This is a genomic window from Kitasatospora sp. NPDC101108, from assembly GCF_055584725.1.
Map to the genome: position 1 here is coordinate 1 of NZ_JBVJLM010000003.1, position 113,946 is coordinate 113,946.

The following is a 113,946-nucleotide window of genomic DNA, read 5'->3' on the forward strand; positions in this document are numbered from 1 at the left end:
CACAACCAACCCCCACAGACAGCCAACCCACCCAAACCAGCGGGCACTTACTGTCCCACAACCACCCCAACCGACTTCGCCAGCAGAGTCGCCGGGCCGACTTCCTGCGCGAGCCGCCGTGCTCAGCCGGTGGTCAGGCCGGCGACGAGTTCGTCGGCGGCGCCGTAGGGGTCGAGGGTGCCGGTGGCCACGCGTTCGGCGAGGCCGGCCAGCAGGCGGTCGCCGGAGAGGTCCCCGATCCGGGCGCGCAGTTCGGCCAGGGCGATGGCCTCGATCTCCTGGGCCGCCCGGCGGCGCCGGCGCGCGGCCAGTTCGCCGTGCTCCTCCAGCCAGGCGCGGTGCTTCTCCAGCGCCTCCACCACCTCGTCCACGCCCTCGCCGCGTGCCGCGACGGTCTTGACGATCGGCGGGCGCCAGTCCCCCGCCTCGCGGGCCTCGCCGAGGCCCAGCATGTGGTTGAGCTCCCTGGCGGTGGCGTCGGCGCCGTCCCGGTCGGCCTTGTTGACCACGAAGACGTCGCCGATCTCCAGGATGCCCGCCTTCGCGGCCTGGATGCCGTCGCCCATCCCGGGGGCCAGCAGCACCACCGCGGTGTCGGCCTGGGCGGCGACCTCGACCTCGGACTGGCCCACGCCCACCGTCTCGACCAGGATCACCTCGCACCCGGCCGCGTCCAGCACCCGCAGCGCCTGGGGGGCCGCCCAGGACAGCCCGCCGAGGTGCCCGCGGGTGGCCATCGAGCGGATGAACACCTCGGGGTCGGTCGCGTGGTCCTGCATCCGGACCCGGTCGCCCAGCAGCGCCCCGCCGGAGAACGGCGAGGACGGGTCGACGGCGAGCACCCCGACCCGCTTGCCGAGCCGCCGGTAGGCGGAGACCAGCGCCGAGGTGGAGGTGGACTTGCCGACCCCGGGCGAGCCGGTCAGGCCCACCGTGTAGGCCTGCCCGGTGTACGGCGCGAGCGCGGCCATCGCCTCCCGCAGCTGCGGAGCGGCGTTCTCGACGAGCGTGATCAGCCGGGCGACCGCCCGCGGCCGGCCCTCCCGGGCCTGCTCGACCAGCGTGGCGACATCGATCATCAGGGTCTCCTTGCGCAGATGCCGAAAGGGGCCTGAAAGGCCCAAAGGGCTGCGGACCACTTGTGGCGGTCCGCAGCCCCGAGGTCAGAGCGTCGATCAGGCCTTCGGCACGCGCACGATCAGCGCGTCGCCCTGGCCGCCGCCGCCGCACAGGGCGGCCGCGCCGACCCCGCCGCCGCGGCGCTGCAGCTCCAGCGCGAGGGTGAGCACCACGCGGGCGCCGGACATGCCGATCGGGTGGCCGAGCGCGATCGCGCCGCCGTTGACGTTGACGATGTCGGAGGAGACGCCCAGGTCCTTCATCGACTGGTGGGCGACGGCCGCGAAGGCCTCGTTGATCTCGATCAGGTCGAGGTCGGAGACCTCCAGCCCCTCCTTGCCCAGCGCGTGCTTGATCGCGTTGGACGGCTGCGACTGGAGCGAGTTGTCCGGGCCGGCCACGTTGCCGTGCGCGCCGATCTCGGCGATCCAGGTGAGGCCCAGCTCCTCGGCCTTGGCCTTGCTCATCACGACCACGGCGGCGGCACCGTCGGAGATCTGCGAGGAGGTGCCGGCGGTGATCGTGCCGTCCTTGGTGAAGGCCGGGCGCAGCTTGGCGAGGCCCTCGACGGTGGTGTCGGCGCGGATGCCCTCGTCCTGGGTGAACAGCACCGGCTCGCCCTTGCGCTGCGGGATGGCGACCGGGACGATCTCGGCGTCGAAGACGCCGTCGGCCTGCGCCTTGGCGGCCCGCTGGTGGGAGGCGGCGGCGATCTCGTCCTGGACCTCGCGCGGGATGCCCAGGCGGGTGTTGTGCTTCTCGGTGGACTCGCCCATCGGGATGTTCTCGTAGGCGTCGGTCAGGCCGTCGTACGCCATGGCGTCGAGCACCTCGACCGCGCCGTACTTGTAGCCCTCGCGGGACTTCGGCAGCAGGTGCGGCGCGTTGGTCATCGACTCCTGGCCGCCGGCCACCACGATGTCGAACTCGCCGGCCCGGATCAGCTGGTCGGCCAGCGCGATGGCGTCCAGGCCGGAGAGACAGACCTTGTTGATGGTCAGCGCCGGGACGTTCATCGGGATGCCGGCCTTGACGGCGGCCTGGCGGGCCGGGATCTGGCCGGCGCCGGCCTGCAGCACCTGGCCCATGATCACGTACTGGACCTGCTCCCCCGTGATCCCGGCCCGCTCCAGCGCGCCCTTGATCGCGAAGCCGCCGAGGTCGGCACCGGAGAAGCCCTTGAGGGAGCCGAGCAGGCGACCCATCGGGGTCCGCGCACCGGCAACGATCACAGAGGTGGTGTTGGTCATGGGACGGGCCCCTTCGCACGTCGTGGCCAGGTGAGGATGCGCTCAGGGTACTGACCCGTTTTCCGCCCGTCACCGGAGCGACGGTGTGATCGAGCGCACTGGCACCATCCAGTCAACACCGTGTCAACGCGGTCCGGGTGAACGTCCGGATGGAAGTCCGCCCGCGGCCCGCGCACGTTCCGCGGGCGATCCGCGTGTGAGCAGGCTCGCACGTCCGGCACTGGCGCGGGCCGAGGCCCATACGCTGCACTGGGTGCCACTTCCCGTCCACGCCCTGGAGGCCGCCGTGCTGACCCGTATCGACCACATCGGCATCGCCTGCCGAGACCTCGACAAGACGGTCGAGTTCTACCGCGCCACCTACGGCTTCGAGGTGTTCCACAGCGAGGTCAACGAGGAGCAGGGCGTCCGCGAGGCGATGCTCCGGATCAACGGGACGGACGACGGCGGCGCCTCGTACCTCCAGCTGCTGGAGCCGACCCGGCCGGACTCCACCGTCGCCAAGTGGCTGGAGAAGAACGGCGAGGGCGTGCACCACATCGCCTTCGGCACCGCCGACGTGGACGGCGACTCCGAGGCCATCCGCGGCAAGGGCGTCCGGGTCCTCTACGACGAGCCGCGGATCGGCTCGATGGGCTCGCGGATCACCTTCCTGCACCCCAAGGACTGCGGCGGGGTGCTGACCGAGCTGGTCACGTCCGCCCGGCCCACCGAGCACGAAGGGCACTGACGCCGCCGGAACCACCCGGGACCGGGCCCCGACCCTAGCGACCCGTCAGTAACCTGGTCCGACAGCCGGAAAACCCCTACGCGGCCATTCCCCCGCAGTGCGCGCCCACTACAATGCCCAGGTGCGCGACGAATCCGGGGGACGGAGGCGACGGGCACGGCCGATGACAGGCCTGTCCGCCCTCCGGTGGTCGGCCCGTCGCAGGGGAGTCCAGTACGCGGGCACGGCTGAACAGTCGCAAGACGGATCTGTCACCATTCTCCACAGGCAAGAGTTCGCCCAGGAGTCCACCCGGACGGGGGAACGCGGCACCCCCGCGTCCCGCGGCCAGGACTCCGACGACCGCGGCGGAAGCCCCCGGCTTGGGGACGTCCGGTGGCCGCGGATGCAAGGACCAGTCGGACCGGCACCCCGGACAGGGGCGCCCCGGGCCGGCCGGGTCGAGGACGCGACCAGGAGATGGATGGGACCGCGGAGTGCGGGGCAACGACCGCTACGAGGTTGACGATCACCTCTCCCAGTTCGAGGCCGAGATGGGTCGGACTCGGAAGGAGCGGGACAAGGCAGTCGAGCATGCCGAGGACCTCGCCTACCAGGTGGAGGTGCTCCGGGCCAAGCTGCACGAGTCCCGGCGCATGCTCGCCCAGCCGCGCGCCTTCGACGCCGTCTCCGGCCAGGCGGAGCAGATGCTCCGCACCGCCGAGATGCAGGCCCAGCAGATGCGCGCGGACGCCGAGCGCCAGCTGCGCGACTCCCAGGCCGCCACCCAGCGGATCATGGCCGAGGCCGCCGAGCGCACCGCCCGGCTGGAGGCCGAGCTCACCGCCCGCCGCCGCCAGCTGGAGGAGGAGCTCGCCGAGCTGCGCCGCTCCGCCGAGCAGCACGTCAACGGCTGGGCCGAACAGACCCGGACCGGCTCCGAGCAGGAGGCCCAGCGCCTGCTGCAGGAGGCCCGCGCCGAGGCCGAGCGGATGGTCGCCGCGGCGCGCGCCGAGGCGGCCGCCCTCTCCGACCACGCCCGCGCCCAGACCGCCGCCGACGTGGACGCCGCCCGCGGCGAGGCCCAGGCCGCCGCCGAGGCCGCCCTGCAGAAGGCCCAGAGCGACGCCGAGCGCCTGCTGCGCGCCGCCTCCGAGCACGCCCAGCAGGCCGGTGCCCAGGCCGCCGCCGACGTGGACGCCGCCCGCGGCCAGGCCCAGCAGGAGCTGGCCGCCGCCCACGCCGCCGCCGAGCAGCAGCTGGCCGCCGCGCAGGCCGAGATCGGCCGGCTCAAGGAGCAGGCCCTTGCCGAGCAGACCCGCGCCGAGCAGCAGCTCGATGCCGCGAAGGCCGAGATAGAGCGGCTGCGCGCCGAGGCGATCGCCGAGGCCGAGCGCACCCGCCAGGAGGCCGCCGAACTGCGGGCCCAGGCCGAGCAGGCCGCCGAGCAGCTCCAGGCCGACGCCGAGGCCGCCGCCGAGCGCAAGGTCGCCGACGGCGAGGCCGCCACCGAGCAGCGCTCGCAGACCGCCCGCGCCGAGATCGCCCGACTGGTCGCCCAGGCCACCAAGGAGTCCGAGGCGATCCGCGCCGAGGCCGAGGCGCTCCGGGCCGAGGCCGCCACCCGGCAGGCCGAGGCGGACGCCGCCAAGGCCGCCGCCGCCGAGGAGGGCGAGCGGCTGCGGGCCACCGCCGAGTCGGTCGCCGCCCAGCTGAAGGCCGAGGCCGAGGCCGCGATCGCCGAGCTTCGCACCCAGGCCGAGCGGGACGTGGCCGAGCTGCGGGCACAGGCCGAGGCCGACGCCCAGCGCCTGCGCGGCGAGGCCGAGGAGGAGGGCCGGGCGGCCGGCGCCAAGGACGCCACCGTCCACCTCGCCAAGGCCGCCAAGACCGCCGAGGAGGTGCTCGGCCGGGCCAACCGGGACGCCGAGACGGCGCGCGGCGAGGCCGCCGCGGAGGCCGAGCGGATCCGCGCCGAGGCGCGGGCCGAGGCCCAGCGGCTGCGCGAGCAGGCCCAGGCCGCCGTCGAGCAGGCCCAGAACGCCGCCCTGGACGACGCTGCCGCGATCCGCGAGCGGATCGAGCAGATGCAGGACGAGGCGGCCCGGCTGCGGGCCGAGGCCGAGGAGCTGCGCGCCCAGGCCGCCGCCGAGGCCGACCGGTCCCGCAGCGAGGCCCGCCGCCAGGCCGTCCTGCAGATCGAGGAGTCGGCGAAGAACGCCGAGGAGCTGCTCACCAAGGCCAAGTCCGACGCGGACGAGCTGCGCGCGGGCGCGGCCGGCGAGATCGAGCGGCTGCGCGAGCAGGCCCAGGAGCAGGCCGCCGAAACCCAGGGCCGGGCCGAGCAGACCCTCGCCCGGGCCCGGGCCGAGGCCGAGAAGATCACCGCCGCGGCCGAGCAGCAGGGCCAGGACGCCCTGGCCGCCGCCCGGGCCGCGGCCGCCGAGAACCGGACCGCCGCGGAGCGCGAGACCTCCGAACTCCGGCGCGCCGCCGCCGAGTTCGACCAGCGGGTGCGGTCCGAGGCGAGCGCCGCCGCGCAGGCCCTGACCGCCGAGGCCCAGGCCGAGGCGAAGGCCGTCCGGGAGGCGGCGGTCGCCGACGCCGAGCGGGTGCGCACCGAGGCCGACACCGAGGCCGCCCGTACCCGGGCCGAGGCCGAGGCCGCCGCGAACGCGCTGCGCGAGGAGAGCCGGCGCGAGCGCGAGGAGGCCGCCGCCGGGCTGCGGCGCGAGCGCGAGGAGACCGCCGAGCAGCTGGCCGGTGCCCGGACCGCCCGCGAGCAGGCCGAGCGGGCCGCCGCCGAGCTGGTCGAGCGCACCGCCGAGGAGAGTGCCGAGGTCCGCGCCGCCGCCGACCGGTACGCGGCCGAGCAGCGCGCCGAGGCCGAGCAGGCCGCCGCCGAACTGCGCGTCCTCGCCCAGCAGGAGACCACCCAGCTGCGCGAGCACGCCGAGGCCTACGCCGACCGCGTCCGCACCGAGGCCGAACAGCACGCCGTCGAGCTCACCGAGCGCACGGCCGCCGAGACGACCGAGCTGCGCGAGGCGACGGACCGGTACGCCGCCGAGCAGCGCGAGAGCGCCGACCGGTACGCGGCCGAGCAGCGCGCCGAGGCCGAACAGGCCGCCGCCGAACTGCGTGCCCTCGCCCAGCAGGAGACCACCCAGCAGCGCGAGCACGCCGAGACCTACGCCGACCGCGTCCGCACCGAGGCCGAACAGCACGCCGTCGAGCTGCGGGCCGAGGTCGAGCAGTACGCCACCGAGGTGCGCGCCGAGGTCGAGCAGTACGCCGTCGAACGTCGCACCGAGGCCGACGAGCTGCTGGAGCAGGCCGCGGCCGCCGCCGAGCAGCGCCGGGCGGAGGCCGCCCAGGACGCCAAGGCGACCCGCGAGAAGGCCGCCGCCGAGCTGACGCTGGCCAACGAGCAGGCCGAGACCGTACGGGCCGAGGCCGGCCGGGAGCTGTCCGAGGCCCGTGCCACCGCCGACGGCATCCGCGCCGAGGCCGCCGCCGTCCTGGAGCAGGCGCGGGCCGACGGCGAGGACGTGGTCGCCGCGGCCAGGGCCGAGGGCGCCGAGCTGGTCGCCGCCGCCGAGGAGGAGGCCGCCGAGGTCCGCCAGTCGGTGGCCGGCCTGCACGAGGCCGCCGCCGAGCAGATCGCCGCGCTGCGCGCCACCGCCGAGCAGGAGGCCGCGGACACCCGCGAGCGGGCCGAGCAGGACGCCGCCGAGACCCGCGCCCTCGCCGACCGCGAGACGACCGAGCAGCGCGAGGCCGCGGACCGGTACTCCGCCGAGGTGCGCGACCTGGCCGACCGGGAGACCGCCGAACAGCGCGAGGCGGCCGAGCGGTACAGCGCCGAGCAGCGCGAGGCCGCCGACCGGTACAGCGCCGACCTGCGGGCCCGGACCGAGGCCGAGACCGCCGCCCTGCGCGAGCAGACCGAGCTGGAGCTCACCGCCGAGCGGGAGGCCGCCGAGGCCGAGCTCGGCCGTCAGCGCGCCGAGGCCCAGGCCTACGACGAGCAGCTGCGCGCCGAGGCCGAGGCCGAGCTGCGCGCCGCCCGGGAGGCGGTCGAGCAGCTGCGCGCGGAGGCCGAGGCCCAGGCCGCCCGTACGGTGGCCGACGCCGAGGCCCAGGGCGCCCGGACCGTCGCCGACGCCGAGGAGCTGGCCGCCGGGCTGCGCGCCGAGGCCGAGGAGTACGCCCTCGCCACCCGCACCCTGGCCGACGAGTACGACGCCGCCACCCGCTCCCGCGCCGACGCCTACGACGCGGAGACCCGGGAGGCCGCCGAGCAGTTCGACAAGGCCACCCGGGACCGGGCCAAGGCCGTCCTGGAGAAGGCCTTCGCGGACGCCGAGGCGCTCGGCGAGGACGCCCAGACCACCGCGCTGGCCACCACCGCCGCCGCCGAGGAGCAGGCGGACGCGATGGTCGCCGCCGCCCGCAAGGAGGCCGACCGGCTGGTCGCGGCCGGCGAGGCCGCCGGTCAGGCCGCCGTCGAGAAGGGCCGTTCCGACGCGGACGCCCTGCTCGCCGAGGCCCGCCGGGACGCCACCGCGATCCGCGAGCGCGCCGAGGAGCTGCGCGAGCGCACCGACGCCGAGGTGGAGGCGCTGCACGAGCGGGCCCGCAAGGAGAACGCGGCGGCGATGAAGTCGGCCGGCGAGCGGGTGGACGCGCTGGTGACGGCCGCTCAGGAGCAGCTGACGGAGGCCGAGGAGCAGGCGGTCGCCACCGTCGCCGAGGCCGAGGACCGGGCCGCCGCCCTGGTCGCCGCCGCCGAGGAGCGGGCCTCCGAGCTCACCTCGGAGGCCTCCGCGGAGGCCAGCAAGGTCCGGCTGTCCGCCGTCCGCAAGGCCGAGGGCCTGCTCAAGGAGGCGGAGACCAAGCTCGCCAACTCCACCGACCGCGCCGAGGCGCTGATCGAGAAGGCCGAGGCCAAGCTGGCGTCGGCCGAGGCCGAGGCCGAGGAGCGGCTCGACAGCGCGGCGACCGAGGCGGAGAGGCGCCTGCACGAGGCGGACCGCACCGCGGAGGAGCAGATCGAGCTGGCGAAGGCGGAGGCCGAGCGGCTGATCGCCGAGGCGAAGGCCGAAGCCGAGCGGGTCACCGACGAGGGCCGGCGGGAGCTGGACGAGCTGGTGCGCCGCCGCAAGGACATCAACACCGAGATCTCCAGGGTCCAGGACGTGCTGTCGGCGCTGGAGGCGTTCGAGGCACCGTCACCGGTCGCCCAGGCCAACGGGGGAAGCAACACCAAGAAGGACGGGGGTGCCAAGGCCAGTGCCGGAGTTGGCTCTCCCCGGTCGGGTGGCAATCGCTCCAAGAACGCACCACCCGATTGAGCGGACATTGGCGGTCATTGTCCGTGAGAGAACGGCATTTCGCCGTCGACACTCCGGTACCGTGTCAGGATTCCCTCAACCACCTCAGCGGTTTGACGACAGGAAGCCCAGAGTCCCATGAGCGACAGTCACTCCCCTCACGGCTTCGACCTGGTGCGCCGTGGGTACGAGCGCGCCCAGGTCGACGAGCGGATCACCAAGCTGGTGGCCGACCGTGACAGTGCCTTGACCCGGATCAGCGCGCTGGAGAAGCGCATCGAGGAGCTCCACCTGGAGACCCAGACCGCCCAGGCGGCGGTCGCCGAGCAGGAGCCCTCCTACGCCGGTCTCGGCGCCCGGGTCGAGAAGATCCTGCGACTGGCCGAGGAGGAGGCCAAGGACCTGCGCGACGAGGCGCACCGCGCCTCCGAGCAGCACCGCGAGCTCGCCGAGGCCGCCGCCCAGCAGGTCCGCACCGAGGCCGAGAACTACGCCAAGGACCGCAAGGCCAAGGCCGAGGACGAGGGCCTGCGGATCGTCGACAAGGCGAAGAGCGACGCCGCCCAGCTGCGCGCCGAGGCCAACAAGGACGCCCAGAACAAGCGTGAGGAGGCGGACGCCCTCTTCGAGGAGACCCGCACCAAGGCCGCCCAGGCCGCGCTGGAGTTCGAGACCAACCTGGCCAAGCGCCGGGAGCAGTCGGAGCGCGACCTGGCCGCCCGTCAGGCCAAGGCCGAGAAGCGCCTCGCCGAGATCGAGCACCGGGCCGAGCAGCTGCGCCTGGAGGCGGAGAAGCTGCGCACCGACGCCGAGCGCCGGGCCCGCCAGACCGTCGAGACGGCCCAGCGCCAGTCCGAGGACATCGTGGCGGACGCCAACGCCAAGGCGGACCGCATCCGCAGCGAGTCCGAGCGCGAGCTGGCGGCGCTGACCAACCGTCGCGACAGCATCAACGCCCAGCTGACCAACGTCCGCGAGATGCTGGCGACGCTGACCGGCGCGGCCGTCGCGGCCGCCTCGCTGCCGAACGACGACACCATGGGCGTGCCCGCCCAGCAGTCGCGCTGACGCAGCCGCCGACGCGGGCCCGCGACAGGCCCTCACCCTCCCGGGTGAGGGCCTGTCGGCCGTCTCCCCGTCACCACCTCGGGCAGTCTTCCGGGGCGCGCCTCAGCGGGGATAGGCCCCGTCGGGCCGCTGGTGCCCGCTGCTGAGCTGGTTGCCCTCGTCGTCCGAGACGGTGCCGAACCAGGAGGTGCACCAGACCGACACCGAGTCGGGCCAGTACTGCACCTCGAACGGGTGCCCGGACCCGTAGTCGCCGTACGAGGTGACGATGAAGGTCTCCCCGGGGCGCATCCAGTAGTCCTCGCCGAGCGGTTCCAGGGTCAGCTCCACCAGCCCCTCGCCACGGTTCGTCACCGGCATCCGGCCGGTCACCTCCAGGGCCGAGAAGTCCCAGCCCGCCGGGTCGGGGCTCATCCGGCGGCCACCCGGGAGAGCAGCCGACGGGCGGCGGCGTCGAACGCCCCCGGGGACTCCAGGGCGCTGAGGTGGCCCACGCCGGGGACGACGGTCAGCTCGGCGTCCGGGGCGGCCCGGGCCATCCTCTCGGCCTCCTCCAGCGGCGCCAGGGCGTCCAGGGCGCCCGCGACCACCGCGAGCGGCACCCGGAGTCCGGCCAGCACGTCCAGGGAGTCCGGACGGGCCGCCATGGCCCGCTGGGCCCAGGCGACGGCGGCCGGCGGGGCGGCGGCCACCATCGCCTGCACCCGCTCCACCAGGTGCTGGGAGTCGGGCCCGAGCTGCCCGGCCGCGACCTGCTCGTCCAGCAGCAGCTGCACGCTGCCGCGGGCGGTGACGGCGGCGGCGATCCGCTCCCGGTTGGCCCGGACGGCGTCGGTGTCCGCGGTGGCACGGGTGTTGGACAGCAGCAGGCCGGACAGCCGGTCCGGGTGGCGGCGGGCGAAGGCGAGTGCCACGTAGCCGCCCATCGAGAGCCCGCCGACCACCGCGCGGTCGATCCCGGCCGCGTCCAGGAGCAGCGCCAGGTCGTCGGCGACCAGGTCCAGCGAGGGCTCGTCGGTGCCCAGCTCGGTGCCTCCGAAGCCCCGCTGGTCGGGGGCGAGCACCCGGGCCTCGTCCCCGGTCAGTCCGGGCAGTGCGTCCAGCTGGGCGGACCACATCGAGGCGTTCAACGGAAAGGCGTGCAGGAGCACGAGTGGTGTTCCGGTTCCGCTCTCGCGGACGGACACTGTGGAGGGGAGCTGACTCATGCGCCCACCTCGCTTCGCTCGGCAGGGGCATGACCCAACGCGCACCTCTCGATGATTCGCTCGCTCATGCGCCCACCGTATTCGGGTGGGCCCGGCAGGCCCACTCAGCGGGCCGCCCTATCCGCTTTGTCCTAGCCTGACAGAGAGTAAGGGAGCACCAATGATCGAGTTGCACGACCTGACAAAACGTTATGGCAAGACGCTCGCGGTGGACCGGCTCAGCTTCACCGTCCCCCCGGGGGTGGTCACCGGCTTCCTCGGCCCCAACGGCGCGGGCAAGTCCACCACCATGCGCATGATCCTCGACCTGGACCGCCCGACCGGCGGCAGCGTCACCATCGACGGCAGACGCTACGGACAGCTCAGCGAGCCGCTCAAGAAGATCGGCGCCCTGCTGGAGGCCAAGGCCGTCCACCCCGGCCGCACCGCCCGCGACCACCTGCTCTGGCTCGCCCAGAGCAACCGGATCCCCGTGCGCCGGGTGGACGAGGTGCTCGCCCTGGTCGGCCTGACCCCGGTCGCCCGCAAGCGGGCCCGCGGCTTCTCGCTCGGCATGGGCCAGCGCCTGGGCATCGCCTCGGCGCTGCTCGGCGACCCGGAGATCGTCATGTTCGACGAGCCGGTCAACGGTCTGGACCCGGAGGGCATCCTCTGGATCCGCAACCTGATGAAGCGCCTCGCCGGCGAGGGCCGGACGGTCTTCGTCTCCTCCCACCTGATGAGCGAGATGGCCGTCACCGCCGACCACCTGGTGGTCATCGGCAAGGGCCGGCTGCTCGCCGACCTGCCGATGCCGGAGTTCATCCGGCGCAACTCCCGCTCCGCCGTACGGCTGCGCAGCCCCCAGCCCGAGCGCCTGCTCGACGTCCTGGCCGGGGCCGGCCTGCGGCACGAACCGGGGCCGGACGGCTCCTACGAGGTGGTCGACGGCGACCTCGCGGACCTCGGCGAGCTGGCCGCCTCCCACGGCGTGGTACTGCACGAACTCAGCCCGCAGCAGGCCTCGTTGGAGGAGGCGTTCATGCAGATGACGGCGGACTCGGTGGAATACCACGCGGGCCACGGCCCGGACCGGGACGCGACCGGCGCGCCCGGCACGACCGGCGGCTGGGGGGCGGGCTGGAAGGCGGACGGCAACCGGCCGACCGCGGCGGTGCGGCAGGAGGAGAACTGAGATGACGTCCTTCCCGGCGATCCTGCGCTCCGAGTGGACGAAGATCCGCAGCGTCCGCTCGACGGTCTGGACCCTCGCGCTGGCCTTCGTGGTCACCGTGGGCATCGGCGCGCTGCTGTCCCTGCTCACCAACAACAACTTCACCGAGTTCCGGCGGCACGACCAGAGCCCGTTCGACGCCACCGGCACGGCCTTCTCCGGCATCATGCTCGGCGAACTGGCCATCATCGTCTTCGGCGTGCTGGCGATCGGCAACGAGTACAGCAGCGGCATGATCCGGGTCACCCTGGCCGCCGTCCCCCAGCGCGGCACCCTGCTGGCCGGCAAGGCGATGGTGCTCGGCGCGCTCGCCTTCGCGGTCTCGCTGGTGACGGCCTTCGTCACCTTCTTCGTCGGCCAGGCACTGCTGGGCTCGCACTCCACCAGCCTGGGCGAGCCGAACGTGCTGCGCGCGGTGCTCGGAGCGGCGCTGTACCTGACGATGATCTGCCTGTTCTCGGCCGGCGTCACCGCCATGCTGCACAACCAGACGCTCGCGCTGGGCGTGCTGGTGCCGTTCTTCTTCCTGCTCTCGCCGATCCTCTCGGCGGTGCCGAAGGTCAAGACCCTGGCCCACTACTTCCCCGACTACGCCGGCTCGCGGGTGCTGCTGGTGTACGAGCAGAACGGCCAGCCGTACGGGCCGTGGGCGGGCTTCACCATCTGCCTGGCCTGGACCGCGGCGGCCCTGGTCGGCGGCACGCTGGTGTTCAAGAGCCGCGACGCCTGAGGGAGTTCGAGCAGTTCGGAGTTCGAGCAGTTCGAAGCCCGAGCAGTTCGGAGCCCGAGGAGCAGCGAGTCAGCAGCAAGTCAGCAGCAAGTCAGTACCGCGGAGCGCCGCGGCCTCGCAGGATGTTGGAGGCCCGGCGCTCCCGCGCTCCCCAGCACGCCCGGTGCCAGTGCCGCCGGTCGTCCACCCCGCCGCCGTGCATCGGCCAGGCCACCACGTGGCCCACCCCGGGCGGAATCTCCTGGTCGCAGCCCGGGCAGCGGTAGAAGCGCCCCGAAGTGCCCGCGACCGTCTGCACCACCCAGTCGTCGCCCTGGTAGTTCTCGGTACGGCGCAGCGATCCCCCGAGCGGGGCGGCGGCCGGCTCGGCGCTCTCGCGGGGGGCGGCGCTCTTGATCCGGTTGCGGCGGGGCACGGCGGACTGCCTCTCTTCCGGGGGCTCGAAGTCGTTCCAGCCTAGGGCCTGCCCCTCGGGCCTGTCCGGTCTCCCGCCCCCGCCCGGGCCTCTATCACGGCTTCGGCCGGTCGTCCGGCGTTTTTGCCGAGATCCACCCGATCATCGGGGAAATCCGGGGTTCAGCGTGCCATTGGCACATGACATCGGATACCCACGAGGGGACAGGCGGGGCCCGCAGACCCTGCGTGCACCCGAGGAGGCCCAGGATGACCAAGACCAGCCCGCGCGCCGAGACCCGCCGCCCCGTCGGCGTACGGCCACCCGCCCCCGCCCCGACGCTGACCTCCGTCCCACCGGTGACCGCCGTCGCGGGCGAGCCGCTGACCGCCGCCCAGCGCGCCGGCGCACTGCCGCCGGACACCGCCCCGGTACGGGTCGGCGCGTTCCTGCTGTCCGCCCAGTTCCCCGGCCAGAGCCACGGCGAGGTGCTGGAGCGCACCGTCCGGGCCACCGTCGAGGCCGAACGCGCGGGCCTGGACAGCGTCTGGCTGGCCGAGCACCACTTCGTCCCGTACGGGGTCTGCCCGAACGCCGCGACCCTCGCCGCGCTGCTGCTCGGCCGCACCCGCCGGATCGGCATCGGCACGGCCGTCAGCGTGCTCTCCACCAGCCACCCGGTGGCGCTCGGCGAACAGGCCGCGCTGCTGCACCTCACCTCCGGCGGGCGCTTCACGCTCGGGGTGGGCCGCGGCGGGCCGTGGATCGACCTGGACGTGTTCGGCAGCGGCGTGGACGCCTACGAGAACGGCTTCCCGGAGCGGCTGGACCTGCTGCTGCGCTGGCTGCGCGGCTCCCGGGTGGGCGCGGACGGCCCCCAGTTCAGCTTCCCCGAGGTGGCGGTGGTGCCGCAGGCCACCGAGGCGCTGCGCCGCCCGGGCCTGGGCAGCTGGCTCGGCCTGGACGACCCGTCCGGCCCGGTGCGCTTCCCGCGCCAGCGCCAGGACACCGAGGGCCTGGGCGAGCAACTCACCACTGCCGGAAGGCCGGTGGCCGGCCCGCCGGTGGTGGTCGCCTGCACCTCCCCGGGCGGGGTGAAGCTGGCCGCCGAGCGTGGGCTGCCGATGCTGCTCGGGATGCACTCCGGCGACGACGACAAGCTGCGGATGCTGGAGCTCTACCGCACCGCCTGGCTGGCCGCGGGGCGCGGCGAGGAGCAGCTGCGCCGGGTGACCCGCCAGCACGTCGCGGCCGGGGTGGCCCAGGTGGACGACCGCACTGCGGCCGCCCGGGCCACCCTGCTGAACGCGATGCCCGGCTGGTTCGAGTACGGGCTGGGCGCCCACCGCACCGTGGACGGCCGCGAGCGCAAGATGCGCGACCCGCACCAGTACACCGAACTCCTTTGCGACCTGCACGCGGTGGGCACCCCGAAGCAGTGCGCCGACCGACTGCTGGCCACCGCCGAGCGCACCGGCATCCGGCGGTTCGCCCTGCTCGCGGAGGGCAGCGGCGACCGTGAGGCGACCCTGCACAACATCGCCCGGCTGGGCTCCGAGGTGCTGCCGCAACTGAGTTGACACGACCGCCCCGGCGCCGGGCCGCCGCCCCTCCCCCGCACCGGCGGGAAGCGGGGCGGCCGGCACCGGCCGGGTCAGCAGTCCCGCAGCTCCTCGGACTGGTTGAGCAGCTGCTCCCGGACGGAGGTGAAGCGGTCGTACCGCGCCCCGTTGGCCTCCGAGGGCAGGAACACCGCCACCCGGTGACAGTTCTGGAACGCCAGCCGGACGCCGAAGTGGCGCTGCAGGGCGCCCCGGATGGCATCGCTGGCGAGGGCGCGCAGCAGCTGGCCGCGGGCCTGCTCGCTGGGCGGCGGCACCTGGTTGTCGGCGAAGTCGGTGCCGTCGACCTTCGCCTGGGCGACCAACGAGCTGATCAGGTCCCAGGCGTACGGCAGCGAGACGCGGACGCAGTCGACGAATTCCCGCTCGTCGACCTCGCCCCGCTCGGCCTTCTCCAGCAGGGCCGGTGAGACGTCGAGCGACATGGATTCTCCTCTCGCGGTCCACCCGCGCGGCGCCCGGGTGGTCATGCGTAGTCCAAGCTCACAGTGGGGTGGGCGAAATCGCAGGTGATGTCCGGAACACCATGGGACGGGGGTTTCCGGCACCTTTGCGAAGGCGGCGGCGCCACGGGACGTGACGTCCTGAACACCGACCGCGTCAGAACAGCGTGGCAGTCAACGGAGGAGCTGGCCGGTCATTCTCAGGGATTGCTCCGGAAATACGCCTTGGTGCACCAGGTTGGCCTGATCCCGTCGGATCGTTCATCTGAAGTCTCCGTCCCCGTTGACAGCGACCCCGCATCCGTACCGTCACACACCGTAGCGGCCTTGGGGGGCGTACGCCAGAGCGCGGGGAGCGGCGGCGGCGGGCCCGCCGAACCTCCATGTTCGCGGGGTTCGCGCTTTCTTCACCCGGTCGTCTCGGAATCGCATCAACTGGCCCCGGTGGGCTAGCGTGGTCGACCGTGCGTCTCGTAATTGCCCGCTGCTCAGTCGACTATGCCGGTCGGCTCTCCGCCCATCTGCCCTCCGCCACCAGGCTGATCCTGGTCAAGGCCGACGGCAGCGTCAGCATCCACGCCGACGACCGCGCCTACAAGCCGCTCAACTGGATGTCCCCGCCGTGCGCCCTCAAGGAGGCCGACGGGGTCTGGACGGTGGAGAACAAGGCCGGCGAGAAGCTCATCATCACACTGGAGGAGGTGCTGCACGACTCCTCCCACGAACTCGGGGTGGACCCGGGCCTGATCAAGGACGGCGTCGAGGCGCACCTCCAGGAGCTGCTCGCGGACCGGATGGAGGTGCTCGGTGCCGGCTGGTCGCTGATCCGCCGCGAGTACCCGACCGCGATCGGCCCGGTCGACATCCTCTGCCGCGACGCCGACGGGGCCACGGTCGCCGTCGAGATCAAGCGGCGCGGCGAGATCGACGGCGTCGAACAGCTCACCCGCTACCTCGAACTCCTCAACCGGGACCCGCTGTTGGCCCCGGTCAAGGGCGTCTTCGCCGCGCAGGAGATCAAGCCCCAGGCCCGCGTCCTGGCCACCGACCGGGGCATCGGCTGCGTGGTGCTGGACTACGACGAGCTGCGCGGCATCGACGACGACAAGCTCAAGCTGTTCTGACCGGTCAGGCCGGGCTCGGCGACGGGCTGGTCGGGGCGGTCGGAGTGGCCGGCACGGTCGGCGTCGGGCTCGGCTTGGGGGCAGTCGCGGACGCGCTCGGCGACGGCGAAGTGCCGCCCCCGCCGCCACCCGGCTGAGTGCCTCCCCCGCCGTTGCCGCCCCCGCCCGACCCGCCGGGCTTCTGCCCCGGCGGCTGCTCCGGCGGTTGCGGCTGGCCCGGGACCGGCGACTGGGACTGCTGCGGCGCCCGCGACTCGGTGGCCCCCGGCGAGGAGCTCGGCCGCTTCGACGGCGAGGCGCTCGGCGGGTGCGACGCGCTGCCGCTCGCCGAGGGCGCCGGGACGGTCTCCGTCCCCGCCGGGCTCCCCGGTTCGGTACCGGCGGTCCCGGCCGCGCCCTGGCTGTGGTCGGCGGACGGCTGAGGCATCGGCGCGTTGCCGGTGTCGCCGACCTCGTCCAGCCGCGCGTGCGGGTCGTTCGTCTTGTGCTCGTCGGGCCCGGTGAGGCTCATCGCCACCGCGGTCCCGAGCATCCCGAAGGTGAGCACGACCGCCGAGGCCACCACCACCCGGCGCCGCTTCCCGGTACGGGCCTTCAGCTTGGCCGGCACCCGGGCCGCGATCTTGCGGATCACCGGCCCGCGGCCCGGCACCGCGGCGGGTGCGGCGGCCGGCAGCTGTCGGCCGTCGGCGCGCAGCAGGTCGAGCATCCGGCGCGCCGCGGCGACCCCGCGCTGTTCCCCGGCGGTGACCCGCAGGGTGAGCGCCGTCTCCAGTTCGGCGAGCGCCCGGGAGGGCTGCTGGAGGCAGATCGCGTGCACGCCGGCCTCGTGGTGGAACCAGGCCTGGTCGACCGTCGAGCCGGTCCGCCGGGCCGCTTCCAGGCCGAGCTGCAGCACCCGCTCCCAGGCTCCCCAGCGCAGCGACAGCGCCAGTGCGGGCGCCGCCGCCCGGGCCAGCCGGACCACCGCCTCGTGCCGCCCGGCGGTCCGGTCCGCGAGCAGCACCCCGACCAGCACCTCGGCCTCGGCGGCGATCTGCTCCAGCGACACCGAGCTGTGCCCGACCCACCAGGCGAAGTGCTGGGCGGCGCCGTCGACGCAGCCGCGCGCGGGCCAGTGCGGGGCGAGCAGTTCGAGCGCGCCGGCGGTGAGCCGGTGGTGGCCGCCGATGGACACCGCGAGCCCGGCGTCGGCGAGTTCGGCCAGCGCGCTCTCGCCCTGGCCGACGTCGATCAGCGCGGGCAGGTGCGGCGCGGTGGGGCACTCCCCGCCGAGTGCGACGGCCAGCCGCAGCACGGCCTGCGCGGGCTCGCTGAGCCCCTCGGCGAGCCGGACCGCGGGCGAGGCCGTCTCGGCGACGGAGGGCAGCGGCACGGTGCGCCGCAGCGCGTCCTCCCGGATCGCCGGGTCGGGGTCCCGGACGGGCTCGTCGACCGCGCCGAAGACGTCCCGCCGGTCCTCCTCGGCGGCGACCAGCGCGTCCACGGAGACGTCCCGCTGGCGCAGCAGCGCGGCGGCCTGGACGAAGCGCAGCGGCAGGCCCTCGGACTCGAACCAGAGGTCGACCGCCCAGGCCTTCTCGGCGACGTCCAGGGGCCGCCCGGCCAGCCGGGCGGTGAGGGCGAGGCAGGCGGCCCGGGACAGCCCGGGGACGAGGTGGTCCCGCAGCCGGGAGTCGGCCGGAAGCGGCGGACTGTCGGGGGAGACCGAGATCAGGAAGGCGCAGCCCGGGGCGGCGGCGAGCAGTTCCTCCAGCTCGGCGCCGGTCGGCTCGGCCTCGTCGATCACGACGACCGCGCCGACCCCGGCGAGGTGGGCGGCCAGTTGGCCCGGGTCGGGCCGGAAGCCGGGGGCGTGGTGGGTGGCCGCGAAGAGGTCCTGGAGCAGGTCGGCGGCGGTGCGGCGGTGTCCGCAGAGCTGGACGACGCCGCCGGGGGCGAGGTCGGCGGCGGCCTCGGCGACGGCCGACAGCAGGGTGCTGCGGCCCGAGCCGGCCTGGCCGACCAGGCGTATCGAGCGGCCTTCGGCGAGCAGGCCGAGCAGTTCGGCGATGTCGGCCTCGCGGTCGAGCAGCGGCAGGTCGGTGGGCCCGGCGCCGAGGGCGAGCGGGCCGACGGCGCGGCCGACGCCGCCGACCGGGCCGCGGGCGGGCTCGCTGCGTTCGATCCGGCGCGGGCGGGGCCGCCACTCCTCCGGGCAGGGCCGGGCCTCGGAGCCGTCCGGGGCGCCGACGCCGACCAGCAGGCCGCCGGAGACCAGTTCGCCGCCGCGGGTGCGGGCGGCCTCCTGCCGGAACTCCCCGGATGGCTGTGCCACGTTCTGCTCCGCATCGAGGTCGGCCGCCGGCGCCCCGCGCCGGCCGGCACACGTCTGGGTCGCGGCCGCGGGCGGGCTGTGGGCAGCCGGCCCCGGGCGGCCGTCATCTGACGGGCAGACTCTTGCACATCCGGGGCCGCCCGTGCAGCGCGGTCCGGGTGCGGGGCGGGTGGCGGGGGAATCACCGCAGGCGGGGGGCCTGACGGGCGCCCGGCCCCGAGGGCCTGGACGTCCTGTCTGTTCCGGATGTTCCCGATGTTCCGGAGGTCCCGATGTCCCCGATGTTCCGGAGGTTCCGGAGGTTCCGGATGTTCCGGACGTCCTAGCTGACGTGCGCCTCGGCGATGCCGCCGTCGACGGCCAGGATGCGGTGCAGCTTGGTGGCCACCAGCAGCCGCTGGAGCTGCGCGGGAACGGAGCGCAGCACGAGCCGGCGGCCGATCCGGCCGGCCCGCCGGTGGGTGCCCATGATCACGCCGAGTCCGGTGGCGTCCCAGAACTCCAGTCGGGCGAGGTCGAGCACGAGGTCGCCGAGGCCGCCGTCCACGGCCTGGTGCAGCAGGGCCCGCGCGTCGGCGGCGGTGCGCACGTCGAGGCGGCCTTCGATGGCCAGCGCCCTGTGGTCGCCGGTGATGCGCATGCTCTCCTCCTTCGCCTGGCTGGCCTGGTCGGGGCGGGTCCGGCCCCGGCCGCGCCGGGAGGCGGGGTGGCCCCCGGATCGGGTGGATCGGGGTGGGCGGCCCGGGCGGAACGCCTGTGACGGCTCGGCCCGCGGCCGGTCCCGGTCGCTGTGCCGGGTTCCCTCATCTGACGGTGGAGCAGCGCCGCAGGTTGCTGGTTTCCGCTCTGCTCTGAAGCAACTTCACTCGTCCGAGGGAATATACGCAGGAACTCTCCACACCTACGCTCGATTACCGCCCAAATCACCCGTCTGCGGCACCCGGCGTGAGGAAACTCACCCGCCCCGGCACAGCGGGCCGCACGATGCCCCGATCGCACGGCCCACCAGGTCGTTCAGCCCCTCCGGGTCACTTGGACTCGTACGGGTAGAAGCCGCGGCCGCTCTTGCGGCCGAGGTCGCCAGCGGTGACCATCCGGGCCATGATCTCCGGGGCGGCGAACTTCTCGTCCTGGGTCTCGGTGTAGATGTTGCGGGCGGCGTGCAGCAGGATGTCCACGCCGGTGAGGTCGGCGGTCTGCAGCGGTCCCATCGCGTGGCCGAAGCCGAGGCGGCAGGCGGTGTCGATGTCCTCGGCGGTGGCCACGCCCGACTCGTACAGCCGGGCGGCCTCGACGACCAGGGCGGTGATCAGCCGGGTGGTGATGAAGCCGGCCACGTCGCGGTTGACCACCACGACCTCCTTGCCGACGCCCTCGGCGTAGGCGCGGGCGGCGGCCATCGCCTCGTCGCCGGTCTTGTAGCCGCGGACCAGCTCGACCAGCTTCATCATCGGGACCGGCGAGAAGAAGTGGACGCCGACGACCGACTCGGGCCGCTGGGTGACGGCGGCGATCCGGGTGATCGGGATGGCGGAGGTGTTGGAGGCCAGCACGGCGCCGTCCTTGGCGAGCTTGTCCAGCTCGCGGAAGACGCCCTCCTTGACCTCCAGGTTCTCGAACACCGCCTCGACCACGATGTCGGCCTCGGAGACGGCGCCCAGGTCGGTGGTGGTGGTGATCCGGCCCAGCGCGGCCTCGGCGTCCTCGGCGCTCAGCTTGCCCTTGGAGACGAACTTCTCGTACGAGGCGCGGATGCCCGCGAGGCCGCGCTGCAGCGCCTCCTCGGTCACGTCCCGCAGCACCACCGGGTGGCCGGCCTGCGCGGACACCTGGGCGATGCCGGCACCCATCAGGCCGGCACCGATCACGGCGATCTGCTTGCTGGACGCATTGCTCATGGCTGGGTCTCCCGATGCCGTCGCCGCCCTGCGGGCGGGGCCTGAAGGCGGCTCAGGGCAGGGATCGCCGCCAAGGAGCCGCATTGCTCTGCGCCGGACTTTAGTGCCCGGATCCGCCGGGCAATAGCAATCGGGAGTGTGATCTGCAACCGACGTGGTCAGCTGATCAAGATGCTCGTCAGATGGTCAGACCGAGGTCCTGGGCCAGGATCGCCGCCTGCACCCGGCTGCGCAGCCGAAGCTTCGCCAGGATCCGGCTGACATGGGTCTTGGTGGTCGCCTCCGCCATCTCCAGCCGGGCCGCGATCTCCCCGTTGGACATCCCGGCCCCGACGCAGGCCAGCACCTCCCGCTCACGCCCGGTCAGCCCGGCGACCGCCGCCCGGGCCTCCGGACCGACCGGCCGCTCCGGGCGGGCGAAGGCGCCGATCAGCCGCCTGGTCACCGAGGGCGCCAGCATGCCGTCCCCGCGCGCCACCGTCCGGATGCCCTCGACCAGGGTGTCCGCCTCCAGGTCCTTGAGCAGGAACCCGGCCGCGCCGGCCCGCAGCGCGCCGTAGACGTACTCGTCCAGGTCGAAGGTGGTCAGCACGAGCACCTGGGAGGCCCCGGCGGCGACCACCTGCCGGGTCGCCGAGACGCCGTCCAGCCGGGGCATCTGCACGTCCATCAGCACCACGTCGGGCCGCAGCTCCAGTGCCAGCCGGACGGCCTCCTCCCCGTCCGCGGCCTGCCCGACCACCTCGAACTCCGGCTCGGCGCGCAGGATCATCACCAGCGCCGCCCGTACCGCGGCCTGGTCCTCGGCCACCAGCACCCGGATCGTCATGCCCGTCCCCCGCTCTCTCCGCCGCGCGGCAGCACCGCGCGCACGCTCCAGCACCCGTCCCGCGGCCCCGCCTCGAAGCTGCCGCCGAGCAGCCCGGCCCGCTCCGACATGCCCACCAGTCCGGCCCGGGCGCCGGGCAGTTCGCGGCCCGGCTCGCCCCGGTACGGGCTGTCGACGCCGATCCGCAGCTCCTGGAGGCCGAACTCCAGCCGCACCGCGACCAGTCCGGGCCCGGCGTGCTTGAGCGCGTTGGTCAGCGACTCCTGCACGATCCGGTACGCGGCCAGCCCGACCGGCACCGGGACGGCGCCGCGTTCACCCAGCTCGGTCAGCTCGAACTCCAGCCCGACGTCCTGCCCGGCCGCCCGGGCCTTGGCCAACAGGGCGTCCACCGCGGCCAGGTCGGGCGCCGCGTACGACTCGTCGGCCTCTCCCCCGCCGCTGTCGCGGAGCAGCCCGATCATGCGACGCATTTCGGCCAATCCCTGGACGCTGTTCTCCCGGATCACCGCCAGCACCTCGACCAGCGGATCGTCCGCCGCCAGCTGCCGCCGCCGGGCGACCGACTGCGCCCCGGTGGCGTGGATCGCGATCGCCGACAGGTGGTTGGCCACTACGTCGTGCAACTCCCGTGCCATCCGGGCCCGTTCGGCGCCGACCGCCTCGCGCCGGTCCATCTCCGAGAGCAGCGCGGTCTGTTCGGCCCGCAGCCGCTCGGTCTCCGCCTCCTGCCGGTGCTTGCGCACCAGGTCGCCGGTCCACACCGGTGCCAGGAACACCAGTGAGCTGAGCACCACGATCAGCAGCCCCTCGGACGTCCCGACCGCGTACCAGACCAGGCTGGAGAGCACCAGAACGGTCGCCCCGCCGGTCAGGTGCAGCACCCGCGACATCCGGGCGGTGCCGTACAGGACCGCCGCGTACAGCAGATCGGTGTACATGATCGTCGTCGCCAGCAGGCTCCCGGCGACCAGGCTCCCCGCGAAGGCCAGCCCGCCCAGCGACACCGCGAGCACCGGCCGGGTGCGCCGGACCAGTTCCAGCCCGGCCATCACCAGCAGCGGCAGCAGCACCGCCCAGCGCGGCACCCGCTCGGCGCTCTCGTACACCCTGAAGGCGATCAGCACCGCCCCGCCCAGCAGCCCGCACAGGGCGATCAGCCGGTCCAGCCGGCGCGGGGGGAGGGACGGTACGAGCACGACCCCATCTCACCATCCCCGGCGGCCCGCCCGGCTCCGGACCACGGAGGAGTCCGCTACATCGAAAGGTGCAGGCCCGGACGGCACCGCGCGACGACGACACCGGCGCGCCCGCGCACGAGGCTGGAAGCACCGCCGAACGACCGGGAGCAGAACGTGATCGTCACCCTCATCGTCGCGGCCGAGATCTCCTGGTGGATCGTGCTCGGCCTCGCGCTCTCCACCCGCTACCTGCTGCGGTGGCGCCGCACCAGCACCGCGCTGCTGGTCGGCCTGCCGGTGGTGGACCTCGTGCTGTACGCGCTGACCGTGCTCAACCTGCGCGGCGGCGCCGAGGCGAACTGGATGCACGCCCTGGCCGCGAGCTACGCGGGCTTCTCGGTCGGCTACGGCCCCTCGCTGGTGGCCTGGGCCGACCGGCACTTCCTGTACCGCTTCGCCGGCGGTCCCAAGCCGCTGCCCGCGCCGAAGTACGGCCCGGAGCGGACCCGCCACGAGTGGCGGATCGCCACCCGCACCGTCGTCTCGGCCGTGATCACCCTGGCCCTGATCACCCTGCTCGTCCCGCTCTCGGACGGAGCCGCCCATGTCGGCACCTTCAAGGAGTGGTACATCAGGCTCGGCATCCTGGCCGTCGTCAACCCGATCGTGGCCGGCTGCTACTCGCTCTGGCCCAAGGAGCCGCCGGCCGGCGTGCGGGTCGAGCAGGGCCGGGTGGTCGAGCCCGGGGAACCGGCCGAGAAGGTCGGGGCCGGTTCCGACCCGGCCTAGCGGTTCTCCCCCGGCACCCAGAGCACGTCGCCGCGCTCCTTGTTGGCCACCCGGGCCAGGATGAACAGCAGGTCGGACAGCCGGTTGAGGTACTTCGCGGTCAGCGGGTTGACGGTGTCACCGTGCTCGGCGATCGCCGCCCAGGTGGAGCGCTCGGCCCGCCGCACCACCGTGCAGGCCAGGTGCAGGTGGGCCGCGCCGGGCGTGCCGCCGGGCAGGATGAAGCTGCGCAGCTTCTCCACCTGCTCCAGGTAGTGGTCGCAGTCCCCCTCCAGCCGGTCGATGTAGGACTGCAGCACCCGCAGCGGCGGGTACTTCGGGTCCTCGACCACGGGGGTGGAGAGGTCGGCGCCGACGTCGAACAGGTCGTTCTGGACCCGGACGAGGACGGCCGCGATGTCCTCCGGCAGTGCCCCGACCGCGAGGGCCACCCCGATCGCCGCGTTCGCCTCGTTGGCGTCGGCGTAGGCGATCAGCCGCGGGTCGGTCTTGGTGGTCCGGCTCATGTCGCCGAGCGCGGTGGTGCCGTCGTCCCCGGTGCGGGTGTAGATGCGCGTCAGATTGACCATGCCGCCACCCTAGCCCGCAAGGTTAGGCGACGTTAACCCTCTGCCCGGGCGGGGCCGCCTCCAGCCAGGCCAGGAAGCCGGTGAGCGCGTCCTCGCTCATCGCCAGCTCCAGCGGCGCCCCGTTGTGCAGGCAGCGCAGCACCACCGAGCCGGAGAGCAGCGCCAGCTCCTCCTGGCCCTCCGGGTAGCGCCGGCCGAGCACCTCGATCTCCCGGCGGGGCAGCACCTTGCGCGGGCGCGGGGCGTACGAGAAGACCCGGAACCACTCGATCGAGTCGCCGCTGTAGCGGCCGATACCAAAAACCCACCCCTTGCCGTCGGTCGGGGGGACCGGGGCTGAGGTGGGTTTGCCGTTCTCGTCGAGGTCGGGCTGCGTGGAGGCGTCGGCGGGCATTTTGAGCCGGTAGCTGCAGTCGAACGTGCCGCCGACCCGCTGGATCAGGCGGCGGCGTACCGCGAAGGCCATCAGGCCGATCACTCCCAGCGCCACGACCACCGCACACACCACAAGCGCGAGGACCATGCTCACCTACCTCCTCGCTACCCGCGTTCCCCGTTGCGGCCGTCCCGGACGACCGCGCTGACCTACCAACTACGACGACAGTCCCGGGGTCACGCTCGCGCGTCCCCGGGACCGTCGGTCGACCCCGCGAAGCCGGGGTCCGGCACACTCAGGCGTGGGCCTTGAGGCCGCGCGCCGCGAACAGTCGGACCTCGGCGCGACGCTCGGCGTGCGCGTCCAGGTCGGACTTGGCCTGCTCCAGGGCGCGCTCGGCACGCGCGACGTCGATCTCGTCCGCCAGCTCGGCGATCTCCGCGAGCAGAGACAGCTTGTTGTCGGCGAAGGAGATGAAGCCGCCGTGCACCGCGGCGATGACGGTCCCGCCGTCCACCGTGCGGATGGTGACCGGACCGGTCTCCAGCACGCTCAGCACCGGGGTGTGGCCCGGCATGATGCCGGTGTCACCGGAGGCCGTACGGGCGACGACGATGGTGGCCGCACCGGACCACACCTTGCGGTCGGCTGCGACCAGCTCGACGTGCAGCTCAGCCAACGTGGGCTCCTAGGCTCATGCAACCCCCGATTACTCGGGAGTTTCGGTAAGAATAACGGCCCCGCGCCTCCGGCATGAAACCGGCGGCACGGATTTGACCGGAATCACAGCCGATGCGACGTGAGGGGTGGTCCCCAGGCTCGGGGGCCACCCCTCACGGTCACTCAGCTGCTACCGGCCGCGATTACTTCTTCGCCAGCTCGGCGGCGTTCTTCTCCAGGTCCTCGATGCCACCGCACATGAAGAAGGCCTGCTCCGGGACGGAGTCGTACTTGCCGTCGGCGATCGAGTTGAAGGCCTCGATGGTCTCCGACAGCGGCACGGTCGAGCCCTCGACGCCGGTGAACTGCTTCGCCACGTAGGTGTTCTGCGAGAGGAAGCGCTCGATGCGGCGGGCACGGTGAACCGTGATCTTGTCCTCTTCGGACAGCTCGTCCATACCGAGGATGGCGATGATGTCCTGGAGGTCCTTGTACTTCTGCAGGATCCCCTTGACACGGACGGCCGTGTCGTAGTGGTTTTGCGCGATGTACCGCGGGTCGAGGATGCGGGACGTGGAGTCCAGCGGGTCGACGGCCGGGTAGATGCCCTTCTCCGAGATCGGGCGCGACAGAACGGTGGTCGCGTCCAGGTGGGCGAAGGTGGTGGCCGGGGCCGGGTCGGTCAGGTCGTCCGCGGGGACGTAGATCGCCTGCATCGAGGTGATCGAGTGACCGCGGGTCGAGGTGATGCGCTCCTGCAGGAGGCCCATCTCGTCGGCCAGGTTCGGCTGGTAGCCCACCGCGGAGGGCATGCGGCCGAGCAGGGTCGACACCTCGGAACCGGCCTGGGTGAACCGGAAGATGTTGTCGATGAAGAGGAGCACGTCCTGCTTCTCGACGTCACGGAAGTACTCCGCCATGGTCAGCGCGGACAGCGCGACGCGCAGACGGGTGCCCGGCGGCTCGTCCATCTGGCCGAAGACCAGCGCGGTCTTGTCCAGAACGCCCGAGTCGACCATCTCGTCGATGAGGTCGTTGCCTTCACGGGTGCGCTCGCCGACGCCGGCGAACACCGACACACCACCGAAGTTCTCGGCGACGCGGTAGATCATCTCCTGGATCAGAACGGTCTTGCCGACACCGGCACCACCGAACAGACCGATCTTGCCACCCTGGACGTACGGGGTGAGCAGGTCGATGACCTTGATGCCGGTCTCGAACATCTCGGTCTTGGACTCAAGGTCCTTGAAGTCGGGGGCCTTGCGGTGGATCGGCCACCGGACCTCGACCTGGGAGTCGAACTCCGCCTGGTCGACGTTCAGCACGTCACCGAGGGCGTTGAAGACCTTGCCCTTGGTGATCTGGCCGACCGGCACGGAGATCGCGGCACCGGTGTCGGTGACCTGCGAACCGCGGACCAGGCCGTCGGTCGGCTGCATCGAGATGCCGCGGACCAGGCCGTCGCCGAGGTGCTGGGCGACCTCAAGGGTCAGGGTCTTCTTGCCCGAGCCGTCGGGGTTGTCCACCTCGACGTGCAGGGCGTTGTACATGTCCGGGATCGCGTCGACGGGGAACTCCACGTCGACGACCGGGCCGATGACCCGCGCGACGCGGCCCGTCGCCGTGGTCGGCTCAACAGTGGTGGTCATACTCATTCGCTCCCGCGGCTGGCGTCAGCGAGCGCGTTGGCGCCACCGACGATCTCGCTGATTTCCTGGGTGATCTCGGCCTGACGGGCCGAGTTGGCAAGCCGCGTGAGCGACTTGATGAGCTCGCCGGCGTTGTCCGTCGCGCTCTTCATCGCGCGGCGGCGGGCGGCGTGCTCGGAAGCGGCCGACTGCAGCAGCGCGTTGTAGATCCTGCTCTCGACGTACCGCGGCAGCAGCGCGTCCAGGACGCCCTCCGCCGACGGTTCGAAGTCGTACAGCGGGAAGATCTCCGACTTGGCCGGCGTCTGGTCGCTGAGCTGGACCTCGTCCAGCTTCAGCGGCAGCAGCCGCGCCTCCACCGCGTCCTGCGTCAGCATGGACACGAACTCGGTCGAGACCACGTGGAGTTCGTCCACGCCGCCGTCCTCGGTCGTGAAGGCCTCGATCAGCTCGGCCGCCACCGTCTTCGCGTCACCGTAGGTCGGCTTGTCCGAGAAGCCCGTCCACGAGTTCCCCACCGCCAGGTTGCGGAAGGTGTAGTACGACAGACCCTTCCGACCGACGATGTAGGTCACGACGTCCTTGCCCTCGCCGCGCAGGCGCTCGGTGAGCGTCAGCGAGGCCTTGATGGCGTTGGACGAGTAACCGCCGGCCAGGCCGCGGTCCGCCGTGATCAGCAGGACGGCCGCACGCTTGGCGTCCGGGTTCTCGGTGGTGAGCGGGTGCTTGGCGTTGGACCGGGTGGCCACCGCCGTCACCGCCCGGGTGAGCTCGTCGGCGTACGGAGCGGAGGCCGCCACCGCGCGCTGCGCCTTACCGATGCGCGCCGCGGAGATCATCTCCATCGCCTTGGTGATCTTCTTCGTCGCGGTGACAGAGCGGATCCGGCGCTTGTAGACCCGAAGCTGTGCTCCCATGGGTCGTTACGTCCTTTCCCTCGCTACCGGACTCAGGCCTGCTCGGAGAGCAGCTTGCCGTCGGCGGTCTGGTAACCCTGCTTGAAGGACTCGATCGCGCCGGTCAGGGCGTCGATCGTGCCGTCGGCCAGCACACCGGTCTCGACGATGCCGGCCAGCAGGTCCTTGTGCTGCAGGCGCACGAAGTCCAGGAACTCGCGCTCGAAGCGGCGGATCTCGGCGACCGGGACGTCGTCCAGCTTGCCGGTGGTGCCGGCCCAGATGGAGACGACCTGCTCCTCGACCGGGAACGGCTGGTACTGGCCCTGCTTCAGCAGCTCGACCATGCGCGCACCGCGCTCCAGCTGGGCCTTGGAGGCCGCGTCCAGGTCGGAACCGAAGCCGGCGAAGGCCTCCAGCTCACGGTACTGGGCGAGGTCCAGGCGCAGACGGCCGGCGACCGAGCGCATGGCCTTGATCTGGGCGGAGCCACCGACGCGGGAGACCGAGATACCGACGTTCACGGCCGGGCGGATGCCGGCGTTGAACAGGTCGGACTCCAGGAAGCACTGGCCGTCGGTGATGGAGATGACGTTGGTCGGGATGTACGCCGAGACGTCGTTGGCCTTGGTCTCGATGATCGGCAGACCGGTCATCGAGCCGCCGCCGAGGGCGTCGTTCAGCTTGGCGCAGCGCTCCAGCAGGCGGGAGTGCAGGTAGAAGACGTCACCCGGGTAGGCCTCGCGGCCCGGCGGGCGGCGCAGCAGCAGGGAGACGGAGCGGTAGGCCTCGGCCTGCTTCGACAGGTCGTCGAAGATGATCAGGACGTGCTTGCCGTCGTACATCCACTCCTGGCCGATGGCCGAACCGGTGTACGGGGCGAGGTACTTGAAGCCGGCCGGGTCGGAGGCGGGAGCGGCCACGATGGTGGTGTACTCCAGCGCGCCGGCCTCCTCCAGGGCGCCGCGGACGGACGCGATGGTGGAGCCCTTCTGGCCCACGGCGACGTAGATGCAGCGGACCTGCTTCTCCGGGTCGCCCGAGCGCCAGTTGTCGCGCTGGTTGATGATCGTGTCGACGGCCACCGCGGTCTTGCCGGTCTGGCGGTCGCCGATGATCAGCTGGCGCTGGCCGCGGCCGATCGGGGTCATCGCGTCGATGGCCTTGATGCCGGTCTGCAGCGGCTGCTTGACCGACTTGCGGGCCATGACGCCGGGGGCCTGCAGCTCCAGGGCGCGACGGCCGCTGGCGGCGATCTCGCCCAGACCGTCGATCGGGTTGCCCAGCGGGTCCACGACGCGGCCGAGGTAGCCGTCGCCGACCGGGACCGAGAGGACCTCGCCCGTGCGGCGCACGGTCTGGCCCTCTTCGATGCCGCCGAACTCACCGAGGACGACGACACCGATCTCGCGGGTGTCGAGGTTCAGCGCGAGGCCGAGCGTGCCGTCCTCGAACTTCAGCAGCTCGTTCGCCATGACCGAGGGCAGGCCCTCGACATGCGCGATGCCGTCCGCCGCGTCAGTGACCGTACCGACCTCTTCCACAGAAGCGGCGTCCGGCTGGTACGACTGGACAAAGTCGGCCAGCGCGTCCCGGATCTCCTCCGGACGGATCGTAAGCTCCGCCATCAGGCTTCCCTGCTCTCCTAGTTTGCGATCCTCGGCCCGCCATTGAGGGCCGCAAGTACTCGACTCTCGGCCGGGTCGTATGAACCGGCCGTACGATTTGCCGGCTCCTTGGGGAACCGGTTTCCCGACCGAGGGTCGGATGTGCTGCTGGTTGCTCAGCCTTCGAGCGACTGGCGAGCGCCTTCGAGGCGGCTCGACACGGTGCCGTCGATGATCTCGTCGCCGATCTGCACCCGGACACCACCGACGACCTCGGGGTCGACGTCGATGTTCAGGTGGACCTGGCGGCCGTACATCCGGCCCAGAGCACCGGACAGGCGCTCCTTCTGGGCGTCCGACAGCGGCACCGCGCTGGTGACCAGGGCCACCACGCGGCCACGGCGCGCGGCGGCGAGCTTCGAGTAGGACTCAAGGCCCTGCTCCAGGCTACGGCCACGCGGCACGTTCACGAGGGCGGTGACCAGCCGGACGGTACCGGCGTTGGCACGGCCGCCGAGCAGCTTGCCGACCAGCTGGGCCTTCGCGGCGGCGCCGGCCTTCGGCTCGCTCAGCGCGGCGCGCAGCTCGTGCGAGCCGCTCACCACCCGGCCGAAGCGGAACAGCTCGTCCTCGACGTCGTCCAGGACGCCCGCCTTGTCCGCGGCGATGACCTCGGCGTACGCGGCGAGCTCCTCGATCGCGTCCACCAGGTCACGCGAACCCGACCAGCGGGAGCGGACCAGGCCGGAGACCAGGTCCACGGCCTCGCCGGACACCTGACCGGTCAGCAGCGAGGTGATCAGCTGGGCCTTGTCCTGGCCCGACCGGGACGGGTCGGTCAGGACTCGGCGCAGCGACACCTCACGGTCCAGTACGGCCGTGACGGCGGTGAGCTCCTCGGCGAGCTTGGCCGCGTCCACCGTGGTGGAGTCGGTCAGGCTGTCGAGGTTCTGCCGGCCGGCGGCGAGAGCCTCGCGGCTGGCGCCGATCACTTGGCCGCACCCTGAGCAACGGCGGCCTTGGCCTCCAGCTCGTCCAGGAAGCGGTCGATCACGCCGCTCTGCCGGGTGTGGTCCTCAAGGGACTCACCCACGATGCGGGAAGCCAGCTGGGTGGCCAGCGAACCCACGTCCTGGCGCAGGGCGGCAGTCGCCTGCTTCTTGTCGGCTTCGATCTGCGCGTGACCGGCGGCGACGATGGCCTCGCGCTGACGCTGGCCCTCCTCGCGCATCTCGGCGAGCTGGGCGGCACCCTGCTCGCGAGCCTGCTCGACGATCCGGGCAGCCTCGTGGCGCGCCTCGGCAAGCTCGGCGCGGTACTGCTCAAGCAGGGCCTGGGCCTCGGCCTGAGCGGCCTCGGCGCGCTCCATGCCGCCTTCGATGGCGTCCCGGCGCTCCGCCAGCACCTTCTCGATGCTGGGGAGGAGCTTCTTGCCGAGCAGACCGAAGACGATGAAGAAGCAGAGCAGGCCGATAACGATCTCGGGCGTGTTGGGGAGAAGAGGGTTCATCTTCTCCTCAGCCGCGAGCTGAGCCACGATGCTCATTTCTGGACCTTCCTCGAAAGGGTCTGCGGCAGGATTACTTGTTGCCGAAGACGAACGGCATGACGATGCCGATGAGGGCGAGCGCCTCGGTCAGCGCGAAGCCGATGAACATGTTGGAACGGATGAGACCGGCAGCCTCGGGCTGGCGGGCCATGGCCTGGACACCGTTACCGAAGATCAGACCGACGCCGATGCCGGGGCCGATGGCGGCGAGGCCGTAGCCCAGGGAGGCGACGGAACCGTAGACAGTGCCCTCAGCGAGGATGCTCATTGACGTTGTCCTTTGCAGGGTGGTGAACCGGTGGTGATTGGCCACCGGGCGATCCGGGAGGTGGTTCTTGGGAGGGGCCGAGGGCCCCTGGCTCAGTGCGCCTCTTCCAGGGCACCGGCGATGTAGCTGCTGGCCAGCATCACGAAGATGTAGGCCTGCAGGAACTGGACCAGCAGCTCGAAGGCGGTCAGGCCGACGGCGACGACGAACGAGGCCGAGCCGTACAGCGCGCCCAGGGTCGGGCTGAGCAGGTACCAGGAGGCGATGGAGAACATCACGATCAGCAGATGGCCGGCGAACATGTTCGCGAAGGCTCGGACCGCGAGCGTGAACGGGCGCACGAAGATGTTCGAGAAGAACTCGATCGGCACCAGGATGAACATGACCCAGCCGGGGATGCCCGAGGGCCAGCAGAGGTTCTTGAGACCGCCGACGAAGCCGTGCTTCTTGAAGGTCAGCGTCATGTAGGTGATCCACACGACGGCCGCGAGGCCGGCCGGGAACGCGATCGTCGCCGTCACGGGGTACTGCGCGAACGGGATGATCGACATGATGTTCATCAACCAGATGAAGAAGAACATCGAGACCAGCATCGGGACGTACTTCTCGCCCTTCTTGCCGATCGTCTCCAGCACGATGGAGCGCTTGACGAAGTCGTAGCCGATCTCACCGACCAGCTGCAGCTTGCCCGGGACCAGGCGCGGCTTCGCGAAGGCGGCCCAGAAGAACACGACGACCAGGAGCGCGACGATGATCGACAGCAGCATCGGCTTGTTGAAGTCGATGCCGCCGACCGAGAAGATCGGCTTGAACTGGAACTCGTTCAGGCCCGGGGCCGGGAAGCCGCAGCCAGCGTCCCCGAAGTGGCAACTGCCTGAGGCGAGCGAGGACGTGAGTTCAGCACTCACCGCGGACTCCTTCGTCGTGACGCATGGTTACGGCAACCTCGGTGTGTCGGCGTGGCCTGCGACCACGGAGCGGCACTGGAACTTGATGGGTTTCTCGCCGACCCCGCGCGACGGCTTGCTGCGCGACCGCGGGATCATCGAAGACTGCGCGGATCCGGGGGGCGATCCGTCCACTGTCCGGACAGACCTGGCCTCTTCCCGTACTCCGTTGTTGCGACGGACGATAGCAGCCCGTCAGCGCGGCATAAACACCGCCCCCCTCGTTGGGGGGACAGTCAGGCCTCGTCACTGTTGACGACCCTTGTCGGAGGGCTTGTCGCCCTTTTTTTCCGAGGCGCCGGGGTCGACGTAGAAGGTCTTGGCCTTGAGCGCGCCGCGCACCTGGAAGCCCGTCCAGATCAGGGCGCACCCGAGCAGGGTGAACGCGAAGGCCTGCCGGTTGAACAGTTCGGTGTTCTTGAAGACCGCCAGCACGATGCCCACCAGCAGGATCTGGGTGGTGTACACCAGCAGCGCCGCAGCCATCATGATCTGCGGATTGGACCTGGTCAGCCGGTCGAGCGCGATCTGGCCGAAGCTGAAGAAGGCCATGACGAGCAGAGCGCCGAAGAGGGCTCCGAGCAGGCCCTTCCCACCGGCGACGGCGAAGGAGATCGCCATGGCGATGATCCCGGCGACCGCAGTGGGAATCGCGGCGCCTCGGAGGATCCGGGCGTCGGTGGACGGCATGTCGGCAGCTCCGGCGGCATGTCGATGTGGCGGGGGACGGGCACAGATGGTGGCGGGGTGACACCGGACCGAGTGGCCGCCGCCGGGCCGCCCGCGAGTGCGGCGGGCCCGTCGAGGGAGACCGACGAGGGACGGAAGTCCTCCACCTGTCAGGTCTTTCGGCGTGTTCTCGGTACTCGTGAACGGTATCACAAACTATTTGATGAGAGCTTTACCATGAATGTGTGGCTCCTGTCACACTGACGGCCCAGCCGTTACGCCGTGCGGGTGAGCCCATTTGACGTAACGTCAACTCCCCCGTCAGCGGCGGCCGGTGGCGCCGTGACGGTCGGAGGGCGCGGACGGTCCCCGGCTGGCTTCACCGAGAAGTTGCTTGTCCTTCGCCGACAGTTCGGCCATCGGGGCGGTGGCCGACCTGCGCCGGTACCGCGGCGGGACGAAGGACTGCACCGCCCGCGGGGCCCGCGGGCGGAACCGCGGGGTCAGCAGCACGACCAGGCCGACCAGGCAGAGCCCGGCGAGGGTCAGCACCACCGTGCGGCCGGTGTTGGTCACCGAGAAGGCGACCGTGCCGAAGGCGATCAGCGCGGCCCAGAAGTACATGATCAGTACCGCGCGGCTGTGCGAGTGCCCGACCTGGAGCAGCCGGTGGTGCAGGTGGCGCTTGTCGGCGGCGAACGGGGACTGGCCGGCCCAGGTGCGGCGCACCACCGCGAGCAGCAGGTCGGCCAGCGGCAGCGCGATGACCGTCAGCGGCAGCAGCAGCGGGATGTAGATCGGCACCAGGGTGTGCACGGTGGCGGTCTGCGAACCGGTCTCGCTGTTGATCAGGTCGGGGTCGACCCGGCCGGTGATCGAGATCGCGGCGACGGCCAGCATCAGGCCCAGCATCATCGAGCCGGAGTCGCCCATGAAGATCCGGGCGGGGTGCATGTTGTGCGCCAGGAAGCCCAGGCACATGCCGATCAGCAGCACGCTGAACAGCACGGCGGGGGCCGCGTCGGTGATCGCGTAGCCGTACCAGAGCCGGTAGCTGTACAGGAAGAACGCCATCGCGGCGATGCAGACCATGCCGCCCGCCAGGCCGTCCAGGCCGTCGATGAAGTTCACCGCGTTGACCATGACGACGACCAGGGTGACCGAGATGACCATGCCCTGGGTCGGGCTCACCGCGACCGAGCCGACGCCGGGCACCGGCAGGCTGATCACCGTGACGCCCTGCCACACCATCACGCCGGCGGCGATCATCTGGCCGCCCAGCTTCACCAGGGCGTCCACGCCCCACTTGTCGTCCAGCACGCCCAGCAGGAACATGATCCCGGCGCCGGACAGCAGCGCGCGGATGTCGCTGCCGCCGTTGAACACCTTGCTCAGGTTGTCCAGCTGCGAGGCGACCAGGATGCCCGCGCACAGTCCGCCGAACATCGCGATGCCGCCGAGCCGCGGAGTGGGCTCGCGGTGCACGTCGCGGGCGCGGACCGGGGGCATCGCGCCCGCCGCGATGGCGAACTTCCGGACCGGGCCGGTCAGCAGGTAGGTGACGGCGGCGGTGCAGAACAGCACCAGCAGATACTCACGCACCACTGGCCTCCTGCATCACTGTCGAACGGGGAGGTACCGAAGGTACTCCCCTGCCTTCCCGGGGTTCGAGGTGCGTCGCCACGGCACACACCTTATTGAGTCGGACGCCCGGGACGTGCATCGCGGTTCGCTCTCCCGGGTAAGAGATCCGGATGCCCGTGGCGCCGCCCTCCCTCAGCCCCGGTGGGCGAAGGTCGCCGCCAGCTCCCGCACCCGCTCCCCGACCGGCCCCGGCGCCTCCCCGGACAGCAGCCGGGCGATCAGCGCGGCGATCTCGGTGAGCTCCGGCGTGCCCATCCCCTGGCTGGTCACGGTGCCCGTGCCCAGCCGGATCCCGGAGGCCTCGGCGGCCGGCGCGGGGTCGTACGGCAGTGCGCACTTGCCGAGCAGCAACCCGGCCGCGGCGCAGCGCCGTTCGGCCTCCGCACCGGTCACACCGAGCGGACTCACGTCGGCGGTGACCAGGTGGGTGTCGGTACCGCCCGTCAGAGGGCGCATACCGGCCTCTGCGAGCCCCCTGGCGAGCGCCTGCGCCCCGGACACCGCCCGCTCCGCGTACGCCCGGTAGGCGGGCGTCCCGGCCTCCGCGAGGGCCACCGCCTTCCCGGCCACCTCGTTCATCGCCGCGCCGCCCTGGCTGAACGGGAAGACCGCCCGGTCGATCCGCTCCGCCAGCTCCGCGGTGGACAGCAGCAGGCCCCCACGCGGGCCGCGCAGCAGCTTGTGGGTGGCCGCCACCGTGACGTCCGCGTACGGGACCGGGGAGGGCGCCACCCCGGCCGCGACCAGACCGGTGGTCTGCGCGACGGAGGCGATCAGATAGGCGTCCACCTCGTCGGCGATCTCCCGGAAGGCCGCCCAGTCCGGGTGCCGGGGGTGGGAGATCGAACCCGCGACGATCGCCTTGGGGCGGTGCAGCCGGGCCAGCTCGCGCACCTGGTCGAGGTCGATCAGGCCGTCGGCCTCGCGCACGCCGTAGCCGGTGAAGTCGAACCAGCGGCCGGAGAAGTTGGCCCGCGAGCCGCAGCTGAGGTGGCCGCCGTGCTCCAGCGACATCGCCAGCACCCCGTCACCGGGCCGCAGGATCGCCGCGTAGGCCGCCAGCATCGCCGAAGTCGCCGACCTGGGCTGGACGTTGGCGTGCGGGGCGGAGAACAGTCCGCGCGCCCGGTCGATCGCCAGCAGCTCCGCGGCGTCGGCCAGCGCGCAGCCGGTGTGGTGCCGGCGGCCGGGATAGCCCTCGGCGTACTTGTCGATCAGCGGCCCGGTCAGCGCCGCCAGGACGGCCGGGCTGGTCAGGTTCTCCCCCGCCAGCAGCTGGATCGTCTCGGCACGCCGCTCGGCCTCGGCGGCCAGCAGGTCGGCGATCTGCGGATCCGCCCGGTGGAGCGCCTCGGACGCCCACGGGCGTCCCCTCGTCGTCGCGGTCGAAGCGGTCGCGGCATCGGTGACGGTCATGGCAGGGCTCCCGGGCGCTGCAGGGACGGTCCACCCAGCGTAGGACCGTCTCGGCCGCCCGGCTCGGCGACGCAGGGCCGTTCGGCCCCCCAGGGCCGCTCCCGGTACGCCCGTCAGCGCGGCGCCTGGACGCCGGTGAGCGCGGTGACCACCGGGTCGACCGCGTGGAATATCTCCTCGCCGCAGTTGCGGAACATGCCGATCGGGGCCCCGTACGGGTCGTCCACCTCGTCGGACTCCGGGGTCGCGGCCAGCAGCCAGCCGCGGAGCGCGGCGGCCGCCCGGACCAGGGCGCGGGCCCGCTCGGTGACGTCGGCGCCGCGGCGCGGGTCGGGCAGGGTTCCCGGGTCGATCGTCCGCACCAGGCGGGTGAACTCCTTCATCGTGAAGGTGCGCAGCCCCGCCTCGTGGCCCATCGAGATCACCTGGGCGCGGTGGTCCAGGGTCGCCGTGAGCACCAGGTCGGCCTCGACCACGTGCTCGTCCAGCAGCTCCCGGCCGGTGAAGCCGCCGCTGTCGGCGCCGTACTCGTCGAGCACGGTCGCGGCGTGGTCCTCCATCGGCGCGCCCTCGTGGCCCCAGGTTCCGGCGCTCTCCACCAGGATCCGCCCGGCCACCCGGGGGCTGAGCCGGGTGTCCAGCTCACGCCGGGTGAGCCGCTCGGCTATCGGCGAGCGGCAGATGTTCCCGGTGCAGACGAACAGGATCCGGAAGTGGTCCAGCGGCCTGGGGCCCACGCTCAGGTACGGCGCTATGCCGGGCCCGTCGTGGAGCGAGGCGGTGGGCGTCAACTTCCGGCCTCCAGGTCGGGGACGACCTCCCTCAGCTGCTCGATGCTGATCGCGCCCGCCCGCAGCAGGACCGGCACCTTGCCGGTGACGTCGACGATCGACGAGGCGGTGGCGTGGTCGGCCTGCCCGCCGTCCAGGTAGACCGAGATCGCGTCGCCGAGCTGGGCCTGCGCCTCGTCGCAGGTCGCCGGGGACGGCCCGCCGGTCCTGTTGGCGCTGGAGACGGCGAGCGGGCCGGTGGCGTTCAGCAGCTCGATGGCGACCGGGTGCAGGGGCATCCGGACCGCGACGGTGCCGCGGGTCTCGCCGAGGTCCCAGCGCAGCGAGGGCTGGTGCCTGGCGACCAGGGTGAGGCCGCCGGGCCAGAAGGCGTCGACCAGTTCCCAGGCCTGCTCGGAGAAGTCGGTGACCAGACCGTGCAGGGTGGTCGGCGAGCCGACCAGGACGGGCGAGGGCATGTTGCGGCCGCGGCCCTTGGCGGCCAGCAGCTCGCCGACGGCGTCCGGGGAGAAGGCGTCCGCGCCGACGCCGTAGAGGGTGTCGGTGGGCAGCACGACGAGTTCGCCGCGGCGGATGGCCGAGGCGGCCTCGCGCAGGCCGGTGGCGCGGTCCCCGGCGTCGGCACAGTCGTAGCGGCGGCTCATCGGTGCGGTCCCCTTCCGAAATGGCTCATGACGATCACGGCGGCCGTCACAGCGCGGCCTGCCCGGCGGTCGTGCTGTGCTCGATGTTCACGACCCGGCCCTTCGGGCGGTCGTACAGCGCTCGAATGTTCACGACCCGACCCTTCGGGCGGTCGTACAGCGCTCGAATGTTCACGACCCGACCCTTCGGGCGGTCGTGAAGCGCGGCCGGTTGTTCAGGTCGCGGTGGTCGGCGGTGTCCGTCCAGCCGCGCTCCTCGTTGAAGATCCACGGCACCTGGCCGCCCTGCTGGTCCGCGTGCTCGATGACCACCGCGCCGCCCGGGCGCAGCAGCCGGGCGGCGACCCGCTCGATGCCGCGGATGGTGTCCAGCCCGTCCTCGCCGGAGAACAGGGACATCTGCGGGTCGTGGTCGCGGGCCTCGGGCGCGACGTACTCCCACTCGGTGAGCGGGATGTACGGCGGGTTGGAGATGACCAGGTCGAAGCGGCCGTCCCAGGAGCGGTCGTCCTCGAAGGCCCGGGTGGCGTCCCCGGCGTGCAGGGTGACCCTGGCCCGGTCCGGGCTGGCCTCGATGTTGCGCCGGGTGTACTCCAGCGCCCCCTCGTCGAGTTCGAAGGCGTGCACGGTGGAGCGCGGCAGTTCCTGGGCCAGGGCGAGCGCGATGGCGCCGGAGCCGGAGCACAGGTCGACCACCAGCGGCTCGGCGACGTCCATGTCGCGCACCGCGTCTATCGCCCACTCGACGACCGACTCGGTCTCCGGCCGGGGCACGAACACCCCGGGGCCGACCTGCAGTTCGAGGTAGCGGAAGAACGCCCGCCCGGTGATGTGCTGCAGCGGCTCGCGCGCCTCGCGGCGGGAGACCGCCTCCCAGTAGCGGGCGTCGAAGTCGGCGTCCTTCACCGTGTGCAGCTGGCTGCGCTTGACGTGGTGGACGTAGGCGGCGAGTTCCTCCGCGTCGAAGCGCGGCGACGGCACGCCGGCCGCGGCCAACCGCTGGGTGGCCTGCGCCACCTCGGCGAGCAGCAGGTTCATCCGTACGACCTCTTGTTTCTGCGCTCCGGCTTCAGGCTTGCGTCGGGCTGGGGCGCGCCGGTCTCAGTTCTCTTGGGCCGCGGCGAGCTTGGCCGCCGCGTCCTTGTCGACGCAGGACTGGATGACGGCGTTCAGCTCGCCGTCCAGGACCTGGTCCAGGTTGTACGCCTTGAACCCCGTGCGGTGGTCCGAGATGCGGTTCTCCGGGTAGTTGTACGTCCGGATGCGCTCGGAGCGGTCCACCGTGCGGACCTGGCTGCGACGCGCGTCCGAGGCCTCGCGCTCGGCCTCCTCCTGCGCGGCGGCCAGCAGCCGCGAACGCAGGATGCGCATCGCCTGCTCCTTGTTCTGCAGCTGGCTCTTCTCGTTCTGGCAGGACGCCACGATACCGGTCGGCAGGTGGGTGATCCGGACCGCGGAGTCGGTGGTGTTGACCGACTGGCCGCCGGGGCCGGAGGAGCGGTAGACGTCGATGCGCAGGTCGTTGGCGAGGATCTCGACCTCGACCTCCTCCGCCTCGGGGGTGACCAGCACGCCCGCCGCGGAGGTGTGGATGCGGCCCTGCGACTCGGTGGCGGGGACACGCTGCACGCGGTGCACGCCGCCCTCGTACTTCAGCCGGGCCCAGACGCCCTGGCCGGGCTCCGAGTTGCCCTTGGTCTTCACGGCGACCGAGACGTCCTTGTAGCCGCCGAGGTCGGACTCGTTGGAGTCGATGATCTCGGTCTTCCAGCCGACCCGCTCGGCGTAGCGCAGGTACATCCGGAGCAGGTCGCCGGCGAACAGCGCCGACTCCTCGCCGCCCTCGCCCGCCTTGATCTCCAGGATGACGTCCTTGTCGTCACTCGGGTCGCGCGGGACCAGCAGCAGCCGCAGTTCCTCGGTCAGCTCGTCGCGGCGCGCTTCGGAGTCCTTCACCTCGGAGATGAACTCCGGGTCCTCCGCGGCGAGTTCGCGCGCGGCCTCGATGTCCTCGCCGGCCTGTCGCCACTGCCGGTAGACCCGGGTGATCGGGGTCAGCTCGGCGTACCGCTTGGCCAGCTTGCGGGCGTTGGCCTGGTCGGCGTGGACGGACGGGTCGGCCAGCCTCGTTTCGAGGGCGGCGTGCTCGACGAGGAGCTCTTCGACTGCCTCGAACATGGGGGTGGCCTTCTTCCCGGGAAATCGGTACGTGTGGGGGTCGGAACGGTGGAACCGCGGAACGCGCGCTGGGACGCGAACGGCGCCGGTCCCCGGCGCCCCCGACAACGAGTACGGGGGCACCGGGAACCGGCGCCGAATGAGCGCTAGGCCTTCGCGCTGTGCTGCTTGCCGAAGCGCTTCTCGAAGCGGGCCACGCGGCCACCCGTGTCGAGGATCTTCTGCTTGCCGGTGTAGAAGGGGTGGCACTGCGAGCAGACCTCGGCGCGGATCTCGCCACTGGTCTCGGTCGAGCGGGTGGTGAACTCGGCGCCGCAGGTGCAGGTCACCTTCGTGACCACGTACTCCGGGTGAACGTTGGGCTTCAAGGGGTTCTCCTAGTTTTCGGGAGGGCACCGGGTCGGCGGCTGGGAGTGCCGCACGTGAACCGGGACCGACGGACCAGTCTGCCAGGACCGGCCGCATCTTCCCAAACCGGGTCCTGTTCCGGGATATTCCGGGTGCCGTCCGGCGGGCGGTCCGGCAGACGGTTCAGCCGGCGGTTCAGCGGACGGCGGAGGCCCTGGCGGTGGGCCTCGGGGCGGGCTGCGCCGCGGGCGCGGTGGCGGCGGGCGCCGTGGGGGCCGCCTGGGCGGGGTTCTCCGGCTGGGCGGACAGGACGGCCGGCGGGACCGGCCGGTCGGCCCTGAGCGCCGCCCAGACGCTTCCGGCCTGCGGCTGCTGCTCGACCACCCGGTTGGGGTCGGTGGGGGCCGTCGTCACCGGGAGGGTGACCATGGTCAGCTGGTCCGGTCCGATCCCCTTGAGCTCCTGCACCAGTCCCACCAGGGAGTTCACCGAGCCGAGCGCGGAGTCGGTGGTGACGCTCTTCGTCATGGTGTCGCCGATCGACCACAGCTTGACCGGGTCGGAGAACAGCCCGATCCCGCCGGCCTGCCGGAGCAGCGACTTGACCATCTGCTTCTGCAGTTCGATGCGGCCGAGGTCGCTGCCGTCGCCGACGCCGTGCCGGGTGCGCACGAAGGCCAGTGCCTGCTGCCCGTCGAGGTGGTGCTCCCCGGCGGCCAGGTCGAGCCCGCTGTCCTTGTCGTGGATGGCCACCGTGGTGGTCACGGTGGCCCCGCCTATCGCGTCCACGACCCGGGCGAAGCCGGCGAAGTCCACCTGGAGGTAGTGGTCCATCCGCAGCCCGGTGAGCTGCTCGGTGGCCTTGACCGCGCAGGCCGCGCCGCCGCTCTCGAAGGCGCTGTTGTACATGGCGCGCCTGGCGGCCGGGACGGCCTTGCCGGTGCCGTCGGCGCACTGCGGGCGGTCGACCAGGGTGTCGCGCGGGATCGAGACGATCGTGGCCCCGGTGTGGGCCTGGTTGACGTGCACCACCATCGCGGTGTCGGAGCGGGCGGTGTCGCCGGTGGCCCCGCCGGCCAGGTCGCCGTTCTCGCCGGCGCGCGAGTCGGAGCCCAGCACCAGGATGTTGAAGGAGCCGTCGGTGGCGGCCGGAGGCCGGGCGTCGCCGAGGCGGGAGTCGATGTCGACGCTCTTGATGTTCCCGTTGAGCTTCAGGTACGCCCACCCGGCCGCCCCGCCGCCGAGGACGACGAGCGCGACGAACGCGCAGGCGGCCACCCGCAGGACCTTGCGGCGGCGACTTCGGACCCTCTTGTGCTCGGCCATACGCTCCAGGGTAAATCGGACAAGAAGATCAAATAGTCCCAAGTTGTCCCAACTCTGGAACAAAGCGGCCCCGGACGCACGGAACCCCGGACCGCTCGCGCGATCCGGGGTTCCGTGCTCGATCAGCCGTCCGGCTACGGTCAGTCGCCGGAGCCGGGGGTGGTCTTGGCGATCTGCATCAGGAACTCGGCGTTGCTCTTGGTCTGCTTCATCTTGTCCAGGAGCAGCTCGATCGCCTGCTGCGAGTCGAGCGCGTGCAGCACCCGGCGCAGCTTCCAGACGATGGCCAACTCCTCGCTGCCGAGCAGGATCTCCTCCTTGCGGGTGCTGGAGGCGTCCACGTCGACGGCCGGGAAGATGCGCTTGTCCGAGAGCTTCCGGTCGAGCTTGAGCTCCATGTTGCCGGTGCCCTTGAACTCCTCGAAGATCACCTCGTCCATGCGCGAGCCGGTCTCGACCAGCGCGGTGGCCAGGATGGTCAGCGAGCCGCCGTTCTCGATGTTGCGCGCGGCACCGAAGAACTTCTTCGGCGGGTACAGCGCGGTCGAGTCGACACCACCGGACAGGATGCGGCCGGAGGCCGGCGCCGCCAGGTTGTAGGCGCGGCCCAGGCGGGTGATCGAGTCCAGCAGGATGACCACGTCGTGGCCCAGCTCCACCAGGCGCTTGGCGCGCTCGATGGCCAGCTCGGCGACGGTGGTGTGGTCCTCGGCCGGGCGGTCGAAGGTCGAGGAGATGACCTCGCCCTTCACCGACCGCTGCATGTCGGTGACCTCTTCCGGACGCTCGTCGACCAGGACGACCATCAGGTGGCACTCGGGGTTGTTGTGGGTGATCGCGTTGGCGACCGCCTGCAGCACCATGGTCTTGCCGGTCTTCGGCGGCGCCACGATCAGACCGCGCTGGCCCTTGCCGATCGGCGACACCAGGTCGATGATCCGGGTGGTCAGCACGCCCGGGTCGGTCTCCAGGCGCAGCCGCTCCTGCGGGTAGAGCGGGGTGAGCTTGTTGAACTCGGGGCGGCCGCGGCCGGTCTCCGGGTCCATGCCGTTGACGGAGTCCAGCCGCACCATGGCGTTGAACTTCTCGCGGCGCTCGCCCTCGCGCGGCTGGCGCACCGCGCCGGTGATGGCGTCACCCTTGCGCAGGCCGTTCTTGCGGACCTGGGCGAGCGAGACGTAGACGTCGTTCTGGCCCGGCAGGTAGCCGGAGGTGCGCACGAACGCGTAGTTGTCGAGGATGTCGAGGATGCCCGCGACCGGGATCAGGACGTCGTCCTCGCCGATCTGCGGCTCGACGGCGCCGGTCTCGAAGCCCTCGCGGCCGCGGCGGCCCCGGCGGTCCCGGTAGCGGCCGCGACGGCCCCGACGGCCCTCGCCGAACTCGTCGTCGTCGTAGCCGCCCTGCTGGACCTGCGGCTGCTGGGCCTGCTGGCCGCCCTCGCGGCGCTGCTGGCCGTCGCCCTGGCCCTGCTGCTGACCCTGCTGACCGCCCTGGCGGTCGGCACGCTCGCGGCGGTTGCGGCGGTCGCGGCGCGACTCGCGCCCCTCGCCGTCCTGCCCGGCCTGGGCCTCGGCACCGTCCTGGCGGTCGGTGCGCTCGGTGCGCTCGGTGCGCTCGCCCGTCTCGCGGCGGTCACGGCGCTCGCGGCGGTCACGACGGGTCTCACGACCCTCCTCGCGGCCCTCGAAGCCGCGGGTCTCGGCCGGACGCTCGGCCTGCTTGGGCTCGGCCACCGCGACGGTGGCGGCCTCGGCGGCGGCCTCGGCGACCGGGGCGGTGGGGGCGCCGGCGGCCGAGGTGGCACGGCGGCGGGTGCGCTCGGCACGGGCCGGCGCGGCGGTCTCGGCGGCGGCCTGGACCGGGATCTCGATCTGGGCCTGCGCCTCGGCGGCCGGGGCCGCGGCAGCGGCGGCGGCCTTGCTGCGACGGGCCGGCTTCTCGGCGGGGGCCTCGGCCTCCGCCTTGGCGGCGGTGCGCTTGGCGGCCGGGGCGCCACCGGCGGCGAGCAGCGGGTCCCCGCCGCTCTTCTCCTTGATGGTCTCGATCAGCTGGCTCTTGCGCATGCGCCCGGTACCGGTGATGCCCAGGTCCGCGGCGAGCTTCTGCAGCTCGGCGAGGACCATGCCGTCCAGGCCCGCGGCGGCGCTGCGGCGGCGGCGCGGGGCGGCGGGGGCGGCGGCCGCGTCCGACGCTTCGGCGTCCGGGCGCGCGCCCATCAGATCGGTGGAGTCGCTCACTAAGGGTCCTTCCCTGGAGCGGACGTCGGCCTGTCTGGCTCGGCGACCGGTTGTGCTGTCCTGACCAACGCTCGACTGCGTCGGTCCGAGGCGGTGGTCCCTCGAATGGCGGGAGCCCGTCGAGGGAGAGCTGCGAGGTGCGGTGCATGAAGCACGGTGGTGCTGAGTGGCGCGTGGGCCGGTCGTGTGTCGACCTCCCCAGAGGGCGTTGCCGCCAACGCTGCCTGCGAATCCCGGGCCCCCGTCGCGTGACGGTGACCTTCGCTCCGCCCGTCCTGGCCTCCAGGTGGGAGGCCGCGGGTGGGAGTCAGGTGCCGTCACGGCTTCGGGATGCGGCCGCATGTCGCGCAGGCAGGCTGCGTACGCGCTGCGGTGGGCTCCCGGAGAATCGTCGCCCCGGACATCGCGGCGGCTCCACGGCAGTGGAGTGCTGGGATCGGGACGCGGCGCACCGAGCCCCGGAGGGCACATGGTGCAGCAATGAGATTAACACTACCGACCCCCTCAGACATTCCCCGACCTCGGGCCTGCCAATCGTGTCCGGACGGCCCGGCTCGCCGCAGGGCCAAACCAGCTGCTCAGACGTCCAGCGGGAGCACGGTGGCCCCGGTGCGGTCGACGCCCAGCCGGTGCGCGGCGAACGCCGGGTCGCCGCCGTGGCCGTGGTGCCCGGCGAAGGAGAGCACCTTGTCGACACCCCCCTCGTCGGTGAGCGCCAGCACGGTCGGGCCGGCCCCGGAGATGACCGCGGGAACGCCCTCCGCGCGCAGCGCGCCGACCAGTGCGGCGCTGTCCGGCATCGCGGAGGCGCGGTAGTCCTGGTGCAGCCGGTCCTCGGTGGCGGCGAGCAGCAGTTCGGGCCGCCGGGTCAGGGCCTCCACCAGCAGGGCGGAACGGCCCGCGTTGACGGCGGCGTCGGCCAGCGGGACGGTCTTCGGCAGCAGGCCGCGGGCGGTCTCGGTGAGCACCTCGCCGGCCGGGACGAACACCACCGGGACGACCTGCTCGGACGGCTCCAGGGCGACGGCCTTGGCCGACTCCTCGTCGGTCCAGGCGATGGTGAAGTTGCCGCGCAGGCAGGCCGCGACGTTGTCGGGGTGGCCCTCCAGCTCGGAGGCAAGGGCCAGCAGTGCGTCGTCGTCCAGCGCGGACGGGCCGCCGATGGTGACCGCGCGGGCGGCCACGATTCCGGCGCAGATGGCGGCCGAGGAGGAGCCCAGGCCGCGGCCGTGCGGTATCCGGTTGGCGCAGACCACTTCCAGGCCTCGGGGCTGGCCGCCGAGCCGGTCGAACGCGGCCCGCATCGAGCGGACCAGCAGGTGGCGCTCGTCCCGGGGCAGCGTCTCGGCGCCCTCGCCGGCGATGTCGACGGCGAGCCCGGAGTCGGAGACCCGGACGACCACGTCGTCGTACAGACCCAGCGCGAGCCCGAAGGCGTCGAAGCCCGGGCCGAGGTTGGCGCTGGTCGCGGGAACCCTGACCCGGACGGCGGCGGCACGGAACGCGGGACCGGCCATGCGGTGGACTCTCCTGGGGAAATCGGGCGGCGCGTCGCGCGTCGTCGGTGCGAGGGTGGGGGGAAAGGACCACGGGCCCCTCGGGCCTGGCGGTCACAGTCGTCGGCGCGGCCCGTGCGGGACGGGCCCGGGGCATGTGCCACACGGCCGAACCCAGAGTATCGAAGAGAGGTTCCCCAGTGGTACACCCCGTGGGCCTTCGATCTGGTGTGTTGCCGGTTCTGGCCGAATGCGCACCCCTCCCGGTCAGAGGGGGGAGCGGAATCGCATCGGAATGCGATGCGGAATTGACACAAAGGAGTCACCGGAGAACTCCGACGGGCCGACCCCCGAAAGGGTCGGCCCGTCGAAGTGTCGGACCCGTCGTCAGTCGAGCAGTCCGAGCCGCCGGGCCGCCGCCTCCGGGTCGATCGGGACGACCTGCGGCTGCGGCGCGCCGGCCACCGCCCAGTCCGGGTCCTTGAGGCCGTTGCCGGTCACCGTGCAGACGATCCGCTGACCCGGGTCGACCAGGCCGGCCTCCGCCTTGGCCAGCAGGCCGGCCACCGAGGCGGCCGAGGCGGGCTCCACGAAGACGCCCTCCTGCGCGGCCAACAGCCGGTAGGCGGAGAGGATCTGACGGTCGGTCACCTTGTCGATGAGGCCGCCGGACTCGTCCCGCGCGGCGAGCGCGAAGTCCCAGGAGGCCGGGTTGCCGATGCGGATCGCGGTGGCGATGGTCTGCGGCTTGAGGACGGGCGCGCCGTCCACGATCGGAGCCGAGCCGGAGGCCTGGAAGCCCCACATCCGCGGGGTGCGCGCGGCCATCCCGTCGGTCGCGTACTCCCGGTACCCCTTCCAGTACGCGGTGATGTTGCCCGCGTTGCCGACCGGCAGGACGTGGATGTCCGGGGCGTCGCCGAGCATGTCGACGATCTCGAAGGCCGCGGTCTTCTGGCCCTCGATCCGCACCGGGTTCACCGAGTTGACCAGGGCGACCGGGTACTTCTCGGACAGTTCGCGGGCCAGCGTCAGGCAGTCGTCGAAGTTGCCGTCGACCTGCAGGATCTTCGCGCCGTGCACCAGCGCCTGGCCCATCTTGCCCAGCGCGATCTTGCCCTGGGGCACGAGCACCGCGGAGACCATCCCGGCCCGCACCGCGTACGCGGCGGCGGAGGCCGAAGTGTTGCCGGTGGACGCGCAGATGACGGCCTGCGCGCCCTCCTCCTTGGCCTTGGAGATGGCCATCGTCATCCCGCGGTCCTTGAAGGAGCCGGTCGGGTTGGCGCCCTCGACCTTGAGGTAGACCTCGCAGCCGGTGCGCTCGGAGAGCACCTGGGCGGGTACCAGGGGCGTGCCGCCCTCCAGCAGGGTGACCACCGGGGTGGCCGCGGTGACCGGCAGGCGGTCCCGGTACTCCTCGATCAGGCCGCGCCACTGGTGGGTGTGCGCGCCTCGGACGACGTTCTCGGCAACGGCGTTCATGGCTGGTTCCTTATTCCCCTTCGACCCGCATGATGCTGGCCACGTCCCGCACGCTGTCCAGCGCGCGGAGCTTGTCGACCGTCGCCGACAGCGCGGCGTCGGTGGCACGGTGGGTGACCACGACGAGCGAGGCGTCGCCGTCGCGGCCCTGCTGGCGCACGGTGTCGATGGAGACGCCGTGCTCGGCGAAGACGGACGCGACCTGGGCGAGCACGCCGGCCCGGTCGTCCACGTCCAGGCTGACGTGGTAGCGGGTGACGACCTCGTCCATCGGCTTGGCGGGCAGCCGGGTGTACACCGAGTCACCGGGACCGGTGGCCCCGGCCAGCTTGTTGCGGCACACCGCGACCAGGTCACCCAGCACCGCGGAGGCGGTCGGCGAGCCGCCCGCGCCCGGGCCGTAGAACATCAGCCGGCCGGCCGCCTCGGCCTCGACGAACACCGCGTTGTACGCCTCGCGGACGGAGGCCAGCGGGTGCGACAGCGGGATCATCGCCGGGTGGACGCGCGCGGTGACGGACCCGCCGTCGGCGGCCCGCTCGCAGATCGCGAGCAGCTTGACCACGCAGCCCATCGCCTTCGCGGAGGCGATGTCGGCGGCGGTGACCTCGGTGATGCCCTCGCGGTAGACGTCCGCCGCGGTGACCTTGGTGTGGAAGGCGATGCCGGCCAGGATCGCGGCCTTGGCGGCGGCGTCGAAGCCCTCCACGTCCGCGGTCGGGTCGGCCTCGGCGTAGCCGAGCGCGGTGGCCTCCTCCAGCGCCTCCGAGTAGCCGGCGCCGGTGGTGTCCATCTTGTCGAGGATGAAGTTGGTGGTGCCGTTGACGATGCCCAGCACCCGGTCGACCTTGTCCCCGGCGAGGGACTCGCGCAGCGGGCGCAGCAGCGGGATCGCGCCCGCGACCGCGGCCTCGTAGTACAGGTCCACGCCGGCCGCGGCGGCGGCCGCGTGCAGCTCGGTGCCGTCCCTGGCGAGCAGCGCCTTGTTGGCGCTGACCACCGAGGCGCCCTGCTTGAAGGCCGACAGCAGCAGCGATTTGGAGGGCTCGATCCCGCCCACCACCTCGACCACGACGTCGATGTCGCCCCGGTTGACCAGGGCCTCGGCGTCGGTGGTGATCAGGTGCTCGGGCACCCCGGGACGCACCCGGCCGGCCCGGCGGACCGCGATCCCGGCGAGCTCCACCGGGGCACCGATGCGAGCGGCGAGGTCGTCGGCCGTCGTCGTCATGATGCGCGCCACCTCGGAGCCCACCACACCACAACCCAGCAACGCCACCTTCAGCGGGCGCGTACGCATCATCCGACTCCGCTCTGCATTCTTCGTGCTTCGGTATTTCCGGCGGTTTTCCGGGTGCCGCCGGGAACTTCGGTCCGTACCAGTCTCGGGGACTTTCCGCACGGATCTACGGTCGTTCCATGATCTGAGACGAGAATTTCGTCATCCGATATCCAGGCGCAGGAGATCCTCCTCCGTCTCGCGCCGGACGATCACCCGCGCCGCGCCGTCCCTGACGGCGAGCACGGGGGGCCTGAGGGCGTGGTTGTAGTTGCTCGCCATCGAGCGGCAGTAGGCGCCGGTGGCGGGCACCGCGATCAGGTCGCCCGGGGCCAGGTCGGAGGGCAGGAACGCGTCCCGGACGACGATGTCGCCGGACTCGCAGTGCTTGCCGACGACCCGGACCAGCATCGGCTCGGCGTCGCTGGTGCGCGACACCAGCGCCACCGAGTACTCGGCGTCGTACAGCGCGGTGCGGATGTTGTCGGACATCCCGCCGTCCACGCTGACGTAGGTGCGCAGGCCCTCCAGCGGCTTGACCGTGCCGACCTCGTACAGGGTGAACGCGGTCGGGCCGACGATCGCCCGGCCCGGCTCCACGCTCAGCCGGGGGGCGTTCAGGTTCGCGGCGGCGCACTCGCGGCGGACGATCTCGGCCAGCGCGGCGGCGATCTCGGCGGGCTCGCGCGGGTCGTCCTCGCTGGTGTAGGCGATGCCGAGGCCGCCGCCGAGGTCGATCTCGGGCAGCTCGACGCCGTGCTCGTCCCGGATCCCGGCCAGCAGGCCGACCACCCGGCGGGCGGCCACCTCGAAGCCGGCCATGTCGAAGATCTGCGAGCCGATGTGCGAGTGGATGCCGCGCAGTTCCAGGCTGTCGTGGCCGAGCACCCGGCGCACCGCCTCGGCGGCGGCCCCGCCGTTCAGCGAGAGGCCGAACTTCTGGTCCTCGTGCGCCGTGGCGATGAACTCGTGGGTGTGCGCCTCGACGCCGACGGTGACCCGGATCAGCACCTGCTGGCGCACGCCCTGGCGGGCGGCGATCGCGGCCAGCCGCTCGATCTCCTCGTAGGAGTCGACCACGATGTGCCCGACCCCGGTCTTCACCGCGTGTTCCAGCTCGTCGACCGACTTGTTGTTGCCGTGCAGCGCGATCCGCTCCGGCGGCATCCCGGCGGCCAGCGCCACCGCGAGCTCGCCGACGCTGCACACGTCGAGGTTGAGGCCCTCCTCGTGCAGCCATCGCACGATCGCCTTGGAGAGGAAGGCCTTTCCGGCGTAGTAGACGTCCGCGTCGGTGCCGAAGGCGTCCCGCCAGGCGCGGGCCCGGGCGCGGAAGTCCTCCTCGTCCAGCACGTAGGCCGGGGTGCCGAACTCGGCCGCCAGCCGCTTGACGTCGACCCCGCCGACGGTGGCCACGCCCTCGGCGTCGCGGGCGACGGTGCGCGACCAGACCTTGGGGTCGAGCGCGTTCAGGTCGGCCGGCGGGGCCTGGTAGTGGCCCTCGGGCAGGACGTCGCCGTGGCGGGGGCCTGCGGGATGTGCGGAGCGACTCATCGTTGTGCCAGTCCTTCGAGACCTATGGCGAGGGGCGGCGACGGTCGCCGTTGACCGTCAGCCGCCCCCGCTGTGCGCTTGGGGGTGGTTCCTACATCCGCTCGGGCGCCGTCACGCCCAGGAGCGTGAGGCCGTTGGCGATGACCGTGCGCGTCGCGTCGGCCAGCCACAGCCGGGCGCGCGTGAGGTCCGTGACGTCCTCGTCGCCCCGGGGCAGGATGCGGCAGTTGTCGTAGAAGCGGTGGTACTTGGCGGCCAGGTCCTCCAGGTACACGGCGACCCGGTGCGGCTCGCGCAGCTCGCCGGCCGCGGCCAGCACGCGCGGGAACTCACCGAGGTGGCCGAGCAGGTCGGACTCCCACTCGGTGGCCAGCAGCTCCGGTTTGAAGTCCTCGGCCGCACCGCGCGTGATGCCCTGCTCGTCGGCGTTGCGCTGGACCGCGCACATCCGCGAGTGGGCGTACTGGACGTAGTAGACCCGGTTCTCGTTGGTCTGGCTGGTCAGGATGTTGATGTCCAGCGTGATCGTCGAGTCCGTGGAGGAGCGCGCCAGGGTGTAGCGGGCGGCGTCCACGCCGATCCACTCGACCACGTCGTCGATCGTGATGATGTTGCCGGCCCGCTTGGACATGCGGACCTCTTCGCCGTCGCGAAGCATCTTCACGAACTGGCCGATCTTCACCTCGATGTTGCGGTTCATGTCGTCGCCCGCGCAGGCCGCGATGGCCTTGAGGCGGTTGACGTAGCCGTGGTGGTCGGCGCCCAGCATGTACAGCGCGACCTCGGCGCCGCGGTCCCGCTTGGACAGGTAGTACGCGGCGTCGGCGGCGAAGTAGGTCTTGTCGCCGTCGGCCTTGATCAGGACGCGGTCCTTGTCGTCGCCGAAGTCGGTGGTGCGCAGGAAGACCGCGCCGTCCTGCTCGAAGACGTGGCCCTGCTCGCGCAGCCGGTCGATGGCCTTCTCGACGGCGCCGGAGTCGTGCAGCGTCTTCTCCGAGAACCACACGTCGAAGTGGGTCCCGAACTCGTCCATCGAGCGCTTGATCTCGGCGACCATGAGCTTGAGGCCCTCGGTGCGGAAGACCTCCAGCTGCTCGGCCTCGGGCAGGTCGAGCACGCCCGGGACGGCGTCGGTGAGCGTCTTGGCGATGTCGACGATGTACTCGCCGACGTAGCCGCCCTCGGGCACCTCGCGGCCGTTCGCCGCGGCCTGCAGGGAGGCGGCGAACTTGGTGATCTGCACGCCGGCGTCGTTGAGGTAGTACTCGGTGGTGACGTCGGCGCCGGAGGCCCGCAGCACACGCGCCAGCGAGTCGCCGACGGCGGCCCAGCGGACGCCGCCGATGTGGATCGGGCCGGTCGGGTTGGCGGAGACGAACTCCAGGTTGATCCGCAGGCCCTTGAGGGCCTCGTTGCGGCCGTAGGCCTCGCCCGCCTCCACGATGGTGCGGGCGAGCGCACCGGCGGTGGCGGTGTCCAGGGTGATGTTCAGGAAGCCCGGACCGGCGATGTCGACCTGGGCGACGCCGGTGATCCCTCGCAGGCGCCCGGCCAGGACCTCGGCAACGGCTCGCGGCGGCTTGCCGGCCGCCTTCGCGAGCTGGAGGGCCACGTTCGTCGCGTAGTCGCCGTGGTCCCGGTTCTTGGGCCGCTCGACCGTCACGTGCTCGGGCACGGCGACGGCCAGCTCGCCCGCCTCGACGGCGGAGCTCACTGCGGCCTGGATTGCCTGGGAAAGGTCTGCGGGGGTCACGACGCCAAGCGTAGGCGAGACGGGGTGCCCGCCCGCCACTCGGTTTGCCGGTTGAGACGCCCGGAGGGCCCCCGGCGCCGTCCACCCAGGGGTGTCAGCCGCGATCCGTACGTTCTGTTCGCTCAGGGCGAAACCCGGCGGGCCGTTCCTCCGCCCCCATCAGGCGCCGGACCAGGGCGACCAGGTCGGCGGGGTCGAAGGGCTTGCCGAGGTAGCCGTCCACACCGACCGCCTCCCCCAGGTCGAGGTCCGCCGGGGTGCAGGCACTCACGATCGCGATCGGCAGCGCACTCGTGGCCGGGGTCGCGCGCAGCCGGGCCGCCGTCCGGAGGCCGTCCAGCCGCGGCATCACCACGTCCAGGGTCACCACGTCGGGCTTCACCCGGCGGATGACCTCCAGGCACTCGGCGCCGTCAGCCGCGGTCACCACCTCGAAGCCTTCGAGCTCCAGGTTGACCCTGATCAGCTGGCGGATCACCTCGCTGTCGTCCACCACGAGGACCCGCCCGGACACTCCCGACACCTCACCGAGGGTATCGGCGGCCCCGCCACCCCGTCCGGCCTTTGGGCACTTCCGCCCACCGGGCCGCCGGGGGCCGACCCCGACGATCTTTCCGGAAACCCGTGCACGGACCGCCCTCGAAGCCTGGTAGTGTTCTTCACGTCGGAACGCGCGAGTGACCGACAGGCCAGCAGGCCCCCGTAGCTCAGGGGATAGAGCACCGCCCTCCGGAGGCGGGTGCGTAGGTTCGAATCCTACCGGGGGCACTTCGCGGGAAGTGCAACTGAGGCCCAGATCAGTGGAGTTGATCCACGGATCTGGGCCTTCGTCATGTCCGGGCGCGGTTCGGGGACGGTCCGGCGGACCCCGCCCGGGGAGAGGGCGGGGTCCGGGTCCGGGCGGCTCAGGAGGTGGCGGCCTCGGCCTCGTCGTAGAGCTCGGCGATGGTGTGGTCGAAGTAGGCGCTGTACGAGGTGTCGTCGGTGTCGCCGCCCTGCTGGTAGCCGCCGATGGCGCCGACCACGTCGCCGGTGGCGGTGTTGATCCACGGGCCGCCGCTGGTGCCGGCCGAGTAGGACGGGCACTGGATCACGCGCTGGTAGGCGCTCTGCTGGGCGGTGGTGTTGGTGCAGAGGTTGGGCGTCTCGGCGTCGGCCGGGTAGCCGTAGAGCCGGACGGTGGCGCCGAAGGGCTCGTCGGTGCCCAGCTTGTTGCCGCCGACCACGTCCTCGACCTTGCGGCCGTTGCTGGGGGCGGTCTCCAGGATCGCGAAGTCCTCGTCCACGTCGCCCTTCTGGGACCAGCCGGACGCGGTGTGGATCGCCGTCACCTGCCAGGTGCCGTACGGGGCGGAGCCGTCCCGGTAGCCGGGGGCGAAGGTCACGCCGTCGGTGCTGGTGAGGCAGTGCGCGGCGGTCAGCAGCAGGTTGCCGGTGGCGCTGTGCAGCACGCTGGCGGTGCAGAAGTGGTTGCCGGGCCCGACGGGACCGGTGAACAGGGCGCCGACGGTGGCGGTCTCCCGGTTGCCGGCGGGGGCGGGGGCGGTCGTGCCCAGCCCGACGCTGTGCACGTCGGGGGCGGCGGGGGCGGCGGGGGCGGCGGCCGACGGGCTGTCGGTGGGGGTCGGGGTGGCGCTCGGGGCCGGGGTCGGGGTCGGGGTGGCGCTCGGGGTGGTGTCCGCGGCCGGGGCGGGCGAGGCGGGCGCCGCCGTGGTGGCGGCCGGGGAGGTCGCCGGGGCGGCGGCCCGGGTGCGGCGGGCCTCCTTCCCGGCGGCGGAGGCGTCGGACAGGTTGAACCCGTGGGTCCCGGCCACCACCGTGCCCACCACGAGCGCGGACAGTGCGGTGACCAGCGAGGGGGCGAGCAGACGGTGGCGGCGTGAACTCCGGCGGCGGTGCTGCCCCATGCCTGTGTCTCCTGCCCTGTTCGGTGGCGTCCCGTTCGGTCCATGACTATGACGCCTCAGCCTGGAAAGGTCGTGACCGCAGGCTTGGAGCTCGATGAGAAAAGGCCCACCGGATCAGTCCTGTCCCAGGGGCGTGGCTGACAGTTCCCGCCGGGCGCGCGAACCGTCAGGCACGCCCCAGGAGGGTATCGAGAACGGACGCCTCGACAAAGGCGGTGTGGGTCCCGGCGGAGGTGCAGGCGAAGGCCCCGGCGGCCGAACCGGCCCGGGCACAGTCCAGCGGCGCGTGGCCGCGGAACCAGGCGTACAGGAACCCGGCGACCAAGGCGTCCCCGGCGCCGTTGGTGTCCACCACCGGGCGGCCGGGGTCGACGGCGGGCAGGTGGTGCGGCACGCCGTCCTCGCGGGTGAGCAGGTGGCAGCCTTCGGCGCCCGCGGTGGCGACCACGACGGCGGCCCGGCCCTCGGCGAGGATCGAGCGCATCACCGCCTCGTGCCGGCCGCGGCAGCCGGCCACGGAGAGGAACACCAGGTCGGAGTTGAGCGCGTAGTCGCGGTGGTGCGGGTTCTCGCCGTCCCAGTCGTGCAGGTCGGTGGAGGAGGTGCGGCCGAGCCGGTGGAGGTCGGCGTACATGTCCCGGTTGACGCCGGTGATGGACAGGTGGACGTGCCGGCTGCGCTCGACGTACGGGAGGTGGAAGTCGCGCGGCAGCCGCAGGTCGGCGGGGTGGCGGCCGTCGAAGAAGGAGAACCGGCGGCCGGCCGCGTCCACCAGGTTGACCCCGCGCGGGGTGCCGTACGGGCTGGTCAGGTGCGCGAAGTGCAGGCCGTGGCGGCGGTGGGCGGCACGGACGAGGTCGCCCTGCGGGTCGTCGCCGAGGAAGTCCAGCAGGGCGGTGCGCAGCCCGAGGCGGTGGGCGCCGAGGGCGACGCCGTAGCCGGTGTGGCCGACGTAGTCGCGCACCGGCTCGACGAACAGCGAGTCGCCGGGCGGGACCTCCAGCCGTTCGACCCGGACGACGGTGTCCACGCCCACACCGCCCGCCACGAGCAGGTCGAACTCCGCTTCCGCTGGCTCGGACTGCTGCGGCACGACGGCGCCTCCTTGATCCCTGGACGGTGGCCAGGAGTCAAGCAGGCGCCGGAGGTTGACTGCAAGACCTTGCTGCAAACTTTCAATCACCCGCCCTCAGTCGGGCCGGGGCCGCTCCGTTCCCGCCTCCGTGCGGACCTCGGCGGCCGGCTTCACGTTGGCCTTCACGTCGGCGATGGCGGCGGCCCTGGGGCTCGGCCGGCCGTCCACCGCGCCCGGTACGGCCGCCGGGACCTCCACCCCGCCCGGGACGCCGCTCGCCTCACCGGGCGCCGGACGGTGGTCGATCATGAGGAAGGCGACCAGGGCGGCCAGCAGCAGCACGCCCATCGCCACCCAGGTCGCGACCACGTAGCCGTGCACCGCTCCCTGGGCCCGCACCGTCGGATCGCTTGCGAGCCGGGTCGACAGGTACGTCGCGGTGGCGCTGGCGGCGATCGTGTTGAGCAGTGCCGTACCGAACGAACCACCCACCTGCTGGGCCGAGTTGATGGTGGCCGAGGCCGCGCCGGCCTCGTTCGGGGCGACCCCGAGGGTGGCCAGGCTCATCGCCGGCATGAACACCAGGCCCATGCCGAAGCCGATCAGCAGCACGGCCGGCAGCACCATGGCGGCCCACGGGCTGTCCACCGTCATCCGGGTCAGCCAGGCCATGCCGCCCGCGGCGAGCACCAGGCCGGGGGTGATCAGGTTCCGGGACGGCACCCTGGTCATCAGCCGGGCCGCGACACCGGTCGAACTCAGCACGATGGCGGCCGTCATGGGCAGGAAGGAGATGCCGGAGACCACCGGCGAGAAGTGCTTGACGGCCTGCAGGTAGTAGGTCAGGAACAGGAACAGGCCGAACATGCCGACCATCGCCAGCCCCACCGAGAGCGCGCCACCGCCGCGGTTGCGCTCGGCCACGATGTGGATCGGCAGCAGCGGGTGCGCCGAGCGCTTCTCGACCAGGACGAACACCGCCAGCAGCGCCACGCCCAGCAGCAGCGAGCCGATCACCAGGCCGTCGCTCCAGCCCCGGGTGACGGCCTCGGAGGTGCCGAAGACGACGGCCAGCAGGCCGCCGCAGCCGAGCAGCGCCCCGGGCAGGTCCAGCTTGATCCGGCGGCCCCTGCCGATGTGGTCGCGCTTGAGCACGGAGAACGCGGCGAAGGCGGTGACCACGGCGATCGGCGTGTTCACGAACAGGCACCAGCGCCAGTTCAGGTACTCGGTCAGCAGGCCGCCGGCGATGAAGCCGATCGCGGCGCCGCCACCGGCGATCGCGCCGAAGATCCCGAAGGCCGTGCTGCGTTCCTTCGGATCGGAGAAGGTGGTCGAGAGCAGCCCCAGCGCGGAGGGGGCGAGCAGGGCGCCGAACGCGCCCTGGAGGGCGCGGGCACCGAAGAGCATGGCCGGGCTCACCGCCGCGCCGCCGAGGGCGGAGGCGAGGGCGAAGCCCAGCAGGCCGACGGTGAAGACGCGCTTGCGGCCGAAGAGGTCACCCAGCCGGCCGCCGAGCAGCAGCAGGCCGCCGAAGGCGAGGGTGTAGGCGGTGATCACCCACTGCCGGTCCGCGTCGGAGATGCCCAGGTCCCGCTGGGCCGACGGCAGTGCGATGTTCACGATGGTGATGTCGAGGACGATCATGAGCTGGGCGATGGCGATGACCGCCAGCGCCCACCAGCGGCGGCTGTCCGCGTCCTCATGACCGGTGGCGGGTTGCGCAGACACTGGTCGAGCCTTCCGGAGGGGGGACGGAGAGGTCACGCAGTCGCCTTCCAGCCAAACCCCGACTCCGGTGGTCCGCAAGGAAAAACCTCGCCAAATCACCTCTTACGGACAAAAGGACCAGGGCTCCGGGACTCGCGACCGAGTCCCGGAGCCCTGGTCCCGCACCCGCCCCTCAGAGCGCCGACAGCTCCGCGACCAGGTCGTCCAGCCCCAGCGAGCCCTGCGAGAGCGCCGCCATGTGCCAGGCCTTGAGGTCGAACTCCTCGCCGCGCGCCTCGTGCGCCGCCCGCGCCGCCGCCCGTCCGCGCAGCCAGGCCCGCTCGCCCAGCTTGTAGCCGATCGCCTGGCCGGGCATGCCCAGGTAGCGGACCAGCTCGCTGTCCAGGAAGTCGGCGGACAGCCCGCAGTAGCGGCCGAAGAACTCCCGCGCGTGCTCCGGGGTCACCGGCTCGCCCGGCCGGTACGGGGAGTCCGCCGGGAAGTCCAGCCCGACGTGCATGCCGATGTCGACGATGACCCGCAGCGCCCGCATCATCTGGGCGTTCAGGAAGCCCAGCCGGTGGCCGGGGTCGGTCAGGTAGCCGAGCTCGTCCATCAGGCGCTCGGCGTACAGCGCCCAGCCCTCCATGTTGGCGCTCACCCCGCCGAGGCTGACCTGGTAGCTGGAGAGCCGGTCGGCGACGTACACCCACTGCGCCAGCTGCAGGTGGTGGCCCGGGACGCCCTCGTGGTACCAGGTCGAGACGAGGTCCCAGACCGGGAAGCGCTCCTCGCCGAGCACCGGCAGCCAGGTCCGGCCCGGGCGGCTGAAGTCCAGCGAGGGCTGGGTGTAGTACGGCGCGGCGGCGCTGCCGGGCGGGGCGATCCGCGACTCGACCCGGGTGACCGGCTCGGCCAGGTCGAAGTGGGTGCCCTGGAGATCCCGGACGGCCTGGTCCATCAGGCCCTGGAGGTACTCCCGGGCGGCGTCGGCGCCCTCGATCGCCGGGCCGTCCGACTCCAGCCACTTCATCGCCGCCATCGGGCCGGCGCCCGGGCGGACCTTCTCGGCCTCGGCCTCCATCTGCGCGTACAGGTCGTGGAACTCGGTCCAGGCCCACGCGTAGGCCTCGTCCAGGTCCAGGTCGGCACCCGTCCAGTAGCGCACCCAGCGGCCGTAGCGCTCGCGGCCGGCGGTGTCCGGGGTGCCGGCGGCGGCCGGGCCGTACACGTCGCGCATCCAGTCGCGCAGCGCGGCCAGCGCCTCAGCGGCGGCCACCGCGTGCCCGGACAGCTCGCCGCGCACGCCCTCCGGCGCGGCCTGGACGAACTCGCCGAACCAGCCGCCGGGGGTCTCCCCCGCCAGCCACTCGCCGAACTGGCCGACCACCGTCTCCACCTGGCGCGGGCCGGACAGCAGGCCGCGCTCGACGCCCTCGGCCAGGGTCTGCCGGTACTGCTCCAACGCCAGCGGGAACCGGGCCAGTCGACGTCCGATCAGCCGCCAGTCCTCCTCGGTGGCGGTCGCCATCAGGGTGAAGGCCTCGCGGGTGTTGTGCACCGGGGAACCCAGGTTGCGCACCGCGCGGTAGTCCTCCCCCGCGTCGTGGACGGCGAGTTCGGCGGTCAGCCGCTCGCGCAGCAGCCGGGCGCAGCGGCGCTCGGCCTCGTCCTCGTCGGTGCCGGCCCGCTCGGCCTCGTCCAGCCGGGCCAGGGTGCGGCGGGCGAGGTCGGCGATCGCCTCGGCCCCGGCCGGGGACAGGTCGGGCAGCCGGTCGTCCTCCGGGTTGAGGCCGAGGTAGACCGCGGTCAGCGGGTCGAGGTCGGCCAGGGCCTGGACGTAGCCGTCGGCGATGCGGCGGGGGGTGTCGCCGCCGGAGTTGATCAGTTCTTCAGCCATCCGGACATCATCGCGTTGCCCGGGCCGATTGCAAGCCCCCGGCAGCGGGCGATGACCTGCTGCGGTCCGCGAACTGACGGCCGGTGGACGCCTGCCGGACGGGCCGCCGGACGGCGCAAACACCCGTTCGGAAAGATCCGGTGCGCGGCAGGCCCCGATCGGTCCGACGCCCGTTACGCTGAGGCTCCATGGAAGCCCGCCCCACCACGGCAACCGACCCCGCCCCCGCGCCGACCGCCCCCGCACCGCGCCGGCGCCGCTCCGGCTACCGGCGACTGCCGGTCGAACAGCGGCGCGAACAGCTGATCGCGGTCGCCCTGGAGCTGTTCGCCTCCCGGCCGCCCGAGGAGGTCGGCCTGGACGACGTCGCCGAGGCCGCCGGCGCCTCCCGGCCCCTGGTCTACCGCTACTTCGCGGGCGGCAAGCAGCAGTTGTACGAGGCCGCGCTGCGCACCGCGGCGGACGAGCTGACCAGCCGGTTCGCCGTACCGCTGACCGGGAGGCCGTCCGAACAGCTGGCGGCCGTGCTGGACGGCTACTTCGCCTTCGTGGCCGAGCACGACGCGGGCTACTCGGCGCTGCTGCGCGGCGGTTCGGTGGTGGAGACGGCCCGGACCTCGGCGATCGTGGACGACGTCCGGCGGGCGGCGCTCAAGCGGACCCTGCGGCACCTGGGGGTGCGGGAGGCCGGACCACGGCTGACGCTGCTGGTGCGCTCGTGGATCGCGGTGGTCGAGGGGGCGTCGCTGAGCTGGCTGGACGAGGGGCGCACGCTGCCGGTGGACGGCCTGCGGGACTGGCTGGTCGACCAGTTCACGGCGATGGCGGCCGCGACGGCGCTGCACGATCCGCAGACGGCGGAGGTGCTGGCGGGGCTGCTCGCCCTGGAGGGGCCGCGGGCGGACCGGGCCGAACGGCTGAGGGCGGTGCTGGAGGCGCGCTGACGGCCCTCCCGACCCCCGTGCCAAGGGTCGGGGCGGCCCGGTGGCCGGGCCCGCGCCGCTACGCCTTGCCGAGCACCTGGCGCTGGCGACCGAGGCCGTCGATCTCGATCTCGACGATGTCGCCCGGGGCGAGGAACGGCGTGCCGGGGCGGCCCAGGGTGACCCCGGCCGGGGTGCCGGTGATGATCACGTCACCGGGCTCCAGCACCATGAACTGACTGGCGTAGCGGACGAGTTCGAGCACCGGGAAGATCATCTCCGCGGTGTTCCCGTCCTGCCGCTGCTCACCGTTGACCCAGAGCCGCAGCGCCAGCGCCTGCGGGTCGGCCACCTCGTCGGCGGTGACCAGCCAGGGCCCGAGCGGGGTGAAGGTCTCCGCCGACTTGCCCTTGTCCCACTGGCCGCCGCGCTCGAACTGGAAGGCCCGCTCGGTGACGTCGTTGGCGATCGTGTAGCCGGCGATCACCCCGGCGGCCTCGGTGTGCGAGTCCAGGTAGCGGGCGGTGCGGCCGATCACGATCGCCAGCTCGGCCTCGTAGTCGGTCTTCTCGCCCCCGCGCGGCACCAGCACCTCGTCGTACGGGCCGACCACGGTGGAGCTCGGCTTGAGGAAGATCACCGGCTCGGCCGGGATCGCGGCCCCGGCCTCGGCCGCGTGGTCGCGGTAGTTGAGCCCGATGCCGACCACCTTGCCCGGCCGGGCCACCGGCGCACCCACCCGCAGGCCGTCCAGGTCCACCACCGGCAGCACGCCGGCCGCCACCTCGCGCGCCAGCGCGGCGGTGTCCAGTCCGGCCAGGAAGGCCCCGTCGAGGTCGCGGGCCCGCCCGGAGAGGTCGTACGCGGTGCCGTCCTCGCCCAGCACGACCGGGCGCTCGGCGCCCGGGGGTCCGACGCGGAGGAGCTTCATCGATCCGTCACCAGCCTTTCGTCGCAGCTCACCGGGGCGGCGCGGACACCGCTCCCGAGTCTGGCAACGAGGTATATCAACGGCCCGGCCGGCGGGCCAGACCGTCCCGATGGGCGGATTCCCATCAAATCGCACAACGGCGCGGCGCCCCGAATCGGCGGCCCGTACGGTTGACAGCCGCCCCGGCAGGACCGGTCTGCCAGGGGCGAAGTCCGCACGCCCAGGGCGAACGCCGGTGTGCCGGGGCGCCGCGGTGCGCAGGATCGGGGGCATGGAGATCACCCGGGTACGCGACGAATTGCACATGATCACCCTGGAGTTCGGCACCGCCTACCTCTGGCGGGACGACCACGGACCGACCCTGATCGACACCGGCGTGGCCGGATCGGCGGACGGGATCGAGCAGGCCGTCCGCAGCATCGGCCTGGCGCCGGGGTCGGTGCGCCGGATCGTGCTCACCCACCACCACGAGGACCACACCGGCTCCGCCGCCGAGCTGGCCCGGCGCTGGAGCGCGGAGGTGGTGGCGCACCGGCTGGAGGCGCCGGTGATCCGGCGCGAGCAGCCGGCGGCGCCGCCCGTGCTCAGCCCCTTCGAGCAGCAGCTGTGGGACGGGCTGCCGCCGATCCCGCCCGCCGAGCCCTGCCCGGTGCACCGCGAGGTCGAGGAGGGGGACGTGCTGGACATCGGCGGCGGCGCGGTGGTCCTGCACGTCCCCGGCCACACCGACGGCAGCATCGCGCTGCACCTGCCCGGGGCCGGGGTGCTGTTCACCGGGGACGTCGTGTCCAACGTCCAGGGGCAGACCCGGCCCGGGGTGTTCCACGCCGACCCGGCCCGGGCCCTCGCGGCCTTCCACCGGCTGGCCGCGCTGCCGGTGGAGACGGTGGTCTTCGGGCACGGCGACCCGATCGCCGCGGGCGCCTCAGCCGCGCTGCGCGCCGCCGCCGCTGCCGCCCCGGCCGCCGTCGGGGCCGTCGGGGACGCCGGGCCCGCCGCTGCCGCCGCCGAGCAGCGCCCGGGCGCTTAGCGCCGCCCGCACCGTGCCCGGGCCGAGCCGGTCGGCCTCCCGCCGCCAGTGCGCGAGGTCCCGCCGCAGGTCGGCCCGGGCCTCCCCGGCCGTGCCGGGCTCCTCGGTCAACGCCTCCAGCAGCGCCACGGCGGCCCCCCGGCTGCCGTCCCGGGCCAGCCAGAGGGCCAGGTCGTGGCAGGTGCGCAGGGTGCGCGGGTCGTCCGGTCCGCAGATCCGGGCGAAGTCGGGGACCAGCTGCGCCAGGATCTCCACGGCCTGCCCGGCCCGGCCCTCGGCGCCCTGCTGCCAGGCCCGGTCGGCCCGGCGGCGCAGCTGTTCCGGGCTGGGGTCGTCCGGCCGCAGCATCCCGGGCCGGATCCGGCGCAGCCGCTCCAGCACCTCGGCGGCGTCGGCGGGCCGGTCCGCGGGCCGCTTGGCGAGCAGCTGGGCGACCAGCTCGGCCAGCCGCGGGTCCTTGCCGCGCACCCGGGGCGGGATCTCGTCCATGTGCTTGTGCATGTACTCGTACGGCGAGTCCGCGCGGAACGGCCGTCGGCCGGTGCTGACCTCGTACAGCATCACGCCGAAGGCGTAGAGGTCGGCCCGGCCGTCCACGGCGCCGCCGGACCAGCACTCGGGTGCCAGGTACGGGACGGTGCCGACCACGCTGCCGGTCGAGGTGAGCCCGGTGGACTGGGTGAGCAGCCGGGCGATGCCGAAGTCGAGCACCTTGGCGCGGTCCCCGCTGTCCGCGATCATCACGTTCTCGGGCTTGATGTCCCGGTGCACGACCCCGCTGCGGTGCGCGGCGTCCAGCGCCTCGCAGACCTGCGCCATCCAGGCCAGCGCCCGCCCGTGGTCCGGCGGGCCGGCCTTGAGGATCGCGGACAGCGGGCGGCCGCGGACCAGCTCCATCACCAGGTAGTGGATCTCCCCGGTGGCGTCGCTGACCCGGCCGTAGTCGTGCACCGTGACGATGTGCGGGTGGGACAGGCTGCCCGCCAGCTTGGCCTCGCGGACGAACCGCCCGACCGCCTCCCGGTCGGCGGCGTGCTCGGCCAGCAGCAGCTTCACCGCCACCGGCCGGTCCAGCACGGTGTCGATCGCCCGCCAGACCACGCCGAAGCCGCCCCTGCCCAGCCACTCGTCCAGCCGGAAGCGACCGCCGAGCACCTCGCCCTTGTGCATGCCCTCCCCCAACTCGACCGCGCCCGAACGGCGTTCGCCGCCGGAGGGTCGGAGGGGTCACCATAGCGGCGGCCGGGGACGAACGGGTGAACGAAAGCTACGGCTTCGGCTTGGGCAGGCCGACCGGGTTGATCTCGGAGGCCTGCACCGCCTCGCTCTCCAGGCCCCAGCGCTTGAGCACCTGCCCGTACGTCCCGTTCCTGATCACCTCGTTGAGGGCCTCGTTGAGCGCCTTGACCAGCCCGTTGTCCTTGTGGGTGGTCGCCGCGATCTTGCCGAGGACGTCCGCTCCGCCGCCCGAGTAGGTGCCGACCACCTCGGTCTCGCCGGTCTGCACGGCGTGGAAGGCCAGGCTGGGGTTGGGGCCGGTGTAGACGTCGATCCGGCCGGAGGAGAGCGCCAGGTAGTACTCGGTGCCGGAGAAGTACTTGATGTCGATCGGCTTGAGGCCGTTGCGGACGTCCTCCTCGCTCCAGGCGATCAGCAGCTTCTCCTGGTTGGTGCCGGTGGCGACGCCGACCGAGCGGCCGGCCAGGTCCTTGGGGCCGGTCACCTTGATCCCGCTGCCCTTCTTCGCCTCGAAGCCGAGGACGTCCAGCCGGTAGGTGGCGAAGTCGTACTTCTCCTTCCGCTCCTCGGTGACGGTGATGTTGGACAGGCCGGCGTCGTACTTGCCGCTGTCCAGGCCGACGAAGATGTTCTCCCAGGACACCGGGTTGAACTCGACCTTGAGGCCGAGCACGTTGCCGATCAGCGAGGCGATGTCCGGCTCGACGCCGATGACGGTCCTGTCGTCGTTGGCGTAGAAGTCCAGCGGCGGGGTGGTGCCGATGGAGTCGACGACCTTCAGCGTGCCTCTCTTCCTGATCTCCTCCGGCACCAGCGCGGCGATCGCGTCGACCTTCGGGGTGGTCACCCGGTTCTGCTCGGGCGACAGGTTCACCACGGTGCCGTTGGGCGCGGTGCTGCCCTTGGCCGGGGCGAGTTCCGCCGAGGCGCCCGTGGCCCCGCTGCCGCAGCCGGCCAGGACGAGGGCGGCGGCGAACGCGCCGGCGGCGGTCACGAGGGCGCGACGGGGTAGGGACATGGCGGAACTCCTGCTCGGTGAAGGGGGGTTGGACTCGGAGGGTCAGAGGACCTTGGCCAGGAAGGCCCGGGTGCGCTCCTGCTGCGGGCGGTCCAGGACCTCGGCGGGCGGCCCCTGCTCGACCACCACGCCGCCGTCCATGAAGACCACGGTGTCGGCGACCTCCCGGGCGAAGCCGATCTCGTGGGTGACCACGATCATCGTGGTGCCGCAGCGGGCGAGGTCCTTGATGACGTCCAGCACCTCGCCGACCAGCTCGGGGTCGAGCGCCGAGGTGGGCTCGTCGAACAGCAGCACCTTGGGTTCCAGGGCGAGCGCCCGGGCGATCGCCACCCGCTGCTGCTGCCCGCCGGACAGCTGCCGGGGGTAGGCGGCGGCCTTGTCGGCCAGCCCGACCCGCTCCAGCAGGGCCAGCGCCGTCGCCCTGGCCTCGGCCCGGGGGCGGCCGAGCGCGGCGATCGGCGCCTCGACCAGGTTCTCCAGCACGGTCAGGTGCGGGAAGAGGTTGAAGTTCTGGAACACGAAGCCGATGCCGGTGCGCTGGCGCAGCACCTCGCGCTCCTTGAGCTCGTACAGCCGGTCGCCGGAGCGCCGGTAGCCGATCAGCTCGCCGTCGATGGCGACGTAGCCGCGGTCGAGCTTCTCCAGGTGGTTGATCGCCCGCAGCAGGGTGGACTTGCCGGAGCCGGACGGGCCCAGCACCACGGTGACCGAGCCGGCCGGGACGTCCAGGTCGACCCCGCGCAGCACGTCCAGCCGGCCGAAGCTCTTGTGCAGGCCGCGGACCTGCACCATCGGGGCGGCCAGCGGCCCGTCGGTGGTCTGCGGCTCGGTGAGTGTCGTCACGGGGTCCCTCCGGAGGTACGGGCAGGCAGGCTCCGCACGAAGGACCGGAGGCGCTGCAGCGGGGTGGGCGGCGGGGTGCGCCGGGCGCCCCGGGAGAAGTAGCGCTCGACGTAGTACTGGCCGATCGACAGCACCGTGGTCAGCACCACGTACCAGACCGTGGCGACCATCAGCAGCGGCACCACCCGTCCGGTCCGGCCGTAGATCACCTGGGCCTGGTAGAAGAGCTCGCCGATGGCCATCACATAGACCACCGAGGTGCCCTTGAGCAGCGAGATCACCTCGTTGGCGGCAGCCGGCAGGATGCTCCGCATCGCCTGCGGCAGCACGATCCGCCAGGCCTGCCGCCCGCGCGGGATGCCCAGGGCGGCGGCGGCCTCGCGCTGACCGGCGTCCACCGCGATGACGCCGCCGCGGATGATCTCGGCGGCGAACGCGGCCTGGTGCAGCCCGAGGCCGAGCACCGCGGCGCCGAGCGCGCCCAGCACGCCGACCGTCTCGAAGTCGCCGAAGGTCGGGCCGAACGGGATGCCGAAGCCGAACCGCTTGTAGAGGTAGGAGAGGTTGAACCAGAACACCAGCTGGACGATCAGCGGGATCGAACGGAACACCCAGACGTACGCCCAGGCGAGGGTCCGCAGGATCGCGCTGCGGGACAGCCGCATCGCGGCCACCACGGCGCCGAGCGCGAAGCCCAGCACGGTTCCGTAGGCGGTGAGTTCGAGGGTGCGGCCGATCGCCTGGAGGATGGTGTCGGCGGTGAAGTAGAGCCGGAAGGTGGCCCAGTCCCAGGCCGGGTTGGTGGCCAGGCCGTGGAGGAACTGGACTAGGACGACGAGGGCGGCGACCCCGGCCGCCCAGCGCCACGGGTGCCGGGCGCGGACGGTCCGCAGGCCGTCCAGTTCCCCGGGGTCGAGGCCGGCGGCGGGTCCGGTGGCGGCGCCGCCGGCCGGTCCCGCCGGGGCCGGTGGTGCTTGCGTACTGACGGTCATCGGAGGACTCCTTCGACGGGCCCGGCGTTCACGGGTGCTCGGGCGGACTGATCTGCGACTCCTTGATCGCCGAGTCGGTGAGACCCCACTTCCGGAGGATCCGCTCGTACGTCCCGTCCTTGATCAGCTGGTTGACCGCCGCCTGGAAGGCCGGGGTGAGCGGGGAGCCCTTCTTGAAGGCGAAGCCGACGTCCAGCCGGTGGAACTCGTTGAGGAAGCGCACCCCGGCCGCCTCCTGCGAGGCCTGGTGGCGCAGGCCGTTGATGGTGGACATCTCGACGTCCACCCGGCCCTGCTGGAGGCCGGTCAGCAGCGCGCCGCCCTCGCTGAACGCCTTGACCTCGTACGGCTTCTTCCCCGCGTCGGCGCAGACGCCCTTCCTGCTGTTGAGGGTGGTCTCGAAGGTGGTGCCGGCGCCGGTGCCGATGGTCAGCCCGCAGAGCTGGGCCAGGTCGGTGACCGGCTGGACGGCCGTGTTGTCCTTCTTCACCGCGAAGCCCTGGCCGTCGTCGATGTACGTGACGAAGTCGACGGTCTTCAGCCGGGCGGTGGTGACCCCGAAGTTGCCGGTGCCGACGTCGTACTTGCCGCTGCCCAGGGCGGGCAGGATGGTCTCGAAGGCGGCGTCCTCCCGCTGCACGGTCAGGCCGAGCAGCTTGGCGACGGCATCGGTGAAGTCGATGTCCACCCCGACCGCCTTCTTGCTCGCCTGGTCGGCGTAGAACGCGCTGGGCGGGGCGCCGATGGAGGAACCGAACTTCAGCACACCGGACGTGCGGACCTCCTCGGGCAGCAGCGCGGCCGCCGCCTCCGACCGGCCCAGACCGGAGACGACGTCCTCGGTGGCGGTGGCGGCGGGCCCACTCGCCCCGGCCGCTCCCGCGATCTTCGGGTCCGAACCGCACGCGGCCAGCGCCAGGACCGGGAGCAGGGCGGTGGCCGCGAGGAGGCGGCGGCGGGCGGTGGTGGTTCTCACGGGGGGCCTTTCAGTGGGTCGGAGCCAGAACCGGCAGCGGCTTCTCGAAGGGGAGCGGGCCGATGGCGAGGGGGTCGGCGGTGACGTCGAACAGCGGGGTGTAGCCGGCGGCCAGGTAGAGGCCCTTGGCCTCGGGCTGGCGGGGGCCGGTGGTCAGGAAGATCCGGCGGTAGCCGGCGGCCCCGGCGGAGCGCTCCAGCTCGGCCAGCACCCGGCGGGCAAGACCGCGGCGACGGTGCGCGGAGTGCGTCCACATCCGCTTCACCTCGGCGGTGCGCGCGTCGTGGCGCATGTAGGCGCCGCCGGCCACCGGTTCGCCGTCCTCCAGCAGGAGCAGCAGCACGCCGTGCGGCTCGGCGAAGGCCTCGGCCGGGTAGCGGGTCATCTCCCGGTGGCCGCCGGGGCCGTAGCGGCTGACGTACTCGTGGGTGAGCTCGCGCAGCAGCGGTTCGACCAGCGGGTCGTCCAGGGCGACCCGGCGGAACTCCCCCGGCCGTCCGTCGCTCACGCCTGGACCGCGATCAGCTGGTGGCGGTCCTGTTCGGCCCGCTCGGCCGCCTTGGCGGCGTCCCGCTTGGCGACCTCCTCGCGCACGATCGGGATGACGTAGCGGCCGAAGTCGATCGCGTCGCCCAGCAGGTCGTAGCCGCGCGCGGAGAGGATGTCCACGCCGAGGTCGTAGTAGTCCAGCAGCGCCTGGGCGACCGTCTCCGGGGTGCCGACCAGCGCGTTGGAGTTGCCCGCCCCGCCGGTGGCCGCGGCGGTCGGGGTCCACAGCGCGCGGTCGTAGCGCTCGCCGGCCTCGGCGATCTCGATCAGCCGCTGGGAGCCGACGTTCTCAGGTGTCGCAGCCCCAGGGCCGGACGTCGCCGGGCGGCGCCGGGGTGCGAGCGCCCCGCTCTCCCGGCGGGACCGGATGGTGGCCACCGTGCGGTGCGCCTTCTCCCAGGCCAGCTCCTCGGTGGGCGCGATGATCGGCCGGAACGCCACCTGGATGCGCGGCACGTCGGTCCGTCCGGCGGCCCGCGCCGCCTCCTTCACCCGCTCGATCTGCTCGGCGGTGCGGGCCAGCGGCTCGCCCCACAGGCAGTAGATGTCGGCCTCGGCGCCGCCGGCCGCGTAGGCGGCGTCCGAGGAGCCGCCGAAGGAGACCGCCGGACGCGGCTGCTGGACGGGGAAGACGTCGGAGACGAAGTCGTTGAAGCGGTAGTGCGCCCCCTCGTGGTCGAAGGGCTCCCGGCTGGTCCAGGCCTTCTTCACGATGCCGATGTACTCGCGGGTGCGCTCGTAGCGCTGGTCCTTGGTGAGGAAGTCGCCCTCGCGCTGCTGCTCGTGGTCGGTGCCGCCGGTGATGAAGTGGACGGTCAGCCGGCCGTCGCTGATCCGGTCGAGGGTCGCGAAGGTCTTGGCGGCGAAGGTCGGGTAGGAGACGTTCGGCCGGTGTGCGAGCAGGATCTGCAGCTTGTCGAGGTGCGAGGCGAGGAAGGCGGCCGCGGCGGCGGGCTCCGGGGCGCCGGAGCCGTAGGCGAAGAGCACCCGGTCCCAGCCGTGGTCCTCGTGCGCCCGGGCCAGCCGCAGGGTGTAGTCGCGGTCGAAGGCGGCGGTGGTGCGCGGGTGGGTCTCCGAACCGTCGGCGGTGGCGGCGATGCCGAGGAATTCGACGGGCATGACGGAACCTTTCGGGGTGGGCTGGGTCCGGCGGGCAGGCCGGCGGCGGCCTCGGCGGCGGGCGGGCCGCCGGGCAGGGGGCGGTGCGGGAAACGAGGGAGGGGACTGCCGGAGCGCAGTGCGAAGTCGTCGTCGACAGCGGCGAACTGAGGCATCGTCAGCTCGATGCGGGCGGGGTGCGCCGAGGGAGGCTCCCCGCCGGGAGGTCAGGCCGGACGGGCGGCCCGCTGCCGGGTCAGCCGCGACACGCCGCGGACCACACCCGACCGAAGTCGATGTGGTCGCGGGTGACCAGGGGCTGCTCGGCGTACATGGCCTCAAGTTGAGCAGTCGGCCGAGCGGTACGTCAACCACCCATCATTGCCGCACTGTTGCGATCTCCTGTCGCTTCTCCGAAGCGCCGTGACGGCCCCGATCGCCCTTGACAGCCCTCGATCGCGCATGCGTACGATCGGCGCGGAGTGCAGTGCATCGCACCGGCCGTGTTGAGGGACGCGGGCCGGCGCCCGAGGGCCCGTACGTGATCACCCCCGTACCTCTCCCCCCGCCCGCACTCCGCCCAGGAGCCGCCGCCATGGCCACCCCGCAGGACGTCCTGCCCGCCCCCTCCCCCAGCAAGGCCCCACCGCCGGCCCCGGCCACCGAGGCCCGGATCGTCGCCCGTCGAAAGCCCGGCCAGTGGGTCGCCGCGGCCGTCGCCCTGCTGCTGGCCGCGATGGCGGTCAGCTCGGTGATCCGCAACCGGGCCTTCCAGTGGGGCGTGGTCGCCGACTGGTTCACCGCCCGGTCCGTCCTCGACGGCCTGAGCCTGACCCTGTGGCTGACGGCCGCCACCCTCGCCCTCGGCTTCGTGTTCGGGACCGTCCTCGCCACCATGCGGCTGTCCGCCAACCCCGTGCTGCGCACGATCGCCTGGGGCTACATCTGGATCTTCCGTTCCACCCCGCCGCTGGTGCAGCTGCTCTTCTTCTTCAACATCGGCGCGCTCTACCCGACCCTCGGCCTCGGCATCCCCTTCGGCCCCGAGTTCGTCACGGTGAAGACCGTCAACCTGATCGGCCCCACCCTGACCGCCGTCATCGGACTCACCCTGCTGGAGACCGCGTACGCCGCCGAGGTGATCCGCGGCGGCATCCTCTCCGTCGACCGCGGACAGCTGGAGGCGGCCGCCGCGCTCGGGCTCGGCCGGTGGCGGGTGCTGCGCCGGATCGTGGTGCCGCAGGCGATGCGCGCGATCGTGCCCACCGCCGGGAACATGCTGATCGGCGCGCTCAAGGGCACCAGCATCGTCAGCGTGCTGGCCGTCTCCGACCTGCTCTACTCGGTGCAACTGGTCTACCTGCAGTCCTACCAGGTCATCCCGATGCTGATGGTCGCCACCCTCTGGTACCTGGTGGTCACCACCGTGCTGTCCGTCGGCCAGTACTACGTCGAGCGCCACTTCGCCAGGGGCGCCACCCGGGACGGCCTGCCACCCACCCCGCTGCAGCGCGCCCGGGCGGCCCTGGTCAAGGTGGTGCCGGCATGAGGACGCTCGTGATCGTCGGCGCCGGCCCGCGCGGCACCGGACTGCTGGAGCGGATCGCCGCCAACGCCACCGAACTGCTGCCCGCCGACCGGCCGTTGGAGATCCGCCTGGTCGACCCCCACCCGCCCGGCGGGGGCCGGATCTGGCGCCACGACCAGTCCCCGCTGCTGCGGATGAACTCGATGGCCGAGGACGTCACCATGTTCACCGACGAGCTCGCCACCATCGACGGACCGGTCCGCCCCGGCCCCTCGCTGGCCGAATGGGCCCGGCGCCAACGGGAGTTCGCGCCCTACCGGGAGGTCGCCGACCCGGCCGTACGGGCCGAGCTGCGCGACCTGGCCCCCACCGACTTCCCCACCCGGCGCGCCCAGAGCGCCTACCTGGACTGGGTGTTCCGCCGCGCCGTCGCCGACCTGCCGGAGCACGTCTCGGTCACCGTCCACCGGGACACCGTGCGGCGGATCGACGGACCGGCCGACGGCCCGCAGACCGTGCACCTCGGCGACACCGCGCTCACCGCCGACCACGTCGTCCTCACCCTCGGCCACCTCGACTCCGCCCCGCACCCGCGGCACGCGGCCGACGCCGCGTTCGCCGCCCGGCACGGCCGCTTCCACCTCCCGCCCGCCTACTCCGCCGACGTCGAGGACGAGTTGGCCCGGATCGCCCCCGGCGAGCAGGTGGTGCTGCGCGGCCTCGGCCTGGCCGCCGTCGACCTGATCGCGATGCTCACCGAGGGACGCGGCGGCCGCTTCGAGCCCACCGGCAACGGGCCCGCCCTGCGCTACCGCCCGTCCGGCCGCGAACCGGTGCTGCACCTCGGCTCCCGGCGCGGCGTCCCGTACCACTCCAAGACCGACTACCGCCTCCAGGGGCCGCCCGCCCCGCTCCCCCGCTACTTCGACGCGGCCGCCGTGGACGCCCTGCTCGCCACCGGCGGGCCGCTCGAACTGCGGCGCGACGCCTGGCCGTTGATGGCCAAGGAGATCGCCTTCGGGCACTACCACGAGCTGTTCCACGCCCACCCCGAACGCACCTCGCTGCCCTGGCCCGAGTTCCTGGCCCGCTACGACCGGCACGGCTGGTACTCCGCCGAACTCGCCGCCCTGGTCGCCGAGGCCGTGCCCGACCCGGCCGACCGGATCGACTTCGAGCGGCTGGACCACCCGCTGGCCGGGCTCGAACTCGGATCCGCCGAAGAGCTCCAGGCCCACCTGCGCGCGTACGTCACCGCCGACGCCGACCGCCGCGCCGACCCGGCCCACAGCGCCGACCTGGGCGCCTTCCTCGCCCTGCTCTCGCTGTTCGGCCAGCTCCCCCGGCTGGTCGCCGCCGGCCGGCTCACCGCCCGCTCGGTCGCCGAGGAGGTCGACGAGTGGTTCTTCGGCTACTTCAGCTTCCTCGCCTCCGGCCCGCCCGGCTTCCGGCTGCGCCAGCTCCTCGCGCTCTCCGAGGCCGGGGTGGTGCGCTTCCTCGGCGCGGGCGTACGGGTCGAGCGGGACGAGACCACCGGCACCTGGCGGGCCTCCGGCACCACCGTGCCCAGCCACACCGTGACCGCCACCGCGCTGGTCGAGGCCTACCTGCCCAAGCACGCGCTGGCCCGCACCCTCGACCCGGTGCTGGGCGAACTGCACCGCGCCGGACAGGTGGCGGAGGAGGTGGTGAGCGACCCGGAGCACACCCACCGCTCCGGCCTGGTCACCATCGACCCCGCCGACAGCCGGCTGATCGACCCGGCCCTCGGCGGCGCCCCCCACCCGCGCCGCACCGCACTCGGCCCGCACACCAGCCTGCGCTCGGCCGCCGCCTTCGCCCGCCCCCGCACCAACGCCCCGGCCTTCCGCCAGAACGACGCCGCCGCCCGGGCGCTGCTCCGGGCCCTGGCGGCGCTCCCGGCGGCGGCGCTGGTGGGTTGAGGCCCGCGCCCGGGGCGTTACCCCGGGGCGTTACGGCCCGAAGACATCCACCAGCAGGTCCTCGTCCGAGACGAAGGGCGGCGCCGAGAGCACCCGCTCCGCGAGGCCCTTGACGCCCGTCCCGCGCTCCAGCTCGCGGCCGAGCTCCGGGGCGGACTCCCCGACGGACCGGATCAACCGGACCAGCCGCAGCGCCCGGTCCCGGTCGATCCGCACCCGCCAGGCACGGACGGCCCGCTTCGGCGCACGGTGGAACCGGGCCCGCTTGCGGTACTCCGCCAGAGCGGCCCGCGCCCGCATGCAGCGCCGGTCGGCCGGGCCGTAGACCTCGACGAGCTGGGGCAGCAGCTCGTCCAACTGCGCCACGGCGGCCGGGAAGTCGCCCCGCTCGGCACGGCACGCCGCGAGGTCGGCGCCGGCCTGGAGGACGAGCGGGCCGCGCGGGCCCCAGGCGCTCCGCAGCGCGGGCAGGAGTGCGGCCAGCAGGCGGACCGCGGTGGCCGTCTGACCGCTCCTGCGGACCAGCCCGGTCAGGTCGTACCGGACCTCCAGCACCCGGGGATCGAGGTCCCCGAGGACCGGTTCCAGATCCGCCAGCTGCTCCTCCAGCAGCCCGACGGCCTGCGCGAACCGGCCGTCCCGGCCGAGGTACCCGGCGAGTTCCCGCCGGGCGGCGACGACCTCCGGGTCGGCGCCGCCGAGCGACCGTGCGGCCGCCTCGACCACGGGCCGGAGCCGGTGCACCGCCGTCGCGGGCCGCTCGGCCTCCACGGCCCGTACGGTCCTCAGCAACCGGTCCCGTACGGCCGCCGCGTCCTCGACCGGCGCGTCCTCGACCGGCGCGGGCGGTCCGGCGGGGCTCGCGGGTTGCCGGGGCTCGGGGTACGTCAGCGCGGGTCTGCCCACCGGCCGGAGCTTCGGCTGCCGGACCGGCGCACTCCGCCGGCCGGGCGCCGGGCGGACTGGCTGGGCGGGCGCGGGCCGGGCCGGCTCGGGCCGGGCCGGCGCGGGCCCGTCCACCACGGCCGGTTCCGGCACGGCCCGGTCGACCGCGGCCGCCGCCGGAGGCGCGTCCCGCCCCTCCGCCAGGTCCGCGAGCCGCTGCGCGACCGCCCGGGCGTCGGCCGGCCGGTCCTGCGGGTCCTTCGCCAGCAACTCGGCGAGCAGCCCGGGCAGTCCGGGCGGCAGCCCGTACTTCACCGGGTCCACCGCCAGGGGCGGCTCGTTGAGGTGCTGGTACATCAGCACCGGCGTCGAATCCCCGTTGAACGGCCGCTTGGCGGTGAAGAGTTCGACCAGCACGCAGCCCAGCGCGTAGAGGTCGGCCCGGCCGTCCACCCGGCCGCCGGTCCAGCGCTCCGGCGCCAGGTACGCGGGGCTGCCGACGACCGCGCCCGTGGTGGTCAACCCGCCGGCGCCGAGGTCCAGTTGGGCGATGCCGAAGTCCAGCACCTTCGCCACGCCGTCCTCGGTGATCATCACGTTGTCCGGCTTGATGTCCCGGTGCACCACGCCCGCGTCGTGCGCCGCCGCCAGCGCCTCGCAGACCTGCCGCGCCCAGCACAGGCCCTGCCGCGGCTGCGGCCGGCCCTCCCGGATCACCTGGGCCAGGGTGCGGCCGGTGAGCAGCTCCATCACCAGGTAGGTGAGCTGCTGGTCCTCGGACTCGCGGTGGCCGAGGTCGTGCACGGTGACGATGTACGGGTGCGACAGGTTGCCCGCCGCTGACGCCTCCCGGGCGAACCTCATCGCGGCCTTCGCCTGGTCGCCGTCGTCGTGCCGGATGACCTTGACCGCCACCGGCCGCCCCACCCGGGTGTCCCGGGCCCGCCACACCACCCCGAACCCGCCCTGCCCCAGCTTCTCCTGGAGCTCGTACCGGTCGTCGAGGACGTCACCGACTCGCACGCGCCCGCCCCTCCCCCATCGACTGTGTACCCACCGACCCCAGAACGTGCCGTTCAGGGGCCGAAGATCTCCTCCACCAGGTCCTCGTCCGAGACATGGTCCGGCGCCTCGAAGACCACGTCCGCGACGCCCTTGAGGCCGAGCCCCCGCTCCAGCGCCTCGACGCAGGCCCCGGCCTCCCGCTCGGTGGCGAAGTCCCACACCCGCAACCGCCGGACCAGCACCAGCAGTTCCGTCCGGCTGATCCTCGGCGGCCGGCGGCGGCCCGCTCCGCCGTTGCGGCCGGCCTGGGTCAGCCGCTGCTGGTAGCCGACCAGGTCCCGCCAGGCCTCCACGGTGCTCGGGTGGTGCTCGCCGAGCGTCCGGGCGAGGTCGGGCAGCAGCCCGTGCAGCTGCATCACCGCGCTCTGGAGGTCGCCCCGGTTGGCCTGGTGGACGGCGAGGTCGTGCCGCGCCTTCAGCACCCGGCCGTCCTGCGGGCCCCAGACGGCGTGCAGGTCCGGCAGCAGCTCGTTCAGCAGCCGGATCGCGGTGACGGCCGAGCCGCTCTCCGCGATGCACCACACCAGGTGGTAGCGGGCTCCCAGGGTGTCCGGGTCGGTCGGGCCGAGCGCCGGGCGCATGTCGTCCAGGAGGGTGGACAGCAGCCCGATCGCGCCGTCCAGGTTCCCGGCCCGGCTGAGGTACCAGGCGAGGTCCCGCCAGGTGCACAGGGTGTCCCGGTCGGTCGCTCCGAGCACGGTGACGCACTCCTGGGCGACCGCCTGCAGCAGGATCGCCGACTCGCCCGCCGTCGCCGCCCGGTAGGCGGCCGACCGGCGCTCGCGCAGCCCGGCCCGCACCGCGTCCTCGGACGGCGCGGCGGCCAGCACCGGCGGAGTGGTCAGCGGGGACAGCACCGGCGGGAGCGTGGGCGCGGCCGGCGGCACCGAAGGAGGCGCGGGAAGGGCAGCAGGCGCGGGAGGTACGGGCGGCGGCGCCACCGGCGCGGGCGGCACCACCGGCGCCACCGGGCCTACCGGCACCGACGGCACGGCCTCCACCGGACCCACCGGACCCACCGGCACCGACGGCACGGCCTCCACCGGACCCACCGGCACCGACGGCACCGCGCCCGGCGCAGCGGCCAGCTCCGCGAGCCGCCGCTCGACCGTACGGGCGTCCGCCGGCCGCTCCTGCGGGTCCTTCGCCAGCAGTTCCGCGACCAGCCCGGCCACCTGCGGCGGCAATCCGAACTGCGCCGGGTCCAGCGCCGGGGGCGGCTCGTTGAGGTGCTGGTACATCAGCACCGGTGTCGAGTCCCCGCCGAACGGCCGTGCCCCGGTGAAGAGTTCGACCAGCACGCAGCCCAGCGCGTACAGGTCGGCCCGCCCGTCCACCCGGCCGCCGGTCCACCGCTCCGGCGCCATGTACGCGGGGCTGCCGACGATCGTGCCGGTGGTGGTCAACCCGCCCGCGCCGGTGTCCAGTTGGGCGATGCCGAAGTCCAGCACCTTCAGCTGCCCGGTGTCGGTGATCATCACGTTGTCCGGCTTGATGTCCCGGTGCACCATGCCCGCGTCGTGCGCCGCCGCCAGGGCCCCGCAGATCTGCCGCCCCCAGCGCAGGCTGAGCGCGGGCCCGGGCAGTCCGGCCCGCAGCACCTCGGTCAGGGTGCGGCCGGTGAGCAGCTCCATCACCAGGAAGGTGACCTCCTGGCCGGCGGCCTCGCTCTGCCCGAGGTCGTGCACGGTGACGATGTGCGGGTGGGACAGGTTCCCGGCCGCGCAGGCCTCCCGGACGAAGCGCAGCGCCGCCTTCGCGTGGTCACCGCCGTGGTGCCCGATCACCTTGACCGCGACCGGTCGCCGCATCCGGGTGTCCCGGGCCCGCCAGACCACCCCGAACCCGCCCTGTCCGAGCTTCTCCTGCAACTCGTACCGGCCGTCCAGGACGTCACCGACTCGCACGCGCCCCTCCCCCTCCCGTTGTGACGCCCAGACTCTACCGACGGTGCTCCCCCCTCGACCGCCCAGCCGGAGGACGGGCCTCCCCCGGGGACAGCCCAGGTGGAAGGATGGGCGGACGGCCCCGCAAAGGTGCGGCGGCCCGCACCAGCAACGCCCGAGGAGCGCAGTCATGGCCAAGCAGGCCCCGCAGAGCGACCCGGCGCAGGACGCCCCCGAGGTCTCCGCGCCCCAGCACGCGGCCGCCGGCCTGCCCGCCGTCGGCCACAGCCTGCGGATGGCCGCCGAGCAGATGGGAGCCCGCCGCACCCTCGCCACCCTGCTCAAGGTCAACCAGCCGAACGGTTTCGACTGCCCGGGCTGCGCCTGGCCCGAGCCGGAGAAGACCCACACCGCCGAGTTCTGCGAGAACGGCGCCAAGGCCGTCGCCGAGGAGGCCACCGAGCGCCGGATCCGGGCCGAGTTCTTCGCCGCCCACCCGGTCGCCGACCTGGCCGAGCGCTCCGGCTACTGGCTGGGCCAGCAGGGCCGGCTCACCCAGCCGATGCTGCTCGACGAGGGCGCCACCCACTACACCCCGGTCTCCTGGGACGACGCCTTCGCGCTGATCGCCGAGGAGCTGCGGGCCCTGGACACCCCGGACGGCGCCGCCTTCTACACCTCCGGCCGCACCAGCAACGAGGCCGCGTTCGCGTACCAGCTGTTCGCCCGCCGGCTCGGCACCAACAACCTGCCGGACTGCTCCAACATGTGCCACGAGTCGTCCGGTTCGGCGCTCACCGAGACCCTCGGCGTGGGCAAGGGCAGCGTCAGCCTCAAGGACCTCCACCAGGCCGACCTGATCATCGTGGCCGGCCAGAACCCGGGCACCAACCACCCCCGGATGCTCTCCGCCCTGGAGCGCGCCAAGCGGGCCGGCGCCACCGTCGTCAGCGTGAACCCGCTGCCGGAGGCCGGCCTGGAGCGGTTCAAGAACCCGCAGAACGCCCGCGGACTGGTCGGCCAGGGCACCAAGCTGACCGACCTCTTCCTGCAGATCCGCCTCGGCGGGGACCTCGCCCTGTTCCGCGCGCTCAACCGGATCATCCTGGAGGAGGGCGGCGTCGACCACGCCTTCGTCGCCGAACACTGCCACGGCTTCGAGGAGTTCGAGGCACAGGCCCGTAGGACCGAGCGGGCGGACGTGCTCGCCGCGACCGGCCTGCCCTGGGAGCAGATCGAGGAACTCGGCCGTCTGGTGCTCTCCTCCGAGAAGATCATCGTCTGCTGGGCGATGGGCCTCACCCAGCACAAGCACTCCGTGCCGACCATCCGCGAGGTGGTCAACTTCCTGCTGCTGCGCGGCAACGTCGGCCGCCCCGGTGCCGGGGTCTGCCCGGTGCGCGGGCACAGCAACGTCCAGGGCGACCGCACCATGGGCATCTTCGAGCGGCCGTCGACGGCCTTCCTCGACGCGCTGGGCAAGGAGTTCGGCTTCGAGCCGCCGCGCGAGCACGGCCACGACGCGGTGGACACCATCCGCGCGATGCGCGACGGCAGGGTCCGGGTGTTCTTCGCGATGGGCGGCAACTTCGTCGCGGCCACCCCGGACACCGAGGTCACCGAGGCCGCGATGCGGCGCTGCCGGCTGACCGTCCACGTCTCCACCAAGCTCAACCGCTCGCACGTGGTCACCGGCGCCCGCGCCCTGATCCTGCCCACCCTCGGCCGCACCGACCGGGACGTCACCCCCTCCGGCGCCCAGTTCGTCAGCGTCGAGGACTCGATGGGCCAGGTCCACGCCTCCCGCGGCGGGCTGCGCCCGCCCGCGCCCGGGCTGCTCTCCGAGACCGCGATCGTCTGCCGCCTCGCCCGCGCCGTCCTCGGCCCGCAGGACACCGTGCCGTGGGAGGACTTCGCGCGCGACTACGACACCCTGCGGGACCGGATCGCCCGGGTCGTGCCCGGCTTCGAGGACTACAACGAGAAGGTCCGCCGCCCCGGCGGCTTCACCCTCCCGCACGGCCCCCGCGACTCCCGCACCTTCCCCACCGCCACCGGCCTGGCCAACTTCACGGTCAACGAGCTCACCGCCCCCGAAGTCCCGCCGGGCCGCCTGCTGCTGCAGACCCTGCGCTCCCACGACCAGTACAACACCACGATCTACGGTCTCGACGACCGCTACCGCGGTATCAAGGGCGGCCGCCGCGTGGTGCTGGTCAACCCGGCCGACGCCGCCGAACTCGACCTCGCCGAGGGGTGCTACGTCGACCTGGTCAGCGAGTGGACGGACGGGACCGAACGCCGCGCCCCGCACTTCCGGGTCGTCCACTACCCCGTCGCCCGCGGCGGCGCGGCGGCGTACTACCCGGAGACCAACGTCCTGGTCCCCCTCGACTCGACCGCCGACATCAGCAACACCCCCACCTCCAAGGCCGTGGTCATCCGCTTCGAGCCCGACTCGGCCCCGGCCGGCTGACCGCTCCCCGGACGGCACGGAGGCCGCCCCGCGTCGGCCGACGCGGGGCGGCCTCCTCGTGCCGGGTCAGTGCAGCAGGCCGCCGAGCGGCAGCGTCGCCGTGGGGCTGCCGGGCGCGGCGGCGCTGGACGAGCCGGTGGTGCTCGGGGTGCCGGTGCCGGTCGGGGCCTGGGTCGGCGTGTTCGTCGGCGTCTGGGTCGGCGTGCCGGTGGGCTTGTCCGTCGGCGTACCGCTGCCGGACGGGGTGCCGGTGCCGGACGGCGTACCGGTTCCGGACGGGGTGCCGGTGCCGGACGGCGTGCCGGTTCCGGACGGCGTGCCCGGGTTGCTCGGCGTGCCGGTGCCGGAGGGCGTGCCGCTCGGCGTCCCCGGGGTGCTCGGGGCACTCGGGGTGCCGGTGGGCTGCTGGCCCGCCGGCGGGGCCGGTGGCCGGCTCGGGGTGATCGGGGTGACGGAGTCCCAGCCCTTGGGCAGGTCCGGCACCTTCCAGGCGCCGCCCGCGTCGTCCGCCGCACCGTCCGGGTCGGGCCGGACGGCCCCGAGGATCGCCATCGAGCCGATCGGCGACACCTTGATGAAGGCGCCGGGCCGCGGGGCCTGGACGATCAGCCCGCCGCCGAGGTACATCGCGACGTGCGAGGCGTCCTGGAAGTAGATGACCAGGTCGCCGGGCCTCAGCTGGTTCAGCGGGACGTGCGGCAGCTGGGCCCACTGCTCCTGGCTGGTGCGCGGGATGGGCTTCCCGGCGTGCAGCCAGGCCTGCGAGGTGAGGCCGGAGCAGTCGTAGGAATCGGGCCCGGTGCCGCCCCACAGGTACGGCTTGCCGAGTTGGGCGAGCGCGAAGGCGACGGCGGCGCGGCCGGCCAGCGAGGGCGTGCGCTCGCCCTTGCCGAGAGCGCCGGAGGCGAGGAAGGCGAGCTGGGCCTCGTCGGCCTTGGCCTTCTCCAGCTGTTCGAGCTCGGTCCGCTGCGCGCCGGTGAGCGAGGAGACCAGCTGTTCGACCGAGGCGAGGTCGGCGGCGACCTTGGCCTTCGCGGCGTCCTGCTGGACGACCAGCGCCTGCGAGGTCTTGAGGGCGTCCTCGGTCTGCTTCTTCAGCCCGTCGAGCGCCTCCCGGTCGGCCTTCAGCCGGTCCAGGAACTCGGACTGGGAACGGCTGGCCGCCTGGAGCAGCTCGGCGACGGTGACGGCCTCGTACGGGTCCTTGGAGAGCAGGAGTTCGGCGTACGCGGAGGCGGCGCCGTTGCGGTACTGGGCGGCGGCGAGCTGGGAGGCGATGTCCGTGCCGGCGTCGACCTGCTTCTGCTGCCGGTCGAGCCTGCCCTGGAGGTCGGTGAGCGCGGCCTGCTGCTCGGTGACCTTGGCGACCGCGCCGTTGTACTGCTCGGTGGCGGCCTCGGCGCTCTGGTACAGCCCGTGGAGCTGGTCGAGGAGCGGGCCGAGGGTGGCCTTGGCGGCGGCCAGCGGGTCGGATCCGGGCGGGACGGCGACCCCGGTGCCGGGGTCGGGTGCGGCGTAGGCGGCCTGGGTGGCCAGGGGGAGGGCGAGTGCGGCGGCCGCGAGAACGGCTCCGCACCTCAGGGCCGCCCGCACCCAGGGCCGTACGCCCGACGTCTCCGTGCGCTGTGCAGCCCCGCCCATGCGATGGTCCTCCCCGCCCTTGCCCTGCCCCGGTGGCGCCGTCCCGGGGGCTTGCCCGGGAACGATCCCGCAGATCCTCCCACGGGTTACTCGTCGGAAACAGGGCGCACGCGGACCAGGAGGTTAATTCTCCCTTGATCCGCGGACCTGTGAGACAGCTCTCACCAAAGGGGGGCGAACGGGGACGCACCCGCCCGATCTCCGGCCCAGCGCGGCCCGGGACACCCCCGGGAAAGGTTCCAGCCACCCGTGGGACACCGTCGGAACCACGATTCCCGGCTCAGTTCACCTTCCGTTTACCCAACGGACCTACGGTCGCGAAGACACCAACGTCCGTGCGACAACTACGACGATTGTTTGGGTATGGAACACATCTCGTTCCTGGTGGCCGTTGTGATCATCACGGCGCTCGCCTTCGACTTCACCAACGGGTTCCACGACACCGCCAACGCGTCCGCCACCGCGATCGCGACCGGGGCTCTTCGTCCGAAGGTCGCGGTCACCATCGCGGCCCTGCTCAACTTCGCGGGCGCCTTCCTGTCCGTGAAGGTCGCCACCACCATCTCCGGCGGCATCGTCAACGAGAAGGCCGGCGTCCACCCCGAGATCATCTTCGCCGCACTGGCCGGCGCGATCCTGTGGAACCTGCTGACCTGGCTGCGCGGCCTGCCGTCCAGCTCGTCGCACGCCCTGTACGGCGGCCTGATCGGCGCCACGATCGTCGGCGTCGGCATGAACGGCGTCAACTTCGACACCGTGATCACCAAGATCATCATCCCCGCGGTCGCCTCCCCCTTCGTCGCCGGCCTGGCTTCCTGGGGCGCCACCAAGCTGGCCTACGCGATCACCCGCAAGGGTTCCTCGGCGGTCACCGACAAGGGCTTCAAGACCGGCCAGATCTTCTCGTCCTCGCTGATCTCGCTCGCCCACGGCACCAACGACGCCCAGAAGACCATGGGCATCATCACCCTGACCCTGGTCTCGGTCGGCGCCCTGCCGCACGGTGCGCTGCCCCCCACCTGGGTGATCGTCTCGGCGGGCGCCGCGATCGCGCTCGGCACCTACATGGGCGGCTGGCGGATCATCCGCTCGATGGGCAGGGGCCTGGCGGACATCAGGCCGCTGCAGGGCTTCGCCTCCGAGTCGGCCGTCTCGACCGTCATCCTGACCTCCTCCCACATGGGCTTCGGCCTCTCCACCACCCAGGTCTGCACCGGCGGCATCATGGGCGCCGGCCTCGGCGGCCCGAAGCCGGAGCTGCGCTGGAGCCTGGTCCGCCGCATGGTCTACACCTGGGGCCTGACCCTGCCGGCTGCCGGCCTGGTCTCCGGCGGCGCCGCCGTGCTGGCCCGCCAGGGCACCTGGGGCGTCGCGCTGGTCGGCGCCGCGCTGGTGGCCGGTTCGGCCGCGATGTGGATGCTCTCCCGCCGCGAGCGGGTCGGCGCGGACAACGTGAACGACATCGCCGAGGTCACCCCGATCGAGGTCACCCCGATCGACGTCACCGAGGTCGTCCCCGTCGAGGTCGTCCCCGTCGAGCTCGCCGAGGTCACCCCCGTCGAGGTCACCGCGGCCGCCCCGGCGACCGCCGCCCCCACCCCCGCCTCGACCACGGTCGCGGCCTGAGCGCCGACGACCGAGGAGCACTCACCATGCACATCAAGTGGAACGCCCTGGCCCAGACCGCCGGCATCAGCTTCGGCGTCACCGTCACCGTGGTGGCCGTCTTCGCCCTGGGCATCCTGGCGCTGTCCCGCCGCGAGGCCGCGCTCGGCGCCCGCGAGACGGACGGCGGGCAGGCCTCCGGCGGCCGTCCGGCCCTGCTGGCCGGCGCGTACGTCTGCTTCGCGCTCTGCGCCGCCGCGGTGGCCTACGGCCTGGTGCTGATCGCCGCGCCGTAGCCGGTCCCGCACGGAGGAACGCGACGGGCCGGGGAGTGTTCGACACTCCCCGGCCCGTTCCGCATGCCCCGCGTCCGGTCAGCCCTGCTGGCTCGTCCTCAGCGCGGTCTCGCGGATGAACAGCACCGTGACGAAGGCCAGCGCCGCGAAGGGCGCGGCCCACAGGAAGACGGTGCCGACGCCGTGGCCGAAGGCGTCCGTGACCAGCGGCAGGACCGGGGCGGGCAGCTTCGCCAGGTCCGGGATGCCGCCGCCGGCCGCCGCGTGCCCGGCCGGGATGTGCGCCGCGGCCAGGTTCTCGGCCAGGTAGTGGCCGACCTTGTTGGTCATCAGCGCGCCGAGCGCGGAGACGCCCATCGCGCCGCCCATGGTGCGGAAGAAGGTGACGACGGAGCTGGCCGCGCCGAGTTCGTGCCGGGGCACCGTGTTCTGCACCGCGAGCACCAGGTTCTGACTGGTCAGGCCGAGGCCGATGCCGGTGATCGCCATGTAGACCGAGAGCAGCCCGTAGTCGGTGTCGACCCGGGCGGTGCCGAGCAGGCCGAAGCCGATCGCGAGCAGCGCGGTGCCGGCGACCAGGTAGGCCTTCCACTTGCCGTACTTGGTGATCAGTCGGCCGGCCACCGCGGAGGAGAGCGCCAGACCGATGATCATCGGCAGGGTCATCAGACCTGCCGTCGTCGGGGACTTGTCCTTGGCCAGCTGGAAGTACTGGCTGAGGAAGGTGGTCGCGCCGTACATCCCGACGCCGACCAGCACGCTGGCGATCGCGGCCAGGGTGACGGTCCGGTGCTTGAACAGCGACGGCGGGATGACCGGCTCGGCGGCGCGGCGCTCGACCACGACGGCCAGCGCGGCCAGCAGCAGGCCCCCGCCGACCATCACCGCGGTCTGCCAGGACAGCCAGGCGTAGTCGGTGCCGGCCAGCGTGATCCAGATCATCAGCAGGCTGACGGCGGCGGTGATGACCAGCGCGCCCAGGTAGTCGATCTTCACCGGGCGCTTGACCACCGGCAGCTTGAGGGTGCGCTGCACCACCAGGATCGCGGCCAGCGCGAACGGGATGCCGACGTAGAAGCACCAGCGCCAGCCGAGCCAGGAGGTGTCCACGATGACGCCGCCGATCAGCGGGCCGCCGATGGTGGCGAGGGCGAAGACCGCGCCGAAGTAGCCGCTGTACCGGCCGCGCTCGCGCGGCGGGACCATCGCGGCCAGGCAGATCTGGCCGAGCGCGACGACACCGCCGGCGCCGATGCCCTGCAGCGCGCGGCAGGCGATCAGCTCACCGGTGTTCTGCGACAGGCCGGCCAGCGCGGAGGTGGCGATGTAGATCAGCAGGGCGATCTGGAGCAGCAGCTTCTTGCTGGCCAGGTCGGAGAGCTTGCCCCAGATCGGGGTGGAGGCCGTCAGCGTCAGCAGCGCCGCGGTGATCACCCAGGTGTAGGCGGACTGGCCGCCGTGCAGGTCGGTGAGGATGTGCGGCAGGGCGTTGGAGACGACGGTCGAGGAGAGCACGGCCACGAACAGGCCGAGCAGCAGGCCGGACAGTGCCTCCAGCACCTGCCGGTGGGTCATCGGTCGGTCGTCGACGGCGGCTGCGGCGCCGGTCGGGGCCTCGGTGGTCGCGGTCATCTGGGTCCTTCGGCGGGGCGGGCGGAGTGCGGGGCGGGTGCGGCGCGCGGGACACGCGGGCATGAAACTTTGTTGCCTTAAGCAACCATACGACCGATGGTTGACTAAGGCAACTGTCTTTGCGCTCCAGCAAAACGGGGCCGCACCCTCGCCTCACTCCACGGGCGGCTCCCCCAGCACCTCGTTGAAGCGGTGCAGCAGCTCGGCGAAGCGGTCCACGTCCTCGCGCGACCACCCGCCCATCACCTCGCGCACCCGCCGCATCCGGACGTCCCGGGCGGACTCGAAGCGCCGCCGCCCGTCCTCGGTCAGCGAGACCAGCGCCGCCCGGCCGTCCAGCGGGTCCGGCTCCCGGGCGACCAGGCCGAGCCCCTCCAGCGCGCGGATCTGCCGGCTCACCGTGCCCTTGCCGACCGCGAAGTGCACCCCGACGTCCGTCACCCGCACCCGCCCGGCCTGCTCGATGTAGCCGAGCATGCTGTACGCCGTGCCCTCCAGTTCGGGGTGCACCCGGCGTGAGAGTTCGGCCACTCTCGCGCGCCCCCGCCGGAACATCAGTCCGACCTCGCGCTCCACCGCCACCAGGGCTTCCTCGTCCGTCACCGCGTCAGTATCGCCCAGCGACAGTGGCCGGGAACCGGCGCGGGAGATGGGACAAGCCAACTAGTTCATGGTATGAAGTATCCGATTTCCGCCGATACGCAAGGAGATGTGGATGGCCGCCCGGGGGCAGGGTTTCGTCGCTGAACTGAAGGGCGCGGTCACACCGCGTGCGGCCATGCTCGTGATCGGGGTGCTGCTGCTGCAGCTCGGCTTCATCGCCTCGTACGTCGGGGCGCTGCACCACCCGACCCCGCACAGGCTGTCGATCGCGGTGGTCGCCCCGCCGCAGGTCACGCCCAAGCTGGTCCAGGGCCTGGAGTCGGTGCCGGACGAGGCCGTCAGGCCCGTCACCGCGCCGGACACCGAGACGGCGACCCAGCAGATCAAGGACCAGAAGATCTACGCCGCGCTGGTCGTGAACCCGAACGGCACCGAGGACACCCTGCTCACCGCCAGCGCCCGCGGCACCTCCGCCGCCAAGGCCGCCGAGAGCATCACCACCGCGCTGGACAAGTCCCAGGGCCGCACCGTCAAGGTCGAGGACGTCGTCCCGCTGGCCAAGGGCGACACCAACGGCCTGACCGCCTTCTACCTGGTCATCGGCTGGTGCGTCGGCGGCTACCTGGTCGCCTCGATCCTCGGCATCAGCGCCGGCTCCAAGCCGGCCAACGTCCACCGCCTGCTGATCCGCCTCGGCGTCCTGGCGCTGTACTCGGTCGGCGCCGGCCTCGGCGGCACGCTCATCGCCGGACCGGTGCTGGACGCGATGCCCGGCTCGATCCTGGCCCTGACCGCCATCGGCGCCCTGGTGGTGTTCACGGTCGGCGCGTTCACCATGGCGCTGCAGTGCCTGTTCGGGATCATCGGCATCGGCCTCGCCGTGCTGGTCTTCGTGGTGCTGGGCAACCCGAGCGCCGGCGGCGTCTACCCCGCCCCGATGATGCCGCCGTTCTGGCGGGCGATCGGCTCGCTGATCCCCAACGGCGCCGGCACCAGCGCCGCCAAGTCGATCGCCTACTTCGGCTCCACCAACCTGGGCATGCCGGTCCTGGTCCTGGCGGTCTGGGCGGTCATCGGCATCGGCGTCGCCTTCCTGGCCGTGCTGCGCGGCCCGCGCGTCGACGACGGCGCGATCGACGCCGGCACCCCGGCGCAGACCCCCGCCGAGGCCTGACAGCCCGCCCGACCCGAGCCCCCGGCCACCGCGGCCGGGGGCTCGGTCGCGTTCCGGCGGGGCGTACGGGCTCGGCGGCGACGCGGACCCGCGGGTACGGGGATCGGCGGGTACGGGGATCGGCGGGTACGGGCCCGGCGGGTACGGGCCCGGCGGGTACGGGCCCGGCGGGTAGGGGCTTCGGCGGGCAGGGGGGCTCAGCCGCCGCCCGTGAGCGGACCCGGGTCGGCGACGATGGCCCGCACCACGCCCACCGCCGCGCCCAGCAGCGGTCCGCGCCGGCCGAGCCGGGAGACCGTCAGCCGCTCCTCGGCCCAGGGCCGTACCGTCACCCGGGCGACGAGTTCGCGCCGCATCGCCGGCAGCAGCCAGGGCGCCAGCCGGGCGTAGCCGCCGCCCAGCACCACCCCGGCCGGGTCCAGCAGGTTGACCGCCCCGGCGGCCGCGATGCCCAGCGCCGAGCCGGCCCCGGCCAGGGCCGCCCGGGCCGGCTCGTCCCCGGCGCCGGCGCGGTCGGCGAGCAGGGTCACCCAGTCGCCGTGCCGGCCGGCCAGCCCGGCCGCACGCAGGACCGCGGCCTCGCCCGCGTACTGCTCCAGACAGCCGTGCGCCCCGCAGGCGCAGCGCGGCCCCTCCGGGTGGACGGGGACGTGGCCGAGTTCGCCCGCGTAGCCGCGCGCGCCGCGCAGCAGCCGGCCGCCGACCACCACGGCCGCGCCGACGCCGGCCTCGGCGGAGACGTACAGGAAGTCCTCGGGGCTCCCGCCGAGCCAGCGTTCGGCCAGCCCGCCGAGGTTGGCCTCGTTGTCCGCCTCGACCGGCAGTTCGGCCAGGCCGTCCCCGGCGAGGCGCAGTGCCGGGCGCAGTTCGGCGGCGAGCGGGATGTCCTGCCAGCCGAGGTTGGCGGCCCGCTGGAGCATCCCGCCGGCGCCGACCAGCCCGGGTACGGCAAGGCTCAGCCCGGCGGGGCACAGGCCGGACTCGGCGACGGCCGAGCGCACCAGCTGGGCGAGGTCGGCCATCACGGCGGCGGGCGGGCGGCCGCGGTTGGCGCTCTCCTGGCGGCGCCAGGCGCGGACCTCCCCGCGCAGGTCGACCACGCAGACGCCGAGGTGCCGGACGCCGATCTCGGCGCCGAGGCCGCCGGGCCCGAGCGGGTTGAGCCCGAGCGCGGTACCGGGGCGGCCGACCTTGCCGCTGGGGGCGGTGGGACCCTCCTCGACGACCAGCCCGGCGGAGATCAGCTGTTCGGCGAGCGAGGAGACCGCGGCCCTGGTCAGCCCACTCTCGGCGGCCACCTCGGCGCGCGAGCGGGGGCCGCGCGCGATGACGCCGAGCACCAGGGCCAGGTTGGACCGGCGCATCCCCTGCTGGCTGGCGGGCCCGGTCCGGACGCCGTCCGGCTCCGCGCTCATATCGGTCACCTCACGTCTTACGGCACATCCCGTGGCATCTCGGGTGCAGCGTAACCGGGTTCCGTCCCGGTGTGCGTCCGCGTGACGGGGCTGGTGAAGACCCAGCGCCGCATCGCCCAGTAGCGGAACAGCATGGCCACGAAGGTGCCGAGGACCATCCCGCTGAGGAAGTCCGCGATCTCCTGCTGGAACGGGCTGACGTACGGCTCGCGCAGGTGGAGGGCGTACCGGGAGAGCGCCAACGGGACGACGTTGACGCCGATCGCCACCGCGCTGACCAGGAAGAACAGCACGGCCTCGGGCCGGCGCCCGTCCGTACGGAAGGCCCAGCGGCGGTTGAGCACGTAGGAGACGGCGGTGGCGGCCACCGTCGCCACCGTCAGCGCCGCCACCGGCTGGTGCTCCAGGACGGTGAACTTGAGTTCCAGGTCGATCGCCGTGGTGAGCGCGAAGCAGCCGCCGCCGACCAGCAGGAACTTCACCAGCCGGCGGTGCCGGACCAGGAACGGCCGCAGCCGCGCCGGCACCCGGGCCAGGACGCGCTGCGTGGGGGACGGCATGTCCGCAGTGTGGCACGCGGACCGGCCGTCCCCCTGTCGATCACCGTCAGGCGGCGGCGACCAGCACCCCGGCCGGCTCCAGGGCCAGCTTGAGCACCTCGCGCACGTCGGCCACCGGGTGGACGGTGAGCCGCTCCAGCACCTCGGCCGGGACGTCGTCCAGGTCGGCCTCGTTGCGCTTGGGGATGATCACCGTGGTGATGCCGGCCCGGTCGGCGGCGAGCAGCTTCTGCTTCACCCCGCCGATCGGCAGCACCCGCCCGGTCAGCGACACCTCGCCCGTCATCGCCACGTCGGTGCGCACCCTGCGGCCGGAGAGCAGCGAGGCCAGCGCCGTGGTCATGGTGATGCCGGCGCTCGGCCCGTCCTTGGGGACGGCCCCGGCCGGGATGTGCAGGTGCACGCCGCGGTCGCGCAGCGAGGTGACGGGCAGCTCCAGTTCGGCGCCGCGCGAGCGCAGGAAGGAGAGCGCGATGTGCGCGGACTCCTTCATCACGTCGCCCAGCTGCCCGGTCAGGGTGAGGCCGGTGCCGCCGGTCTCGGCGTCGGCGAGCGAGGCCTCGATGTAGAGGACGTCGCCGCCGGCTCCGGTGACCGCGAGGCCGGTGGCCACACCGGGAACGGCGGTGCGCCGTTCGGCGGGCTCCTGGGCGGACTCCGGCACGTGGTGCGGTCGGCCGATCAGGGCGCGCAGGTCCTCCGCGCGGACCGCGGCGGGCAGCTCGCGCTCGCCCAGCTCGGCCTGTGCGGCGATCTTGCGCAGCACCCGGGCGATCGAGCGCTCCAGGGTGCGCACGCCCGCCTCGCGGGTGTACTCCCCGGCGAGCCGGCGCAGCGCCTCCTCGTCCACGCTGACCTGGCCGTCGCCGAGGCCGGCCTTCTCCAGCTGGCGCGGGAGCAGGTGGTCGCGGGCGATGACGACCTTCTCGTCCTCGGTGTAGCCGTCGAGCCGGACCAGCTCCATCCGGTCGAGCAGCGGCTCGGGAATGGCCTCCAGCACGTTGGCGGTGGCGAGGAAGACGACGTCGGAGAGGTCGAGCTCGACCTCCAGGTAGTGGTCCCGGAAGGTGTGGTTCTGGGCCGGGTCCAGCACCTCCAGCAGGGCGGCGGCCGGGTCGCCCCGGTAGTCGGAGCCGACCTTGTCGATCTCGTCGAGCAGGACGACCGGGTTCATCGAGCCGGCCTCCTTGATCGCCCGCACCAGGCGGCCGGGCAGCGCGCCGACGTAGGTGCGCCGGTGGCCGCGGATCTCCGCCTCGTCCCGGACGCCGCCGAGCGCGACCCGGACGAACTTGCGGCCCATGGCGCGGGCCACGCTCTCGCCGAGCGAGGTCTTGCCCACGCCGGGCGGGCCGACCAGGGCGAGCACCGCGCCGCCGCGGCGGCCGCCGACCAGACCGAGCCCCTGGTCGGCCCGGCGCTTGCGGACGGCCAGGTACTCGACGATCCGCTCCTTCACGTCGGCGAGGCCGGCGTGGTCGGCGTCGAGCACGGCGCGGGCGCCGGCGATGTCGTACGCGTCCTCGGTGCGCTCGTTCCAGGGCAGCTCCAGGACGGTGTCCAGCCAGGTACGGATCCAGGAGCCCTCGGGCGACTGGTCGGAGGAGCGCTCCAGCTTGTCGACCTCCTTGAGCGCGGCCTCCCGTACCTTCTCCGGGAGGTCGGCGGCCTCGACCCGGGCGCGGTAGTCGCCCTCCTCGTCGGCCGGGTCGCCGTTCAGCTCGGCCAGCTCCTTGCGGACGGCCTCCAGCTGGCGGCGGAGCAGGAACTCCTTCTGCTGCTTGGCCACGCCCTCCTCGACGTCCTTGCGGATGGTGTCGTTGACCTCCTCCTCGGCGAGGTGGTCGCGCAGCAGGGTGAGCGCGTACTCCAGGCGGGCGACCTGGTCGGCCTCCAGCAGCACCTTGAGCTTCTGCTCGGCGGTGGCGAAGGGCGCGTAGCCGATGTTGTCGGCGAGCTCGCCGACGCCCTCGATCTGCGCTACCCGGTCGACGATCTGCCAGGCGCCGCGCTTGCGCAGCCACTGGGTGGACAGCGCCTTGTACTCCTTGACCAGCTCGGCGGCGCGCCCGGCCACCGGCATGCCGACGGAGGACTCCCGGAACGGCGTGGTCTCCACCCAGAGGGCGGCGCCGGGGCCGGTGGTGCCGGCCCCGATCCGGACCCGGCGCACGGCGCGCACCAGGGCCGCAGGGTCCCCGTCCGCGAGCCGGCCGACCTGCTCCACCGTGGCCAGCGTGCCGACCGCCGCGTACGAGCCGTCCACCCGCGGGACCAGCAGGACCTGGGGCTTGCCGGAGCCGGCGGCCGCGGCGCGGGCGGCCTCGACGGCGGCACGCACCTCGGTGTCCTTCAGGTCCAGCGGAACGACCATGCCCGGGAGCACGACCTCGTCGTCGAGGGGCAGCACGGGCAGGGTGAGCGGTGTGGACGTCGATGCCATGATCTCTCCCCAGTCAGTGAACTTGAGTCGACCTGACTAAGGCTTCACGGGTCCCGGATGTTCCCGACACTTTGTTCGCCGCGAGCGAACACCGTGTCGCCGGAACGGCCGGGAGGAGGCGCCGTCAAAAGGACGGGGAAAGGGCGACCAAAGAGGGCCGGGGCGTCAGCGCGCGGTGGACGGGCGGGCGCCGGCCCGCACCGCCGCGGCGGCCGAGGAGGCGGCCGAGGAGGCGGCCGAGCCGACCGCCGGAGCCTGCGCCGACCGGGTGCGCGGCCGCGGCGGGCGCCGCTCGATCCGCCGCAGCCAGCGCGACAGCACCACTCCGGTGAGCACCGCCGCCGGGTGCCCCACGGCCGTGACCACGTCCCGCTCGGTGGCGATCTGCTGGGCGATCATCAGCCCGACGCCGCCCAGCGCCGGCACCCGCCCGCGCCAGGGCAGCAGCCCGGCCACCGCGCCCAGGCAGGCGAGCACGCCGTAGCTGACCCCGATGTCCAGGTGGTCCATCGCCCCGGGGGCCATCCGCCCGGTCTCCACCGCGGCGATCACCACGCCCTGGGAGAGCAGGGTGGCCGCCACGTGCCCGATCGCGAACACCGCCGCGGCCCGGCCGGTGCCGACCCTGCGCTCCAGCGGCGCCAGGGTGAAGGCGAAGGCCCACAGGTAGGGCATCCACACCTCGCCGGCCACCCAGAACCCGCTGAGCACAAGGGCCCGCAGCGGGTGCTGGAGCAGGTTGTGGCCGTCCGAACTGGAGGCCTCCTGCAAACGCTGGACGAGTTCCGGATCGGCGAGCCCGGCGAAGGTCGTGGTGGCCCCCACCGCGGCGAGATATCCGAGGGTGAAGGGAGTGCGCCGGGGTGTCGGCACGCGTTCCAGCAGCCATTCGAAGACGCCGGTGCGCAGGCCGTGCCGGAGCATTCCGTACGGCACCCCCGCGGGCGCGCTCCGGACGGCCTCCCGCCGCAGTCCCGCCATGCCGCCTCCGCTCCACGCCCGCCGACACCGGTGCTCGCAGCTGCCCAACGTACCGGCGGGTGCGCCGGTTTCCGCCCGGCGGGGCGTTGTCGTGACCACGGTACGTCGAGGTTCTGAGAGGTACCTGAGAAAAGCCCGTGAAGACCGTCGACGCGGGGAGCCGCCGGATTCCCGGCATTGGTCCAGACCTTCTTCCCATTAACGCGTCAGTAGGGCCTCTGACCGGCCACTTGGTGTCAACTGGACTGCATACGTACCGTTACGCACAGAAAATTCGCCGGGTAAGGTATCGGCCCGTGCCCACTCAAGCGGTGGGCCCACGGGCGGCCGGACAGCCGGCCCACGGGCCGGAAACGTCCGGTCCACCTGCCGGAAAGCATCCGCTGTCCGTACGCTGCGGAGTGCGTGGGAGAAGTGGACGGGAGACCATCCGTCCGCACCGAATCTCCCGGGCGCGCGACGGGACGGCGGACCCGGCACAGTCCACGACGGAACAAGACTACGAGCGGAGCCCCGCCATCCCCACAGGTGGCCGGCCCGCAGCCCTGGGGGCGGTGGCGTGACCGTGACAGAAATTCAGCAGGACAACCCCAACACCGGTGCCACGGTGAGCAGTCAGCGCAGAGTGCTGGTGGTGGAGGACGAACCCACGATCGCCGAGTCGATCGCGGCCCGACTGGGCGCGGAGGGGTTCAAGGTCGCCGTGGCCCACGACGGCCCCGGCGCGGTGGACGGCTTCCACACCTGGCAGCCGGACCTGGTGGTCCTGGACATCATGCTGCCCGGCTTCGACGGGCTGGAGGTGTGCCGCCGGATCCAGGCCCAGCGCCCGGTGCCGGTACTGATGCTGACCGCCCGCGACGACGAGACGGACCTGCTGGTCGGCCTCGGCGTCGGTGCCGACGACTACATGACCAAACCGTTCTCCATGCGCGAACTGGCCGCCCGGGTCAACGTGCTGCTGCGCCGCGTCGAGCGCGCCCAGCAGGCCGCCCGCACGCCCGCGCTCGGCAGCCTGCGCTTCGGCGAGCTGGAGATCGACCACGTCCAGCGCCGGGTCCGGCTGGCCTCGGGCGACGTCCACCTGACGCCGACCGAGTTCGACCTGCTGGCCTGCCTGGCCGCCCAGCCGCGCGCGGTGCTCACCCGCGAGCAGCTGCTGGCCGAGGTGTGGGACTGGACCGACGCGTCCGGCACCCGCACCGTCGACAGCCACGTGAAGGCGCTGCGCCGGAAGATCGGCGCCAGCTGGATCCGCACCGTCCACGGCGTCGGATACGCACTGGAGGCCCCGCTCTCCTGACGGGGGCTTCGGGCGACGGGCCACCGGGGGGCCCGTGTCCCGGCACCGCCGTGACACCACGCGGGGATCACAGGGACCAATGACCTTTCCACAGCAACGCAACGGGGACGCCGACGGCGCGCGCCCGCAGACGCTGGCCGCACGCGCGGCCAGCCGGGTCTGGGCCGACATCCGTCCGCTCGACCCGGTCCGGTCGATCAAGGGCAAGCTCGCCCTGCTGGTGATCGTCTCCGTGTTCCTGGCCACCGGGATGGTGGTCGTGGCGATCCGGTCCGAGACCCAGATCCGGATCATCATGGTCTTCTCCATGATCGCCTCGCTGCTGTTCATGCAGTTCCTCGCGCACGGGCTGACCGCCCCGCTGCGCGAGATGACGGCCGCCGCCCGCGCGATGGCCTCCGGCGACTACAGCCGCCGGGTCGAGGTGAACTCGCGCGACGAGATCGGCGAGCTGGCCGCCGCCTTCAACGGCATGGCCGCCGACCTCCAGGCCGCCGACCGGCACCGCCGCGAGCTGGTCGCCAACGTCTCGCACGAGCTGCGCACGCCCATCGCCGCGCTGCGCGCCGTGCTGGAGAACGTGGTGGACGGCGTCGTGCAACCCAATCCCGCGACGCTGGGGGCCGCGCTGGAGCAGACCGAGCGGCTCGGCCGCCTGGTCACCCATCTGCTGGACCTCTCCAAGATCGACGACGGCGTGGTCGACCTGGACGCCCGCCCCTTCGAGGTGCGCGAGTTCCTGGACGGCGTGCTGCGCGGGGTCACCGTGGACGGCGCGACGGCCGGCGGGGCGTTCTCCCGGCGCGGCGACGTCCGGCTGGCCCTGGAGGTCAGCCCGGCCGGCCTGACCGCCGTGGCGGACCCGGAACGGCTCCACCAGGTGGTCGCCAACCTGGTCGACAACGCCTGCAAGCACTCCCCGCCCGGCGGCACCGTGACGGTGCGCGCGAGACCGGACGGCGAGGACGGCGGCCTGCTGCTGGAGGTCCAGGACGAGGGTCCGGGCATCCCGCCGGCGGACCGCAGCCGGGTCTTCGAACGGTTCAGCCGCAGCGGCACCGCGACCGCCGCCGGCCCGGGCGCCGACGGCGGCACCGGACTGGGGCTGGCGATCGCCCGCTGGGCGGTGGACCTGCACGGCGGGCGGATCGCCGTCGCCGAGTCGCCGCGCGGCTGCCGGATCGAGGTCCGGCTGCCCGGACAGCCCTGAGCGGCCCAGGACATTTGTCACAGATCCGACACAGACGCACACGAAGATCGTCTGCGGATTACTCTGGGTCTTTGTCCGTTTTCGCCCCGCTTTGGGGGCCGATCGAGCCCGACCGGTTCCCCTCAGATGCGGCTTTCTAACGTACTTTTTCAGCCAATCTGCAGGTCAGGACTGTGATCTGGGCGACGCCTGGGGCCCGGGGACTGCGCGATCACTGGTCAGGGGCGTAGCCTTAATCCCCGCTGTCCAAACATCCCAAAAGGAAGCGGAAGAGGGCGGTTGCCGCCGTGTCGCCACAGTCCCCTGAAACCCCCAACAGCTCGGCAAGTTCCACTGGCTTCGGCCCCAATGAGTGGCTCGTCGATGAGATCTACCAGCAGTACCTCCAGGACCCGAACTCGGTCGACCGAGCCTGGTGGGACTTTTTCGCCGACTACAAGCCCGGTACCGAGGTGACCCCAGTGACCCAGGCCGCGACCCAGGCCGGCCCTACGCCGACCCCTGCCGCTGCCCCCGCGCCCGCCGCTGCTGCTCCGGCCGCACCCGTGCCCGCCGCCCCGGCCTCCACGGCCGCTCCGGCCCCGGCTGCCCCGCTCGCCGCCGCGCCCGCCGCGCCCCCGGCCCCCAAGGCCGCCGCCGCTGCCCCGGCCCCCGCCGCCGCCGCCCCGGCCGGCCCCGAGCTGGTCCAGCTCCGCGGCCCGGCCAAGGCCGTCGCCAGCAACATGGACGCCTCGCTGGAGGTGCCGACCGCGACCTCGGTCCGCGCCGTCCCGGCGAAGCTGTTGATCGACAACCGCATCGTCATCAACAACCACCTGCAGCGCGCCCGCGGCGGCAAGGTCTCCTTCACCCACCTGATCGGTTACGCCCTGGTCCAGGCCATCAAGGCCGCCCCGGGCATGAACCACAGCTACAAGGTGGAGGACGGCAAGGCCTTCCTGGTCAAGCCGGAGCACGTGAACCTCGGCCTGGCCATCGACCTGGTCAAGCCGAACGGCGACCGCCAGCTGGTCGTCGCGGCCATCAAGAAGGCCGAGACCCTCGACTTCTTCGGCTTCTGGCAGGCCTACGAGGACATCGTCCGCCGGGCCCGCGCCAACAAGCTGACCATGGACGACTTCACCGGCGTCACGGTCTCGCTGACCAACCCCGGCGGCATCGGCACCGTGCACTCCGTGCCGCGCCTGATGCAGAACCAGGGCACCATCGTCGGCGTCGGCGCCATGGAGTACCCGGCCGAGTTCCAGGGCTCCGCCCCGGAGACGCTGTCCCGCCTGGGCGTCTCCAAGATCATGACGCTGACCTCGACCTACGACCACCGCGTCATCCAGGGCGCGGCGTCCGGCGAGTTCCTGCGCGAGATCCACCGCCTGCTGCTCGGCGAGAACGGCTTCTACGACGAGATCTTCGAGTCGCTGCGGATCCCGTACGAGCCGGTCCGCTGGGCCACCGACGTCGCCACCACCCACGACGACGAGGTCAACAAGACCGCCCGCGTCATGGAGCTGATCCACTCCTACCGGGTCCGCGGCCACCTCATGGCCGACACCGACCCGCTGGAGTACAAGCAGCGCAAGCACCCCGACCTGGACGTCACCACCCACGGCCTCACCCTGTGGGACCTGGAGCGGGAGTTCGCGGTCGGCGGCTTCGGCGGCCAGAAGATGATGAAGCTCCGCGACATCCTCGGCCTGCTGCGCAACACCTACTGCCGCACCGTCGGCATCGAGTACATGCACATCCAGGACCCGAAGCAGCGCAAGTGGCTGCAGGAGCGCCTGGAGAAGCCGTACGCGAAGCCCGAGCGCGAGGAGCAGCTGCGGATCCTGCGCCGGCTGAACTCGGCCGAGGCCTTCGAGACCTTCCTGCAGACCAAGTACGTCGGCCAGAAGCGCTTCTCGCTGGAGGGCGGCGAGTCGCTGATCGCCCTGCTGGACGGGGTCATCGACTCCGCCGCCGAGCACCGCCTGGACGAGGCCGTCATCGGCATGGCCCACCGCGGCCGCCTGAACGTGCTGGCCAACATCGTCGGCAAGCCGTACGGCAAGATCTTCGGCGAGTTCGAGGGCAACCTCGACCCGAAGTCGATGCACGGCTCCGGCGACGTCAAGTACCACCTGGGCTCCGAGGGCACCTTCACCGGCCTGGACGGGGAGACCATCAAGGTCTCGCTCGCCGCCAACCCCTCCCACCTGGAGACGGTCGACCCGGTCGTCGAGGGCATCGCCCGCGCCAAGCAGGACATCCTGGACCAGGGCGGCACCACCTTCCCGGTGCTGCCGATCCAGATCCACGGCGACGCGGCCTTCGCCGGCCAGGGCGTCGTCGCGGAGACCCTGAACATGTCGCAGCTGCGCGGCTACCGCACCGGCGGCACCGTGCACGTCGTGGTGAACAACCAGGTCGGCTTCACCGCCGCCCCGGCGTCCTCGCGCTCCTCGATGTACTGCACCGACGTGGCCCGCATGATCGAGGCCCCGATCTTCCACGTGAACGGCGACGACCCGGAGGCCGTGGTCCGCGTCGCGCGGCTCGCCTTCGAGTTCCGCCAGGCGTTCCACAAGGACGTCGTGATCGACCTCATCTGCTACCGCCGCCGCGGTCACAACGAGGCCGACAACCCGTCGTTCACCCAGCCGCTGATGTACGACCTGATCGACAAGAAGCGCTCGGTGCGCAAGCTGTACACCGAGGGCCTGATCGGTCGCGGCGACATCACCATGGAAGAGGCGGAGCAGGCGCTCCAGGACTTCCAGGGCCAGCTGGAGAAGGTCTTCGCCGAGGTCCGCGAGGCGGCCCAGGCGCCGGCCGACACCACCACCGGCAAGCCGGTCGCCGACTTCCCGGTCTCCATCCAGACCGGCATCTCCCAGGAGATGGTCAAGCGGATCGCCGCCTCCCAGGTCAACTTCCCGGACTGGCTGACCGTCCACCCGCGCCTGCTGCCGCAGCTGCAGCGCCGCGCCGCCTCGGTCGAGGACAACACCATCGACTGGGCGATGGGCGAGACCCTCGCCATCGGCTCGCTGCTCATGGAGGGCCACCCGGTCCGCCTGGCCGGCCAGGACAGCCGCCGCGGCACCTTCGGCCAGCGGCACGCCGTCCTGATCGACCGCAAGACCGGCGAGGACTACACCCCGCTGCAGTACCTCACCGAGGACCAGGCCCGCTACACCGTCTACGACAGCCTGCTGTCGGAGTACGCGGCCATGGGCTTCGAGTACGGCTACTCGCTGACCCGCCCGAACGCGCTGGTCATGTGGGAGGCGCAGTTCGGCGACTTCGTCAACGGCGCGCAGACCATGGTGGACGAGTACATCGCCTCCGCCGAGCAGAAGTGGGGCCAGCACTCGGGCGTCGTCCTGCTGCTGCCGCACGGCTACGAGGGCCAGGGCCCGGACCACTCGTCCGCCCGCCCGGAGCGCTTCCTCCAGCTGTGCGCGCAGGACAACATGACGGTCGCCATGCCGACCCTGCCGTCGAACTACTTCCACCTGCTGCGCTGGCAGGCGCACAACCCGCACCACAAGCCGCTGATCGTCTTCACCCCGAAGTCGATGCTGCGTCTGAAGGCCGCGGCGAGTGCGACCGAGGAGTTCCTGTCGGGCTCGTTCCGCCCGGTCATCGGTGACACCACCGTCGACCCGGCGCAGGTCCGCAAGGTGGTCATCACCTCCGGCAAGTTCTACTACGACCTGGCGGCGGCCCGGACCGAGCGCGGCATCACCGACACCGCGATCGTCCGCATGGAGCGGCTCTACCCGCTGCCGGTGGCCGAGCTCCAGGAGGAGCTGGCCCGCTACGGCGACAACGTCCAGTTCGTCTGGGCGCAGGAGGAGCCGGCCAACCAGGGTGCCTGGCCGTTCATCGCGATGAACCTGGTCGACCACCTGCAGGTCGTCATCGGCCGCAGCGGCGGCGACGCCCGTCTGCGCCGCGTCGCCCGCGCCGCGGCCTCGTCGCCGGCCGTCGGCTCGGCCAAGCGGCACGCTGCCGAGCAGCAGGCGCTGATCGAGGAGGTCTTCGCGCTCTGACGCGCTCGGACCGACCCGCCCGCGGCCCCCGCCCCCACTGAGGGACGGGGGCCGCGGGCGTTCCCGTTCACGTCAAGGTCGCAGCTCTGCAACCAAACGGGGACCGGCCCGCGCGCCCACCTGACGGATCGGTAGGTTATGCCTCGCCAGTTCGCCGTCCGGCGCAGGTCATCGCGCCCGCGGCCCGGCCGAACGACCTCACCGCTCTCCCAGGGGGATCCACCGCATGACCGACACGCCGCACCCCGGCAAGCTCCCTCCGGTCTTCCAGCCGCTCCTTCCGGACGACCCCCGGGAGGTCGGCGGCTACCGGCTGTTCGCCCGGCTCGGCGCCGGCGGCATGGGGCGCGTCTACCTCTCGTACACGCCGGGCGGACGTCCGGTGGCGCTCAAGGTGGTCCGTCCCGAGTTCGCCGAGGACGGCGAGTTCCGCCGCCGGTTCGCCCAGGAGGTCAGCAACGCCCAGCGGATCCACGGGCTGTACACCGCCCAGGTCATCGACTCCGGCGGCCTGGACTCGGACGCCCCCTGGCTGGTCACCGCGTACGTGCCCGGCCCGTCCCTGCAGCAGGTGGTGCGGCAGCACGGCGCGCTGCCGGTGCGCACCGTGCTGCTCCTGATGGGCGGGATCGCCGAGGCGCTGCAGGCGATCCACAGCGTCGAGGTGGTCCACCGCGACCTCAAGCCCGCCAACGTGCTGGTCGCCGGGGACGGGCCCCGGGTGATCGACTTCGGCATCGCCCGGGCCGCCGACGCCACCGCGCTGACCGGCACCGGCTACCGGATCGGCTCCCCCGCCTTCATGGCCCCCGAGCAGGCGCAGGGCCGCCCGGTCACCCCGGCCACCGACGTCTTCGCGCTGGGCGCCCTGGCCGCCTACGTGGCCGGCGGCACCCCGCCGTTCGGCGACGGGCCGGACACCGCGGTGCTCTACCGGGTGGTGCACGAGGAGCCGGACCTGACGGCCGTCCCGGCGGACCTGCGGGAGCTGGTCCAGCGCTGCCTGGCGAAGTCGCCGGAGGACCGCCCCGAGCCGGCCGAGATCATCCGGGTCGCCCGCAACCACCCCGAGGTCGGCGGCCAGCTGCGGTTCGGCGAGGACTGGCTGCCGCGGCAGGTCAACACCGAGATCACCCGGCGCTCCGACCTGCCCAGGACGCCCCCGGCTCCGCTGCCGGCCGCCCCCGCGACCCCGCCGGCCGCCCTCACGACCCCGCCGACCCACCCGGCCCCGGCGACCCCGGCGGCTCCCCCGCAGCCGGCCGGCGCGCCGACCCACCCGGTCACCGCCGCGGTCCAGCCGCCGCAGCGGCCCGCCACGCCCCCGTCCGGCTTCGCCCCTCCGCCGCTCGGCGCGTACGGCGCCCCGCAGCCGCCCACCGAGACGCCGACCGCACCGGTGCTCCCCGCCCCGCCGACCGTCCCGCTCCGGGCGGAGCCGCCGTCCTTCGACACCCCGCCGCCCGGGCCGGTGGTCACCGCCGCCGCCCCGGCAGCCCGGCCGGAGCCCGGACGCAGGGGCGGCGTCTCCTGGAAGGTGCTGGTGACCGTCGCCCTGGTGATGGCGGTCGGCGGCACCGCGGGCGGCGTGGTGCTGATGAAGAAGCTGGACGACGGCGGGAAGGCCAGGAGCAACAGCACCAGCGCGGCCCCGCAGGGCGGCGGCAGCGCGAACCCGGCCGCCGCCCCGGACGCCGCCTCCCCCGCCCCGACCACCTCCGCCTCCGGCATGCCGGTGTCCGCGGCGCCCTCGAAGTCCGGGTCCGGCACCGTCTCGGCCCCGGCCCGGCCGGTCGGCTACACCCCGCTGCTGGACAAGAAGGCGCTCTCGATCCCGGCCGCCGACTTCTCCTCGGAGGCCTACCGGATCGACCTGAACGCCGGCACCGTGGTGCCCCACAGCGGCTCCGACCTGAAGTGGGGCCTGGGCGTCACCAACACCGGCAGCGGCAGCAAGGCCAACTCCTTCGAGAGCGCGGGGGACGAGAAGTCGGACTTCGCCGTGATCACCGAGTCGACGGTCACGGCCGAGCAGTGCGCCGCCGCGATCGACTCCCGGCCGGACACCGACCTGACGTACAACCGGGTCGCGCCCGGGCGCCTGCTCTGCATCCGCGACCGGGAAAGCCGCAACATCGCGATCGCCGCGGTCACCGCCGCCGACCCGACCACGGGTGCCGCCTCGATGACCGTCAGCACCTGGCGGGCCGGCTGACCGGCCGGTCTATCCTGGCCAGGTCAATCCCCATCCGACCGGAGCGAACCGTGTACTTCACCGACCGAGGCATCGAGGAGCTGGAGAGCCGGCGCGGCGAGGAGGAGGTCACCTTCGAGTGGCTGGCCGAGCGCCTGCGCGAGTTCGTCGACCTCAACCCGGACTTCGAGATCCCGGTCGAGCGGCTGGCCACCTGGCTGGCCCGGCTCGACGACGAGGACGACGACGAGTGACGTCCTGACCCGGTGGCGACCGCCGGACCGAGGGCCCGGGAGGCGACCGCCTCCCGGGCCCTTCGCGTGTCCCGTAGGGGACGGCTCCGGGTCGGCTCCGGGGCCGCCCGGGGGCGGAACCGCTTGCTTTTCCCGGCACGCGATATATCGTCTTCAGAAGAGAACGCGATACATCGCGATCCGCGACGGGAGGCGGCAGGGATGAACCAGTGGACGATCGAGGGGCCGGGCAGGACCACCTTCGAGGACGCGGTCAGCGCACTGCACGTGCGCGTCATCGACGGCAGCGTGAACGTGGTCGCGGCCGAGGGCCCGGCCCGCCTGGAGGTCACCGGCCTCAAGGGCGACGCGCTGCACGTGACGCTGGTCGACGGCGTGCTGACCGTCACCTACAAGGACATCAACAGCTGGGGCGAGTTCGGCGACTGGATCAAGTCGGTCGGCTCGGTCCGCAACTTCTTCGACTCCTTCCGGCGCAAGCGCTCCGTCGACGTCACCCTGACCGTCCCGGCCGGCACCGACGTCAAGGTCGGCACCGTGTCGGCGCACTCCACCGTGACCGGCATCGCCGGGCACGTCTCGGTGCAGGGCGCCAGCGGCGACACCACCCTGGCCGAGGTCACCGGGCGGATCGACGCCAGCACCGTCACCGGCGACGTCGACGCCCAGGCGGTCGGCGGCCAGCTCAAGGTCAACACCGTCTCCGGCCGGCTCACCGTGATCGCCGGCACCGCCGACCGGATCCAGGCCAACACCGTCACCGGCGCCGTCACCCTGGACCTCGACGTGGCCGGCGAGACCGACGTCAAGGTCAACACCGTCAGCGGCCCGGTCGTGGTCCGGATCCCCTCGCTGGCCGACGCCACCGTCGAGGCCGGCTCCACCAGCGGCGACGTCTCCAGCACCTTCGACGAGCTCAAGATGAGCAGCACCTGGGGCGCCAAGAAGATCTCCGGGCAGCTCGGCGAGGGCCGCGGCAGCCTCAACGTCACCACCGTCTCCGGCGCGGTGACGGTGCTGCGCCGCCCCGACTCCGAGGACGACGCCCCGGTGGTGGTCAAGGAGCTCCCGGCCTCCCCCGCCGATGACCGGCCCGCCGGCCCCGACCTCACCAAGGAGGCCTGAGATGACCCCCGTGTTCGGCCACGGCCGGCTCCGGCTCTACCTGCTGAAACTGCTGGACGAGGCCCCGCGGCACGGCTACGAGGTGATCCGCCTGCTGGAGGAGCGCTTCCAGGGCCTGTACGCGCCCTCCGCCGGCACCGTCTACCCGCGGCTGGCCAAGCTGGAGCAGGAGGGCCTGGTCAGCCACAGCACCGAGGGCGGCCGCAAGGTCTACCGGCTGACCGACGCCGGGCGGGCCGAACTCGAAGCCCGCCGGGTCGAGTTGGACGAGCTGGAGCTGGAGATCCACGACTCCGTGGCACAGCTCGCCGGGGCGATCCGGGAGGACGTCCGGGACAGCGCCAAGGATCTCCGCGAGGAGCTGTGGCAGGCCGCCAAGCAGGCCCCCCGGCCCGGGCACGACGCCGGGGCCGGAACCGGCGGCGACCCGTGGGCCGGCCCCTGGGGCGACAACGAGTCCTGGCAGCGCGCCAAGGAGGAGTTCGCCCAGTTCAAGCGGCAGGCCAAGGAGCAGGCCAAGCGCGCCCGGGAGCAGGAGCGGGCCGCCAAGGCCAAGGCGAAGGCCGCCGAGGAGGAGGCCCGCCGACTGCGCGAGCAGGCCAAGGCCTCCCGCACCGCCGCCCAGCAGGAGGCCCTGCGGATCAAGCGCCGGGTCGAGCAGCAGGTGCGCGAGCACGCCGCGAAGGGCGACTGGCCGACCGGGCTGGCCGAGGGCCTGTCCGAGCTGACCAAGGGCCTGGCCGGACTGGCCGACGCCGCCCGCTGGGGCCACTCGTCGGCGGACGAGCAGGCCGAACCGGGCGAGCGGGTCACCGCGACCCGGATCGACCTGGACAAGGACCTGGACAAGGACCAGGACGCGACGGCCGCCCCCGCCGACCTGCCGCCGTGGGCGCGCACCGACCCGGACGCGGACCCGTCCCGCGAGCTGGAGCGGCTGCTCGACCGCTTCCGCGACCAGGTCCGCGACGCGGCGCGGGACGGCGGGGTGAACGCCGACAAGCTGGCCCGGGCCCGATCGGTGCTGGGCGCGGCCGGCGAGCGGCTGAAGCGGCTGCTCGGCTGACCGGAGCCGCGGTGAAGGCCCGGTGTCCTCGTACGGGGACACCGGGCCTTCACGCGTCAGGGCCCTCCCGCGTCAGCGCCCTCGCGGATCGGCGCCCTCGCGGATCGGCGCCTTCGCACCTCAGGGGTTGAGCACGACCTTGCCGAAGACCTCGCCCTTGGCGAGCCGGGCGAAGCCGTCCCGGGCCTCGGACAGCGGCAGCACCGAGTCGATCACCGGGCGGACCCCGGTGTTGGCGCACAGCGCCAGCAGCCCGGCCAGCTCCTCCTTGGTGCCCATGGTCGAGCCGACCACCTTGAGCTCCAGGAAGAAGATCCGGTTCAGCTCGGCGGCCTTGGGGCTGGGCCCGGAGGTGGCACCGGAGATGACGAGGGTGCCGCCCGGACGCAGCGACTTCACCGAGTGCGACCAGGTCGCGGCGCCGACCGTCTCCATCACCGCGTCCACCCGGGAGGGCAGCCGGGCGCCGCTCTCGAAGGCCGCGTCCGCGCCGAGCTCGACCGCCCGGCGGCGCTTGGCCTCGTCCCGGCCGGTGACCCAGACCCGCAGGCCGGCCGCCTTGCCGAGGACGATCAGCGCGGTCGACACCCCGCCGCCGGCGCCCTGCACCAGGACGGTGTCACCCGGCCGGACACCGGCGTTGGTGAACAGCATCCGGTACGCCGTCAGCCAGGCCGTGGGCAGGCAGGCGGCCTCCTCGAAGCTCAGCTCGGCGGGCTTGGGCAGCAGGTTCCAGGTCGGCACGGCCACCTGCTGGGCGAAGGTGCCCTGGTAGCGCTCGGTCAGGATGGACCGGGGCTCGTCCGGGCCCACCCCGTGGCCGGTCTGGCCGATCACCGAGTGGATGACGACCTCGTTGCCGTCCTCGTCGACACCGGCGGCGTCGCATCCGAGGATCATCGGCAGCTTCTCGGCGGGCAGGCCGACGCCGCGCAGCGACCACAGGTCGTGGTGGTTGAGGCTGGCGGCCCTGACGGTCACCACGCTCCAGCCGGGGCGGGCCTGCGGCTCGGGGAGTTCGCCCAACTCCAGGCCGCTGAGCGGGTCGTCGGCGTCGATACGGGCGGCATAGGCAGCAAACATGTCCCGGACACTAGCCGGGACGGCCGAGGCCGGGAACCACGCGTCCGTGTGACGCGCGTCCCGGCCTCGGGCTGGTCGGTCCCCCGCCCGGGGACTCCCCGGGGTACGTCGGACCGTCAGATCCGCGCCACGCCCTCGGCGCGGGCGGCGTCGGCCACGGCCTTGGTGACCGCCGGGGCGACCCGCTCGTCGAACGGCGAGGGGATGACCTTCTGCGGCGTCAGCTCGTCGGCCACCACGCCGGCCAGCGCCTTGGCGGCGGCCAGCTTCATGCCCTCGGTGATCCGGGAGGCCCGCACCTGCAGCGCGCCGGCGAAGATGCCCGGGAAGGCCAGCACGTTGTTGATCTGGTTCGGGAAGTCGCTGCGCCCGGTGGCGACGACCGCCGCGTACTTGTGGGCCACCTCGGGGTGGATCTCCGGGGTGGGGTTGGCCATCGCGAAGATGAACGCGCCCTCGGCCATGGTCGCCACGACCTCCTCCGGCACGGTGCCGCCGGAGACGCCGATGAACACATCGGCGCCGGCCAGGGCGTCGGCCAGCGAGCCCTTGAGCGCCGAACGGTTGGTCTGCTCGGCGATCTCGGCCTTGACGTCGGTCAGGTCCTCGCGGCCCTGGTGGACCACGCCCTTGCGGTCGCAGACGGCCACGTCGCCGATGCCCGCGGCCACCAGCATCTTGGCGATGGCGATGCCGGCTGCGCCGGCGCCGGAGATGACGGCCCGCAGCGAGCCGATCTCCCGGCCGGTCACCCTGGCGGCGTTCCACAGCGCGGCGGTGGTGACGATCGCGGTGCCGTGCTGGTCGTCGTGGAAGACCGGGATGTCCAGGGCCTCCTGGAGCCGGCGCTCGATCTCGAAGCAGCGCGGGGCGGAGATGTCCTCCAGGTTGACGCCGCCGAAGGACGGAGCGAGCCGGACCACCGTCTCGACGATCTCGTCCACGCCGGTGCAGGCCAGAGCGATCGGCACCGCGTCCACGCCGCCGAACTGCTTGAACAGGATGGCCTTGCCCTCCATCACCGGGAGCGAGGCCTCCGGGCCGATGTCACCGAGGCCGAGCACCGCGGTGCCGTCGGTGACCACCGCGACGGTGTTGGACTTCCAGGTGTAGTCGTTGACCAGCTCCGGCTGCTCGGCGATGGCCGTGCAGACCCGGGCGACACCGGGGGTGTAGGCGAGGGACAGGTCGTCCGCGTCGCGCACCGGCACGGTCGCCCGGATCTCCATCTTGCCGCCGCGGTGGAGCGCGAAAACGGCGTCGACCGGATCGTCGGTGTCCTGGGTGCTGCTGATGATCTCCGCTGCCACGATGACCTCTTCGTCATTGTTCTGGCGAGGTGCGCGGCCGACGGGCAGAGCGGCCCCGTCCGGAAACCGGAAACCGGGTACGCCGAAGCGGACCCGGGGTCGGGGTGGGGCGCTGCCGTCGGGTGGCGCCCTCGGATGAGGGTTTTTATGGGGTCTTGTATTGATCCGCGTTGTGCTACCGGGCCGAGCGTAGGTCGGACGGAGGCATCGCACCTATGCCTTTTCGTCCTCGTCACGTGCCGTTCATCGCCGTGCTGTCGCCTCGAACTGGGATCCGGCGTCGGAAGCGCCGGGCCCCGGCGGCGGCAACGGCGTGGCGGCACGCGCACCCGCAGGAGTGAACGCAGACCCGTTGGGGAGTCGGCACCCCGGATACGGAGCCACGTGATGACTTCCGGTCCCGGGCACCCGAGCCTGTCGGGGCTCGTGGGTCTGGTTCGAGCGTTCGGGGATCACCCGGTACCGAATTCTGACACACCCGCTGCCGGGCCGGGCAGGGTGGGATGGCAAGATCGCGTGTCCGCCATTCCGCGTACCGAGCGCGACACCGCGGCGACCGCGGTCCGCCCTCCCCAGGAGCAGCCCTCATGCCTCACCTCCTCCAAGTCCGCCGTCCGGCCTTCGCCGGAGCCGCCCTGGCCGTCGCCGGAGCCCTGCTGCTCACCGGGTGCGACAGCGGCGGCGGGCAGGCCGCCGCGAGCGACCCGGTCAAGGACATCCGCGCCAAGCTGCCCAAGGCGCAGCGCTCGGCCGGGGTGCTGCGCATCGGCATGGACGCCAGCCTCGCGCCGGTGGAGTTCCGCGATCAGGACGGCAAGCTGGCCGGCCTCGACCCGGAGCTCGCCGCGGCCCTCGGCCGGATCCTCGACGTGCGGATCGAATTCGTGGACACCCCCTTCAACAAGCTGCTGCCGAACCTGCAGGGCAAGCAGTTCGACGTGGCGATGTCCGCGATCGACGACGTCCGCCAGCGCCGCGAGGGCCTGGACGAGAACGGCAATCGGGTCGACCCGGGCGTGGACTTCGTGGACTACTTCATCGCCGGCTCCTCGATCGTCGTCCCGAAGGGCAACCCCAAGGGGATCAAGACCCTCGACGACCTGTGCGGCAAGACCATCTCCCTCCAGCAGGGCACCAACCAGGACGACATCGCCACCCGGCAGGTGACCGTCTGCGCCCATACCGGTCGCCAGCTGACCGTGCACAGGTTCGACACCAACGCCAAGGCGCTGGCCGAGGTCGCCTCCGGCACCGCCGCGGCCGGCGTGTACGACTTCCCGGTGGCCGCCTACGCGGCGAAGACCACCGACGGCGGCGGCCGCTTCGAGGTGACCAACACCCAGTCCACCTCCAACCCGTACGGGATCGCGGTGCGCAAGTCGGACACCGAGCTGCGGGACACCCTCTCCAAGGCGGTGGACCAGCTGATCCGCAGCGGCGAGTACGACAAGATCCTCGCCAAGTGGAACGTGAGCGCCGGCGCGGCGCAGAACGCGGTGGTCAACGGAGGCATCTGAGCCCGCGCCGACGGGCCGCCCCGCCGGGTCGGCGACCCGGCGGGGCTTCCGGGCAGAGTACAGGCGGATCTGCATACTTATACGCAGGGTGACAGGGGCACGCGATCTGTCCGAATAGCGGACAGCATGAGGCCTTGTTATCCGATTTTGATCTGGATGAGGGCCATCTGACCGTCCTCAGATGGCAGGATTCCCCCCATCTCGGATCGAGCCGGCCACCGGTCGAGGCGGGTCAGGTCGACGTCCACCTCGGCGGAGGGTGGCGGAAGCAGTACCGGCACCACCCTGGGCGGCCCCCATGCGCCCAGGCCCTGCACCACCAGGCAACGCCCGTACGACGACGTACAGCGACAACCCACCCGTACGGCTCCGTACGGCCAGCTGCCCCGGTGCGCCGCTCCCGCGGCGCGCTCCGCCCGATTTCTCTCCCCAGGAGGAGATCCCCCTCATGACCGCCCGTACCCAGCGCACCCGCCTCCTCGCGGCAGGCGTGGCCGCCGTGTCCGTCTCCCTCGTGCTGACCGGCTGCGGCAGCAGCAAGTCGTCGTCCGGCTCCTCGGCCGGTGTCAACGCGAGCGCGTCGGTCCCCGCCGTGACCGCCGACCCGGCGCTGGCCGCGCTCGTCCCCGCCGACGTCAAGTCCGCCGGCAAGATCGTCGTCGCCACCGACGCCTCCTACGCGCCCAACGAGTTCAAGGACGACAAGGGCGCCATCGTCGGCATGGACGTGGACCTGGCCAACGCGATCGCCAAGAAGCTGGGCCTGACCGCGGACGTCCAGAACGCGACCTTCGACGCGATCATCCCGGGCATCACGGGGAACAAGTACGCGATGAGCATGAGCTCCTTCACCGACACCAAGGAGCGCGAGGCGTCGGTCGACATGGTCACGTACTTCAGCGCCGGCACGGGTGCCGCGGTCAAGAAGGGCAACCCCGACAAGATCGACCCCACCGACCTCTGCGGCAAGAAGGTCGCCGTCCAGACCGGCACCACCCAGGCCAAGGACATCACCGACACGATCAACCCCGCCTGCACCAAGGCCGGCAAGCCGACCGTCCCGAACGACGGCGACAAGTTCGACCTGCAGACGGACGTCACCCAGGCGCTGGTCTCCGGCCGCGACCAGGTCATGCTGGCCGACTCCCCGGTCGTCGACTACGCGCTCAAGCAGACCAACGGCCAGCTGGAGAAGATCGGCTCGGTGACCGACACCGCCCCCTACGGCGTCGTCCTGCCGAAGGACTCGCCGCTCTCCAAGGCCGTCCAGGGCGCCATCCAGTCCCTGATGGCGGACGGCACCTACAAGAGCATCCTGGAGAAGTGGGGCGTGCAGGCGGGCGCGATCGACAAGTCCGTCATCAACGGCGCCACCAGCTGATCCCGCTGTCTGAACACAACCCCTGAGGCCACACAGTGAATTCTTCCGACCAGGGGTCGGTGCACCCGGGACGGCCCGAAACCCTCAAGGCCGTCCCGGTCCGCCACCCCGGACGCTGGGTGGGGGCAGCAGCCGTCGCGGTCCTCGCGGCGATGCTGATCCACGCCCTCACCACGAATCCCCAGTTCCAGTGGGACGTCGTCGGCACGTACCTCTTCGATTCCACGATCCTGCACGGCCTCGGCGTCACGCTCGAACTGACCTTCCTCTCCATGCTGATCGGCGTCGCGGGCGGCATCACGCTCGCGATCATGCGCCTGTCGCCCAACCCGGTGCTCTCCAGCACGGCCTGGTTCTACATCTGGGTCTTCCGCGGCACCCCGGTCCTGGTCCAGCTGCTGTTCTGGAACTTCCTGGGCACCCTGTGGGCCAACATCTCGATCGGCATCCCGTTCGGCCCGGCCTTCTGGTCCGAGCCGACGAACCAGGCGATCCCGCTGTTCGTCGCCGCCCTGCTGGGCCTCGGCCTCAACGAGGCCGCGTACATGGCGGAGATCGTCCGCGGCGGCATCCAGTCCGTGCCGCTCGGCCAGACCGAGGCCGCGCACGCCCTGGGCATGAGCCAGTTCAACACCATGCGGCGGATCATCCTGCCGCAGGCGATGCGGGTGATCATCCCGCCGACCGGCAACGAGACCATCTCGATGCTGAAGACCACCTCGCTGGTCTCGGCGATCTCCCTGGAGGAGCTGCTCCGGGCCGGCCAGAACATCTACTCCCGCACGTTCCAGACCATCCCGCTGCTGCTCGTCGTCAGCATCTGGTACCTGCTGATGACCTCGATCCTCACCGTGGTCCAGTACTACATCGAGCGCCACTACGCCCGCGGCGCCAACCGGGTGCTCCCGCCCACGCCGCTGCAGCGACTGCGCCGCCTGTTCGCCGGCAGGCCCGTCCCGCCGGCCAAGGACGACGTGGTGCCCGGCCTCGAAGGAGGTGGCCACGTATGACCGATCTGACGAAGCCGCAGGCGGTGGACGCCGCGGCGGTCCCGATGGTCGAGGCCCAGGGCGTGCGCAAGTCCTACGGCCTGGTGGAGGTGCTCAAGGGCATCGACCTGGAGGTCAGGAAGGGCGAGGTGTTCGTCCTGGTCGGCCCCTCCGGGTCCGGCAAGTCGACCTTCCTGCGGTGCATCAACCACCTGGAGAAGATCAACGGCGGCTTCCTCTCGGTCGACGGCGAACTCGTCGGCTACCGGATGAAGGGCGGCCGGCTGCACGAGCTGAAGGACCGCGAGGTCGCCCAGAAGCGCCGGGACATCGGCATGGTGTTCCAGCACTTCAACCTGTTCCCCCACATGACCGCCCTGGAGAACGTCATAGAGGCGCCGGTCCAGGTCAAGGGCGAGAACAAGGCCGAGGCCCGGGAGCGCGGGATGGCCCTGCTGGAGCGGGTCGGCCTCGCCGACAAGGCGGGGAACTACCCCTCGCAGCTCTCCGGCGGCCAGCAGCAGCGCGTGGCGATCGCCCGCGCGCTGGCCATGAAGCCCAAGCTGATGCTGTTCGACGAGCCGACCTCGGCGCTCGACCCCGAGCTGGTCGGCGAGGTGCTGGACGTCATGCGCGGCCTGGCCGAGGAGGGGATGACGATGATCGTCGTCACCCACGAGATGGGCTTCGCCCGCGAGGTCGGCGACGCGCTGGTGTTCATGGACGGCGGTGTGGTGGTCGAGTCCGGCAACCCCCGCGAGGTGCTCACCAACCCCCAGCACGAGCGCACCAGGGCCTTCCTCTCCAAGGTGCTCTGAGCCCGTACGGTCGGCGCCCGGCAGGCGACTTCCTGCCGGGCGCCGCCGTTTTCCGCAGCCGGGTAATAGGCTTGAAGCAGTCAGCCCGTTACCGCTAACCCCCCTGGAAGGACCGCCGTGGAGCTCGCCTCGTACGCCGATCTCGCCGTTCGGCTGGTGAACACCGAGGAACCCGAGCGCGGCACCGACTCGCTGACCTCGGTGGACGCGGTGCGCGCCCTGTTCTCCGACTCCGCCCGGGCCGCCGCGCTGGCCGACGAGTCCGACGTGCCCCGGCTGCGGGCGGTGCGGACCAGGCTGCGCGGGGTCTTCGAGGCCGCCGCCGAGGGCGACGAGGTCCGGGCCGTCGACCTGCTGAACAGCCTGCTGATGGAGTACCCCGTCAGCCCGCTGGTCTCCGGGCACGACTACCTGGACGACGCCGGCCGGCCGCGCTGGCACCTGCACCTGGCCGACAACTCGCCCACCGCCACCGCGCACTTCAGCGCCGTCGCCTGCATGGGCCTGGCCGTCCACCTCACCGAGCTGGGCGCCGACCGGCTCGGCATCTGCCAGGCCGCGCCGTGCCGCAATGCCTACCTGGACACCTCGACCAACCGCTCCCGCCGCTACTGCTCCGACCGCTGCGCCACCCGCGCCAACGTCGCCGCGTACCGGGCCCGCAAGCGGCAGGAGGCCGAGGCCGCCCTGCACCCGGGGAACTGAGAGGTCAGACCTCTTCGACCCACACGCCGAGGCGGCGGGCCAGGCCCGGCAGCCGGAACAGCCGGGGGCCGAGCAGCAGCCGCTCCAGCCTCCGGCCCGGCGCCAGCCAGGCCGGGCTCGGGCGCAGCCGCAGCAGCACCCGGCCGAGCACCAGCTCGTCCGGGACCGGACCGTAGCTGCGGCTGTCGCTGTCCACCGGGCGGTTGTCGGACAGCAGCCACCAGCCCTTCGGGCGGCGCTCGACGGCCCGCTTCACCACCAGCAGGTCCTGCTGGAAGGGGTGCCGGAACAGCACCACCGCACCGGGCCGGATCGGCGCTCCGTAGCGGACCAGCAGCTGGTCGCCCTCGCGCAGGGTCGGCACCATCGACGGGCCCGCCACGTCGACCAGCCCGAACGGCACCACGCCGCCGCCCGCGCCGCCCTGCGGTTCCGTGCTCCGCGCCACGACTCCTCCTCCCGACCGCCCGGCCCCAGTCTGCCGTACGGACCGCCGTCCGTTCGATGTCCGGATTACCCCGGTTACGGGTCCGCCTTTTGCCCTAGGCCCACCGCCCGGCCGCGAAACCCGGAGGCCGGAAGGGTAGTCTCGGGCGCGGGAAGACGATCTAAGGAAGGACTCCCATGTTCTCTCGTCTGTTTGCACCGCGTGCCACCGCCCACGCCCACTGCGACCTGCCGTGCGGTGTGTACGACCCGGCGCAGGCCAAGCTGGAGGCCGAGTCGGTCAAGGCCACCCAGGAGAAGTACCAGGCCAACGAGGACCCGCACTTCCGCGCCCGCGCCATCATCATCAAGGAGCAGCGCGCCGAGGCCGTCAAGCACCACATCTCGGTGCTGTGGAGCGACTACTTCAAGGCCCCGCACTTCGAGAAGTACCCGCAGCTGCACAAGCTGATCAACGACACCCTGAAGGCCGCCTCGGCCGCCAAGGCGTCCACCGACCCGGCCACCGGCCAGGCGCTGCTGGACCTGATCGCCGAGGTCGACAAGATCTTCTGGGAGACCAAGCAGGCCTGAGCCTGACGCGTCGCCAGCCGACCGCCCCCGTCCGCTCCGTCGGACGGGGGCGGTCGTGCGTTCACGTGCGATCCCACCCCCGGTAAGGACTGCTCGGCGTGAGTGACTGTTATGCTGCCAGGGCGTCCGAGGGGGAAGTCCGGTGCGAATCCGGCGCTGACCCGCAACGGTGAGCACGGCCCGGAGCCCCCGGGTCGCGCCAGCCCGATCGCCCCCGGCCGCTGAACTCCCGACAACTCGCCGTGGACTGCGAGGGGAAGGCGCCCGGGCACGCCCCCGGCCGGCGCCCGCCCCGGCACACCCGCGGCCCGAGGCAAGGCGCGACCGCACGTGAGTGACCCCGTTCGCCGACTACCGACCGTCCCGCTCGCCCTCGGCCTGGCCGTCGCCCTGCTGCTCTCCCTGCTCTGCGGGGTCGCGTTCGGCACCTCCGGGATCGAACTGCCCCAGGTGCTGCGCCTGTTGGGCGCCGGACTGACGGGCGGGCGGCTGGACGCGGACGAGGCGGCCGGGTACGCGATCGTCTGGGAGATCCGGCTGCCGCGCACCCTGCTGGCCGCCGTGGTCGGGGCCGGACTGGCCGCCACCGGGGTCGCCGTCCAGGCGCTGGTGCGCAACGCCCTCGCCGACCCCTTCGTACTCGGCATCTCCTCCGGCGCGGCCGTCGGCGCCAACGCCGTGCTGCTGTTCGGCGCCTTCGCCTCGCTCGGGGTGTGGGCGATCTCCGTCTCCGCGTTCGGCTCCGCGCTGGCCGCCATGGCACTGGTCTACCTCGCCGCCCGCACCGCGTACGGGCTCACCCCGCTGCGGCTGGTGCTCACCGGCACCGCCCTCTCCTACGGCTTCTCGGCCGCCACCACCCTGATGGTCTTCTCCGCCGACCACGCCGAGGCCGCCCGGGACGCCATGATGTGGCTGCTCGGCAGCCTCGGCGGCGCCACCTGGGGCTCGGTGCCGATCGCCGCCGCCACCGTCCTGGCCGGGCTGGCCCATCTGACCTGCGTCGCCGGGCGGTTGGACGCACTCGCCATGGGCGACGAGACCTCCGCCTCGCTCGGGGTGGACCCGGACCGGCTGCGCCGGGAGCTCTTCGCGGTGACCGCCGCCGTCACCGGCACCGTGGTCGCGGTCAGCGGGGCGATCGGCTTCGTCGGACTGCTGGTGCCGCACCTGGCCCGGATGCTGGTCGGCGCCGGGCACCGCCGGGTGCTGGTGGTCGCGCCGCTCGCCGGGGCCCTGCTGCTGGTCTGGGTGGACATCAGCTCGCGCACCCTGCTGGCGCCCGCCGAACTGCCCGTCGGGGTGTTCACCGCGGTGCTCGGGGTGCCCGCCTTCCTGCTGATGATGCGCCGGCGCGGCCAGGCCCTCGGGGGCGGGCGATGACCGGGCCCTCCGGGACGCCCGGGCCCTCCGGGGTGACCGTGACCGCCGGGACCGGGACCACCGGGGTGGCGGCGGCCGAGGAACTCTCCGTCGACGGCGTCTCGGTGGAGCTGGCCGGTGCCCGGCTGGTGCACGAGGTGAGCCTGGCGGCCGCCGCCGGCCAGATGGTCGGGCTGATCGGCCCGAACGGCAGCGGCAAGTCGACCCTGCTGCGCTGCGTCTACCGGGTGCTGCGGCCGGCCGGCGGCGTTGTCCGGCTGGCCGGCGACGACCTGCACGCGCTCACCGCCCGCCGGGCGGCCACCCGGGTCGCCGCACTGACCCAGGAGCACACCGCCGAGTTCGACTTCACCGTGGCCGAGGTGGTCGCGATGGGCCGGCTGCCGCACCGGCGCGGCCCGGGCGGTCCGAGCGCCGAGGACCACGAGCGCTGCACCGCCGCCCTGCGCAGGGTCAGGGCCGAACACCTCGCCGGACGCGGCTTCCTGAACCTCTCCGGGGGCGAGAAGCAGCGGGTGCTGTTCGCCCGCGCACTGGTCCAGGAGCCGCGTCTGCTGGTGCTGGACGAGCCCACCAACCACCTGGACGTCGCCCACCAGTTGGAGGTGCTGGCACTCGCCCGCGAGGCCGGCCCCACGGTGCTCACCGCACTGCACGACCTCAACCTGGCGGCGGGCCACTGCGACCGGCTGTACGTGCTGGAGGCCGGACGGATCGTCGCCGCCGGACCGCCCGCCGAGGTGCTCCGACCCGCCCTGCTGGCCGAGGTGTTCGGCGTCCGGGCCACCCCGGTCCGCCACCCCGTGACCGGCACCCTCCAGCTGCTGTTCGACCGCCTCCCCCGAACCCCCTGAGGAACCCCCGTGCGTACCAAGGCCGTTGCCCCCGCCGTCCTGCTCACCCTCGGACTGACCGCCTGCGGCGCCGAGATCGCCCCGAAGGAGGCCGACGCCGCCTCCGCCCACTACCCGGTGACCGTGACGAACTGCGGCGAGCGGCACACCTTCCCGCGGAAGCCCGCCCGGGTGGTGACCAACGACGTCAACATCACCGAACTGATGCTCTCGCTCGGCCTCGCCGACCGGATGGCCGGCTACGTGATGCCCGACGACAAGGGCCGGGTCGACCAGGTCCCCTGGAAGGACGGCTACCAGCGGACCACCTGGCTCTCCAAGAAGGTGCTCACCAAGGAGATCGCCCTGGACGCCCGGGCCGATCTGGTGTTCGCCGGCTGGCACTACGGCTTCGACGAGGGCAGCGGCGTCACCCCGCAGGCGTTCGAGGCCCTGGGCATCGACTCCTACGTGCTCAGTGAGTCCTGCCGCAGCGGCACGGGGAGCGAGCGCGGGGTGATGGACCCGCTGGACGCGCTCTACACCGACCTGGCCAACCTCGGCGAGATCTTCGACGTCAAGGACCGCGCCGACGCCCTGATCGCCGAGTCGAGGGCGAGGATCGCCGCCGTCCCGCAGCCCGAGCGCCGCCCGTCCGTCTTCCTCTACGACAGCGGGCAGGACAAGCCGTACACCGCCGGGAAGTTCGCCGCCGCGAACGCGATCATCGCCAGGGCCGGCGGCACCAACGTCATGGGCGACCTCGCGGACACCTGGGTGACCGCCGGCTGGGAGAGCGTGGTGCGGCGCGATCCCGAGGTGATCGTGATCAACAGCTACGCGATCCCGAGCGCCGAGGAGAAGCGGGCCTTCCTCAAGTCCTTCCCGCCGCTGGCGAACGTCTCCGCGATCAGGAACGACCGGATCGTCGTCATGGACTACGTCGACCTGGTCGAGAGCCCGCGCAACCCGGCCGCGATCAGCACCCTGGCCGACTTCCTGCGCACCGTCCCGGCCCGCTGACCGGCCCGCCCGCAGCCCCCGTTCGAAGCCTCCGGTCGGAGCCTCCGGTCGGGCGTACGCTCGAAGGTGCGAAGCCGAGGGAACCCGACCGGAGGAGCGAGACCATGAGCACCATGGCGGCCCCCGCCGCCTTCGACACCCGAGCGCTGCGCGAGGGCATCGAGCGCCGCGACGCCGAGGCCCTGCTGGCGCTGTACGCCGAGGACGCCGAGCTGCGCGTGGTCGACCGCAAGACCCAGCCCAGCCACCCCCTGGTGATGCACGGGCGGGACGAGATCGGCGCCATGCTGGACGACGTCTACGGCCGCGAGATGACCCACAAGCTCGAACAGGTGGTGGTCCAGGGCGACCACGTCGCCTTCCTGGAGTCCTGCCGCTACCCGGACGGGGTGCGGGTGCTCATGGCGTCGATGGCCGATCTGCGGGACGGCCGGATCGTCGACCAGACCTCCGTCCAGGCCTGGGACGAGACGGGGCCGGAGCAGTAGGCTCGCGGCATGATCCGCACCGCCGTCGTCACCGACGTTCCCGTCGTCCTGGCCATGATCCGCGAACTGGCGGAGTACGAGAAGGCCCCGCAGGAGGCGGTGGCCACCGAGGAGCAGCTGCGCGAGGCGCTGTTCGGCGCCACCCCGGCGCTGTTCGGCCTGATCGCCGAGGACGACGCCACCGGCGAGCCGGTCGGCTTCGCGGTCTGGTTCCTCAACTTCTCGACCTGGCGCGGCACCCACGGGATCTACCTGGAGGACCTGTACGTCCGCCCGGCGGCCCGCGGCGACGGCCACGGCAAGGCGCTGCTGCTGGAGCTGGCGCGGATCGCCGTGGAGCGCGGCTACGCGCGGGTGGAGTGGGCGGTGCTCGACTGGAACCAGCCCTCGATCGACTTCTACAAGTCGCTCGGCGCGGTGCCGATGGACGACTGGACCGTCTACCGTCTCACCGACGAGGCACTCCGGGCCGTCGGCAGCCGTTGAACGGCCGGAGCACGGGCTGGAGCACGGGCGACGCAGTACGGGCACCGGGCAACGGAGACCGGCAAAGGCCCTGCCACCCTGCGTGGTAATGCCTTACCATGAGTAACTCCCGCACCGGGTGCGGAGGACGCCCCCCCGGGGGTACCAAGCAAGCACAGCGCGTCACCCAGGAGGCAAGGGTGTCCCAGATCGACAGCGATCTCGGAGTTCAGGACTTCGTGGAGGTCCGGCTGCCCGCGGCGGGGGCCTATCTCTCCGTGCTGCGAACAGCGACGGCCGGGCTCGCGGCCCGGTTGGACTTCACCCTCGACGAGATCGAGGACCTGCGGATCGCGGTCGACGAGGCCTGCGCCATCCTGCTCCAGCAGGCGGTGCCGGGCTCCGTGCTGTCCTGCGAGTTCCGGCTGGTCGGCGACTCGTTGAAGGTGACCGTCGCCGCTCCGACCACGGACGGCAAGGCGCCCGAGCGCGACACCTTCGCCTGGACGGTGCTCTCCGCGCTGGCCGGCGAGGTGGACTCCTCGGTCGCGGAGGACAACACCGTGACGATCAGCCTGCACAAGAAGCGCGGCGGGTCCCCCGCCCACTGACGGGCACCGAGCAGCACCCTGCAAGGGCCGTCCGCCGCCCCCCTCCGGGGCCCGGCGGGCGGCTCCCGGTACCGCCCCCGGGGCGGTACGACCAACGAGACGATTCCGGGGCCGACGGCCCCGGTGCTCCCGGAACGGAACGGGGGAATGGCCGTGAGTGATCTGGACCGTACCGGCCTCGCGACGGCGGGACCTGCCGTACCGACCCAGGCGAGCGTTTCCGGCCTCGCCGC

The 113,946-nt window shown here is 72.8% G+C and carries 98 protein-coding genes, 1 tRNA gene and 1 riboswitch (1 of these 100 only partly in view); of the genes, 37 read left to right on the plus strand and 62 right to left on the minus strand.

The annotated features are described in order from the left end of the window. Positions 1–122: 122 nt before the first annotated feature. Together meaB and ACZ6Z8_RS08370 are read right to left on the minus strand one after the other, a co-directional pair. On the minus strand, positions 123–1,079 hold the full coding sequence (gene meaB / locus ACZ6Z8_RS08365; protein ID WP_033350307.1) for a methylmalonyl Co-A mutase-associated GTPase MeaB: 957 nt from the start codon (positions 1,077–1,079) through the stop codon (positions 123–125). Positions 1,080–1,175: 96 nt separating this feature from the next. Next, positions 1,176–2,369 carry an acetyl-CoA C-acetyltransferase gene (locus tag ACZ6Z8_RS08370; RefSeq protein WP_465607530.1) on the minus strand — a complete coding sequence of 398 codons (1,194 nt, stop codon included), beginning with the start codon at positions 2,367–2,369 and terminating at the stop codon, positions 1,176–1,178. A gap of 286 nt (positions 2,370–2,655) precedes the next feature. Between ACZ6Z8_RS08370 and mce the strand changes: the two genes are divergently transcribed. The 3 genes from mce to ACZ6Z8_RS08385 all read left to right on the plus strand — a co-directional run bounded on the left by mce (position 2,656) and on the right by ACZ6Z8_RS08385 (position 9,482). Further along, positions 2,656–3,099 carry a methylmalonyl-CoA epimerase gene (mce, locus tag ACZ6Z8_RS08375; protein ID WP_402819152.1) on the plus strand — a complete coding sequence of 148 codons (444 nt, stop codon included), beginning with the start codon at positions 2,656–2,658 and terminating at the stop codon, positions 3,097–3,099. Between the two features lie 476 nt (positions 3,100–3,575). Beyond that, complete coding sequence (locus ACZ6Z8_RS08380) at positions 3,576–8,435, plus strand: hypothetical protein (protein ID WP_465607532.1); 4,860 nt, start codon at positions 3,576–3,578, stop codon at positions 8,433–8,435. 117 nt (positions 8,436–8,552) lie between these two features. Further along, positions 8,553–9,482 (plus strand): coiled-coil domain-containing protein, encoded by a 930-nt coding sequence (locus ACZ6Z8_RS08385; protein WP_313765567.1) that lies wholly within the window; start codon positions 8,553–8,555, stop codon positions 9,480–9,482. A 102-nt stretch (positions 9,483–9,584) separates the two neighbouring features. Here ACZ6Z8_RS08385 and ACZ6Z8_RS08390 read toward each other — a convergent pair whose 3' ends face one another. Together ACZ6Z8_RS08390 and ACZ6Z8_RS08395 are read right to left on the minus strand one after the other, a co-directional pair. Beyond that, positions 9,585–9,896, minus strand: coding sequence for a hypothetical protein (locus tag ACZ6Z8_RS08390; protein WP_402818902.1), 312 nt, complete (start codon positions 9,894–9,896; stop codon positions 9,585–9,587). Next, complete coding sequence (locus ACZ6Z8_RS08395) at positions 9,893–10,690, minus strand: alpha/beta fold hydrolase (protein ID WP_465607535.1); 798 nt, start codon at positions 10,688–10,690, stop codon at positions 9,893–9,895. The genes ACZ6Z8_RS08390 and ACZ6Z8_RS08395 overlap by 4 nt, the downstream gene beginning before the upstream one ends. Before the next feature lie 160 nt (positions 10,691–10,850). On the opposite strand from ACZ6Z8_RS08395, the gene ACZ6Z8_RS08400 reads away from it, so the two are divergent. Both ACZ6Z8_RS08400 and ACZ6Z8_RS08405 read left to right on the plus strand, forming a co-directional pair. Then, on the plus strand, positions 10,851–11,864 hold the full coding sequence (locus tag ACZ6Z8_RS08400; RefSeq protein ID WP_465607537.1) for an ABC transporter ATP-binding protein: 1,014 nt from the start codon (positions 10,851–10,853) through the stop codon (positions 11,862–11,864). Position 11,865: 1 nt separating this feature from the next. Next, a complete protein-coding gene (locus ACZ6Z8_RS08405; RefSeq protein WP_465607539.1) occupies positions 11,866–12,633 on the plus strand; it encodes an ABC transporter permease in 768 nt (255 codons plus the stop codon). A 91-nt stretch (positions 12,634–12,724) separates the two neighbouring features. Here ACZ6Z8_RS08405 and ACZ6Z8_RS08410 read toward each other — a convergent pair whose 3' ends face one another. Next, entirely contained in the window at positions 12,725–13,048 is a 324-nt protein-coding gene (locus ACZ6Z8_RS08410) for an ATP/GTP-binding protein (RefSeq protein ID WP_465607541.1), read from the minus strand. 248 nt (positions 13,049–13,296) lie between these two features. Here ACZ6Z8_RS08410 and ACZ6Z8_RS08415 point away from each other — a divergent pair, with 248 nt between their 5' ends. Then, complete coding sequence (locus tag ACZ6Z8_RS08415) at positions 13,297–14,607, plus strand: LLM class flavin-dependent oxidoreductase (protein ID WP_465607543.1); 1,311 nt, start codon at positions 13,297–13,299, stop codon at positions 14,605–14,607. A gap of 74 nt (positions 14,608–14,681) precedes the next feature. Here the strand turns inward: ACZ6Z8_RS08415 and ACZ6Z8_RS08420 are convergent, their stop codons facing one another. Then, positions 14,682–15,074: an SCO5389 family protein gene (locus ACZ6Z8_RS08420; RefSeq protein WP_465607545.1), complete on the minus strand. Its 393-nt coding sequence runs from the start codon at positions 15,072–15,074 to the stop codon at positions 14,682–14,684. A gap of 482 nt (positions 15,075–15,556) precedes the next feature. Between ACZ6Z8_RS08420 and nucS the strand changes: the two genes are divergently transcribed. Continuing rightward, the gene (gene nucS, locus ACZ6Z8_RS08425; protein ID WP_359828612.1) at positions 15,557–16,216 is read left to right on the plus strand and encodes an endonuclease NucS; all 660 of its coding nucleotides are present in this window, start codon (positions 15,557–15,559) and stop codon (positions 16,214–16,216) included. Between the two features lie 4 nt (positions 16,217–16,220). Here the strand turns inward: nucS and ACZ6Z8_RS08430 are convergent, their stop codons facing one another. The 5 genes from ACZ6Z8_RS08430 to ACZ6Z8_RS08450 form a co-directional block, all read right to left on the minus strand. Beyond that, entirely contained in the window at positions 16,221–18,533 is a 2,313-nt protein-coding gene (locus ACZ6Z8_RS08430) for an ATP-binding protein (RefSeq protein WP_465607547.1), read from the minus strand. Positions 18,534–18,855: 322 nt separating this feature from the next. Then, the gene (locus ACZ6Z8_RS08435; protein ID WP_465607549.1) at positions 18,856–19,173 is read right to left on the minus strand and encodes an STAS domain-containing protein; all 318 of its coding nucleotides are present in this window, start codon (positions 19,171–19,173) and stop codon (positions 18,856–18,858) included. Positions 19,174–19,561: 388 nt separating this feature from the next. Next, complete coding sequence (locus tag ACZ6Z8_RS08440) at positions 19,562–20,431, minus strand: 3-hydroxyacyl-CoA dehydrogenase family protein (RefSeq protein ID WP_465607551.1); 870 nt, start codon at positions 20,429–20,431, stop codon at positions 19,562–19,564. Between the two features lie 178 nt (positions 20,432–20,609). Further along, entirely contained in the window at positions 20,610–21,260 is a 651-nt protein-coding gene (locus tag ACZ6Z8_RS08445; RefSeq protein ID WP_402818873.1) for a response regulator, read from the minus strand. Continuing rightward, positions 21,257–22,459, minus strand: a complete 1,203-nt coding sequence (locus tag ACZ6Z8_RS08450) for a sensor histidine kinase (protein WP_465607552.1) — start codon at positions 22,457–22,459, stop codon at positions 21,257–21,259. Before ACZ6Z8_RS08450 ends, ACZ6Z8_RS08445 begins: the two co-directional genes overlap by 4 nt. A 156-nt stretch (positions 22,460–22,615) precedes the next feature. Here ACZ6Z8_RS08450 and ACZ6Z8_RS08455 point away from each other — a divergent pair, with 156 nt between their 5' ends. Continuing rightward, complete coding sequence (locus ACZ6Z8_RS08455; protein WP_465607554.1) at positions 22,616–23,230, plus strand: hypothetical protein; 615 nt, start codon at positions 22,616–22,618, stop codon at positions 23,228–23,230. Here the strand turns inward: ACZ6Z8_RS08455 and ACZ6Z8_RS08460 are convergent. From ACZ6Z8_RS08460 to ACZ6Z8_RS08590, 27 genes are all read right to left on the minus strand, one after another. Beyond that, positions 23,227–23,799: a cob(I)yrinic acid a,c-diamide adenosyltransferase gene (locus tag ACZ6Z8_RS08460; protein WP_402818865.1), complete on the minus strand. Its 573-nt coding sequence runs from the start codon at positions 23,797–23,799 to the stop codon at positions 23,227–23,229. The two genes, ACZ6Z8_RS08455 and ACZ6Z8_RS08460, sit on opposite strands and share 4 nt — an antisense overlap. Before the next feature lie 22 nt (positions 23,800–23,821). Continuing rightward, positions 23,822–24,322, minus strand: coding sequence for a DUF2550 domain-containing protein (locus ACZ6Z8_RS08465; protein WP_363569351.1), 501 nt, complete (start codon positions 24,320–24,322; stop codon positions 23,822–23,824). A gap of 148 nt (positions 24,323–24,470) precedes the next feature. Then, positions 24,471–24,854 carry a F0F1 ATP synthase subunit epsilon gene (locus tag ACZ6Z8_RS08470; protein ID WP_030282045.1) on the minus strand — a complete coding sequence of 128 codons (384 nt, stop codon included), beginning with the start codon at positions 24,852–24,854 and terminating at the stop codon, positions 24,471–24,473. 184 nt (positions 24,855–25,038) lie between these two features. Then, positions 25,039–26,484, minus strand: coding sequence for a F0F1 ATP synthase subunit beta (gene atpD / locus ACZ6Z8_RS08475; protein WP_402818861.1), 1,446 nt, complete (start codon positions 26,482–26,484; stop codon positions 25,039–25,041). Positions 26,485–26,486: 2 nt separating this feature from the next. After that, positions 26,487–27,401, minus strand: coding sequence for a F0F1 ATP synthase subunit gamma (locus tag ACZ6Z8_RS08480; protein ID WP_465607557.1), 915 nt, complete (start codon positions 27,399–27,401; stop codon positions 26,487–26,489). A 32-nt stretch (positions 27,402–27,433) separates the two neighbouring features. Then, positions 27,434–29,008: a F0F1 ATP synthase subunit alpha gene (gene atpA, locus ACZ6Z8_RS08485; RefSeq protein WP_402818856.1), complete on the minus strand. Its 1,575-nt coding sequence runs from the start codon at positions 29,006–29,008 to the stop codon at positions 27,434–27,436. A gap of 155 nt (positions 29,009–29,163) precedes the next feature. Further along, on the minus strand, positions 29,164–29,979 hold the full coding sequence (locus ACZ6Z8_RS08490; protein ID WP_465607558.1) for a F0F1 ATP synthase subunit delta: 816 nt from the start codon (positions 29,977–29,979) through the stop codon (positions 29,164–29,166). Continuing rightward, positions 29,976–30,533 (minus strand): F0F1 ATP synthase subunit B, encoded by a 558-nt coding sequence (locus ACZ6Z8_RS08495; RefSeq protein WP_465607560.1) that lies wholly within the window; start codon positions 30,531–30,533, stop codon positions 29,976–29,978. Before ACZ6Z8_RS08495 ends, ACZ6Z8_RS08490 begins: the two co-directional genes overlap by 4 nt. A gap of 34 nt (positions 30,534–30,567) precedes the next feature. Then, positions 30,568–30,804: an ATP synthase F0 subunit C gene (gene atpE / locus ACZ6Z8_RS08500; protein WP_031074289.1), complete on the minus strand. Its 237-nt coding sequence runs from the start codon at positions 30,802–30,804 to the stop codon at positions 30,568–30,570. 92 nt (positions 30,805–30,896) lie between these two features. Continuing rightward, positions 30,897–31,712, minus strand: a complete 816-nt coding sequence (gene atpB, locus ACZ6Z8_RS08505) for a F0F1 ATP synthase subunit A (RefSeq protein ID WP_465607562.1) — start codon at positions 31,710–31,712, stop codon at positions 30,897–30,899. 285 nt (positions 31,713–31,997) lie between these two features. Then, the gene (locus tag ACZ6Z8_RS08510) at positions 31,998–32,441 is read right to left on the minus strand and encodes a hypothetical protein (protein WP_402818848.1); all 444 of its coding nucleotides are present in this window, start codon (positions 32,439–32,441) and stop codon (positions 31,998–32,000) included. A 300-nt stretch (positions 32,442–32,741) separates the two neighbouring features. Next, positions 32,742–34,022, minus strand: a complete 1,281-nt coding sequence (locus tag ACZ6Z8_RS08515) for an MraY family glycosyltransferase (RefSeq protein WP_402818846.1) — start codon at positions 34,020–34,022, stop codon at positions 32,742–32,744. A 174-nt stretch (positions 34,023–34,196) separates the two neighbouring features. Then, positions 34,197–35,480 carry a serine hydroxymethyltransferase gene (locus ACZ6Z8_RS08520; RefSeq protein WP_465607564.1) on the minus strand — a complete coding sequence of 428 codons (1,284 nt, stop codon included), beginning with the start codon at positions 35,478–35,480 and terminating at the stop codon, positions 34,197–34,199. Between the two features lie 113 nt (positions 35,481–35,593). Continuing rightward, complete coding sequence (locus ACZ6Z8_RS08525) at positions 35,594–36,235, minus strand: arsenate reductase/protein-tyrosine-phosphatase family protein (RefSeq protein WP_465608401.1); 642 nt, start codon at positions 36,233–36,235, stop codon at positions 35,594–35,596. Between the two features lie 32 nt (positions 36,236–36,267). Further along, on the minus strand, positions 36,268–36,915 hold the full coding sequence (locus ACZ6Z8_RS08530; protein WP_465607566.1) for an L-threonylcarbamoyladenylate synthase: 648 nt from the start codon (positions 36,913–36,915) through the stop codon (positions 36,268–36,270). A gap of 46 nt (positions 36,916–36,961) precedes the next feature. Next, a complete protein-coding gene (locus ACZ6Z8_RS08535) occupies positions 36,962–37,090 on the minus strand; it encodes a hypothetical protein (RefSeq protein WP_465607568.1) in 129 nt (42 codons plus the stop codon). Next, a complete protein-coding gene (prmC, locus tag ACZ6Z8_RS08540; protein ID WP_465607569.1) occupies positions 37,087–37,953 on the minus strand; it encodes a peptide chain release factor N(5)-glutamine methyltransferase in 867 nt (288 codons plus the stop codon). The genes ACZ6Z8_RS08535 and prmC overlap by 4 nt, the downstream gene beginning before the upstream one ends. 63 nt (positions 37,954–38,016) lie before the next feature. After that, positions 38,017–39,093, minus strand: coding sequence for a peptide chain release factor 1 (prfA, locus tag ACZ6Z8_RS08545; RefSeq protein WP_465607571.1), 1,077 nt, complete (start codon positions 39,091–39,093; stop codon positions 38,017–38,019). Positions 39,094–39,239: 146 nt separating this feature from the next. Next, a complete protein-coding gene (gene rpmE, locus ACZ6Z8_RS08550; protein ID WP_316526281.1) occupies positions 39,240–39,461 on the minus strand; it encodes a 50S ribosomal protein L31 in 222 nt (73 codons plus the stop codon). A gap of 175 nt (positions 39,462–39,636) precedes the next feature. Continuing rightward, on the minus strand, positions 39,637–40,767 hold the full coding sequence (locus ACZ6Z8_RS08555) for an LCP family protein (protein ID WP_465607573.1): 1,131 nt from the start codon (positions 40,765–40,767) through the stop codon (positions 39,637–39,639). 140 nt (positions 40,768–40,907) lie between these two features. Beyond that, positions 40,908–43,007 (minus strand): transcription termination factor Rho, encoded by a 2,100-nt coding sequence (gene rho, locus ACZ6Z8_RS08560; RefSeq protein WP_465607575.1) that lies wholly within the window; start codon positions 43,005–43,007, stop codon positions 40,908–40,910. Positions 43,008–43,585: 578 nt separating this feature from the next. Beyond that, positions 43,586–44,524: a homoserine kinase gene (gene thrB, locus ACZ6Z8_RS08565; RefSeq protein ID WP_465607577.1), complete on the minus strand. Its 939-nt coding sequence runs from the start codon at positions 44,522–44,524 to the stop codon at positions 43,586–43,588. A 366-nt stretch (positions 44,525–44,890) separates the two neighbouring features. Then, a complete protein-coding gene (gene thrC, locus ACZ6Z8_RS08570) occupies positions 44,891–45,988 on the minus strand; it encodes a threonine synthase (protein ID WP_402818821.1) in 1,098 nt (365 codons plus the stop codon). A 10-nt stretch (positions 45,989–45,998) separates the two neighbouring features. Further along, complete coding sequence (locus tag ACZ6Z8_RS08575; RefSeq protein ID WP_465607579.1) at positions 45,999–47,291, minus strand: homoserine dehydrogenase; 1,293 nt, start codon at positions 47,289–47,291, stop codon at positions 45,999–46,001. 138 nt (positions 47,292–47,429) lie between these two features. After that, positions 47,430–48,821, minus strand: a complete 1,392-nt coding sequence (lysA, locus tag ACZ6Z8_RS08580) for a diaminopimelate decarboxylase (RefSeq protein ID WP_465607581.1) — start codon at positions 48,819–48,821, stop codon at positions 47,430–47,432. A gap of 91 nt (positions 48,822–48,912) precedes the next feature. Beyond that, complete coding sequence (gene argS / locus ACZ6Z8_RS08585) at positions 48,913–50,574, minus strand: arginine--tRNA ligase (protein ID WP_465607583.1); 1,662 nt, start codon at positions 50,572–50,574, stop codon at positions 48,913–48,915. Between the two features lie 94 nt (positions 50,575–50,668). Beyond that, a complete protein-coding gene (locus ACZ6Z8_RS08590) occupies positions 50,669–51,088 on the minus strand; it encodes a response regulator (protein ID WP_465608403.1) in 420 nt (139 codons plus the stop codon). Between the two features lie 182 nt (positions 51,089–51,270). On the opposite strand from ACZ6Z8_RS08590, the gene ACZ6Z8_RS08595 reads away from it, so the two are divergent. Then, positions 51,271–51,342, plus strand: a tRNA-Arg gene (locus ACZ6Z8_RS08595). Between the two features lie 137 nt (positions 51,343–51,479). On the opposite strand, the gene ACZ6Z8_RS08600 is transcribed toward ACZ6Z8_RS08595, so the two are convergent. The 4 genes from ACZ6Z8_RS08600 to ACZ6Z8_RS08615 form a co-directional block, all read right to left on the minus strand. Then, the gene (locus ACZ6Z8_RS08600) at positions 51,480–52,481 is read right to left on the minus strand and encodes a trypsin-like serine peptidase (protein ID WP_465607585.1); all 1,002 of its coding nucleotides are present in this window, start codon (positions 52,479–52,481) and stop codon (positions 51,480–51,482) included. A 166-nt stretch (positions 52,482–52,647) separates the two neighbouring features. Further along, positions 52,648–53,574, minus strand: coding sequence for a carbohydrate kinase family protein (locus ACZ6Z8_RS08605; RefSeq protein WP_465607587.1), 927 nt, complete (start codon positions 53,572–53,574; stop codon positions 52,648–52,650). Between the two features lie 96 nt (positions 53,575–53,670). Beyond that, entirely contained in the window at positions 53,671–55,287 is a 1,617-nt protein-coding gene (locus ACZ6Z8_RS08610; RefSeq protein WP_465607589.1) for an MFS transporter, read from the minus strand. Between the two features lie 172 nt (positions 55,288–55,459). Next, on the minus strand, positions 55,460–57,166 hold the full coding sequence (locus ACZ6Z8_RS08615; protein ID WP_465607591.1) for a DUF885 domain-containing protein: 1,707 nt from the start codon (positions 57,164–57,166) through the stop codon (positions 55,460–55,462). A 188-nt stretch (positions 57,167–57,354) separates the two neighbouring features. Between ACZ6Z8_RS08615 and ACZ6Z8_RS08620 the strand changes: the two genes are divergently transcribed. Beyond that, on the plus strand, positions 57,355–58,110 hold the full coding sequence (locus tag ACZ6Z8_RS08620) for a TetR/AcrR family transcriptional regulator (RefSeq protein WP_465607593.1): 756 nt from the start codon (positions 57,355–57,357) through the stop codon (positions 58,108–58,110). A gap of 58 nt (positions 58,111–58,168) precedes the next feature. On the opposite strand, the gene ACZ6Z8_RS08625 is transcribed toward ACZ6Z8_RS08620, so the two are convergent. Further along, positions 58,169–59,020 (minus strand): fumarylacetoacetate hydrolase family protein, encoded by an 852-nt coding sequence (locus ACZ6Z8_RS08625; RefSeq protein ID WP_465607595.1) that lies wholly within the window; start codon positions 59,018–59,020, stop codon positions 58,169–58,171. 271 nt (positions 59,021–59,291) lie between these two features. Between ACZ6Z8_RS08625 and ACZ6Z8_RS08630 the strand changes: the two genes are divergently transcribed. Beyond that, positions 59,292–60,050: an MBL fold metallo-hydrolase gene (locus tag ACZ6Z8_RS08630; protein WP_465607597.1), complete on the plus strand. Its 759-nt coding sequence runs from the start codon at positions 59,292–59,294 to the stop codon at positions 60,048–60,050. Here the strand turns inward: ACZ6Z8_RS08630 and ACZ6Z8_RS08635 are convergent. The 7 genes from ACZ6Z8_RS08635 to ACZ6Z8_RS08665 all read right to left on the minus strand — a co-directional run bounded on the left by ACZ6Z8_RS08635 (position 59,946) and on the right by ACZ6Z8_RS08665 (position 66,789). Beyond that, complete coding sequence (locus tag ACZ6Z8_RS08635; protein ID WP_465607598.1) at positions 59,946–61,220, minus strand: serine/threonine-protein kinase; 1,275 nt, start codon at positions 61,218–61,220, stop codon at positions 59,946–59,948. The two genes, ACZ6Z8_RS08630 and ACZ6Z8_RS08635, sit on opposite strands and share 105 nt — an antisense overlap. 97 nt (positions 61,221–61,317) lie before the next feature. After that, on the minus strand, positions 61,318–62,307 hold the full coding sequence (locus ACZ6Z8_RS08640; RefSeq protein ID WP_465607600.1) for an ABC transporter substrate-binding protein: 990 nt from the start codon (positions 62,305–62,307) through the stop codon (positions 61,318–61,320). A gap of 42 nt (positions 62,308–62,349) precedes the next feature. Beyond that, positions 62,350–63,102, minus strand: coding sequence for an amino acid ABC transporter ATP-binding protein (locus ACZ6Z8_RS08645; RefSeq protein WP_465608405.1), 753 nt, complete (start codon positions 63,100–63,102; stop codon positions 62,350–62,352). Positions 63,103–63,149: 47 nt separating this feature from the next. Next, positions 63,150–64,145, minus strand: a complete 996-nt coding sequence (locus ACZ6Z8_RS08650) for an amino acid ABC transporter permease (RefSeq protein ID WP_465607602.1) — start codon at positions 64,143–64,145, stop codon at positions 63,150–63,152. Between the two features lie 28 nt (positions 64,146–64,173). Beyond that, positions 64,174–65,121, minus strand: a complete 948-nt coding sequence (locus tag ACZ6Z8_RS08655) for an ABC transporter substrate-binding protein (protein WP_465607604.1) — start codon at positions 65,119–65,121, stop codon at positions 64,174–64,176. 10 nt (positions 65,122–65,131) lie between these two features. Beyond that, the gene (locus tag ACZ6Z8_RS08660; RefSeq protein WP_465607606.1) at positions 65,132–65,629 is read right to left on the minus strand and encodes a GNAT family N-acetyltransferase; all 498 of its coding nucleotides are present in this window, start codon (positions 65,627–65,629) and stop codon (positions 65,132–65,134) included. Further along, positions 65,626–66,789, minus strand: a complete 1,164-nt coding sequence (locus ACZ6Z8_RS08665; protein ID WP_465607608.1) for an LLM class flavin-dependent oxidoreductase — start codon at positions 66,787–66,789, stop codon at positions 65,626–65,628. Before ACZ6Z8_RS08665 ends, ACZ6Z8_RS08660 begins: the two co-directional genes overlap by 4 nt. A 574-nt stretch (positions 66,790–67,363) precedes the next feature. Between ACZ6Z8_RS08665 and ACZ6Z8_RS08670 the strand changes: the two genes are divergently transcribed. Beyond that, a complete protein-coding gene (locus ACZ6Z8_RS08670; protein ID WP_465607610.1) occupies positions 67,364–68,317 on the plus strand; it encodes an amino acid ABC transporter permease in 954 nt (317 codons plus the stop codon). After that, positions 68,314–70,239, plus strand: a complete 1,926-nt coding sequence (locus ACZ6Z8_RS08675; RefSeq protein WP_465607612.1) for an FAD/NAD(P)-binding protein — start codon at positions 68,314–68,316, stop codon at positions 70,237–70,239. The genes ACZ6Z8_RS08670 and ACZ6Z8_RS08675 overlap by 4 nt, the downstream gene beginning before the upstream one ends. Positions 70,240–70,269: 30 nt before the next feature. Here the strand turns inward: ACZ6Z8_RS08675 and ACZ6Z8_RS08680 are convergent, their stop codons facing one another. Continuing rightward, complete coding sequence (locus tag ACZ6Z8_RS08680; protein ID WP_465607614.1) at positions 70,270–72,147, minus strand: serine/threonine-protein kinase; 1,878 nt, start codon at positions 72,145–72,147, stop codon at positions 70,270–70,272. Between the two features lie 53 nt (positions 72,148–72,200). Next, positions 72,201–74,096, minus strand: a complete 1,896-nt coding sequence (locus tag ACZ6Z8_RS08685; protein ID WP_465607616.1) for a serine/threonine-protein kinase — start codon at positions 74,094–74,096, stop codon at positions 72,201–72,203. Between the two features lie 169 nt (positions 74,097–74,265). On the opposite strand from ACZ6Z8_RS08685, the gene ACZ6Z8_RS08690 reads away from it, so the two are divergent. After that, positions 74,266–76,551, plus strand: a complete 2,286-nt coding sequence (locus ACZ6Z8_RS08690; protein ID WP_465607618.1) for an FdhF/YdeP family oxidoreductase — start codon at positions 74,266–74,268, stop codon at positions 76,549–76,551. A 66-nt stretch (positions 76,552–76,617) separates the two neighbouring features. Here ACZ6Z8_RS08690 and ACZ6Z8_RS08695 read toward each other — a convergent pair whose 3' ends face one another. Next, complete coding sequence (locus ACZ6Z8_RS08695) at positions 76,618–78,192, minus strand: C40 family peptidase (protein ID WP_465607620.1); 1,575 nt, start codon at positions 78,190–78,192, stop codon at positions 76,618–76,620. 363 nt (positions 78,193–78,555) lie between these two features. On the opposite strand from ACZ6Z8_RS08695, the gene ACZ6Z8_RS08700 reads away from it, so the two are divergent. Both ACZ6Z8_RS08700 and ACZ6Z8_RS08705 read left to right on the plus strand, forming a co-directional pair. Beyond that, positions 78,556–79,818 carry an inorganic phosphate transporter gene (locus ACZ6Z8_RS08700; protein ID WP_465607622.1) on the plus strand — a complete coding sequence of 421 codons (1,263 nt, stop codon included), beginning with the start codon at positions 78,556–78,558 and terminating at the stop codon, positions 79,816–79,818. A 26-nt stretch (positions 79,819–79,844) separates the two neighbouring features. Then, positions 79,845–80,093 carry a hypothetical protein gene (locus tag ACZ6Z8_RS08705; protein ID WP_465607624.1) on the plus strand — a complete coding sequence of 83 codons (249 nt, stop codon included), beginning with the start codon at positions 79,845–79,847 and terminating at the stop codon, positions 80,091–80,093. 78 nt (positions 80,094–80,171) lie between these two features. On the opposite strand, the gene ACZ6Z8_RS08710 is transcribed toward ACZ6Z8_RS08705, so the two are convergent. Further along, a complete protein-coding gene (locus tag ACZ6Z8_RS08710) occupies positions 80,172–81,668 on the minus strand; it encodes an MDR family MFS transporter (RefSeq protein ID WP_465608407.1) in 1,497 nt (498 codons plus the stop codon). A gap of 210 nt (positions 81,669–81,878) precedes the next feature. Then, a complete protein-coding gene (locus ACZ6Z8_RS08715; RefSeq protein ID WP_465607625.1) occupies positions 81,879–82,328 on the minus strand; it encodes a MarR family winged helix-turn-helix transcriptional regulator in 450 nt (149 codons plus the stop codon). A gap of 112 nt (positions 82,329–82,440) precedes the next feature. Here ACZ6Z8_RS08715 and ACZ6Z8_RS08720 point away from each other — a divergent pair, with 112 nt between their 5' ends. After that, entirely contained in the window at positions 82,441–83,502 is a 1,062-nt protein-coding gene (locus ACZ6Z8_RS08720) for an ABC transporter permease (RefSeq protein WP_465607627.1), read from the plus strand. A 197-nt stretch (positions 83,503–83,699) separates the two neighbouring features. On the opposite strand, the gene ACZ6Z8_RS08725 is transcribed toward ACZ6Z8_RS08720, so the two are convergent. From ACZ6Z8_RS08725 to ACZ6Z8_RS08740, 4 genes are all read right to left on the minus strand, one after another. Next, positions 83,700–84,917, minus strand: coding sequence for an ROK family transcriptional regulator (locus tag ACZ6Z8_RS08725; protein ID WP_465607629.1), 1,218 nt, complete (start codon positions 84,915–84,917; stop codon positions 83,700–83,702). Positions 84,918–84,934: 17 nt separating this feature from the next. Continuing rightward, entirely contained in the window at positions 84,935–85,477 is a 543-nt protein-coding gene (locus ACZ6Z8_RS08730; protein ID WP_465607630.1) for a GtrA family protein, read from the minus strand. A 46-nt stretch (positions 85,478–85,523) separates the two neighbouring features. Then, complete coding sequence (lon, locus tag ACZ6Z8_RS08735; protein WP_465607632.1) at positions 85,524–87,920, minus strand: endopeptidase La; 2,397 nt, start codon at positions 87,918–87,920, stop codon at positions 85,524–85,526. Positions 87,921–88,085: 165 nt separating this feature from the next. Further along, a complete protein-coding gene (locus ACZ6Z8_RS08740; protein ID WP_465607634.1) occupies positions 88,086–88,901 on the minus strand; it encodes a rhomboid-like protein in 816 nt (271 codons plus the stop codon). Between the two features lie 565 nt (positions 88,902–89,466). Here ACZ6Z8_RS08740 and ACZ6Z8_RS08745 point away from each other — a divergent pair. The 7 genes from ACZ6Z8_RS08745 to ACZ6Z8_RS08775 all read left to right on the plus strand — a co-directional run bounded on the left by ACZ6Z8_RS08745 (position 89,467) and on the right by ACZ6Z8_RS08775 (position 100,087). After that, positions 89,467–90,204: a response regulator transcription factor gene (locus ACZ6Z8_RS08745; RefSeq protein ID WP_465607636.1), complete on the plus strand. Its 738-nt coding sequence runs from the start codon at positions 89,467–89,469 to the stop codon at positions 90,202–90,204. A gap of 79 nt (positions 90,205–90,283) precedes the next feature. Beyond that, positions 90,284–91,414, plus strand: coding sequence for a sensor histidine kinase (locus ACZ6Z8_RS08750; protein ID WP_465607638.1), 1,131 nt, complete (start codon positions 90,284–90,286; stop codon positions 91,412–91,414). A gap of 287 nt (positions 91,415–91,701) precedes the next feature. After that, positions 91,702–95,448, plus strand: coding sequence for a multifunctional oxoglutarate decarboxylase/oxoglutarate dehydrogenase thiamine pyrophosphate-binding subunit/dihydrolipoyllysine-residue succinyltransferase subunit (locus ACZ6Z8_RS08755; RefSeq protein WP_465607640.1), 3,747 nt, complete (start codon positions 91,702–91,704; stop codon positions 95,446–95,448). A gap of 226 nt (positions 95,449–95,674) precedes the next feature. Continuing rightward, entirely contained in the window at positions 95,675–97,663 is a 1,989-nt protein-coding gene (locus tag ACZ6Z8_RS08760) for a serine/threonine-protein kinase (RefSeq protein ID WP_465607642.1), read from the plus strand. A gap of 50 nt (positions 97,664–97,713) precedes the next feature. Further along, positions 97,714–97,896 carry a DUF6104 family protein gene (locus ACZ6Z8_RS08765; protein ID WP_350504423.1) on the plus strand — a complete coding sequence of 61 codons (183 nt, stop codon included), beginning with the start codon at positions 97,714–97,716 and terminating at the stop codon, positions 97,894–97,896. Between the two features lie 201 nt (positions 97,897–98,097). Then, positions 98,098–99,021 (plus strand): DUF4097 family beta strand repeat-containing protein, encoded by a 924-nt coding sequence (locus tag ACZ6Z8_RS08770; RefSeq protein WP_465607644.1) that lies wholly within the window; start codon positions 98,098–98,100, stop codon positions 99,019–99,021. 1 nt (position 99,022) lies between these two features. Next, complete coding sequence (locus ACZ6Z8_RS08775; protein WP_465607646.1) at positions 99,023–100,087, plus strand: PadR family transcriptional regulator; 1,065 nt, start codon at positions 99,023–99,025, stop codon at positions 100,085–100,087. A gap of 120 nt (positions 100,088–100,207) precedes the next feature. Here ACZ6Z8_RS08775 and ACZ6Z8_RS08780 read toward each other — a convergent pair whose 3' ends face one another. Both ACZ6Z8_RS08780 and ACZ6Z8_RS08785 read right to left on the minus strand, forming a co-directional pair. Continuing rightward, positions 100,208–101,170 (minus strand): zinc-binding dehydrogenase, encoded by a 963-nt coding sequence (locus tag ACZ6Z8_RS08780; RefSeq protein WP_465607648.1) that lies wholly within the window; start codon positions 101,168–101,170, stop codon positions 100,208–100,210. Between the two features lie 116 nt (positions 101,171–101,286). Then, complete coding sequence (locus tag ACZ6Z8_RS08785) at positions 101,287–102,480, minus strand: NAD(P)-dependent malic enzyme (protein ID WP_465607649.1); 1,194 nt, start codon at positions 102,478–102,480, stop codon at positions 101,287–101,289. Positions 102,481–103,067: 587 nt separating this feature from the next. Here ACZ6Z8_RS08785 and ACZ6Z8_RS08790 point away from each other — a divergent pair. The 5 genes from ACZ6Z8_RS08790 (at position 103,068) to ACZ6Z8_RS08810 (ending at position 107,890) form a co-directional block, all read left to right on the plus strand. Further along, positions 103,068–103,997, plus strand: a complete 930-nt coding sequence (locus ACZ6Z8_RS08790; protein ID WP_465607651.1) for an ABC transporter substrate-binding protein — start codon at positions 103,068–103,070, stop codon at positions 103,995–103,997. A gap of 448 nt (positions 103,998–104,445) precedes the next feature. Next, positions 104,446–105,378: an ABC transporter substrate-binding protein gene (locus ACZ6Z8_RS08795; protein ID WP_465607653.1), complete on the plus strand. Its 933-nt coding sequence runs from the start codon at positions 104,446–104,448 to the stop codon at positions 105,376–105,378. A gap of 35 nt (positions 105,379–105,413) precedes the next feature. Then, positions 105,414–106,388: an amino acid ABC transporter permease gene (locus ACZ6Z8_RS08800; RefSeq protein ID WP_465607655.1), complete on the plus strand. Its 975-nt coding sequence runs from the start codon at positions 105,414–105,416 to the stop codon at positions 106,386–106,388. Beyond that, complete coding sequence (locus ACZ6Z8_RS08805; protein ID WP_465607657.1) at positions 106,385–107,185, plus strand: amino acid ABC transporter ATP-binding protein; 801 nt, start codon at positions 106,385–106,387, stop codon at positions 107,183–107,185. Before ACZ6Z8_RS08800 ends, ACZ6Z8_RS08805 begins: the two co-directional genes overlap by 4 nt. A gap of 117 nt (positions 107,186–107,302) precedes the next feature. After that, positions 107,303–107,890: a CGNR zinc finger domain-containing protein gene (locus ACZ6Z8_RS08810; protein ID WP_402818700.1), complete on the plus strand. Its 588-nt coding sequence runs from the start codon at positions 107,303–107,305 to the stop codon at positions 107,888–107,890. A gap of 4 nt (positions 107,891–107,894) precedes the next feature. Here the strand turns inward: ACZ6Z8_RS08810 and sodX are convergent, their stop codons facing one another. Continuing rightward, positions 107,895–108,257 (minus strand): nickel-type superoxide dismutase maturation protease, encoded by a 363-nt coding sequence (gene sodX / locus ACZ6Z8_RS08815; RefSeq protein WP_465608409.1) that lies wholly within the window; start codon positions 108,255–108,257, stop codon positions 107,895–107,897. 257 nt (positions 108,258–108,514) lie between these two features. Between sodX and sodN the strand changes: the two genes are divergently transcribed. The 8 genes from sodN to ACZ6Z8_RS08855 form a co-directional block, all read left to right on the plus strand. Next, positions 108,515–108,910, plus strand: a complete 396-nt coding sequence (sodN, locus tag ACZ6Z8_RS08820; RefSeq protein ID WP_030057980.1) for a superoxide dismutase, Ni — start codon at positions 108,515–108,517, stop codon at positions 108,908–108,910. Positions 108,911–108,991: 81 nt separating this feature from the next. Continuing rightward, positions 108,992–109,119: riboswitch (cobalamin riboswitch) on the plus strand. Positions 109,120–109,240: 121 nt separating this feature from the next. Further along, the gene (locus ACZ6Z8_RS08825) at positions 109,241–110,293 is read left to right on the plus strand and encodes a FecCD family ABC transporter permease (protein ID WP_465607659.1); all 1,053 of its coding nucleotides are present in this window, start codon (positions 109,241–109,243) and stop codon (positions 110,291–110,293) included. After that, positions 110,290–111,147: an ABC transporter ATP-binding protein gene (locus ACZ6Z8_RS08830; RefSeq protein ID WP_465607660.1), complete on the plus strand. Its 858-nt coding sequence runs from the start codon at positions 110,290–110,292 to the stop codon at positions 111,145–111,147. The genes ACZ6Z8_RS08825 and ACZ6Z8_RS08830 overlap by 4 nt, the downstream gene beginning before the upstream one ends. Before the next feature lie 9 nt (positions 111,148–111,156). After that, positions 111,157–112,149, plus strand: coding sequence for an ABC transporter substrate-binding protein (locus tag ACZ6Z8_RS08835; protein ID WP_465607662.1), 993 nt, complete (start codon positions 111,157–111,159; stop codon positions 112,147–112,149). A 104-nt stretch (positions 112,150–112,253) separates the two neighbouring features. Further along, complete coding sequence (locus ACZ6Z8_RS08840) at positions 112,254–112,637, plus strand: nuclear transport factor 2 family protein (RefSeq protein ID WP_402818689.1); 384 nt, start codon at positions 112,254–112,256, stop codon at positions 112,635–112,637. Between the two features lie 9 nt (positions 112,638–112,646). After that, positions 112,647–113,123 (plus strand): GNAT family N-acetyltransferase, encoded by a 477-nt coding sequence (locus ACZ6Z8_RS08845; protein ID WP_465607665.1) that lies wholly within the window; start codon positions 112,647–112,649, stop codon positions 113,121–113,123. A gap of 179 nt (positions 113,124–113,302) precedes the next feature. Then, the gene (locus ACZ6Z8_RS08850; RefSeq protein WP_402818683.1) at positions 113,303–113,713 is read left to right on the plus strand and encodes an ATP-binding protein; all 411 of its coding nucleotides are present in this window, start codon (positions 113,303–113,305) and stop codon (positions 113,711–113,713) included. Positions 113,714–113,866: 153 nt separating this feature from the next. Beyond that, positions 113,867–113,946 carry the 5' end (the start) of an RNA polymerase sigma factor SigF gene (locus tag ACZ6Z8_RS08855; protein ID WP_465607666.1) on the plus strand. Its footprint extends 913 nt past the window's final position, so 80 of the gene's 993 nt are visible here — the first part of the coding sequence; its start codon is at positions 113,867–113,869; its stop codon lies off the right edge, out of view.

Excerpts from the sequence above, each read along its gene's own strand:
- meaB (WP_033350307.1), bottom strand. The coding sequence starts at position 1,079 with ATGATCGATGTCGCCACGCTGGTCGAGCAGGCCCGGGAGGGCCGGCCG.
- ACZ6Z8_RS08370 (WP_465607530.1), bottom strand. The coding sequence starts at position 2,369 with ATGACCAACACCACCTCTGTGATCGTTGCCGGTGCGCGGACCCCGATG.
- ACZ6Z8_RS08385 (WP_313765567.1), top strand. The coding sequence starts at position 8,553 with ATGAGCGACAGTCACTCCCCTCACGGCTTCGACCTGGTGCGCCGTGGG.
- ACZ6Z8_RS08390 (WP_402818902.1), bottom strand. The coding sequence starts at position 9,896 with ATGAGCCCCGACCCGGCGGGCTGGGACTTCTCGGCCCTGGAGGTGACC.
- ACZ6Z8_RS08395 (WP_465607535.1), bottom strand. The coding sequence starts at position 10,690 with ATGAGTCAGCTCCCCTCCACAGTGTCCGTCCGCGAGAGCGGAACCGGA.
- ACZ6Z8_RS08400 (WP_465607537.1), top strand. The coding sequence starts at position 10,851 with ATGATCGAGTTGCACGACCTGACAAAACGTTATGGCAAGACGCTCGCG.
- ACZ6Z8_RS08405 (WP_465607539.1), top strand. The coding sequence starts at position 11,866 with ATGACGTCCTTCCCGGCGATCCTGCGCTCCGAGTGGACGAAGATCCGC.
- ACZ6Z8_RS08415 (WP_465607543.1), top strand. The coding sequence starts at position 13,297 with ATGACCAAGACCAGCCCGCGCGCCGAGACCCGCCGCCCCGTCGGCGTA.
- ACZ6Z8_RS08420 (WP_465607545.1), bottom strand. The coding sequence starts at position 15,074 with ATGTCGCTCGACGTCTCACCGGCCCTGCTGGAGAAGGCCGAGCGGGGC.
- ACZ6Z8_RS08435 (WP_465607549.1), bottom strand. The coding sequence starts at position 19,173 with ATGCGCATCACCGGCGACCACAGGGCGCTGGCCATCGAAGGCCGCCTC.
- ACZ6Z8_RS08440 (WP_465607551.1), bottom strand. The coding sequence starts at position 20,431 with ATGAGCAATGCGTCCAGCAAGCAGATCGCCGTGATCGGTGCCGGCCTG.
- ACZ6Z8_RS08445 (WP_402818873.1), bottom strand. The coding sequence starts at position 21,260 with ATGACGATCCGGGTGCTGGTGGCCGAGGACCAGGCCGCGGTACGGGCG.
- ACZ6Z8_RS08460 (WP_402818865.1), bottom strand. The coding sequence starts at position 23,799 with ATGGTCAATCTGACGCGCATCTACACCCGCACCGGGGACGACGGCACC.
- ACZ6Z8_RS08465 (WP_363569351.1), bottom strand. The coding sequence starts at position 24,322 with ATGGTCCTCGCGCTTGTGGTGTGTGCGGTGGTCGTGGCGCTGGGAGTG.
- atpD (WP_402818861.1), bottom strand. The coding sequence starts at position 26,484 with ATGACCACCACTGTTGAGCCGACCACGGCGACGGGCCGCGTCGCGCGG.
- ACZ6Z8_RS08480 (WP_465607557.1), bottom strand. The coding sequence starts at position 27,401 with ATGGGAGCACAGCTTCGGGTCTACAAGCGCCGGATCCGCTCTGTCACC.
- atpA (WP_402818856.1), bottom strand. The coding sequence starts at position 29,008 with ATGGCGGAGCTTACGATCCGTCCGGAGGAGATCCGGGACGCGCTGGCC.
- ACZ6Z8_RS08495 (WP_465607560.1), bottom strand. The coding sequence starts at position 30,533 with ATGAGCATCGTGGCTCAGCTCGCGGCTGAGGAGAAGATGAACCCTCTT.
- atpE (WP_031074289.1), bottom strand. The coding sequence starts at position 30,804 with ATGAGCATCCTCGCTGAGGGCACTGTCTACGGTTCCGTCGCCTCCCTG.
- ACZ6Z8_RS08510 (WP_402818848.1), bottom strand. The coding sequence starts at position 32,441 with ATGCCGTCCACCGACGCCCGGATCCTCCGAGGCGCCGCGATTCCCACT.
- ACZ6Z8_RS08520 (WP_465607564.1), bottom strand. The coding sequence starts at position 35,480 with ATGACCGTCACCGATGCCGCGACCGCTTCGACCGCGACGACGAGGGGA.
- ACZ6Z8_RS08530 (WP_465607566.1), bottom strand. The coding sequence starts at position 36,915 with ATGAGCCGCCGCTACGACTGTGCCGACGCCGGGGACCGCGCCACCGGC.
- prmC (WP_465607569.1), bottom strand. The coding sequence starts at position 37,953 with ATGAACCTGCTGCTCGCCGAGGTGGCGCAGGCCACCCAGCGGTTGGCC.
- prfA (WP_465607571.1), bottom strand. The coding sequence starts at position 39,093 with ATGTTCGAGGCAGTCGAAGAGCTCCTCGTCGAGCACGCCGCCCTCGAA.
- ACZ6Z8_RS08555 (WP_465607573.1), bottom strand. The coding sequence starts at position 40,767 with ATGGCCGAGCACAAGAGGGTCCGAAGTCGCCGCCGCAAGGTCCTGCGG.
- thrB (WP_465607577.1), bottom strand. The coding sequence starts at position 44,524 with ATGGCCGGTCCCGCGTTCCGTGCCGCCGCCGTCCGGGTCAGGGTTCCC.
- thrC (WP_402818821.1), bottom strand. The coding sequence starts at position 45,988 with ATGAACGCCGTTGCCGAGAACGTCGTCCGAGGCGCGCACACCCACCAG.
- ACZ6Z8_RS08575 (WP_465607579.1), bottom strand. The coding sequence starts at position 47,291 with ATGATGCGTACGCGCCCGCTGAAGGTGGCGTTGCTGGGTTGTGGTGTG.
- lysA (WP_465607581.1), bottom strand. The coding sequence starts at position 48,821 with ATGAGTCGCTCCGCACATCCCGCAGGCCCCCGCCACGGCGACGTCCTG.
- ACZ6Z8_RS08600 (WP_465607585.1), bottom strand. The coding sequence starts at position 52,481 with ATGGGGCAGCACCGCCGCCGGAGTTCACGCCGCCACCGTCTGCTCGCC.
- ACZ6Z8_RS08615 (WP_465607591.1), bottom strand. The coding sequence starts at position 57,166 with ATGGCTGAAGAACTGATCAACTCCGGCGGCGACACCCCCCGCCGCATC.
- ACZ6Z8_RS08620 (WP_465607593.1), top strand. The coding sequence starts at position 57,355 with ATGGAAGCCCGCCCCACCACGGCAACCGACCCCGCCCCCGCGCCGACC.
- ACZ6Z8_RS08625 (WP_465607595.1), bottom strand. The coding sequence starts at position 59,020 with ATGAAGCTCCTCCGCGTCGGACCCCCGGGCGCCGAGCGCCCGGTCGTG.
- ACZ6Z8_RS08630 (WP_465607597.1), top strand. The coding sequence starts at position 59,292 with ATGGAGATCACCCGGGTACGCGACGAATTGCACATGATCACCCTGGAG.
- ACZ6Z8_RS08635 (WP_465607598.1), bottom strand. The coding sequence starts at position 61,220 with ATGCACAAGGGCGAGGTGCTCGGCGGTCGCTTCCGGCTGGACGAGTGG.
- ACZ6Z8_RS08640 (WP_465607600.1), bottom strand. The coding sequence starts at position 62,307 with ATGTCCCTACCCCGTCGCGCCCTCGTGACCGCCGCCGGCGCGTTCGCC.
- ACZ6Z8_RS08645 (WP_465608405.1), bottom strand. The coding sequence starts at position 63,102 with ATGGTGCAGGTCCGCGGCCTGCACAAGAGCTTCGGCCGGCTGGACGTG.
- ACZ6Z8_RS08650 (WP_465607602.1), bottom strand. The coding sequence starts at position 64,145 with ATGACCGTCAGTACGCAAGCACCACCGGCCCCGGCGGGACCGGCCGGC.
- ACZ6Z8_RS08665 (WP_465607608.1), bottom strand. The coding sequence starts at position 66,789 with ATGCCCGTCGAATTCCTCGGCATCGCCGCCACCGCCGACGGTTCGGAG.
- ACZ6Z8_RS08670 (WP_465607610.1), top strand. The coding sequence starts at position 67,364 with ATGGCCACCCCGCAGGACGTCCTGCCCGCCCCCTCCCCCAGCAAGGCC.
- ACZ6Z8_RS08675 (WP_465607612.1), top strand. The coding sequence starts at position 68,314 with ATGAGGACGCTCGTGATCGTCGGCGCCGGCCCGCGCGGCACCGGACTG.
- ACZ6Z8_RS08690 (WP_465607618.1), top strand. The coding sequence starts at position 74,266 with ATGGCCAAGCAGGCCCCGCAGAGCGACCCGGCGCAGGACGCCCCCGAG.
- ACZ6Z8_RS08695 (WP_465607620.1), bottom strand. The coding sequence starts at position 78,192 with ATGGGCGGGGCTGCACAGCGCACGGAGACGTCGGGCGTACGGCCCTGG.
- ACZ6Z8_RS08700 (WP_465607622.1), top strand. The coding sequence starts at position 78,556 with ATGGAACACATCTCGTTCCTGGTGGCCGTTGTGATCATCACGGCGCTC.
- ACZ6Z8_RS08705 (WP_465607624.1), top strand. The coding sequence starts at position 79,845 with ATGCACATCAAGTGGAACGCCCTGGCCCAGACCGCCGGCATCAGCTTC.
- ACZ6Z8_RS08710 (WP_465608407.1), bottom strand. The coding sequence starts at position 81,668 with ATGACCCACCGGCAGGTGCTGGAGGCACTGTCCGGCCTGCTGCTCGGC.
- ACZ6Z8_RS08720 (WP_465607627.1), top strand. The coding sequence starts at position 82,441 with ATGGCCGCCCGGGGGCAGGGTTTCGTCGCTGAACTGAAGGGCGCGGTC.
- ACZ6Z8_RS08725 (WP_465607629.1), bottom strand. The coding sequence starts at position 84,917 with ATGAGCGCGGAGCCGGACGGCGTCCGGACCGGGCCCGCCAGCCAGCAG.
- ACZ6Z8_RS08730 (WP_465607630.1), bottom strand. The coding sequence starts at position 85,477 with ATGCCGTCCCCCACGCAGCGCGTCCTGGCCCGGGTGCCGGCGCGGCTG.
- lon (WP_465607632.1), bottom strand. The coding sequence starts at position 87,920 with ATGGCATCGACGTCCACACCGCTCACCCTGCCCGTGCTGCCCCTCGAC.
- ACZ6Z8_RS08740 (WP_465607634.1), bottom strand. The coding sequence starts at position 88,901 with ATGGCGGGACTGCGGCGGGAGGCCGTCCGGAGCGCGCCCGCGGGGGTG.
- ACZ6Z8_RS08750 (WP_465607638.1), top strand. The coding sequence starts at position 90,284 with ATGACCTTTCCACAGCAACGCAACGGGGACGCCGACGGCGCGCGCCCG.
- ACZ6Z8_RS08760 (WP_465607642.1), top strand. The coding sequence starts at position 95,675 with ATGACCGACACGCCGCACCCCGGCAAGCTCCCTCCGGTCTTCCAGCCG.
- ACZ6Z8_RS08770 (WP_465607644.1), top strand. The coding sequence starts at position 98,098 with ATGAACCAGTGGACGATCGAGGGGCCGGGCAGGACCACCTTCGAGGAC.
- ACZ6Z8_RS08775 (WP_465607646.1), top strand. The coding sequence starts at position 99,023 with ATGACCCCCGTGTTCGGCCACGGCCGGCTCCGGCTCTACCTGCTGAAA.
- ACZ6Z8_RS08780 (WP_465607648.1), bottom strand. The coding sequence starts at position 101,170 with ATGTTTGCTGCCTATGCCGCCCGTATCGACGCCGACGACCCGCTCAGC.
- ACZ6Z8_RS08790 (WP_465607651.1), top strand. The coding sequence starts at position 103,068 with ATGCCTCACCTCCTCCAAGTCCGCCGTCCGGCCTTCGCCGGAGCCGCC.
- ACZ6Z8_RS08795 (WP_465607653.1), top strand. The coding sequence starts at position 104,446 with ATGACCGCCCGTACCCAGCGCACCCGCCTCCTCGCGGCAGGCGTGGCC.
- ACZ6Z8_RS08805 (WP_465607657.1), top strand. The coding sequence starts at position 106,385 with ATGACCGATCTGACGAAGCCGCAGGCGGTGGACGCCGCGGCGGTCCCG.
- sodX (WP_465608409.1), bottom strand. The coding sequence starts at position 108,257 with ATGGTGCCGACCCTGCGCGAGGGCGACCAGCTGCTGGTCCGCTACGGA.
- sodN (WP_030057980.1), top strand. The coding sequence starts at position 108,515 with ATGTTCTCTCGTCTGTTTGCACCGCGTGCCACCGCCCACGCCCACTGC.
- ACZ6Z8_RS08830 (WP_465607660.1), top strand. The coding sequence starts at position 110,290 with ATGACCGGGCCCTCCGGGACGCCCGGGCCCTCCGGGGTGACCGTGACC.
- ACZ6Z8_RS08840 (WP_402818689.1), top strand. The coding sequence starts at position 112,254 with ATGAGCACCATGGCGGCCCCCGCCGCCTTCGACACCCGAGCGCTGCGC.
- ACZ6Z8_RS08845 (WP_465607665.1), top strand. The coding sequence starts at position 112,647 with ATGATCCGCACCGCCGTCGTCACCGACGTTCCCGTCGTCCTGGCCATG.